The organism is Tenacibaculum sp. 190130A14a (assembly GCF_964048965.1).
In the GTDB taxonomy this organism is placed as follows: Bacteria; Bacteroidota; Bacteroidia; order Flavobacteriales; family Flavobacteriaceae; genus Polaribacter; species Polaribacter polynesiense.
Map to the genome: position 1 here is coordinate 1,441,788 of NZ_OZ040189.1, position 115,343 is coordinate 1,557,130.

Genomic DNA, 115,343 nt, shown 5'->3' on the forward strand with positions numbered 1-115,343 from the left:
TAGATTTTAGCTTTGTAACAATTCTATGATAGTCTTCAATAGCATTGTCGTTTGTTAGGTGCTTCCAAGGAATTGAATCTGGTCTTGATTTTCCATACATTCGATATTCTACAATTACTTGGTTTCCTCTGAATATATTACTTAACTCAGTAGTTCTGTTGTAAGAGCTATATCCGTCTGTTATAAAAACCGTAGGTTTTTTAGAATCACTATGAGAAATATACATGTGATGTTTAAAGGTACCTTCTGCTGGATTTTTAGGGTTTAAATATTGATTTAGAACAACTTTATAGGCTTTGGTAAAATGATCTTTCGTTGCTATAGAGTCAATCTTAGCTGTTGGAAATAAAGCTTGTATTTGATCTTTCAAGCTTTTAGCTGTAGTTTCCTTTTTTTCTGGTTTACAAGAAACAATACTCAAGGAAATACAAAGTAGTAGGAATATGCTTTGTAAATGTTTCATTGGATAAATATTAATACAAGTAAAAGTACTGGTAAGTATATATTTGTAGTAATATAATATTAACAACTGTAGGTATTATATTATTCTTTACTAGGGTAATATTGAATATATAAACAAGTAATTTTTTATTTTTAATTTATGAATGAAATTATTCAAATTCCTAGTGAATTTATTGAAGAAAATACGAGCTTTTTAGAATTAATAAATGAGCTTCGCACTGTATTCTCGGAAAACACAACCATAGTTCCGATGCGACATCATCATGATTTTCCAAACCCTAAGGTAGATGCAGATTCTACGTTGTTATTAATGCCTGCTTGGACTCCAAGTAAAACGGCTGGTGTGAAAATTGTTACTGTAAGTCCAGAAAATACTCAATTTAATTTACCTTCTATTAATGGTAGTTATTTGTATTTAGATGCTGTAAAAGGAACCATTAAAGCTATTTTGGAGGCTAAGAGTTTAACAGCGAAAAGAACAGCGGCAGCATCAGCTTTGGCTTCTTCGTTTTTGTCAAGAAAAGATGCGAGTAGTTTGTTAATGATAGGAACAGGTGCATTGTCTACGAATTTAATCAAAGCCCATGCAGCTGTAAGACCTATTAAAGAAGTATTTGTTTGGGGGCGTAATTTTGACAAGGCTCAAAAAATATCTGAATCGCTCAAAGAAGAATCATTTGTAACTATTCCTATAAAAAATATTGAAGATAAAATTTCAGAAGTTGATATCATTTCGAGTGCTACATTATCAAAAGTTCCTTTAATCTTAGGAGAATATTTAAAAGATGGACAACATATTGATTTGGTCGGTGCATATAAAAAAGACATGAGAGAAGCGGATGATGTAGTTATTGAAAGAGGAGTAGTTTTTGTTGATACTTATCAAGGAGGATTAAAAGAAGCTGGAGATATAGTGATTCCACTAAGGACAGGTGTACTCAAAGAAGAAGAAGTGCAAGCTGATTTATTTGAATTGTGTGCAAGTAAAAAAGAAGGAAGAAAATCAATAGAAGAAATAACCGTATTTAAGTCTGTCGGACACGCTCTAGAAGACTTGGCAGCAGCAAATTACTATTATAAAAAGTATACAGATGAGTAAAGTATATCAGAACATTTTAAATCAAACAAATTTTGAAGTTCCTACCGATTGGCTAAAGGTAAAGACAATTGATATGCATACAGGAGGAGAACCGTTAAGAGTAATCGTAGATGGATTTCCTGAGTTAAAAGGAAATAACGTATTAGAGTATCGTAGGTATTGTAAAGAGAACTATGATTATTTAAGAACAGCCTTGATGTTTGAGCCAAGAGGTCATGCTGATATGTATGGTTGTATTCTAGTGCCTGCAAATGATGATGATGGAGATTTTGGTATTCTTTTTTTACATAATGAAGGATATTCTACTATGTGCGGACATGCTATTATTGCGATTTCTACCTTGGCGGTAGAGATGAATTGGATTGATGTCAAAGAAGGAAACAATGTGTTGAAAATTGATGCTCCTTGTGGAAGAATTGTTTCTTATGCAAATGTTGAAAAAGGTAAAGTAACAGGTGTGCGATTTCATTGTGTACCAAGTTTTGTTGTCGGTTTGGATAGAGTAGTAGAGGTAGAAGGAATAGGGGAAGTTACGTATGATTTAGCTTATGGAGGTGCATTTTATGCGTATGTAGATATTGCTAAGAACAATTTTGATTTCGATTTAACTCCAACATCTTATAGACAGTTAATTACAAAAGGAATGGATATAAAACATGCAGTTATGAATACAGATAACGAAATAGAACATCCATTTGAAGAAGATTTGAGTTTCCTATACGGAACGATTTTTATAGATAATACAGCACAGGTATCTGGTGTTGATAGTAGAAATGTATGCATTTTTGCAGAAGGAGAAGTTGATAGATGTCCGACAGGTTCTGGTGTATCAGGAAGAATGGCCATTCATAAAGCTAGAAAGGAAATAGATTATGGAGAAACCATGTCTATAGAAAGTATTACTGGTTCTGTTTTTAAAGGATCTGTGGTGAATGAAGAAGATTTTGGATCTTTTAAGGCAGTAATTCCACAAGTAGAAGGAACGGCTTATATAACAGGAATTCAAAATTTTGTTATAGATCCTAATGATCCTATGAAAGATGGATTTATTTTAAGATAAAAAAAGGAAGCTATCAAGCTTCCTTTTTTTGTTTATATGTATTACGCTATGTTTTAAAAATTTTGTTTAGTTTTAAGACAAAAATTGAAATATTCCCTGTGTTGTGAATATCTAATTTATACAGATAAAATTAAATAAAGATTTGAAAAAGAGTTTGAACTGTAAGGTTTTGTTATTAGTACTTGTTTTTATTATTGGTTGTGCTGAGGAAAAAACAGATGTAAATTTATTAGAAAAAGATAAAAAGAACCTAGTAGAAAGCCTTGATTCTTATAAGGTGTCAGCCTATAAATTTGGTAAAATATTGCTTAGGTCTTCCATAGAAAAGGATACCATTTCTAAGGAATTTAAATCATTTAAAGGAGATCTTGATAGAATTTTTAATAAAGCGGTAAAATATGACGTAAAGAATCCAGAAGGATTGTCTTTGTTAGATTATGTTTCTATTTATCGAGATTATAAGAGAATGGAAGATTTTATCATGGAGACAGATGAAGATATTTTTCCAACATTAACTGATGTGTTTAATAAAACCTATGGTGATTCGATTAGTAGCCAACAAGAGTATTTAAAGGGAGGTGAGAAGATATATGTTCAAAATATAGAACATGCAGTATTAAGTGCAATCGTGCTGTTAAGTAAAAACTTGGGTAAAGAAGTTTCACTCTATGAATGTTCACAAACACAACCAGAATTGCTTCCAAATTCAGAGATAAAAACATTGTTACAATATTTTAGAGGTTTTTTGTTTTATGAAAAAGGATTATACTATTTGTCTGAAAGTGAGATTTCAAGAAATATTGACTGGCTGAACAATAATAAAGATGTTGATTTACCTTTTACTAGAGGAGTTTTTCAATGGGGAAGTCTTTCGAATGAACAAACACATATAGGTTTTCATTCCTTGAATCATTTGTTTAGAGGATTTGATAGATTAATGATGAAAAGAGAAATAGATGAGAAAAGGGCGTTAGAGGATTTTGAGGTTTTCTTAAAAGATGTAAATAAAATAGGATTAGATAATGAAATTGTATGGTCTATTGAAACCTATTTGTTCTTAAAAAAGGAAAAGAATGAAAAGGCTATAGCAGCGTTAAGGAAGTTAAAAACAAGTGCTTTACTTTCTGAAAGTGACAAAGAAAAAATTGAGGAATCTATTGAATATTTAAAAAACAGAGAACCTGGAAAGGTGTTGAACATTGCGTATGATAAAGTTTTCTTAGGAAAAATAGCCTCTAAGTATATATATGGTATTCTTTCGAAAATTGATTGGCAAAAAGTAATGAAAGAGCATAATATATCTCATACGGAAGAAATTTTTAAAACCGTAGAGAATTTAAAAGACTTTATGGAGAATATAGAAAAATATACGAGCGTTGAGCGTCTAAAAGATACCAGTGAAAAAATAAAAAATAAAGGAAAAAGTCTTTTAAATAAAGTAAATAAGCTAACGGAACAATAGTGTTCGTAATAGTTGAAACAAAGGTTACACTACACTATCTATAAACAAATACCATTCAAAACTATAATTATGAATGGTATTTGTTTTTATAAAGCTTTACATTTTTGAGCTAGCCATTGTTTTTCATCTTCATTTAGCAAGGGAGACAGTTTGTCTAGAACTGTTTGATGATATTCGTTCAACCATCTTTTTTCATCAATAGTTAATGTTTCAATAGCTAATAATTCAGTGTCAATATAACAAAGTGTCAAAGGCTCAAATCCTAAAAAAGTTCCGAACTCAGTTTGATTAACTTCTTTTGAAACGACAATATTTTCGGTTCTAATTCCAAATTCATTAGTTACATAGCAACCTGGTTCAATCGTGGTCAATTGATTAGCAAGATGAGGAGTGGTACCACGAGCAGTTGTAGCTCCTGTAGCAAAGCCTTGTGCAGGTTCATGAACCATTCCAAAACAGCCAATTCCATGACCAGTACCATGTGGATAGTTTAATCCATTTTTCCATAGGTGTACACGAGCAAAAGCATCAATTTGCGCTCCAGTAGTGCCTAATGGAAATTGTAACTGTTCTAGTTCGATATAGCCTTTTAAAACACCAGTATAAGCTGTCTTTATTTTTTCAGAAGGAGTGCCTCCTAACCAAATGGTTCTTGTAATATCGGTAGTTCCATCTTTATATTGTGCTCCGCTGTCTACTAAAAGAATTCCTTCATTTTTTACCATGGCAGACCCCTCTTCAGGAGCAGTATAATGAATGATGGCTCCATTACCCTGATATCCTACAATAGCGGCAAATGATTCGCCTGTATAATACTCTTGTTGTTGTCTGAAACTATCTAGTTTTCTACCAATTTCATATTCTGAAATAGCACGTTTTTCAAGTTCTTTTTCTAACCATATAAAGAACTTTGTGAGTGCTACTCCGTCTTTAAGCATACAATTTTTAGTTCCTAATATTTCTACTTCGTTTTTAATGGCTTTTAGTTCTTTAACTAAAGAGTTTTTATAAATAAGTTGACCATTAATCCCATTGAAGCATGCATAGTTTAAACTAGAAGCATCCGTGAGAACCACTTTATTTTGAGTAATTTCTGGAAGTAATGTTGCTATGGTGTCATAATCTTTGATCGTAATGTTTAGTTTTTCAAAAATGGTTATCGCATTTTGTGAAAAACGATTGGTATTACAAAATAAGATAGTGTTGGTTTTTCCTACAAAAGCATATGCGGTTACTAAAGGTGTAAAATCAACATCTCTAGAACGAATATTGAATAACCAAGCAACTTCATCTAAAGAAGAGAATAGATAGTAATCAGCATTTTGCTTTTCAATCTCTTCTTGAACTTTTGTCAATTTAGAAGCAGTTGTTTCTCCAGAAAATTCTAAAGGATGAATGTCTACAGTAAAATTTGGGAGACTAGGTCGGTCGGTCCAAATTTCTTTGGCAAAATGAGGTTCGTTTTGCAATGCAATGTGTTTCTCCTTTGTATGACTCAATATATAATCAATTTGAGCTTTTGAAAATTGACGATAGTCTACACCAATTACTGATTTTTCTTCAAGTAAATCACATAACCAAGCAACATGTTCAGGAGCGTGAGGTATAGATTGTTTACAAAGAGTTACTTCAGAGTTAGCACACTCATCTTCAAATTGTAAAAAATAACGAGAATCTGTCCACAGACCTGCTATTTTTTGAGTAACTACTAAAGTTCCAGCCGATCCTGTAAATCCAGAGAAATATTCTCTTAGTTTCCAATAATCAGCTACGTACTCAGATTGATGTGGGTCAGTAGAGGGTATAATAAAGGCATCTAAATTCTTAGATGCCATATAATTTCTTAACGCTTGTAATTTTTCAGCAATCATTAAGTATGTTTTTAGTTAATTATGAAAACATTTTAGCTACTTTTTCAGCTTTTCTACTTTCGCTGTAATCGTAGAATCCTTCCCCAGATTTAACTCCTAGTTTACCAGCCATTACCATATTAACTAATAATGGGCATGGGGCATATTTAGGATTCTTAAATCCGTCGTACATTACATTTAAAATAGATAAACATACATCTAAACCAATGAAATCAGCTAATTGTAAAGGACCCATAGGGTGTGCCATTCCTAATTTCATTACAGTGTCAATCTCAGCCACTCCTGCAACACCGTTGTATAATGTTTCAATAGATTCATTAATCATTGGCATTAAAATACGATTGGCAACAAATCCAGGGTAATCATTCACTTCAACTGGTACTTTTTTGATGTTTGCTGTTAAGTCAACAATAAAGTCATTTACTTCATCAGAAGTATTATATCCTCGAATGATTTCCACCAATTTCATAATTGGAACCGGATTCATAAAGTGCATTCCAATTACTTTTTCTGGTCTGTTTGTAACAGCGGCAATCTGAGTAATAGAAATAGAAGAAGTGTTGGTTGCTAAGATGGTGTCTTCTGGACATACTTCATCTAATTGTTTAAATATTTTAAGTTTTAAATCAATATTCTCTGTAGCAGCTTCAACTACTAAACTAGCATACTGAACTCCATCTTTAATAGAAGTGTAAGTGGTAATATTGTTTAAAGTATTGTTTTTATCATCTTCAGAAATTCTTTCTTTAGCTACCATTCTGTCTAAGTTTTTAGAAATAGTAGCGATCCCTCTATCTAAAGCGTCTTGTGAAATATCAATTAATTGAACATTGTATCCAAATTGAGCAAAGGTATGTGCGATACCATTTCCCATTGTACCTGCTCCAATTACAGCTATATTTTTCATGTTGTTTGTTAGGTTATATTTATTTGTTAAAGCAATCAATTACCATATGTGCTACACGCAATGCTTCTGTTCCTTGAGTTAACGAAACAACAGGTGTAGTATTTGTATGAATGGCGTTTGCAAAAGATTCTAGTTCGTCTAAAATTGCGTTGTTCGGAGTTACTTCTGGATTGTCGAAATAAATCTGTTTTTTAACACCTTCAGCATTTTGTAAAATCATTGCAAATTCATCTGGTTTTTCAGGAACATCTTTCATTTTTACAACTTCAGATTTTTTCTCAAGAAAATCTACAGAGATATAAGCATCTTTTTGGAAGAAACGACTCTTACGCATGTTCTTCATAGAAATTCTACTTGAAGTTAAGTTGGCAACACATCCATTTTCAAACTCAATACGTGCATTGGCAATATCTGGAGTTTCAGAAATAACAGAGACTCCACTCGCATGAACATTTTTTACTTTTGATTTTACAACAGATAAAATAATATCAATATCGTGTATCATTAAATCAAGTACCACAGGAACATCTGTTCCTCTTGGATTAAACTCTGCTAAACGGTGTGTTTCAATAAACATTGGTGTATTGATAACATCTTTCACAGCCATAAAAGCTGGATTGAAACGCTCAACGTGCCCCACTTGACCACGAACATGGTGCTGACTAGCCAAGGTTCTAATGGCTTCTGCTTCTTGAAGTGTATTGGTTATTGGCTTTTCAATAAAAATGTGTTTACCTTTTTCAATTGCTTGCTTTGCACAGTCAAAATGAGAAAGGGTAGGAGTAACAATATCAACTACATCAACAGCATCTATTAATTCTTCAATAGAATCAAACAAAGTATATCCAAATTCTTCGGCTACTTTCTTTGCGTTTTCAGTAAAAGGATCGTAAAATCCCATTAATTCATATTTTTCTGATTGCTGTAATAAACGTAGGTGTATTTTTCCTAAATGTCCTGCTCCTAAAACTCCTGCTTTAAGCATAAATAAAAGATTATTAATTATTTAATATGAAGTAATTCTAAATGTTAAAAACAAGTAGAATACAATGCTAACAAATATACACTTTTATCCATATTTATTGCTAATTTTAGGCTGTTCAAATTTTAAAATTTGTGAGAGATACAACCAAACATCAAGGACTTAGAAATCAGTTAGCTAATTTACTACAAGCAAAAGGTATTACCAATGAAAATGTATTGCAAGCAATACGAAAAATTCCGAGACACTTATTTATAGATAGTAGTTTTGAAGAACATGCTTATAAAGATAAAGCGTTTCCTATTGCAGCTGAACAAACCATTTCGCAACCATACACGGTAGCTTTTCAGTCGGAAGTTTTAGATTTGAAAGGAGGAGAGAAGGTATTGGAAATAGGAACTGGATCTGGATATCAAACGGCTGTTTTATTAGAATTAAAAGCAGAGGTTTATACTATAGAAAGACAACATGAGTTGTTTAAAAGGACGTCTATGTTTTTACCTAAAATTGGATACAAACCAAAACGATTCATTTTCGGAGACGGATATAAAGGATTGCCAGAGCAAGCACCTTTTGATAGAATTATAGTAACTGCTGGAGCACCTTATGTACCCAATCCTTTACTAGCACAAATAAAAATAGGAGGAATGTTGTTGATCCCTGTAGGAGATAAAGAACAAGTAATGACTTTGTTTATTCGTAAATCACCTAAAGAATTTGAAAAACATGAGTTAGGAGATTTTAGGTTTGTACCTATGTTGAAGAAAAAGAATTAATTTTTTGATTGTTTAATTGTTATGCAAAATTATATATTATCTCTTCTAAGAATACTATATGATAAAGAAGAAAACCCAATAATTAGTCCCTATTGTCTTGAAACTGGACTTACTATTTTAAATGAAGGAACAGTTGGAAAGACGAAAGAAGAGATTTTGAGATTAATAGAGAGAGAGGATGATAACTTAGTTAGAATTTCTCAATATTATAAGGAACTTAATAAGTTGAATGAGAAGATTTCTTTTGAACTTACAAATGAAATAGTACACGCTCCTGAGTTAAGTTTAAAGAAAGCTTACCAAGAAAGGCTTGAAAATGAAATTCCATTGAAAGTAAAAAAAGAGGAGATTAATGATGTATCTGCTGTTTTTTCTATCAAAAGTTATTTTAATTTAGAGGGGTTTTGGGTTGAAAATTTTTATGAACTTTCGACCCCTGAAATGTTTACATTAACTTCAGGAGAAAGTATTGATGCACTTTATATCTGTCAGTCAAATATATATGGAGAAAATAAAACGAAATACTTCAAGGGAGAAACATATCAAGCAATACAAATTCCATTAGAAGGAGATAATATACAAGTAGAAATATATCTTCCGAATAAATATAATGGATTAGAGGCTTTTCTGTCTTCGGTAAATAGTGATTTTTTCCGTACTCATAAGTTTGAAGAAGTGGATGCGATTAAAGTGTTACTTCCTAAGTTTAAAACCAATTCTGAATTTAATTTAAAAGATTATAAAGAAGAATTAGATATTCAAAGAGTGTTTGATGTTGATTTTGATTTTTCGAACTTGTTTGATGATAATGAGCTTGTGTATATAACAAAAGTACAACAAGAGAATGAGTTTGAGTTGAACGAAAAAGGGATAAAAGGAAAATCAATTACGACGATAGGTGGAGTTGCAGGAGGGTTGTTTCAACCTCAAAAATATGTTCATTTTGAAGCTTCTCATCCTTTTTTATACTTGGTCAGAGATAACGCTACCCAAGATGCATTATTTGTTGGATTAATGAAGCATCCCTATAATGAAGGTATTCCATTGATGCTATATAACGAAAGAGAATATCTTAAATTTAAGGAGAATAAGAGTAGGATTTCAGATGTCACAAGTTTACTTGTAACATTATATGCACTATGGAAATGGGTAGAACTCTTACGAATAGAGAATAAGTTTGTAGATTGGTTTAGCTCATTGCTTTTGGATTTAATTGAAACCCCGCATGATATTGATAGGAAGGAAAAAATTGAGTTTATAGCCAATTTAGATTTGAATGATTTAGATAATATAAAGCTTGATGAAGAAACGAGAAATAGTGTAGATGAGTTGTTGAAGAAGATGTATGTGGTTAGGCATATAATCACAAGATTGATTGAGAAGTATTATGCAATAGATTATATTGACGATAAAGGTTATGTTCTTGAGTGTTTGAGAGAATTAAAAGAAAGAAATGTACAGTTGCCTTCGTTTGATATACTGTTTAAATGTGAAAAGGAAGTTTCGAGTGTAACGATCAATGAATTAAAGGAGAGAATTAAATTACTTCAAGAGCACCCCTTGCCTGAAATTGTGTCTACTAAAGAAGAAATCAACAGAAAACAACAACAAAAATATATTAGAGAGATTTTACCAATTACCCTAGAAATTAATGTAAGGGGGATGGTTTATTTTGGTTTAATGTCTCTTGAAAAGATTATTGAAAAATATCAATATACAATTGATGAATTGTTGCTTTGGAGGAAGGAGATTAGGACTTTAATATCATCAGAACTTGAAAATGAAAAATTAATAGAAAGAATTGGAAAATTACAAATAGGTGGTTTAGATGAGCAGACAGGTTGTTATGCATCAAGTGAATTTATCACTGAAGAAGTTCATAAGAATATAATAGAAGAATATATCGAGGTAGGGAAAATTCTTGAACTAGTTAGCTCTTTATTTTTCGCAATTGAAATATTGAATAATACTTCTTCGTTATTAGTGGATATTGGTTATTACTTTGAATGTATTTTTAAAGAATTAGTGAGTCATGATATTGATTTGAGTTTTTTTGAAAACTTTAAGAAGTATAAGATAACTAAAGGGGATGTCATTGGAGATCCAATAAAAATAAGCTAAAAATAGCAATGGAGAATAGCAAAGCGGTCTAGAAGCTTTTTGCTGAGTTGCTTTTATATTTTTTATTAACAATTTAAGTGTTTTTGATATATAAATAAAATAACCATTTCTAACAAATACTTTGTTATTGAAATGACTTCAAGAATTTGAAAAACAAGAGTTAGGAAATTTTAAGTTTGTCCCTGTGCTTAAGAAAAAGAATTAATCATAGACTTGCTGAAAAACCTCGCTTTTTTCTTTAATCAATTGGTCAATCATTTTGGAATAAGGTAACTTAAAATAATTGGATTTTACATAGTGTAAATCTTGATGGTTATAAGAGAAAACAGGTAAATATAATTGAACGTTTATACTATCTCGTTTTGTTAGGTCTTTTCTAGGGAAAATTTTAAAAGTATTTTTTCTTGGATGCACTACTAATAGCGGTTTGTTATAGATTAGGTCATTAATGGTATCTCCTTTTTTATTATGCTGATGATAAGCTCCCATGTAATAATATTTCAATAGATCTTTTTCTTTTAACTGATAGGAGAAACACTCAAAAGGGGTTATAGAAAATGTTCCAGCACCTGTTCCACAGTCCAATCCATAATTGTATTCATTTTGATATTTAGGAAAATCAGCTTTAAGTCTATAATGAGATGAAAATATAGAATCATTTACGGGGAAGAAAGCTTTCCAACGATATGTCCAAACGATAAAAGGTTTTATTGAGGAGTTTTTAAAGTCTATATGGAAAACCTTCCCTTTCTTAGTGACTTGTATACTTAAAGCATCTGGTTTTTTCTCAATGCCGCTAGGAGAGTATAATTTACTTATTAATGGGGAGGAATAATAACCTCGTAAAACATATAAATCAATAAGAAATAAGACTAGTGTGAAAACAAGGAGTTTCAAGACAATTTTTAAAAGCTTTTTCATACTTTAAAAATAAAAAAAATCCGCTTAATTAGCGGATTTATTGAATTTGAATAAGAAAAATCAACTATTCAGCATTAGCTTCAGCAACTAATACTTCCTGTTGTTGATGTTGCTTTTGTTTGGTTTGTTGGTTTTTAGCTAATCCGCATGGTGCAGTGCTTCCACATGAAGAAAACCCTACTAAACTAACTATACAAATTGCAATAAATACTACTTTTTTCATTATCTAAATCTTTTAGGAGTCGTCAAATATACAGATTTCTAATTAATTCACCTGAATCTTTCTTCTCATCAATAACGTTAAAGTGAACCATTTTATTTTGTATACGTGTAATTAAGTTCTTTGTAACGGGGTTACCATCTGTCCATTCGGTAATAGAAAGCCATTCTTGTATATCTTCTAATTGCTGCTCATATCGTTGTGCTAGCGTTTGATCTATATTTTCAATTGACTTGAAATCTTCTGTACAGTTGTTGATAATATTTAAAACGGTTTTAACCTCTTCTAAGTTATTTTCTAAAACTTCATTTCTAACAGCAACAACAAAACATGGCCAAGGAGTAGGGCAGTCACCTAGTCTTCTAAAGGTACCATTATCTACCAATGGTTTTGTTGTAAAATGCTCCCACATAAAATAATCGGCATCTCCATTGGTCAAGGCATCAATACCGCCTTGTAAATTACCAACAACTTTAAATTTTAATTTATCAATATCCCAACCATTGTTATGAGCGTTTACAATTGCCATTAAATGCGATCCTGATCCGTATCGACTAATAGCAACTGTAGCATGTTCTAAGTCAGCGATTGTTTTGAAAGAAGATTTTGCACCTACATGAATCCCCCAAATTAAAGGGCTTTGTACAAATGTTTGAGTAATCTTTGAAGGATTTCCGTTAATAATATCCTTAATAATCCCTTCTGTAAGTACAATGGCAATATCAATTTCGCCTTCACGTAGCGATTTACACATAGCACCCGTTCCACCAGGAAAATCTTTCCAGCGAAGGTTAATGCCTTTTTTTGTGTATTCTTTGTTTTTTAGGGTGATGTACCAAGGGTAATTAAAATGCTCTGGTACACCACCTACTTTTAAGTTAACCATAGGTTACTCGGTTAATTTGTCTAAAGTATATTTTATTAAGTCAGCAACTACTTTTCCAGGATCTTCACTAAAAGTTCCATTGGCTCTATTAGCAATAAGCGCATTCATAGAGGCAGCATCATGTCCTAACAACTTCGATAGTCCATAGATAGCCGAAGTTTCCATTTCTAAATTAGTAACTCTAATTCCATTATGATTAAAGCTATCTATCTTTGCATTCAAATCAGCATCTTGCAAAGGTAAACGTAATACACGTCCTTGAGGTCCATAAAAACCACCTGCAGTAGCAGTCATTCCAAGATGAACTTTGTCAGAGACTAATTTTTCTTCTAAAGATTTTCCATTGGCAATAACTAATGGATATGATTTTCTTTGGCTCCAATTTGTATGTTCAATAAATGCCTCTTCTATATCTGAATGGGCAATATCCTCAACTTGATATGATTGTAGCATTCCGTTTAAATCAATAGCGTGTGAACTTAATAGGAAGCTGTTTACTGGAATATCTGCCTGTAAACTACCAGAAGTACCTATACGTGTAATGTTTAGTTTCGTATGGTTTTCTTTTGGTTGTCTTGTTTCTAAATCAATATTCACCAAAGCATCTAACTCATTTAAAACAATATCAATATTGTCAGGACCAATTCCTGTTGAAATAACGGTTAAGCGTTTACCGTTGTAGGTACCTGTAGTTGTTTTAAATTCTCTTTTTTGAGTGGTAAACTCAATACTATCAAAATGTTTGGTAACTTTATCTACTCTATATTGATCTCCTACAAAAATAATATCAGTGGAGATGTGTTCTGGTCTTAAATTCAAATGATAAATACTACCATCTGGATTTAAGATTAACTCAGAATGTTTTATACTCATTTATGTTGTAATTTTTAACAGCTTGTCTGTAGTGTTTACATAAAGGTAGCTGTATTTTTTAGCGCCGCCAAGATACGAAAAATCTGAACGTATTTGACCGTAATAATTCAATTGATTATCAAGTACTTTCTTACCAGCTCTACTAAGTTTAACAGGATCAAAGGAAGTAAAAAGCTTTTTCAAGCGCTCCATTTTTCTTAAATATTGTACATCACCAAAGCCATAAACTTTTTGTGAGGTAAGAAGTTCTCTTACAAACTGTTGTTTGTTTTCTGGAGTTGTTTCTTTAGCTGTTTGTAAAATAAAATTTTCTAATGAATTTAATCCGTTGTTCACTGAAGGAAAACGTTGTAAATGTGCTTTTAATGCTTGTTCTAAATATAAAAAAGGAGAAGTTGCATCTTGTTTATATATAGCTTCTAAACGCAAAGGACTATCCGAACAATATAATTGCCATATGTAGTCTGCGTATTCAATATCGTCACGACTAAGTTCAACGCGATTCTCAAAATGGTTTTTTAATTGTTCTGTAGATAATTCATTTAGAGTAAATAGTTTTTCAGAATTATCTATTTGACCACTGCAAACTAATGATATTTTCCTATTGTTTCTATAGCGTTTTAACCAACTAATTACTGCCAACATATTTACCTGACAAAATAAGTCATATTCAAACCAAAGAACGATTTCATCTTGTTTTTTCTGATTACAAAGATTTCTGTATTCTTTTAATGTAATGTCAATAAAGTTCTGTTTGGAAACTTGGTAGGATTGTTTAAAGAAGTCAAACCTATTTTTCCAGAAGCCTTCGCTACCAACATCAATGGTTGTTTTTCCTTCACAAAGCATTTCTCTCCAAGTAATTATATTACCTTGAAATTTTAAATCTTTTAAACGGTTTGTGGTTGAATCTCCATTTGTTATGTGTAATACAGAAGAAGCCATAGTTTAGGGAATTTAATAGTTTAGTATAATAAACGGATGTTTTTCTACGTTATTATTAGTTAGTAGAATTTTAACACTTTGATAATCAAATAAAAGAAAAATGCTGGATAAAACCCAGCATTTTTTTAACCTCCAACGCGTTTTACATTGAAGCCTTTATTTTTTAGGATCTCCATGATTTGATCACGGTAATCTCCTTGAATAATAATGGTATCATCTTTAAAACTTCCACCAACACTTAATTGTGATTTAATTTGTTTAGCTAAAAGTTTAAAGTCTTTTGTTGCACCGTTATAACCATCAATAATAGTGGTAGGCTTTCCCTTACGCTTTTCGTATTTACAAAGTAAAGGTTCTTCCTGCAACCAGATGTCTGAGGTTTTCTCAGCTGGTTTCTCTTCAAATTGATGCTCAGGGAATAGGTTTTTTAACTGGTCTTGTAAGTCCATTATTATTTAATTAAACCTAATTCACGTAAACGTTCATTTAAAAACTCACCTGCTGTAATATCTTCAAATTGTTTAGGGTTATTGTCGTCAATACAATTTTCTAAAACATCTAATTTCATTTCAGAAATTGGGTGCATGAAGAAAGGAATTGAATAACGAGAAGTTCCCCATAATTCTTTTGGTGGATTTACTACTCGGTGTATCGTAGATTTTAACTTATTATTACTGTGGCGTGAAAGCATATCACCAACATTAATCATTAACTCATCTGGTTGTGCAATTGCATCATGCCAAACACCATCATGATCTTGTACTTGTAATCCTTTACCATGTGCTCCCATTAATAAAGTGATTAAGTTGATATCACCATGTGCAGCTGCTCTTACAGCTCCTTTAGGCTCTTCTTGAATAGGAGGGTAGTGAATTGGACGTAAGATACTATTTCCGTTTTTGATATATTGATCAAAGTAAGTTTCTTCTAAACCTAAATGTAAGGCTAAAGCACGTAAAACATACTGTGCTGTTTTCTCTAGCATTTGGTATGTTTTTTTACCAACTTCATTAAATTTTGGTAACTCTTCAACTTCTACATTAGCAGGATATTCTGCCTCTAATTTAGGGTTGTTTTCTACGTATTGCCCAAAGTGCCAAAACTCTTTTAAATCTCCTTCTTTCTTTCCTTTTGCACTTTCCTTACCAAAAGAAACATAACCTCTTTGTCCTCCAATTCCTGGAATCTCATACTTCTGCTTTACGTCTACTGGTAATTCGAAAAAGTTTTTTATTTCAGCATATAAATCATCAACTAACTGATCATCTAAGAAATGTCCTTTTAAAGCAACGAAACCGATAGTTTCATATGCTTGTCCTATTTCATTTATGAATTTTTGCTTTCTGTTTTCATCACCAGATAAAAAGTCAGCTAAATTTACACTTGGTACTTTACTCATTGTTAATAACTTTTTTTAAATCGACTGTAAAGGTATTAAAAACAAGGGTGATAAAGAAAATTACTTATTAACAATTGGGATTAAATACGAAATAGTGTAATTAAACCCAAAGCCGGTAGCGCTTTCAAAAACTCTGTTAAACCCTGGTGCGTATAAGGTTTTAAAGTTTTCTTGATCGTCAATACTTAAGCCTACTTTGTAAGAGAAGCTAAATCCAAGAAATAAATTTTTAAAGGTTTCTGCTTTTATACCTAGTTGAAATTCAGCCCAGTGAGCCATTAACCCAGTATCTGTATCTGGAGTTATTACAGTTGCCGAAGGGAAGTAAGTATTATTTACGTTAGGAGTATAGTTGTTTAATGTTTGGTCAAACAAAGCAAACCCATAACGCATACCAACATAAATTTCATTATTCATATCAAGCCAATTTTCATAGGCATTATAATTGACTCCTAATCGAATATAGCTTCCTTTTGATGTAGATTGCGAAAAATCTTCAAAAGTAATTTCTTCTTCATATCCTAATTCTGTAGCGATGTACCAACTATCTGAAATACGATAATCTCCAACGATTTCTAATCCACTATAGCTTTTGTCAAATATAGAGAGGGCAGGTTTACTAATATCTAAACCTAAACGTAATCCATATGCTGTTTTGTAAGTGGTGGTGTCTTTTTGAGTAGTACTTGAATTGGTCAATTTCTGAGCAAAACCAGTAGTAAAAGCTAATAAAAATATGATATTAGTGATATACTTTAACATGAGCTGTATTTTCGTTATCAATGGTTGTAATCGTTGTTGTAGATAGATCATCTATCCAATCGCCAGTTTGACTTAGGGTAACATTATTAAAGATAATTCTAAAACCGCAAGAGCGAGAAACAAATTCTTCTTCAGTAGCGTACTGAATGGTAATGGTAGATACTTGATTATTGGCTAAAGTACCATCTACATTATTTACTTTTAAGGTATATATAGTTTCGGTTTCCAAAGAATTTAAAGGAATAGCAATGCTATCGGTAGTTTGATTGGTAAAAAGACTATCTGTCTTTCCTTGTGCTATTACCGATAAACGCTCAACATTTTTCAAATCAGTATTGGCATCTTTGTCATAAAACCTGAGTACTAATCTTGGAGTAGTTCTAGAGTCTGTACAAAAATCATCTTTTTCACAAGCCCCAATTAATAAGGTGAAGATGATAATTAAAAAACTATATTTTTTCATTGAAGTATTATTCATTACGTTAAGCCAAAAGTAAGAATAATTATAATGAGAAATTAAGTGTTCGTCTATAAATAAAAAACCAGTCAATTGACTGGTTTTAGATTATTTTTCAAATAGAACAACGGTTTCGATATGAGATGTATGCGGAAACTGGTCTACTAAACTAATTTTTTTAATATTGTATCCAGCTTCTCTCAACTGTTCGGTATCTCTTGCTTGTGTTGCAGGGTTACAAGAAACATAAACCATTCTGTCTGCATTTAATTGAATGATTTTCTTCAATGTTTTAGGGGCAATTCCAGCACGAGCTGGATCTAAAATAATGGTTCTTATTTTGTTTTTATACTGAGGATGTTCGAGTAAGAATTTACCAACATCAGCTGCGTAAAACTCTAAACCTTCAATATTATTTCTTTTTGCATTTTCTTTTGCATCTTCAATTGCAGAGGCTACAATATCTACACCAACAATTTTTGTCTTATAGGCTTTTGAAGCAATAATTTGCCCAATTGTTCCTGTTCCACAGAATAAGTCCATTACTACGGTATTATCTACGGCATCTTTATTCTCTAGCGCATAATCGACAACTTTGGTATATAATTTTTCGGCAGATTTAGGGTTTGTCTGAAAGAAGCTTTTCATGCTAATTTCAAAATTTAAACCTAACAATTCTTCCACGATTTTATCTTTTCCGTATACCAAATTGATGCTCCCAGAAGTAGCAATAGTTCTATCTCCTGTTTCATCGTTAATGGTATGTAATAATCCAGCAACACGCTCTCCAAATAGCTCTACTAAATAACTAGCAAACTTGTTTAAATCGAATTTAGGTAAATCATGTGAAGTAGTTACTAAATTGAACAATAGTTTATCCGTTTTGTACGATTTTCTTACAACAAAATATCTAAAGAAACCTTCTTTTCTAGGGCCATGCCAAGGAGCTAAACCAGTTGCTTGGCAATAGTTTCTAATATTCTTTAAAGTATCTTCTACTTGCTTGTCAAATAACCCTGAGTCTTTATCAAGATTATCTCCCATCCACCAAACACCTCTACGTTTAAAACCTAAAGTAAATTCATCGATGTCAGTTTTATTTACACGATCGTATCCAATAGCAGAAAATCCATATTCCATTTTGTTTCTATAATGAAATACATTTGGAGAGCTAACAAACTCATCAAATAAATCTTCTATATTTTCAACTTTACCAATACGTTTAAATAAAGATAATGTACTTTCCTTTTTATATTGATGTTGTAAATCAATAGGTAATTGAATATACGGCGCTCCTGGAATATCTTGGTATGGTACTTCAACTTCATCCTCTGAATGTTTTAAAACTTCAATTAATTTACATTCAGCATATTTCTTTTTTGATTTGTCAACACGAGCTTTAACTAATTGCCCAGGAAGAGTATTAGGAACAAATACCACAAAAACCCCTTCCTCAGAACGAATACGACCAATTCCCTTTCCGCCAAAGGCGTAATCTTCAATTAAAATTTCTATAACCTGATTTCTTTTTACAAACTTGTTTCGTTCTCTACGTGGCATTATGATTATAATTTATGGATTGCAAAATTAGGAAAAAGATATGTTTTGAAATATGCCTAAGACGCACTTAAATTTTTATTTTTAAAAGAAAATTGAACCTTTTAATTTTTTCTACGTCCATTAGGTGTATTTGAAGATGAAAAAAACAAAACCCATATCTGATAAAGAATTAGTGTTAGCCTATCAATCAGGAGATAAAATTGCTCTTAATTACTTGGTAAAGAAATGGCATTTATATTTCTGTAAGCTTTCTTTTTATAAAGTGAAAGATGCCGATTTGGCAAAAGATATTGTACAAGAAAGTTGGAGGGTTATATTTAATAAGTTGTATGATTTACAAGAGCCGGAAAAATTCAAGTCGTGGGCTATTAGTATTGTGCAACGAAAAACAATTGATTGGTTACGTGCCAATCAAAGAAATGAGCACAAACTTCAAAAATATAGTAATGAGATAAGAGAAGAATCTATAGAAGAAAGTGATGAGGATGAGTTGCTCAAAAGAAAGTTGCTTCAAGCGATTCAAAAATTGTCGAAAGAGCAACAAATGGTAATTCGATTGTTTTATACGCAATCCTATTCTCTAAAAGAAATAAGTACACTTTTAAATATATCTGTAGGAACAGCTAAATCAAGGTTGTTTCATGCAAGAGAAAAATTAAAAACAATTATAAAACATTAATAGTATGAGTAATATAGAAGATATAGATAAGTTAATTAAGGAAACGTTATCGGAAGAAGAAGCAAAGTTTTACGATGATTTAGAAGAACAAAATGTATTGCAAATGATTTACGGATTGTTTGAAGGAAAGAACAAATGGATTATGTACATGATGAATTTTATGACCTTGGTATTCTTTGGGCTTTTTATTTATTGTATGATTGAGTTTTTTAAAGCAGATGAGGTGAAAGAGTTGTTAAAGTGGGGTGGAGGAACAATTATTTTTCTAATTGGCGTAAGTATGTTGAAGGTTTTTGCTTGGATGCAAATGGATAAGAAGGCATTACTAAGAGAATTAAAACGACTAGAGATTCAAATATCATCTTTATCAAGTAAAATAGATGGACATTAAGAAGAATTGGAAAATAATAAGAAGACATGTAACAGCTAGTTTTAAAACGAGTTTGCATGTTTCAATTGCAACAGTTAGTAAAGACAACACTCCTTTAGTAACATCAATAGGAACCTTGTTTTTAAATAAAGATCAAACGGGGTTTTATTTTGAAAAATTCTCTTCAAAACTGACATCCAATGTAGAGGTGAATAATCAAGTTTGTGTATTGGCAGTAAATAGTAGTCGATGGTTTTGGATTAAGTCTTTGTATAAAAACAAGTTTGAAAAACACCCGGCATTGAAGTTATATGGTGAACTAGGATTACAAAGAAAAGCTTCTGATCAAGAACTTAGTCGATTGGAAAGAAGAATGAAACTGTTAAAAGGACTTAAAGGACATACGTATTTATGGGGAAAAGGTATGGATACCGTGAGGGAAATTCGTTTTAACAAGGTAGAAAAAATGAAATTGGGGATTATGACAGCAGAATTGTGATTTTTTGGTTAAATTTTAGTCATAAGTTTTAACAACCAATGAATATTTAGTAATTTGCAGCTTTCTAGGGATGATTTCTTTCCCACGCTGCTTTTTTGAGCATTTGTTACTACTGCAATTAAACAAAACTCGAAAAAATAAAGGTAGATAAGGAATGGTTATTTTATTCACTTAAACATTATTTAAAATGGCTGTTTTAGACCAATTAACTTCGCAACAAGCGATTGAATTAGAAGACAAGTATGGAGCGCACAACTATCACCCGTTACCAGTAGTATTGAGTAAAGGAGATGGAGTGTATGTATGGGATGTAGAAGGTAAGAAGTATTATGACTTTTTATCTGCGTATTCAGCAGTAAATCAAGGGCATTGTCATCCGAAAATTGTAGGTGCAATGGTAAACCAAGCACAAACGTTAACTTTAACTTCTCGTGCTTTTTATAACGATATGTTAGGTCGTTATGAAAAATTTGCAACTGAGTATTTTGGGTTTGACAAATTATTACCAATGAATACAGGTGCAGAAGCGGTAGAAACTGCTTTAAAACTTTGTAGAAAGTGGGCGTATGAAGTAAAAGGAATCGAAGAGAATGAAGCACAAATAATTGTTTGTAAAAACAACTTCCACGGAAGAACAACTACTATTATTTCTTTTTCTAATGATCCAGTTGCTCGTAAGAATTTTGGACCTTTTACCAACGGTTTTATTAAAATTGAGTACGATAACTTAAAAGCGCTGGAGGAAGCTTTAGAAAACAATGATAATATTGCTGGTTTCATGGCAGAGCCTATTCAAGGAGAAGCTGGAGTTTATGTGCCTTCTGAAGGGTATTTAGCAGCGGCTAAAGCTTTATGTGAAAAGCACAATGTGTTATTTATTGCTGATGAGGTTCAAACAGGTATTGCCCGTACTGGACAATTATTAGCGGTAAATCATGAAGATGTACAACCAGATATTTTAATTTTAGGAAAAGCATTAAGTGGAGGAGCATATCCTGTTTCTGCAGTATTAGCAAATGATCATATTATGAAGGTTATTAAGCCTGGTAATCATGGATCTACTTTTGGAGGAAATCCTGTTGCTGCTGCAGTAGCAATTGCTGCTTTAGAAGTTGTAAGAGATGAAAAGTTAGCAGAAAATGCTGAGCGCTTAGGAAAAATATTTAGAGCAGAGTTATCTGAGTTTGCTAAAGAAAATGATCTAGTAACTTTAGTAAGAGGTAAAGGATTGTTAAACGCTATTGTTATTAATGATACAGAAGATAGTTCAACGGCTTGGGATATTTGTATGAAGTTACGTGATAACGGTTTATTAGCAAAACCAACTCACGGTAATATTATTCGTTTTGCGCCACCATTAGTAATGAATGAAGAGCAATTAATGGATTGTATTTCTATAATTAAAAAGACTATTTCAGAATTTTAATAATTCTTTTTACATAAATAAAAAGGGAGCGATTTTTCGCTCCCTTTTTTTATATATCTAAAACTTGTAAATGTTTCTTTAAAACTCCTGAAGGTGTATTTTGTGTTTCATCAAAAATACGGGTATCACCGAATAGTATAAAACTATCTTTTGCTCTAGATACCGCTACATTTAACATATTAGGCTTGTTGTCTTTATCAAAAAATAAAGTACCCTCATCGTCATTACTATATACCGAACTAAAAAGAATTATGTTACGTTCTGCTCCTTGTAAGGCATGCACGGTACCTAATTTCATTTTATTAACATTATATCCGGCTTCATTCAAGGCCTTTGAAAGCTCTCCTTTTTGACTTGCAAAAGGAGTAATGATTCCTAAAACACTCTCAATATCTTCTACATTATAGGCGTTCTGTATATGTTCTTTGTTTTGCTGTAACCATGTGGTAATGGCCTTTACTTCTTCCATATTACAACGACTATTGTATTTACGTTCGCTCACCCCATTTACATGATAGGCTACCATCGAAGAGAAAACTTGATCATCTTTAGCCTTTCCTTTCATTGGTTTTAGAATACCATTATAGGCAAGTTCATTGCAAAAACCAATTATTTCATCATTACATCTTCTGTGTTCTAATAAAATTAACCCTTGTTCTTTTTGGTTGGATAGTGTGGTAACGTATTCGCAAGAATTTTGAGCCATTTTCATAATACTTCCGTTAGAGGCTAAAAATCCTAGTTCTTTTAGGTATTCATAATCTGCTGGATTTGAGACAACCTGCACACTTGATAAGTTTCCTAAATCAATTTTTGGCGGAATAGACCAAATAGGTTCTATTTGTTTTAAATCACCAATAACAAAAGCTTTTTGAGCAACGGCAAACATGGGAACACTTACTTCTGGAGTAACCTGTCCAGCCTCATCAATAATTAATAAATCTAAAAAGTTATAGAGAGGAAAGTATTCAAAAATAGGTCTACCTTCTTGATTCTTTTCTATAAACTGACTGTAAAAAAAATGAGACGGAGCGGTATAGAAAGTAGCTACAAAACAAGGGGTAAGCATAGCACGACGCTTCCATTTTTCTCTAATAGCATTTTCTCCAGTACCTCTTTCTAAATCTTCTTCTAGAACTTCCGTAGTTTGTAATATCCAGCGAGCTTCCCAGTAGTGAGTTGCTAATAAAAAGGCTTTATGGCGAAGATTAAGATCTAATTCATCATAAAAGAATTCATGCTTCAGTTCATCTACATCTAATTTACCATATTCATTTTTCCACATCTCTTCTTCAGAAATAGAAGGGAATCCTTTTATCTTATTTTTTACAATCCAATTTTTTAGTTTTAAGTTAGATTGCAATGCAATATTGATTTGGTTGATTAACTGTTTTAAGAAGTTACTCAACTGCTTTTGGTTTTCTAAAACATCTTTAGTAACCTTAAATGTCTTGTTTTCTGTGTTACCTTCTATGGCAAGATATTCTTTTCCTTTGTTAAGAAAATCTTTGTCTTTTTCAAGAGCTTTCAGCTCTGTTAACTCTTTTCTCCAGTCTTGAAGTTTGGTGATTTCTAAATGAAATCCGTGTATAATATCTTCTTGCTTGCACAAATATTTGTTGATTTGTGCAATAGATTTTAGGTAGTTACTTGGAAAATCTACACTGTCTAAAAGTTGGTCTTCGATATTGAAAATCTCTTCTTGTAAATGATTACAAGCATCTTCTAATTCGTAAGCTTCTAGATTAAAGTATGAATTAAACTTATCTAAGAAATAATGCTTGGCTTCAAACAAATATTGTTCGTTTTCTAAGTCACAAAGTGTTCCCTCATGACCAAATAAGTTTCCTTTTAAAAAGTTGACCCCTTTTAAGGCTTTTTCACTTTTTGAACTAGATGGAAGGTAGGTTGCATAGCCATGAAAGTTAGGAATCCATCTTTCCGAAAGTTCATTCATGGTACTTTTAGAATTGATAAAACTATCAATAATATTGGTTACTGCTTGGTTGTTGTTTGAACAAGCCACAATTAAAGGAGCGTCTTCCCCTCGAATAGCAGCCTTTACTACTTCTGTAGCTACCAAACTTTGTAATAAAGTTGTTTTTCCAGTTCCTGGAGGTCCATTTACCGCCATAACTGAATTTTCTTCAGCAGTTAAGTAAGATAATAAAGTCTTTCTTTGTGTGATAGAAAGTGGGAATTCATTAGACATTTGTCCTAAATGAAGATGGTTGTTACTTAGAAATTCAAAATCAGTTACAGCCTCTCTTTTTTCTCGTTGAGCAGGAGAGATAAGCTTAGAAAGTAAAGGAGCTTCCTCTGTGGTGTCTAATAAATTATCATATACAAATAAGATGCTTTTTGCTGTAGATATTTTAGAACTCGTTGCAAAATAGGTCAACTCAAATTTGGTGGTATACCTTTCGGCTTTATAATTAGATAAGTTTTTATGAGTTACTTCAGCAAATACCTCATTAATATAATCCCAATATACATCCCAACCAATAGTTCCGCCTTCTTCAGCATAAGGGGCTTCTATTTCTTGTGCTTGAAGTACATTGTCTATAGACGAAAAGATAAAATCATTTTTAACATCGGCAATTGGAGCTAAAAAATTTCGAACAATCAAAGGAAAAAGCTCTCTAGGAGTAGTTAAATTTCCTGATTTATCAATTTTAGCACTTACCCAAAAAGGATAAATAACCTTGTCTTTAAACTTCGGATTATCGGTTTGATATTGTAAATGAAATGGTGCTATTAATATTTCCGCTTCCTCAACTTTGTGCCAGTTATTACTATCTTTTTTAGTAATTCCTCTTAAACGGTTTATTCGATTTTCTTCAGCGTCTAATAAAACGTTGGCATTTTTCTTATTAAGCAGTGGTGTACTTAAATTAGAATTATTTTGTTTAAATAAGTTTTTTATTCGACTAATGTCAATAGCGAGATTCTCACTATCAAACAAACTATTTTTGTAATAGTGTAACCAGTTTTTTTCGTTGTTCATTTCCCCTTGTAACCCTTAAAAAGAAGGCGAAAGTAAACTTTATAAATAGGAATTTAAAATTTAAAAACGATAAATTTTATTGTTGTGCATAGTAGTGATAGTCTTTAATAACAGTATCAATAAATTGCATTGGTTTTTCTTCTGTTGTGATATTGGTTATTTCTAAAACTTTCATGTGAAGCTTTAAAATTACCTTATGATTTCCTTTTCTTTTAGCATCATCATATAGACTTTTAATGGTATGGATATCATTATCCGTTAACAAAGTTACTTGCGTATACGTAGGAGTGTACCCTTCTTCAACATCGGCAGCGATAGTGTCTTTTAAGGTAATTCGTTTCTTTTCTGAAATAACAGTAGTACCGGCAGCAATATCTCCTAAACGTTGTCCTTTTCCGTTTAGTAAAATGGTAAGCACAGCAACTCCACCACTGGCAAAACCAAAATCAACAAGACGTAACATCCAACGTAATAAATAACTTCCAAAAGTAGGCTTAGAACCATCTAGTTTTACTACTCGTGTTTGATTGAAATATTTACCAGGTGTTTGTCCGTTCATTAACATTTCAAAAATTAAACTGTAAAAGAATGCTGGAAGTCCCAATAAAAGATATACCGAATAAAACTCCATAAACTCTAAGTTTAAATAGGAAAGTATGTAAGCAACTATAATATAATACCCAACAACAAATAGTAAATCTATTAAATAAGAACCGATTCTTGTAGTGATGTGCGCTGCATTTTGGTTAATGGTAATATTTTGCGCGGTTTCTATTTGAAAGTTATCCATGAATTACTTTTTCAATTTTTATGGTTATTTGTTGAAGTTTTTTTAGTTTAGCGAAGATAAAAAAAACTGTGATAAAAGAAGTTTAGTATTGCTACTATGAGAGAAGCTGCTTTTGTAAAAAAAAATAAAGATAAATGGCAGTTGTTTGAAGATGTTTTACATCAGAAAACAACCATTGCACCAGATAAGTTGTCAGATTTGTATGTTGAAATTACTGATGACTTAAGTTATGCTAAAACATTTTATCCGCACGGAAATACAGCAGTTTACTTAAATTCTTTAGCCTCTTCGGCACATCAAAAAATTTACAAAACAAAAAAAGAGGGTAAAAATAGGTTGATTACTTTTTTTACTGAAGAGTTTCCTCTCATGTTTTATGGATACCAAAAACAATTGCTTATTACTTTTTTGGTATTTGGCTTTTTTACCCTAGTAGGAGCTTTTTCATCTGCAAAAGATATTGATTTTGTTCGTTTGATCATGGGAGATGGTTATGTAAATATGACCTTAGAAAATATTGAAAAAGGTGATCCTATGGGAGTTTATAAAAAAGCCAATGAAATAGATATGTTTATTGGTATTACGTTGAACAACATTCGAGTAGCGATGTATGCCTTTTTGTTTGGAATCTTGTTCTCAGTAGGTACCTTGTTTATTATGATGCAAAACGGAATCATGTTGGGCTCTTTTTTGTATTTCTTTTATGACAAAGGTTTACTCTGGGAATCTTCTCGAACTATTTGGATTCACGGAACCATTGAAATTTCTGTAATCGTTATTGCAGGTTGTGCAGGATTGGTATTAGGAAACGGAATTTTGTTTCCCAAAACCTACTCAAGATTAGAATCCTTTAAGCGAAGTATTAAAGACGGATTAAAAATAATGGTAAGTACGGTGCCATTTTTTATTGTGGCTGGTTTCTTAGAAGGTTTTGTAACCCGACATACAGAAATGCCCGATTGGCTTGCCATTTTAATCATTTTATCTTCATTAGCAATTATTATATATTATTACATCATATACCCTATAAAAGTTTATAAAAACCAACTACAAAATGACTAAAGAATACATTGAATTTAAAAAAGAAAGAGATTTAGGAGCCATTATTTCGGATGCTTTTAAGTTTATTCGATTAGAAGGAAAAGAGTTTTTCTTAACCATCCTTAAAATCTCGGCTATTCCTATCTTAATTACAGTAGCAAGCTTAGTTTTTATATTATTTTCTTTCTCGTCATTTTCTTTTTTCTATGAAGATACTCCATTTGATAGTGCTGGATTTGGATTGTCAGTATTTATAATGATGATTGCTTATTTAGTAACAATTGTGCAAGTTAATTTATCGGGTATGTATTATATAAAATCATACATAGATTATAGAGGAGAGATTCGTTATGAGGAGATTAAAAGTAATGTGTACGATAAATTCTGGTCTTTTCTGGGAATGGGAATACTCATCGGTTTAATTTTTGTAGCAAGTATGTTATTTTGCTTTTTGCCTTTAATTTATACCTATCCAGTATTGTCATTAACAGCTTCGATTTTTGTGTTTGAAAGCATCTCTGCTACTGATGCCATTGGAAAGAGTTTTAATTTTATAAATGGACATTTTTGGGAAACTTTAGGTGTGGTAATAGTTGTGGCAATTCTTGTGACTATTTTGGGATATATTTTTCAAATTCCTGCGTTTATTTATCAAATGATCCATACAGGAATTGGTTTAGGGTATGAAGATCCAACAGAGATAGGTAATCTTTATAGAGATCCTATTTATTTAATATTATACATTGTTTCAATTGTTGGAAATTTAATGTTCTATTCGATTACTTTAATTACAAATGTATTCTTGTATTTCGATATTAACGAGCAAAAGAACTTAACAGGAACCATTGAAAAAATTGATAGTTTAGGTCAGTAAACATTGAAAACACTCGTTTTTTACATAGCATTCTTTATATTTTCTGTTTCCTTGTTTGCACAAGAGGAAAAAGAGATTCAATATGATACTGATAGAATCGAAGTCAAAAGGTTTGATCAAGAGAATATTGAAGAATACAAACAACAAGATGATTTTATTTATACCGTAGAGAAAAAAGAACCTGGGGTAATTGATAAAATATGGGATTGGTTTAAACGACTTATAAAAAGGATTCTTGGTTACTTTTTCGATGATATTCAACCGGCAGTAGGTGTCTTACGCGTAATTTTAAGAATATTACCCTATGCTATTGCGGGAATTGTATTGTACTTGATTATCAAATTCTTCTTAAAAGTAAATGCAAGAAATATTGTAAGCGGAAAAGGAAAGGTACCTATTGTAGGAATGAGTGAAGAAGAGGTATTGATTAGAGATAAAAACCTACCAAAACTCATTCAAGAAGCTATCCAAAATAAAAATTATCAATTAGCCATACGTTACTATTACTTGTTGGTGTTGAAAAAGTTAGTGGAAAAAGAAACCATTGTTTGGAAGCAAGAAAAAACAAATGAAGATTATATAAAAGAACTATCTCATAAAGACACATTGTATTCCGATTTTAAGTCAATTACCTATTTATATGACTATGTTTGGTATGGTGATTTTCAAATATCGGAAACGGAATATTATACCACAGAAAAGCAGTTTAAAAACTTTGTAACTAAAATCAGTTAAGCTTGGATAAAAAACTTAAAATATACATAGCAATACTAATTTTGGTTGTCATCGGAATTGTGTTTGTTGAAAGTAGTAAATCAAAACAAATTAATTGGTTTCCTACCTACGCGGCTAAACATAAAATTCCGTACGGAACCTATGTTTTAAGAACAGAAATGGATGCGCTTTTTCCTAACAAAGTAAAAGACATTCATACGCAACCTTATGTGTTTTTAAATGATAGCACCTACAATGGAACCTATGTGTTTATCAACAATACTATCAATATTGATAAAGATGAGTTTGGTGAACTCTTAGCGTTTACTGAAAGAGGGAATGATGTTTTTATAGCTTCAGGAGGTGTGTATATAGATACACTAGGGGCACAAACCAAAGGAGTGTATACCACAGCTTTTGAAGAAAAAACCTATCAAAAATTAGTCAACCCGAACTTTAAAAATCAGGAATATAGTTTTGATAGGCAGTTTAGTAAATATTATTTTTCAGAAATAGATACGGTAAATACTACAATTTTAGGAGAGTTGATTGTCAAAGACGGTAATGATTCAATTGTAAAAAGAGCCCCTAATTTTATTAAAGTAAAACATGGGAAAGGAAGTTTTTATTTGCATACATTTCCAGAGGCATTTACCAACTATAATATATTGTTAGATAACAACAATGAATATGTTGCTTCGGTATTATCTTATGTAAATGATAAAGCCACGGTGTATTGGGATGCCTATTATAAAACAGGGAAGAGTAGGTATACCTCTAAAATGCAGTTTTTGTTAAATAATGAATCTTTAAAATGGGCGTATTATATAGCGCTTATTGGAGTGTTGTTTTTTATCATTTTTAAAGGAAAAAGGAATCAGAGAATCATTCCTGTAATAACACCACTTAAAAATCAAACCTTGGCATTTACAAGAACCATTGCCAATATGTATTATGAAAAGTCAGCACATAAAAATATAGCAGAGCACAAAATAAACTACTTCTTAGAGTATATAAGAACCCAATACCGATTGTCTACTTTAAAAATAGATGAAAACTTTTATTCAAAATTAGCTAGTCGAAGTGGAAATACTTTAGAAGAGGTAAAAGCATTGTTTGCTAGAATTACAACAATTCAACAAAAAGAACACATAACCCAAGAAGAATTGATAGCTTTTAATAAAGCTGTTGAAGCCTTTAAAGCAAAATAAATAGGAATATGAGTACAGAAGAAAATGGAACAACGAATAACAACGAGCAAGTATTTTCTAATCGAATAGATTTGTCTGGTTTAAAGGAAGCTGTTGTTAAAATAAAAGAACAATTGTCTAAAGTAATAGTAGGACAAGAGGAATTTATAGAACTTTTGTTAGTATCCTTATTAGCAGATGGGCATGTATTGATTGAAGGAGTTCCTGGAGTAGCTAAAACAGTCACTGCAAAATTATTAGCTAAAACCATTGCTACCGATTTTAATCGTATTCAGTTTACACCCGATTTAATGCCTTCGGATGTATTGGGTACTTCTGTATTGAACATGAAAACTTCTGATTTTGAGTTTAAAAAAGGCCCTATCTTTTCTAACTTGGTGTTGATTGATGAGATTAACAGAGCTCCTGCAAAAACACAAGCAGCATTGTTTGAGGTAATGGAAGAAAAGCAAATTACGATGGATGGAGAACGTTATGTAATGAATCCGCCATTTATGGTATTGGCTACCCAAAACCCTATTGAGCAAGAAGGAACTTATGCCTTACCAGAAGCACAGTTAGACCGTTTTTTATTCAAAATTAACGTAGGATACCCATCATTAGAAGAAGAGGTGCAAATCTTAACTTCTCATAATAATAGAAAAGGAGCTTTACCACAAGCACAAATAGAAGCCGTATTAACCGAAAGTGAGTTGGTTGATTTTAGAACCAAAGTATTTGATGTATTGGTAGAGGAGAAGATTGTAAAATATATTGCCGAAATCACCGCTAGTACACGAAATAATAATCACTTGTATTTAGGAGCTTCTCCAAGAGCAAGTATTGCTATTTTAATGGCAGCAAAAGCCTTTGCGGCAATCAACGGTCGTGATTTTGTAATTCCTGAAGATGTAAAGAAAAGTGTATATCCGGTGTTAAGACACAGAATTATGCTAACTCCAGAAAGAGAAATGGAAGGAATGACTACTGATAAGGTTATTGAAATTATTGTACAATCTGTTGAAGTACCAAGATAGTGATCCAGTTTTTTAAATCGTTATACCTACACAGTCGATTCTTTGTATATATTGCTGGAATCTCGTCAGTATTTGTACTGTCGTATTGGTTTGAAGCATTGTATCAGTTAGCTTGGATGCTTGTTTGGTTATTATCTATTGCTTTTATCATAGATTTAATCATCTTATTTCGATTTAAAAAAGGAGTAAAAGGAAACAGAATTGTAAGTGAGAAGCTATCTAATTCAGATGAAAATAGCGTTCACGTACAATTAGAAAACAACTATCCGTTTGATGTTTTTACAACGGTTATTGATGAGCTTCCTTATCAGTTTCAAAAAAGAGACTTTCACTTTGATGTTAACTTAAAAACAAGCGATAAAACTACGTTTAGCTATACCGTAAGACCGGTAGAAAGAGGAGAATATCAATTTGGGAAACTGAATGTGTATGTGTCTTCTATTTTAAGAGTTGTGGGAAGAAGGTATACGTTTTCGGAAGAAGAAAATGTAAAGGTATATCCGTCATATATTCAAATGAAAAAATATGAATTTATGGCAATGAACAATAAGCTCACAGAATTTGGATTGAAAAAGATTCGAAGAATAGGACATACCATGGAATTTGAGCAAATCAAAAACTACATTCCTGGAGATGATGTGAGAACCATCAACTGGAAGGCTACGGCTAAGAAAGCAGCTTTGATGGTAAACCAGTACCAAGATGAAAAATCACAACCTATTTATTCTATCATCGATTTAGGAAGGGTGATGAAAATGCCTTTTGAAGAATTGAAATTGTTAGACTATGCCATTAATTCTACCTTGGCGTTTTCTAATATAGCTTTGCTAAAGAATGACAAAGCAGGAATGATCACTTTTGGAAAGAAAGTAGAAAAGATAGTGCCTGCGAGTAACAAGAAAACGAACTTACATCTCTTAAATGAAGAGTTGTATCATACCAATACCAACTTTTCAGATTCTAGTTTTGCATTGTTAAACGCTACGGTGAAACGAAAAATAAACCAACGAAGCTTATTGTTGTTATATACCAACTTTGAACATATCTCGGCTTTAAAAAGACAGTTACCGTATTTAAAATCCATTGCTAAAAAACATTTATTGGTAACCATATTTTTTGAAAATACGGAATTAGACAATCTCATCTCAGAAAAAGTAGAAGACTTGCAAGAAGTCTACCATAAAACCATTGCCGAAAAATATGCCTATGAAAAGCGTTTAATGGTAAAAGAACTAGAAAAAAATGGATTAAATGCCATTTTAACCAAACCACAACACTTATCGGTAAACGTAATTAATAAATACCTAGAGTTTAAGGCAAAGGGGATGATTTAAAAAAATAGCTTTAGTATGGTTATTTAACAATTTTGTATAAAGGTAGTAGCGGAATTAAAAGCCCCAATTGTTCAGAATTATTTACTACACTTGGATAAATACACAAAACTCTAATTATAGTAAAGAGTCTCTATTAGGTTTATATTTTGTTATGCTCTTTTTTCTTGTACTATCAATCTTTCTTTTTATGCCTAAAAACCTAAACTTCATTACATTTTTTCATAGTTAAGCTGATCATTTCCTCAATTTAGGAGTGTAATTGAAAACAAATTATTCGATTGGGTAGCTACTATCAGTTTTTAATTACAAAGGCAGATACTAAACAGCCTAAATTAAATAGAGTAGTAAAGCTAAAAACATAAATTATGAATGCAAATATTTTAATAGGACCCGCTTTGGGTATGATACCTGAAATAGGACCAATATTATCGGGTGCGTATGAATCACATGAAAAGGAAAAGTTCAATCATCATTTGTTTGAATCTCTCAATGCCATTGAAGCGAAACTTGATGAAGTAGAAAATTTAATTAAAGAGGTAATTACGCAAGAAGAGTTAAACGCGATTGCTACTGCTACTAATAATGCTCAGGGAACCATCAATGGTTGGTGGACAGGAAGTGATGGAGTGAAAAACTGGTTAGAAAATGGTGATCCATTAGATGCAGGTACTTCAAATAATATTTGTAATAATATTGGTACCCTACTAGATTCTATACATAATGCAATTACCCAAGAAAATATAGGGGAAAAAACATGGGTTCAAGTATATGTAGACTATTTCATTCAACAGAATAGTAGCAATCGAACAGTATCTTACTTGGAGTCAACTTATAAAGCCTTCCTTGGTTTAGTACACCTCCAATTAAGAGGAGTTATGTGTGCTCGAGCTGCTAAATATAAAGATGCGGATCTAATTGCATTGGATACGCTGAATAACATTATTTCGCAGGGTATCTATGTTCAAAATAATGTTATCAATCCATATCTTGAGCCAAGTCATCCTGATCACAAAACATTTTGCTGGTTCCTTCAAGATACTACTAGTAATGCAGAGATAAAGATCGAAGATCAAATACACTTGGCGCTTGATACTCAATCGTGTACTGCAGGAATGGTATCAGGTGGAATTGAGTTTACACCTGGACCATCACCAAGTAGTCAATTTGGGCTGCGAATAGCGTCTAGCAAGATGGACAAATATGGAGATTTGATTCCTGGTGGAAGCTGGAATGCTCTAGCGCAAAGTGCAAATAATTCGTACAATTTGGAAAATGGAGATTATGGTGAAGTTATTGGAGCGAGAATTCAGTGGTATCCTAACAACATAGTTCTTCCTCCATCACAATTTATTACTGGAGTAGCTTTGAATGCCAAGTCTTATACAGAAGGAGACGGAGGTGGATTAAGACAAGTCAATCAGTTATATATGACAGTTAATTCTGGTACAATGAATGCTGATGGGACAATAAATTCGTGCCCTACAATTACACAAGATACTTCTGGAACCCCGCAAGGAGCTGTTAATCTAATGGCAGAATATCAGTTAGGGTATATTGGTTCAACATCGTACCAAACAACGAGTACCAGTCCTATTACAGGAATTGGAATGTGTCAGGCACCTTGTTTGGAAGGGGGAGTAATGTTACAAACTTCGATTCACGCTCATGCATTTGCACCGATACCGATTATTGGATCAAAACACGTAGCTATAGGAAACAGACGCTCTGGCATGGGATTGTCAAATGGTAGCGACCCAATTGCTCAACAAAATTTAGGTAGTGGTTCCCAAGCAATGATTTTGCAAAACCTAAGTGGAAATGCAGCATACGGATCTATCGTTCAAATTGTATCTGCTTCTGATCAGTCTTCTAAGTTAACAGTAACAAATCCATCAACGGGAGAGGTTAATTTCTCTTCAACAAGCCCAGCTAACCCCAATACGGCGGTATGGGTGCTGAGAGATCCACGTAATTTTCAGTACACACTTCCAGGTGGGACAAGTGTGCATGGAACTTCACCGATAAGCAATTCGATTTATAATTGGAATTGTGTTATTCTTCAGAGTGCTTATGACGAAACACAGTGTTTGTACATAACTTCAAACAATGAGTTGAAAATCATGGACACAACAAGCATCATGAAAATCCGTAAACAACAACAACTAATTGGTGACTCTAGATTTACTTGGAACTTAAGCCAATTATAAGAACAAGTATAATATATAGAAAGAGAGCGCATTGCGCTCTTTTTTTTGGGCCATCTTAACCAAACCACAACACTTATCGGTAAACCTAATTAATAAATACCTAGAGTTTAAAGCAAAGGGGATGATATAAATGAAAATAGAAACTCATCATGTTACTCCGTTTAATGATTTTATAAATTATTAGTGTAGTAAATTGTCCACAGCAAATAAGATTGTATATTGGTTTTTCTAGAACGATTATGGTGTTTACTAATTTTACTAGATCAATTGTTGATAGTATCTTTTAAAAAAAAAGATACTGAGGAAAGAAGAGGTTAATTAATTTCTAACTTATGAAGAAAATAATAATTTTTGTGCTTATTACTTTATTGTTTAATTGTAACCAAGAAAGGAAAACAGATCTGAAGGTTGAAATTTTAAATAAAGAAGTACTGGTAGTTTGTGAGGGTGGTTTTTGTACAGATTTATCGTATGAAAAAATTAGTGAGATCAATTTAAATAAAATAGAATTTAAAATAGAAAACTTAAGTAATAGTAATTATGTTTTTAATCCGATTTCAACTGATTTTAAAAAAGGAAGTACGTCTTTTAATTCTTTTCCAAAATTATTTACAGGTATTAGTTTAAATAATTTCATAATTAAGACATCTAAAGGAAAAACGTTAAAAACAGAAGATAATGCTACTGTTTTTGGAGGAGGTAATGAGTGTGATACTAATTATGAGAAGAAGATAGCAGCGTATTTTAAAAAACAAGATTATAAAATAGATGCTACTGAGGCTTTGTTAAAAGGAATTTCATTAAAATCGTTGATTATAATACCTAAAAAAACAACTCTTTATTTTGAATCATATATAAGTCTTCCCTATAATCTACCTTCTCAATCTATACAGAGTTTAGAAGTAATTAAACTTAACATAAATGAAGAATATACTATGCAAATGGTTTTTTCAGCGGATAAAGAAATGGTAAAAAAAAGATTACCTGATAATTTAATAAAAAGTATTGAAGAAGGTAGTTTCAAAATTTTTGATGGGATTATTTATTCAAATGAAATCCCAATAAGAATTGAATAAAGCTTTTCTAGAGGAGCTTTTATCTAAACCTAACGTAACAAATCTCAATTATCAGCGACAGATAGTATAAATAGCATGAACAATGACCATCAACGATACTACCAAACTATTCAAAAACTTACTATCTCAAACGAACAAGAAATCAGAAAGAAGAATTTATAACTGCTTTATTCAAGTATTATCTTCTTTAGAAAAGAAAGAATTAACCAAAGAGCAAATAGATCGTATTAATAACAAGCTCACTTCTTTAAACTTAAAAGAAATAAGAGCCAATAGAAGAAAGTTATACAGTCAGCGATTGAATGAGTTTAAAACCTTTTTAAAGAGCGAATTTTCTTTTACTACTGAGAAGTACTATGCTGGAATTTACATGGCGTATGGAATGGTATTTGGCTCAGGAATAGGTTTGTCATTGGGTACAGCAATCAATCCTACTTGGGGATTAAGTTTAGGAATGTCTATGGGAACAAGTATGGGCATGTTGTTTGGAATGCTATATGGAGCAAAAAAAGACGCAGAAGCCAAAAGACAAGGGAGAGTGCTTTAATAATTTTAAATACAACCCATGTTGTTTGTTGGCATTTAGCTATTCGTTTTCAGCCCAAGGATTGTATGAACCAAAGTTCCAGATATAACCTTCATTATCTTTACATGTATAACCTCGTCCGCCATAAGCTTCATCTTTAATATCAATAAGAATTTTTGCTCCCGCGGCAACAGCTCTTTTATAATGTTCATTAATTTGCTCTACGATAATATAAGGAGCTTGGGTGTTGTATCCATTAAGAGCTTCAGGTGTTTTTACCAGTTTTCCATATACATTTTCATTTGCAGAACTTAACATAATCATAGCATTACCATAGGTGAGTTGTGCGTGTGCAATTGTGTTATTGTCACCTTCAACTACAAGATATTTTTCAAATCCGAATGCATTGCATAACCAGTCAATTGCTATACTTGCTTTTTTGTAGTGCATGGTTGGGATAATATAAGCTTTATGTTCTTTCATAGTGATACAATTGGTGTCTACCGTTCAAGTTACAAAAAAGAGAGCAGAGTCAGCGTAAGATATTTGATTAGCACTAACTCCGCTTTGTGTTATCTTTTATGTAATTCTTTTAAAAAGCGCTGTTCTTTGATAGTACTCTTTATAATAATAGCAATCACAATACTCAATGAAACAATACCCGAAATTACAATGTAGGTATAGAATCCTTCAGAAAAATACAATTTGAAGTAAGGTAATAATAAATAAAAACCAAGGATGTAAACTGCGATACAGATAGGTGTAATGATATAATTGATCAATAATCGCGTTTTATAGTACTTTTTAAGATAGCTTCGATATGATTTTTGCGTCATAGAAACCAGTTGTTTCTCTTTTCGGTATAATGTATAGAACTCTAAAATAATTCGTAATGTAAGACTCGAAATCATCAAAGTTAACCCTAGATTAAAGCTATTCCATTGGTTAAAGGCATAATAAAAAGCATATACAATTAACATGATTACCGTTAGTGACATTACCGTAATACTGATATACTGACTATTACGTTGTTTTTTTGCTTTTGTAATTAGGTCTTTGGGATTAAAATTTGGACTGTCAACAGCCTGCGCTTCCCATAATTTATTTAAGTGATCATTTTCCATTTTTAATGCATTTTAAAAGTGATTTTCGAATACGACTTAAGCGTGTTCGTAATGTGCCATGTGCCAAACCAACCGTATCTGCAATGGTAGCTTGAGGAGTGTTCTCCAATTCTAATAAAATCAACGTTCTGTTTTGATCGTTGAGTTGGTCGATACACTGATACATTTTTTTAATGTTTTTTTCATTGTTAGTAGTATCATCGTTGGTATTACTAGACAAAATCTCTTCGTTTATGGCGATACTTTTGCTTGATTTGCGTAAATCTCCCAAACATACATTTACTGCAATTCTATAAATCCAAGTATCAATGGAAGACTTATGATTAAAAGATTTTCGATGTTTCCACACCTTTATAAAAGTCTCTTGAAGCCATTCGTTGGCAAGTTCATTGTTACCAGATGCATAGCCTAAACATAATTTATGAACTTTAGAAGCACATGTGTTATAGACTTCAGTAAATTCCTGTTCTGTATTCATTATTTTGATGATAAAATCAGTTGTATTTGTTTTAAGAACCAATCAGGTCTGTCAAACATTATAAAATGCGCACTGTTTTCTGCGATGATAAAATTATAATCTTTCAAATTTGCATATTGATTTTTATAAGTTTTATTCACCATTTCTTTACCATAAGGTTGCGATGCTGCAATAATAGTAACTGGAATTGAAATATGCTTTAAATCTTCTCTAAGATCTAACTTAAGATAATCGGTATATCCATAAACATAGGTTTTTCGGTCAGAGGTTAGTATCCAATTCTTAATTTTCTTTTGTCCTGATTCTTTCAAACTCATACCTTTCGACATCGCAGTGGCAGTTTGTGCAAAAGCTGCATCATCCATGGCCAATTGTTTATTGTTATAAGGATTTTCATAAACCAAATTGTCAGGATTAAAATTAGGCATCATTAAAGCGCCAGAAGCGGGTAGTGCATCAACCAGTATTATTTCAGATAGTTTTAAATCCTTTTGTGCGGCAAGCCAGGTAGCAATGGTTCCTCCCAAACTATGTCCAATGACCGTCGCATTTTGCAATTCGTTTTTTACGATATAGTCTTTTAAAGACTCGTTAACCTTAGGTAACCAAGGAAATTCAATTGGGGCTTTTCCTCCAAAACCAGCTATGGTAACTATATGACATTCGTAATTCTTTTCTAATTTTTGTACGAGTGGATTCCAAATATCACCAGGAACAGTAAAACCAGGAATTAATACAATCGGTTTACCTTTTCCGGTAACTTCTACATGGATAGGTTGATTTTCATTTTTTGAATACGTAGTTAGAGAAAAGGTGAATAAGACTACTAATAAGATAACATTTTTCATTGTTTTAAGTTTTGATTTTCCTTTAGATGCGGAAATCAAAAAATGTTACATTTTATTTTTTAAATAATTTAAAAAGTAGTCAGGTTATGTGCTAGAAGTAGGGGGTAAAGTGTTGTTGTTTAGTTTTTTAAAATAAAAAAAAACTTGTTTGAAAAATTAATTGGCAGATAAACGTTCATCTCAAAAAAAGGAAGGTCTGTGTATAAATGGCAACTTAAATCTAAGACGTTTCTATTTTCTTTAGAAGAACAACATTTCAAACAAGTTTAGAATATTGTTAGTTTTCTTACTTTTTTCTAAACCAGTAAGCAGTTCTACCGATTAGAGAAAAACCAATATAACCTCTAATCTTTAATTTGTTAGCTTCTTCTAGTTTGATAAAGCACTTGTATTTTTTACCATTTTTAGGATCTAAAATCTTACCACCATTCCATTCTTCACCATCTTTCTTAAGACCAGTTAAAATATTCATTCCTAAAATAGGCTTGTTTTTATTCTTTCCAGTACATTGATCACATACAGCATCTTGTCTGTTAGCATCGGTAATTTCAACAATCTTCGCATAGGCTTTACCATCTTTTTGGTAAACTTCAATAACGCTGTCCACCTTACCAGTTTCCTCGTCTCTATTTTCCCATTTTCCAAAAATAGTTTGTGCATTTACGCTAAAACCTAGCATAAGCACTACAAAAAATACAATGTTTTTCTTCATAATAAAGAGGCTTTTAATTAATCATATTGAGCGTCAAAATTGTCTTTCCATTTTCCTTGAACGCGCATTACTTGTTCTATAATATCACGGGCACAACCGTTTCCACCAGTTTTGTCTGAAATATACTTAGAAGCTTGCAACACTTCTCTAACACCATCATTTGGGGCACAAGGCATTCCTACGCGTTGCATAACTGGTAAATCTGGAATATCATCACCCATATACATAACGTTCTCAGGAGCTAAATTGTATTTGGCAACCAATTCTTGATACTGTACCGTCTTGTTATGAGCACCTAAATAAATATCAGTAATCCCCAAATTAGCCAAACGAGTACGTACACCTTCATTTTTTCCTCCAGAAATAATACACACTCTATACCCCGCTTTTACCGCAGCTTTTAAAGCATATCCATCTTTAATATTCATTTGGCGAACCAATTCCCCATTAGGGAAAACAGTAACAATACCGTTGGTTAATACACCGTCTACATCAAAAATAAACGTATCTATTTGAGGTAGTAATTCTTTATAACTTTTCTCCATTGTTTTGGATTGATTTAGTAATAAGTTGATATATTTTTTGTTGATGCTCATCTAGTAACCCTAAATGATGATCAATCGTTTTTTTGTCATTTCTCTTAGCCGGTCCTGTTTGTGCCTCTTCAGGACTTAAAGCCGTTATTTTTTGAGCCGTTTCTTGAATCAAAGGAGCCAATACTTCAAAAGGAACTTCATACTGATTGCAAATATCGTTCCCAATTTTATACATATGATTCGTAAAATTATTTACAAAAACCGCAGCTACATGCAAAGACTTACGTTGCTCAGAATTGATGGCATAGATATTCTTTCCAATAGAAGAAGCCAATTCCTCCAACAAAGCATAATCCTCTTCATGAGACGTTTCTAAGCAAAAAGGAATCGCGGTAAAATCAACCTCTTTTTCCTTAGAAAAACTTTGAAGCGGATAAAACACACCAGAACGAGCATGTTTTTGAAGCGCATCTAACGATACAGAACCCGAAGTATGCACCACCAATTTATTTTGGGTAATTAATTCAGAAGATACTTTGGCAACAGCATCATCAGAAACCGAGATAACATATACATCGGCATCATTTAATAATTCTAAAGAGTTGGTAATAGAAGTTTGGTGTTTAAAAGCATCAATTTGAGCTATGCTACGCGCATAGATTTGTACCAATTGAATACCAGAAGCCTTTATAAAAGCTTTGGCCAAATGTGTAGCGACATTACCTCCTCCAAGAATACAAACACGAATCATAGGAGCGAAGATATAGATATTTTTATGGAAGAAAAATCACTTAAAAATATTTTTTGCATATTTGTAGTATTATGATTGTTTAAGTTTTTACTTCAGACTTGTCGTATATCACACGACCCCAATTCTTCCTTAAAACTTTTAAGGAACATTCTTTATATCAAAAAATTTAATGATGACAGAGAACAATCAAACAACCAAACAAAATATATTCTCTCTTTTTAAAGACGCCGTTTTCGGAAAACAACAAGATTTTACCACAGGAAGCATTAACAAAGCCATATTTATGTTGGCAATACCCATGATTCTTGAAATGATGATGGAATCGATATTTGCTCTAGTAGATATCATTTTTGTATCAAGAGTTAGTGTAAATGCGGTAGCAACGGTAGGACTTACAGAATCGGTATTGATTTTAGTATATGCAGTAGCCATAGGGTTGAGTATGGCAGCAACCGCTTTGGTGGCAAGAAGAACAGGAGAGAAGGACATTGAAGGAGCCAAACAAACTGTAGTTCAAGTACTATTCTTGGGAATAGTAATTTCTATAGCGGTAAGTTTTATTGGTATCCTATACCCGAAAGAAATTTTGGGACTAATGAAAGCTGAGCCAGATTTAATCGAAGAGGGATACAGATATACTCAAATATTGTTAGGAGGAAATATTACCGTAATGTTGCTTTTCTTAATCAATGCGGTTTTTAGAGGAGCAGGAAATGCTTCTATTGCCATGTGGACGCTGATTTTATCCAATGGATTGAATATTATTTTAGATCCGATTTTTATTTTTGGATGGGGTCCCATTCCTGCTTATGGAGTAGAAGGAGCAGCCATTGCAACCACAACAGGTAGAGGAGTAGCCGTAATAGCTCAATTGTTAGTCTTGTTTTTTGGAGTTGGAAAAATAAAACTAGCCCTAAAAGATTTAGTATTACGAGCAAATGTGATGATCAATTTAATAAAAACTTCTTTAGGAGGTATCGGACAGTTCATTATTGGTACCGTAAGTTGGTTATTTTTAATGCGAATAGTTGCAAATTTTGGTAGTGAAGTGTTGGCGGGATATACCATTGCCATTCGTATTATGATGTTTACTCTAATGCCAGCTTGGGGAATGAGTAATGCCGCTGCAACCTTAGTAGGACAAAATCTAGGAGCACAACAACCCGACAGAGCGGAAAAATCGGTATGGATTACCAGTAGGTTATGTGCCTATTTTATGGGAGCTGTATCGCTTATTTATATCTTTTTTGCGCCTACTTTTTTAAGTTGGTTTTCGGATAATTCTGCATTGGTAGAAAACGGATCATTATGTTTACAAATTATAGCAGCGGGTTATATTGCCTATGCATATGGAATGGTAATAACGCAATCTTTTAATGGGGCAGGGGATACGTTTACACCAACACTAATTAACTTTGTATGCTTCTGGTTATTTCAATTACCAATAGCCTATATCTCTGCTATTGTATTAGAATTTGGACCTCAAGGAGTCTTTTGGTCTATTACCCTAGCTGAGGTTTTGATTGCGGTAATGGGAGTATGGTTATTTAAAAAAGGAAAATGGAAATCTGTTAAGGTATAGGAAGAGTTTTATACCTTAGCTATTGTAAATAGTAAACCTTATTCAACCCCAAAAAAATGGTAAGCGCTTGGAATAATGAAATATTGGCAAATCCTATTGATAAAGAGCCAAAGGAAGTGTTTATGGCATATTGCAATGAAATCGGAGATTATTTTGAAGAAAGAGGCTTTAAATATTTTAAATCGAAACCTAGAATTGAAAAAAGAATTGGTGATATAATTATTAGTGTTAATTTCTGGTCTTTCACTATGAATAGAATGAATGATAGCGTATTGATGGAAATATTACCCTATGCTAAGTCTAAGAAGTTAAAAAAATGGATAAAGACCAATGGAGTTGGACGAAATGAGTTTCTTTTCGGGCCAATTATTAAATCGAATGTTGTGTCAATTTTAGGACATAGTCCAAAGGATTTTGAAACTCTAATGGAACGAATACATGAAGTGTTCATAAAACAATTAGAAAATTTTGTTTTAATTATCGAAAATCCAAAAAATATAATTGAATTAGAAGAGAATCATAAGGGGTTAATACTTGATAATTTCTTAGCGTATATTTGTATGGACTATCCTGATTTGGCGGAATTGGCATTTGAAAAATTTAAATTAAACATTGATAAAACTAAGGAGCAGGAATTTTTAAAATGGAGGGAAGCTAATAAAGCTGACTTTATTTAGTGGGGTAACCAAAGCGTTATAAAACCTGTTTTGCAATAAAATAAAAGAGATTAAACAATACATGAAACTAGATATATTAGCTTTTGGAGCACACCCTGATGATGTAGAATTAGGATGTGCCGCTACCATAGCAAAAGAAATTTCTTTAGGAAAGAAAGTTGGAATTGTAGATTTAACAAGAGGAGAATTAGGAACCCGTGGTTCTGCAGAGTTGAGAGACCAAGAAGCAGCAAAGGCTGCGGAAATCTTAGGAGTGAGTGTCCGAGAAAATTTAGGTTTTGCAGATGGCTTTTTTGTAAACGATAAAGAACATCAATTAGCTATTATAAAAATGATCCGTAAGTATCAACCAGACGTGGTATTATGTAATGCAATTGACGATAGACATATTGATCACCCAAAAGGAAGTCAGCTAGTATCTGATGCTTGTTTTTTAAGTGGATTGCTCAAGATTGAAACGGAGTTAGATGGGAAGCAACAAGAAAAGTGGCGACCGAAGCAAGTATATCATTATATTCAATGGAAAAACATTGAGCCTGACTTTGTAGTAGACGTTACTGGATTTATCGATAAAAAGGTAGCATCAGTAATGGCGTATTCATCGCAGTTCTTTGATCCTAAAAGTAATGAACCAGAAACACCTATTACAAGCAAAAATTTTACGGATAGTGTGGAGTACAGAGCAAGAGATTTAGGAAGGCTTATAGGAGTGGATTATGCAGAGGGCTTTACCTCAGAACGTTACGTTGCAGTAGAAAATTTAAGTAAATTAATTTAAGTTTTTATTTGGTGAGAATGTAAAAAAGACATATATTTGCACCCGCAATACAAATGGTGATTGTAGCTCAGTTGGTTAGAGCGCTGGATTGTGGTTCCAGAGGTCGCCGGTTCGAACCCGGTCTTTCACCCAAAGCCTTTTCTTTTTAGAAAAGGCTTTTTTTATTTTTAAACCTTTTCAATAGTAAAAATACACGCTTAACAATTTTTATAGAAAAGAGTGTCATATCAAATTCAAATTATAGAAAACTGTTTCAAATTATTAAATAGGAATAAGGCGTTTTTTTGATATGCTTAAAAGTTGTTTAATTGTTAGATTTACCTTTTTATAAATTATAAACAGCTCATATTTTTATACAATTCATATGATTCAATTAAAACCGCTTTTAAAAGAACATGTAGTACCCTTTTATACTTGGATTAACGATGATGAGGTCATCAAATATTCCTTACCATTATTTTTAAAAATTGAAACCAAAGAAGAGATAGATACTTGGTATGCTGAACTATTGAAGGATACCGAATTACTCAATCTAGGGATTTTCCTTGAAGAAACGGATCAATTAATTGGATATGCAGGAATCTGTAATATTTCGAAGCTTAATAAGTCAGGAGAGTACTATATATTCATTGGAGAAAAGAGTTTTTGGAGCAAAGGAATCGCGAAAGTAGTGACCAAAGAAATAGTACATATTGGTTTTAATGAATATGATTTAAACAGAATATTTTTAACGGTTTCAGAACCCAATATTGGAGGAGTGAAGGCATATGAAAAAGTTGGTTTTACATATGAAGGAAATCTACGAGAAGCTTGTTTTAGAGACAATGCATTTCACGATAAAATTATAATGTCGGTTTTAAAATCAGAATGGAAATAAAAAGTAAAGAGCACCTTAATTAAGGTGTTTTTTGTTTTAAAAGAAGCCACACCAAAAAAGTGTGGCTTTGCTTAAAAAACTAGTTGAGTATTAATTATAGCAATAAATTGCTTCGACAATATATGAAATAAATTATGATTTGATATAAAAAGAAAACCCACTCAAAAATTGAGTGGGAAAATTGCTATGAAAAAGAGCTTAAGACGTCTCTTAAGCACTGCGAATGTAAGTATAATAAAATGACTTACACTATAAAATCGAATAAATAGTTAAAAACCTGTAGAAAAGAATGAATACAATGTGTTTTTGTACTAGCAAATGAATATTTTACTGCTCCTTTTGCCATTTGTTCACAGGATTTGGATGGGGTTTTAAAGAAAAGAATAGAACTTTTTATAAAAAAAGCTCTCATAAATGAGAGCAGGCACTATTATTAGAATTTAATTTTAAGACGGGCATGGCTCAATATAAACTTGACAAACATCTATGTGCTGATCTATACATGCAAAGTATTTTAGGCACCAATATTTACCTCCATTAATAGATTGTTGATCTGATTTGTTCAAGGTTGTACCTAAGTTTGAAATTTTTTGTAACATGATTATAAATTTTAAGATTACTTAAATCTAGAAAGTTTTGCCTAAGAATTATATTAATTGAGATAGAGCACATAAATAGAGGAGTTTATAACAATATTAATAAGATTACTAGAAATCTTTAGTTAAGTCAATCTGAACAGTATTTATTCTTTTAAATAATAATTTTGCTAATTTAGCTAGAAAGATAATGACATATAAGTACGTCGATTTCTGTATCCATCTGGATGGATAACGACGTATTTTATACGTATATAAACAAGTTGTAAGCCATTATGAAAAACCGAAAAATCAAAATATTAGGATATGGACTTTATCTATTGATAAGTATCGGTTTATTGATTTTACTTTTTATGATGCGAGACCAGTTTAATTGGATAGCAGGCGGATTAAGAGAATTATTCACATACTTGCTCATTGGACTGACAATCATTTTTTCAATAATAGCAATTACCAAGTACTTAAAATCAAGAAACAGAAAAACAGTCTTTTTTGGTCTGGTTGGAATAATTCCTTGCTTTTTGGCGATTCCATTTTTTGAAGCACCTGTCTTTATCGAAAAGAACAGTCTGAGCGAAAAGGTAGAAACAATTGAATTGACCTATATCGCCTGGGCTTGTGACTGTGCGAATTGGGCGACTAAAGAAGATTTGAAAAAATATTCTGAAAATATTGGGGATTCGTTAGCCTATCAAAGCATATTCATCGAACCATCGGATGAATCAATTAAATTGCCTGACACACTTGGGTATAGCAATGACATAATAAAATTCACTGGACAGTTTTATCAGAATAGAGGTTTTCCGAAAGACTATCAATCATTTGAAAACCCTGATAAAGCACGAATTTTTAGGTATACTGATTATGAAGTTGTAAAGAGTAATTATGGAGAATATCAAAAGTCATTGAGTGAAAATGAATAAACGGCTTACAACACGGTATATAACAAATAGGGCGTTCACTGATTTAGGGAAGTTCAGTGCTATTTACAAACACCGCCAAATCGTTGATTTGGCTTTTAAAATGAATAAAATAAAAACAAAATACAACGATTTGGCTCAGTACAAACTTGAAAGTTCAGTGCTTTCTACTGCCCTACTTGCCATATACTAAACGTTATGCTCAATTAAATGCAGAGACCAATAAAAAACATATGGATTGAGAGTGAAGACAAAGGAGCAATTATTGGCGGAACTGAAGAAGTAAATGATAATTCTGATGTGATTGTAACTTTTGATGATAAAAGTAGATATGTTGCTACATTCTTCACCTATGATAATATCGAACATTTAAGACAAAAGAATAAACAAACAGGCGAATGTCTAAATGGTAGATTTTTCTGGGCTTCTGATATGATAATTATTGAAAGAATTAACAGAAAAGAAATAGAAGAAATTATTCAACACCTAATCAAGGAAGAAGAATTTAACTCTGTTTTTAACCAAATTATAGAAGAATAAATGGCAGTTGATATAATATTAACAGTTAACGGAAAAGAACCCGAGTACAACGAAGAAACATCTATTAGATTTGATGATGAAGACTCTAATGGAGATTATTGGTTTCTCCTTCCCTTCTTTGAGACTTTGAGAACAAAAACGAGTGAAATGATTGATTTATATGATGACTGTGTCTTTGAAAACGGAAATCTAGATAAATTAAAGACCGAACTGATTATTAAAATCAATGAACTCAGAGCTGAATCAAAAAATAAATGGGATGTTCATACGGGTACGCAAGTACACCCTCTAAAAAAAGAAATCTATAAACCTGTAGTTAAAAAAGATTTAATAGAAAAAATGGAGAAATGGTTAATGATTACAGACTTAGCCATTGAAAAAAACGAAAAATTGGTTGGAATAGGAGATTAAAAATCAACCAACTCTTTTAGCGAAACTTCTAAAGCCTTAGCAATTTCCAAAAGTGAATAAATAGTCGGATTGACTTTTCCGTTCTCCAACTTTTCAAGTGCTTGTCTGTCTTTATTGCAAGCTCTAGCCAAATCGGACTGACTCCAGCCTTTTTGACTTCTTAACTCAACAATACGCTGACCGACTTTCTTTTTAAGTTGTTCTTTATTCACAGAACAAATGTCAATTAATTATACGACAATTTTGTCATATAAAAGTTTGACAACTCAATTTAAACTCTTATGTTTGTCATATAAATAGTTGACAATTGAGTAATTTCAGGATTTTAAAAATATACAGTAAGTTCCGTTATCGAAGATGGGGGAGCAATTATACTGTACCTGAAATTAGGCTCGAAGGACAATGGCTTGAACAACTTGGATTTAAAAAAGGAGATACTGTAAAAATTGACCAGAAAAAAAACAAACTGATAATAACAGTGAGAAAAGAAAAAGAGCATAACAAGGTATAAAGCAAATAGGGCGTTTGTGGTTACCGAAAGTTTTGTATTTTTAAGCAATCACGCCAAAACAAAGTTTTGACGTTTAAGAAAATATAAATGTAAAAACGTTTGTTTTGGCTTAGTGCAAACTCAAAAGGTTATTTCCTTTTACTGCCCTACTTGCCTTATACAAACCGTTAGCAATTATTAGATGAAAATAATCGAGTTAAAGAATTTTATAAAAACGGGGGATTTTGATAAAATCAAAGTTGGGACATCTACAAAACAGGATGTGATTGACCTAATGGGGAATGATTTTGACTTCGGAGATTTTGGTGAAACTCAAATTATAAAATTTGGATGGTATGAATTCTTTTACTGGACTGAATCTGAAATAGTATTTGCAATACAAAATGACCATTTACAATTTGATTGTTCAAATCATAATGAAATGATTGAATATCAAAATGAGAATATAAAGATTGATAATTGGTTTTTACAGACGAATAAGAACATCAAATTTTCTGAGGTTATTCAAATTTTAAAAAGTGAGAAAATCCAATATGAATTAGATAAACAAAATTTTGATGGAGCCCTAGAATATTTGAAACTCCAGAATGGATTAACTATGGATTTTGATAATGAATTAACAACTTGGATTTATAATGAATCTGCGGATGAATGGGATATGAAAAACGAACTAATTAAAAACCAACAGGACTATATTCTTAACGGGATTAGGCTCTTTAAATATTAAAACAATTGCTAACAAAACCTAAACTGCATTAAAACGCAGCTTAGCCAAAACGTTGCGGTGCATTTAAGAAAATGAGTGAATTAATAGAAAAATCGTCGGAAAAAGTAAAAGACCAAATGGAATTTTGGTTTTTTGGATTTTTCGGCAAAGAGAAATCTGATTTCAATGGAACTGAATTATTTACTCTTTTCGATTTAATTCCTGAATCGGAACAAAGTGTGTATAGGAAGAAAATGGAATTGAAAAAAAATGAAATTCCTGTATTGATTTTAAAAATATCTGAATCTGAATTTATTATAAACTCAACTCATAGATTTGTTCTTTTGGACAGTTCAAAATCTGAATTCATTGAATACTCTGAATTTGAACGGCACAACGGATTTATAGCTTTTGTGACTAACAGAGAAGATGGAATAAGTGTTAAACAAAATGGACATTTCGCTGATTTTAGAATTCGAAAGAAAAACGAAGAAATAATAACGCGAAAAATACCGACAGGCGAACCTGGTTTTGCTTTTTGGAATGTGACTAAAAAATGTGAGTTAATTGGTCGAAAATATAAAATAACTGAATAAAAACGACACCACAACACCGTGTATAATTCATTGCTAGTTCTAGACTACTTTCCAAAGTTCTTGTAGCCCATGCTACCTTTGATTTATTTGTTAACTTTAGTGCTTAAAACACACTACTAATTTTATATAAACATGTTGGGTGTAATTAAACGAAATGGGATTTAAAGTACCGAAAGACACTCCTCCAATGGAGCGAGAATTAATATATCTACTTGTAGACCTTTGCGTCAAATGGGGATTTTGTATTCCTTCTGATAGTTTCGAGAAAATTTCAAAAATGGACTATTACAAGGACAAGGATTTTGCAATGGATGTGGTTGAAGCTGAAGGATTAGATGGTTATTCAAGTTGGGTAAATAAGATTTCAGAAAGATTTAGAGAAAGGTTTGGTACAAACGAAATTGACTCTTTAACATTTGTTGACAGAGTAAGAGGTGTAAAGGAAAATTGGTAAAATATCAGGAATGAAAAAATTAGATGTGCAGCACTTTTTAGGAATATACCGAATAAGAATGCGAATGCAAGAAGATGGAATTACTAATCCTACTGATGCAGTAAAACAATTCACGAAAGATTTTGTGACTAAATTATCTAAAATGGCGTTAGATGAAGAAGTAAAAATAGAAGGAAAATCATTCATTGATTCTAACGGTAAAATAATTGCGACTTTACCGTTTGAAAAAAACGAATAAACATACACTTAATAATACCTAAACTACATTAAAACACAGCTTAGCCAAACCGTTAGCAAAAACATATCATCTTACCACAAAGTACCTTAATTAAGGTGTTTTTTTATGTCGAAAATTTAAAAGTAATATTAAAATAAGTGTAGTTATTTTCTCCTTTTTTTAGCTAAGTAAATTGCGAGGTAACAAAGGGATATAGCAATAAAACTAAATACAAAAACGGGTGGCTTATTAGCCAAAATAATTATCAAATTCATGGATCAAAAGTAAGTAAACAAAAATAACTGTAGGTATTATTTAATTAGTTTATCACCTAAACTGTATGAAATATAAATGATTATAAAGAGAGGTAAATAAAAAAGTAAGCTAGTGAAAAGCAATGCAAACGTACTAGTATCTTTTAACAACTCGTTAAATAATGGAATAATCTTATCTGATTTTAGCAAAACTTTGAATAAGAAATATCCAGATAGTAGAAAAGCCAAGATTAATAATAAATAGCCTGCAATTTTTTTTATCATACATCAAAAATAGCAAAATCGAAATAAACAAAACTGTAGTTAGTTGGAACTACTAAAAAATCCGATAAGTTCATTGACATAATTGTGGTAAGCAAACTTTAATATGTAATTTAGTATTCACAAATAAATTTCCTAATGAACTACAAAAAGGAAGAAGAATTAATATTAGACAAGTTTAAACTTCATTATGAGTCTTTTCCGGAAGGAAAAATATTACCTATAGAAAAACCAGATTTTATAATCCAAGGTAAAAATAGAAAAATTGGAATTGAACTAACTGAAGTGTTCTTAGATTCTAATGATAATAATATGATGTCTAGACTTGAACGAAAATATTCAGATAGACGCATTTTCACAAGTGTTTTAATCAATAAACTTCAATGCCTTGTCAATTTTAAGTTTTGTATCTCAGTGTTCTTTAATGATTATAAACCTATTAGAAAACTTAAGAGAGAGAATATATCGAATATAATTGTCGATTTAGTAAAGGATAGTTTTAAGATTCTAGATGATAAGCAAGAATTAATATATGATGACCTTTTTAATTTACCTGAAGAAATTTATGCTGTTGAAATCCTTAGATATGATGGTCTTAGTGAGTCTTTTGATAGAATCGATGCAGGAGAAATATTTTTTGATCTAACAGAAACTCATATTAATACTATATTATTAAAGAAAGAAGAATCATTAATAAACTATCAGAATTGTGATGAACAATGGTTGTTAATTCATGAAGGGAAGGGGTTATCTGGGACTTTCAAAAATATTAATATTTCAAAACCGATTGAAAGTACCTTTGATAAAGTCGTTTTATTTAGAATTAACTCTTGTGAAATAATTGAGTTAAAATAAAATTAGAAGCTTTAACTAATTAACTTACCACATACACCTTTTATGGGTGTTTTTTTTATGTCAAAATTTTAGTAAACAAATATTAATATAAGTGTAGGTTCTCCGATACCTTAAAAACGGAAAAACGTTCTTTGACATTATTGTGATAAGAAATATTTTTCGGATAAACATAACTGTTTTGTTGGGTTATCCAGAAAAATATACCGGATAACATTTATATTTGTTTGAATATAACTAGTTGTGCGTAAGCCAAAAATCATAACGTTAAAATCAACCAATAGATAAAATGAAATTTAAATATTTATACTATTTTTTATGCATTTTATTGTTAAATTCTTGTAATAAAAAAAACAATGGAAATATTTCTTGTAGATTGTTTGATACTGAAAATTTAAACCAAGAAATAAAGTCTGTATATGATTTGAAAAATCAAGGTTTTAATCCAATTAAAGGGAATATTTCATTACTTGAAAAGAAAAATAGAGATACAATAGTTCATCTACAAATAGATCATAAGTTTAACGATTTGAGATGTAAAATATGGTTAATAAAATTGAATTCAATTAAAATAGAAGAAATAAGTACTTTTTTATTAAAATATAATCTACATATGACATCTAGCAGGTGTTATGATTATGATAAAAAAAGTACTTGTCAATTTTCAGTTTTTAACCCTAAAAATAACAAGGTATATATTTGTGAAGCCTACCATATTGATAAAACTCCTACATTGAAAGTTATTTACTTTGTTCCTAGATAAAGTGAAAATTATTAAAACGTTAGTAAAACATATCATCTTATCACAAAGCACCTTAATTAAGGTGTTTTTTTATGTCGAAAATTTAAAAGTAATATTAAAATAAGTGTAATAAAAGAAATATGAAAACAGCAATAGCAGAAACACATTTAGAGATCTGGGTCGACTGCCCACACTGTGATAATTACCAAAATATTTTGAAAAAGTAAGAGAATGTTTAGGTGATGATTTAAGAGCTGAAAACATAGAAGAATTGATAACCTGTGATAATGATGATTGTGGGGAACAATTCAAGGTAACTGAAATCGAGTATTAAAATAAGTGTAGATAATCGGAACTACTAAAACATCCGATAAGTTCATTGACATAATTGTAGTAAATAATAATTTTTCTAAATTAGCATGGAAGATAAAGACATTTAAATATGACGATTTCTGTACCAAATTTGGAGTATAACGACGTATTTTATGCGTATATAAACAAGTTGTACAACATTTGACCAAAATGAAAGTTGAGTTTAAAGAATTAAGAAAAGTGTATAAGGAAATTAAAGACTTCCTTGAAAATGCTTCTGGAGAAAATGTAAAAGGACTGAATACGAAAATTTGCGAAGATTTAGGGCTTTGGGGAGATGACAATTATTTTCTATTAGAGGAATTTGTGACAAAGAATAATCTGAATTTTGACAAGTTTGACTACAGCGAGCATTTTGAAAGTGAAGGAGAATTATTTAATGGCAGTAATGCTTTAATCGGACTTTTAACTTTACCATTTCTTATTGTCGCTCGAATTATAAAATGGATTTTCCCAAAGATTAAAACACCTTTTGACAATTCTTTTCTTCCTATGAAAAACGAAAGAATTGATTTGACATTTGGAGACTTAATAGTTTGTAAGTTAAAAGGAGAATTTTGCTTACGAAAAAACACACTAATCGAAATATAACATTGGACGAAAGAGCATTTAAGACATTAATAGAATATTTAGAAAAAATACCTTCAATGACAAAACCTATTTCATCTGGTTCTGATGATGAAGGATTTTGGTGGATAAAATTTCAACTTGACATAACGAATGAATTAGCTTGGAATGTAGTTCAAGAATTAGGTTGTGTTGTCAATTACCTTTCGATTAATGAAAGATTACCAACAGTTTTTTACCCAGTCTCACCTGCACCTTATATGAATGGTGGACCAGAAGACTTTTTGTCTTGGGTAATTGAAACAAGGGATAAAGAATTTAAACCAGGAACATTAATGAAATGGTTGGATGGTAGATTACCAAATCCAGTAGATGACTTGGAACAATGGGAAATGGAATAAAAAACGTTGTACAACAATGGCTATAAGTAATTGCTTGTTCTCGCCTACTTCTGAAAATCCTCGCGGATTTTCAGTTTGGTGTGTATTTGCAAAGTTAAGTGCTAACCCACGCAACTACTCATAGCCGAGACCGTTGGCAATAATTAACGAATGAATTTTTTAGAATCAAAATATTTTGAAAAACAACAACTTACAAAACCTGATAAATACAATAACCAATATTTAGATGGTAGATTTGAATTTATTAAATTAGGTTTAACATTGGACATTCAATTTCAAGTATTAAATGAAGATATTGATACAGAAATATCGATGTCCATATTTGATGAATTGTTTGATAAGTTTCATAAGAAGTTTGATGATTTTTACTTTGAAAAACTAATTCATCAAACAACGAATAAATTAATTTCTTACATCAAAAAAGATAAAAGAAAAAACGAAATTGAACGATTAAGAAATAGAATGAAACTTGACTATATTACATTTTCATTCGAGAGATATTTAGATTTTCACACCGATGATAATGTGCCACCATATTCTGAAAGAATAGAAATTATCATGAGATTTTTAGACAGAGACTTTTTAAACTCTCATGAAATTATTGTAGAAATTGACCCAAATATTGATTTTGTTTTTAAAGACGCTTTCTTTGAACACATATAAAAAACTATTACCAACATGGTATAAACTTAATAAGGACTAAAAACCTAATATAAAGTTTGTTTTTACTTGCAAAAGTAGTTTCTAAACTGAAACTCATAGCATACAAATCCCTTACTAAGTTTATACAATACCGTTAAATATTATTTACTACAAACACCTTAGTTAAGGTGTTTTTTTATGTCCAAAATTTTAGAAACAAATATTAAAATAATTGTAGTTAATTGTAACTATTAAAATATCCGAGGAGTTTATTGATATGGTTGTAGTAAATTATTATTTTTTTAATTTAGCTGGAAAGATAATGTCATATAAATACATCAATTTCTGTACTAAATAAGGTGGGGTGACATATTTTATGGATATATAAACAAGTTGGCATTCATTTAAGAAAAAAATAAAACAAATTACAATGGGAAAAATGATAAAATATTTATTCTTAGTAGCAGGAATAATAAATGTGGGATACTTTATCGGAACATTTTTTGGTGGTCAAAGTCCTCTATTTAATAATATGAATATTTGGATTCAAAGATTACTTTTAGCAATATTAGCCGCTGGATTTTTTAGTTTATATTCAAAGAAGAATAAAACTAAATAATTTTAGAAGAGTGCCTATTCAGATTTTGAAAAATTTATAGAATCTAAAAACGAAGTTTAGCAAAAACATTAATATTATTTGCTGTAAACACCTTAGTTAAGGTGTTTTTTTATGTTTAGAATTTAAGAAAGAAATATTAAAAATAAGTGTAGTTATTTCTTAGAATTTTTAAAGCCTAAGTAGAATAATGAAAGAATTACTAAGAAAAAAAACACCAAGCCTAGTATATAACCAATATCATTATTGTGGTCAGGAAAAACTCTAACAAAAACTGAGAGTAAGTATAAACCAAGAATAATGGAAATGAATTTTAAAATTTTCTTAATCATTTAACAAAAATAGTAAATCAAAATAAAGCAAAATCGTAGTTATCCTTCAATAATCTTAATTACTAAAATTATGAAACCGAAGAAGATTAGACTTACTCCAAGTAACAAAAAGAAGCCTGAAAAGGGCAAGTAGTTCATCCATGCAAGAGCGTTAAATACGTAACCTAAAAGTATTAGAATAAGCCATAAGAGTTCTTTAGCAATTTTTTTGATCATTTAACAAAAATAGTAAAACCAAAATAAGTGAAACAGTAGTTATAATGAAAACAAATAGCAAAAGAAAAGCGAACCGAAGTTCGCTTGAAATATTAAGTTTAATACAAAGGATTTATTTACCTACCTCATTAGGATCAACTAAGTCTTTACAAAGACCCGTTGAACCTCTATACCAAATAACTCTATTTTTTCCGCAAATACCATTTTCATTATTAATTTGAATTAATTCAATTGTTTCACATAAAGTATATCTGCTATAAATAATTGAAGATGTTTCTTCACATAATGAAGCATTTACATTTTCAACATTTTTTTTAAAAGAAGATAAAGTAATGAAGCCAGTTATTAAAACAAGACTTGTTAAAAGTAATTTTTTCATAGAATATGATTTTAAATGAGGTACTAATATAAAAAAACTGTAGTTAAAGTTTGGATGATATGGCTGATAAAATTAGATACGAAAGAATAATTGTTCCAAAAAAGATGAAATCATTAAAGCCAGGAAAAATTTCAGTTACTAATTGACCAATTATTAAGGAGAATAATAATCGCCAATACCATTTCTTTAATATACGCATAAGGCAAAAGTAAAAAATTAAAAATAACCGTAGGTTCTCTGATTTCTTATAAACGGAAACGTTCATTAACATAATTGTGGTAAGAAATATTTTTCGGATAAACATAACTGTTTTGTTGGGTTATTTGGAAATATATATCGGATAACATTTATATTTGTTTGAATATAACTAGTTGCCCACAATTTGAAAAAGACTGTACTTAAAATATTAATTCTTACTTTAATTTTGTTTTGTTGTAGACAAAACAACAAATCGGAATCAATAGCTGGTGAGTTAACTAAAATTGAAATTACTGATGAATTCAAACTTGAATTTCTTACTCAAATCTTATTGGACAGTTCAAAATCTAGACTTTTATTTGATAAAAGGGAATTGATTTCAAATTTGCCTGCAATGGTTCCACCAAAATTACCAATTGACCCAAATAGTTCCAGTAGAACAATCTCGCATTCTGAGTTTATATCTGATACTCTTAAAATTAATGATATTGACTTTGTCAGAAAACAATTTAGAGAAAATAAAGATTTTGATATTTCAACAATAGGAAAAAATGGTTTTAAAGTCATTGATGTAGAAAAATATAGAGAAAATGAAGTTCAATGGGATTCAATTAATAAGATTGCCGATAAATACTATGAAGAAAATAAAATGATTGATTTCTATTCATTTCTTCATATAACAAAACCAATATTTAATAAAGAATTAAATTTAGCATATGTGCGAATTAGCCTTGGATTTGGTGGAATGACTAGAATCTATGAAAAGCAAAATGGAATTTGGCAAATGAAATATGAATTTGATAATTGGATTGAATAAAAAATTGAGGGCAACGAGATGTATAATTAATTTCGACTGAATTTCCTCACCGGAAATTCAATCTTATTAATTATCTTTCCATAACAACGGAAAATGACTCGCGTCCTTTTCCAGCAAAAAATCATACACAAATACGTTAGCAATAATTAAAAAAAAATGAAAAGAACACTATCATTACTAATCGCAGTATTTTCAATTATCCTTTTTACAGGTTGTAGTGCTTTAACAGGGGAAGAAATAGGCAGACTTCCAATTAATCAAGTTAGTAAAGATGATGACAACATGATTATTAAAGAAATATCATTAGACTTAAAGAAAGATGAAGAAATAGCCATATGGTCTGATATGGACATTGAATACGAAGGAAATGTTGTCTTAAGGTTTAGAATGGAAATTCTGAAAAATGGAGAAAATTTTGGTGGATTAGAAATTGACCCAACAGACAAAAACATTACTTTGGGAGAGGTAAAGACCTCTTTGATGAATAAAACTGATTGGAGTTTCTCAGGAAAAAACGCCGAAATTAAAATAGAAGAAGATGGAAATTATACTTTTAAAGGAATATTAATTGCATCTGAAAATTCGACTTTAAAAGTAAACAAAGCCGAAATTGTATTAAAGAAGTAAAATATTGCTAATAAAGTATATAATAAATTGTGTGTTAGATGGTTTACGAAAGTTTCGTGGTTGTCTGAAATACCTCCAAATCGTTGATTTGACTTTTTTAAGAATGGGTAAATTAGAAACAAAATACAACGATTTGGCTCAGTGCAAAATTGAAAGTTTATTGCTTTCTACTGGCATACTTGCCATATACTAAACGTTACCATACATATGAAAAAAAAAATGCTTATGTTATTCTTTTTGGGTTCAATTATCTGTTCCACATCCGCTCAAGAGCCACAAGAGTTTTGGGAATGGGAATTTGAGATGACCAAATATGATTCATTAATTCATGAAAAAATCTATAGAGTTTCAATAGGAGCTAATCAACAAGTAGAACTCATCAAATTTAAAAACGGAGATTATAAAGGGCACTTGAATAATGTGATTTGGACGACAAACAGTAAGGAAATAAGAAAGAAGAGAATAAGTAGTATTATAAGAATACAAGATTCAATTGCAGGAGAATTATTTAAGAATTTTGAAGAATTGAATTTTGAATACATTCCCGATTGTGAAAAAATTGAAAATTGTATTAATGGGCTTGATGGAGAAACTACTTTCTTTTCAACTGAAACAAAAAAAATAAATAAGACTGTGTCATTTTGGGAACTTACTTCAGATTACTATTACAAAAAAGATATACCAAAAGAAGTAATGACAGCACGAAAAATAATGAGTCTTATAAATTCTGAATTTAATTTAAAAAAGCAGTTTGATGATTTCACAAACAGATTACCCAAAGGTAAATATATTATTAGTTCAATAATCATGGTGAAAAGATAAAAACGTATGGTAACACCGTATATAATTTATTCCTAATCTCAGTATACTTTAGGAGATCCTCGCGGATTTTCTATTCGGTTTGTATTTGTTAAATTAGTTGCTGAAATACGCTACGAAATCATACACAAGACCGTTGCCAGTAATATGAAAAAACTAATTTTAATTTTATCATTTGTAAACCAAACAACTTTTGGTCAAGAAGTTGTCATTGCTGGAAATGGTTTAAATGTTAGAAAAGAGCCAAATACTAAATCTGAAAAAATTGGAAAGTTACATTTTGGAACTAAAGTTAACGTAGTTGAAAAAACGGGAAAATTACTTGAAATAAAAGATGGTAATGAAATTGTAAAAGGTGAATGGGTTAAAATAAAGTTTATCAATTCTCAAATACTTAGATCTGATAATAATTCAGGTTATGTTTTCAATGGTTACATAAAAAGTGAAAAAGAATTTAATTTATACCTTGAAAAAGAAATTTCAAAAATTGAAAAATTTCAGAATTATACAGTTCATTCAAAACCTAGTCCTTATTATATAAAAGGAGATTTCTTTGGAGATGGAGTTTCAGATTACGCTATAAAAGTGAGTAAAGAAAAAGACAATGTTGAAATTATTATTTTAGACATTGGAGGAAATAATACTCAAATTTTGAAACCAGTTGAAGACCTCAAAGATGAAAATAATGAAAATAGGGTAATTGACGAATTTGGTTGGGCTGAAATATTTGAAAAAGTTGAATCTGGAACTATTTTATGGTCAAACTTTATAGATGACTTTAGAAGTCTTGAAGAAGTTCCAAATTCTGAAAGAGTAATATTGAACTATGAAGCGATTTATGTTCACGCTTCTGAAAGTTGTGGTGGCGGATTTATTTTTTGGAAAGACGGAATTTTTAATTGGCTTCAGCAGGAATAATAAATACTACTGGCAGCAATGTGTATATTCAATTGCTTGCTTAGTGCTTAAACCATTCAACGAAATCATACACAAAACCCTTATAGCCAATTAGAAGGATGAATATGACACGAAAAGAATTTATTAAATTTTGTAGTTTATTAGGAATCAGCCTACCATTTCAAAATGCTATGGCAGTTTCTAATTACGTCAATCCTCAAAGTAAATTCAAAGGTAAAGTACTTATAATAGGTGCAGGCGCCGCAGGCTTAACAGCAGCATATCGACTGTCCCAATTAGGAATTAATTATCAAATTTTAGAAGCTTCATCCAACTTTGGGGGTAGAATGAAAACAACAAATGATTTTGTTGACTTCCCAATTCCTTTAGGTGCTGAGTGGTTACATGTTAAAAGAAAAATTTTTGATGAAATCATTAACAACCCTACTAAAGAAATAAAAATTGAAACAACGCACTATAATGCATTAGATGATGCGTTATACGACGGAGAAGAAACATTTATGAATGAAATGGGGTTTGGTATTGATCAAAAATTTATTGGTTCTTCTTGGTTAGATTTTTATAAACAATACATCTTACCTTCTATACAAGACAAAATAATGTATGAGCAAATTGCAAAATCTATTGATTATACTAGCGATAAAATTACAATCAAAACACAAAATGATAATTTTAAAGCAGACAAAGTAATTGTTACAATTCCTGTAAAAATGCTTCAAAATAATGCTATTACATTTACGCCTCAATTACCTGAAGATAAACGAGAAGCTATAAAGGACGTTACTGTTTGGGACGGACTTAAAGCATTTATTGAGTTTTCAGAAAAATTTTATCCTACTGCAACGGAATTTAATGTTTCGGGACAAAAAATGTACTATGATGCTTCTTATGGGCAAAATTCTGAGCGCAATGTTTTAGGTTTTTTTGTTGTCGGTGATGCATCGTTACCTTACCTACAATTATCAGACTCTGAGTTAATTAAATATATCTTAAAGGAATTAGACGAACTGTTTGATGGTAAAGCATCTCAAAGCTATATAAAGAAAATTTCGCAAAATTGGAGTAAAGAACCCTTTATTAAAGGCGCCTATGTTTATGACGAAGAAAGCTGGAGAACCGTTAGAACACTTGGAGAGTCAGTGAGCAATAAAATATTTTTTGCTGGAACAGCTTATACAGAAGGAGATGATTGGGGTGGAGTTCATTCGGCTGCACATTCAGCCATTAGGTCTGTAAATGAAATATTAGAATAAATATAATTGGCAACAACACGGTGTATAACTAATAGCTATTCAAGAGATAAAACAAGAGTATAAACATAAAATAAAGGTTTGTGTAAAACTGAAGAGTTAAGGAGTAGAAAATCGCAACTACTCATACTCTAAACCGTTGCCAACAATGCAAAATTGATACTATGAAAATGACTAGATTCCTTATAATAGCAGTCTTAATAATATTTTCCTTTTCAAGTTGTCAAAATTATAACAGTGAGGAATATATTGAAATGGAAAAAGTAGCCATCAGTGATATAATTCTTGAATTGACACAATTTGAAAAAATAAAAAATTCAAATCAATGGGAAAATGAAAAATTTAAACTTTACTTAATTTCAGAATTAGGGATATCAACAGCTTGGACAATAAAACCAACAGGTTATAATATTGGAGAAAACGGAATTGATTATAGCAAAGAAAAAATAGAAGAAAACAAAAAGGAATTTGAGAGAGAATTAGAAAAATATGAATATGAGGAAAAATTGTTTGCAAAACTTAAGAAAGGAAAAATCAGTAAACGTAAATTAAATACTTCTTTTGAAAATGATTTTTTAGAAATTGAGTTAATTGACTCTGAAAAAATACGAGAATTAGAAAGTTTTAAAACTAAAAAGAACGAATTAGGTTATTTAAGTATTTCAAGAATTATTTTCAATCGTGATTTGAATAAAGGGTATTTACATTTTGACTTTATTTGTGGAGAAGGTTGCGCTTGGGATAATAATATTGAAATAAAAAAAATAAACGGAAAATGGAAAATAACGAAATATTTTTCAGGTGGAATAGCTTAAAGTAAAACACTGTTGGCAACAAAGGCTAAAATTAAAACGGGTTTTGGCTAATCGCTTAATCCGAAATTAAATGCTAATTTAATCCCATACTAACCTTAGTCTAAGCGTTAGTAAAACATATCATCTTACCACAAAGCACCTTAATTAGGGTGTTTTTTTATGTCAAAAATTTAAAAATAAATATTAAAATAACTGTAGTTAAACAATTAATGGAGTTGCGATATTACACCGAAGAATAACAAAACTGGTAGAATTAATGAAACGACAATACCAAGTAAATTTAAGATTAATCCTTCCCGGAAATTGATTTGATAAGATTTTATTGAGTTAGTTATAGAAATGATTAAAAAGATTGAGCAAAATAAAAGCACCCAATTTCTGTAAAAAAAGATGTAGATATTGAACTTTGGAATATCTAAACTGCGGAAGATAATTATTCCTAAGCATATCAAAAAAATAGGATAAAAAGTGAAGAATATCTTTTTCATATAGCAAAAACAAAATAAAGCAAAACAGTAGTTAAGTCAATTTAAAAGCAATAAATGTAGAAATGATACAAATTACTAATCGAATCGAGAATTGTTCTGATTTGAACCATTTTATTCTTTTCGGTGTTTTTGAGATATAAACTTTGTTAAAAATAAATTCAATTAATAAACAGAAGGAAATTAAAAGAAGACCTCTTAAAAAATAAATCATAAGTTTTTATTCAAAAGTAATTAAATCCAGATAAAGTAAAACAGTAGTTTTTATTCCTCATTTACATATGTGATTGATAAAGCTATTACAATAGCACCAGACAAATAAAGAAATGGAGATCCGTTTTTGTCAAAGTCAGAAAGTGCAATTCCAGAAAGAAAAGATATAGATAAAAAAAACATTAAAAAATTTCTGAAGAAACTTTTACTCATCATGGATTTTTTACGAATAAGGATTATTAGAAACGAAGCTATTACTATGGTAACTATTAAAAGAGGAATCGGATAAAAAACAGTCATGCAATTAATTTTTATCAAATATAGAAAATCAAAACAAAATAAACCTGTAGTTAGAAGAAGTCAACGTTATCTCCGGGGTCATAATAATGATTAGAAGACTTGGTGTTTTCATCGTAACCAAGATAATCTCTAATAAGTCCGATTATAATTCCTAGAACTATGACAGAAATAATAAACAATAGAATAAAACCTGCTTCTGTAATTAACATCATAAATCAAAAATAGTAAAACAGTAGTTAATTGGAACTATTAAAATATTCGAGGAGTTCATTGATATGGTTGTAGTAAATTATAATTTTTTTAATTTAGCTGGAAAGATAATGTCATATAAATACGTCGATTTCTGTACCAAATTTGGAGTATAACGACGTATTTTATAAGTATATAAACAAGTTACCTACCATTTGACCAAAATGACATATTTTACATTTCATATTGATGATTCAGGAGCTATTGAGGATATTGACTATAAAAAAGTGAACGGACAAACTATTCCGGTTTGTAAAATGTATGATGATAATGATTTTAATAAGCTTAATGACATCTTACATTCTTTAGACGATTATATTCTAAACGAAAAAGCTTTGAATATTTTTAAAGAAAGTAAGACAATAAAGTACGATTTAACAAAAGCTGTTGTAATCAGAAAAGAAAAAATACTAGGCATTTTAAAAAGGAGTAAATCATATGAATATTACCATTTAAATTTTTTAAAAGATTACGCTACTCAATGCTATGATTGGATTGATTTTGAGAAAAGTGAAATATATGCTATTGATAATAAAAATCAGAAAAGATTAAAAATTCTATCTCATCTAAATAAACTTGAACTAATTGCTGAAAATAAATCAGACTCTAATCAAAGTTTTTCATTTGAAGTCAAAAAAATAGTTTTTGGTGAAAAATTTGACTTTGAAATTGATTTCTTTAAAATTCCTTTATACTCTTCAGGTGAGTACATTTCGGAAAGGTTAAAAAATAAATTTGAAAAAGCAGGAATAACGGACATAGGATTTGCGGAGAGAACAGAACAATTAAATAAAGTTTGGCAACCTATGTTTCCAATAATAGAATTCGAAAATAAACACGGTAGGTAACACCATGTATAAAACATAGCTAATAATTGCTAAATCGGAGGTTTTGTCTATATTTGGTTAGTCCGCCAAATTTTTAATTTGGCTTTTAAAATGAAAAAAATTAAAAAGAAAATATAAAAATTCGGCTTTGTATTAATCCAAAATGTAAGTGTCTTTTTGCACGCTACGTTTCATACACAAACCGTTGGCATTAATATAAAACTGACCAAAAATAAATGGCAAAAATCTCTCTTTTCGAAAAAGGACAAATCATTTTAACAAATCCAGAAAATGGATTTTATGGAATTGCTGTAGTTTTATCCGAAACGGAAAAAACGCCTGAATTTCATCCAAGATGTCATATTGCTATAACACCTCTGATTTTTGACCGAAAGGTAGAATTTTCTGAACTGAATATGGAGGAACTAAAACCATTGGAGTTTGAACGAATTTATAATTTAAAAACCGAAGAGGAATTCAGTAAAAAGGAAATTTGTATTGGAGTTTACACTCGGAAAAATAAGCACAATTTTGAGATTTTAGGAAAAGTAGACCCTGAAAAAATCTACGATGGACCTTTACCATTTGAACCGTTAACTGACTTAGAAATAACCTATCCGATTTATGGTGATACGGAGAATTATTTGGGAAGAGAAGCCTATATAAATTGGAGTCGGAAAATAAAAAATACTAATGCCAACAATGTATAACCGCAATTACGGCGGATTCGACTACGTCCGAATCCACTCGGAATTGCGAGCGTCAGTGCTTAATCGAAAAACAGAAACTTTAAACCCGTAACTGACGGTTATACGAGACCGTTGTAAGCAATCTAAACTCACTAAAAATGTTTTTTCCTTCAGATACAAAATACAAACAAACAAAACTTATTAAACAAGGAAAAAGTAGAATTGAAGAAAAATTTAAGCTTCTTTCAAAATGGATTTCTGAAAATTATAATGTAAGAGTACTTAATATTCAAGAGAATCTTGATGAAGATAACGATAGATTAACGATTGATGTGCATGTAGAAACTATTGAAGAGGAACTTAAACTTACAATGAGTGAAGAGTATTACTTCAATGATATTACTACTAACAAACAGAAAGAGATTACAGAGAAATATATTCAAATCATAAATCCCTCAAATAACCTAAGTATATCTCCAAAAATAAATGATATATCTATTTATTGTTTCGCTTTTGAACGAATTGCCAAAGAGGAAGTTAACCTATTAATCCCTGAAAAAAGAATTAAGGAAATTTACAAAGAATTAGAACTCCCCGAAATTTGGACAATTTCTAGATTTTTTGAATATGCTACCTTATTTGTTTATAAGGATGGACAAAAAGATAACATTAAAAATTCAGCTAAATTTAAGCTGATAGAAGACAAATATTTTGACCTATTAAATGAATACGATGAGTTCAATTATTGGGAAAGGGAAAGCTTTAAAATGAGATTAGACTCAAAACAAAATTTTGACGATAATTATGAAAGTAATTGGATTAATTATTATAATTAAAAACTGCTTACAACAACATATATGTGCCATAGCAGCAAAGTGATCAATAGATTGGTTGTTTTATATTTATGAAGGCGCAATGCTTGCAAAAGGTAAAAATTAGCAATCAATGCGCAGAAAAATCGAAAAGCAAGGTAACATTTTGCTCAGCTACGAAACATATATTAAACGTTACCTGCAATTATGAAAAAACACCTGTAACTAATCAAAAACGACTGTTCACTCATTTAAGGTTTTTGAATAATTAAACAAAAAGTAAATTTGGACACAAATAGAAACGAATGAAAAAAATTGGTTTAATAATATCAATTCTACTTCTGAATCTCAACTCGGGATTTTCTCAAACCGAATCTGAAATTGACTCTTTGCTAATTGGAATTGCGGAAACGGAAAACTCAAAAGAAATAATAAAAACCGTTCAAGCCGAAAAAATAAAAGCATTTGGAGAAAATTCTTTGATAATTCTTGCGGAGTATTTTACTGATACAACTTTGACAAAAATTAAATCGGAATGCCATAATAGGAATTTGACAAAAGGAGAAATTGCAATCATAATGGCTGATAGAATTGAGCCTATGCCATATTTTACTGTTACTCAAATTCAAAATTGCACACTGACTTTTTGCGAAAATAATCCAAATAGAATTGAATATTATTTTAGTACAAACAATTATCTTAATAACAAAGTATTTAAAGAAAGATACGTGGAATGGTTATTTAGTGAGGATAGATTAAAAAGCGTAAAAGGAAAAGACAGAAAAAAGAGAAAGAAAATATTAACTGAATGGAAAAATAACAGCAGGTAACACCGTGTATAATTCACTGCTAGTACTCGCCTACTTACGAAAGTCCTCGCGGACTTTCTATCTGTGATTTATTTGCTAACTTTAGTGCTTAAACCACGCAACGAAATCATACACTAGACCGTTGTGCATAATAATATAGAAAACGAAATTGGGATACACATTAAAAGCATATATTGGAAAAGAAGAAAATTTAAATCCTATACTTGAAAGGTATAGTGAATCAAAAAAAGTTAATCTGAACGGAGGGATCTCTATGATTCCAATGACTGACGAATTATTTGATGAAATTAACGAAATGAAACCTTCTTCTGGAATATCGACATTCGAGTTTTTAACCAAGAATATTGAAAAAAAAACAATTCAAACAATAGAAAATCGAGAAATAGCATATGTAGAATCTGATTTTTTCGGAGGACAAGGAGGACATATCGGAATTATATGGAAAAATGGAAAACGTGATTTCTTGACTAAATCGGATATAAGCTCTATGAATAAAATTTTAAAAAGATTAGGTGTAAATCGAACGTTACTTAAAGACGAATTTGAAAATGTTGGTTTAGATAAAAATCGACATACTGAAGATTGGATTGAATAAAACACTATGCACAACACCACCTAAACTGCATTAAAACGCAGCTTAGCCAAACCGTTGGCAACAATATGAATAAGAAATTAAGAAATAAAAAAACTCAAAACCCATTTTCAGTCTTAGTTATACTTTTAATTATAGTTGGACTTGGTTGTATGTTTCTTACTTCGATGTATTATGAACCAAGTTGGAACTTTAATTGGAATAATATTAGAAAAAGCATTAGAGATTCGATAACATTATCGAAACAAAAAGGAATTACTAGTGGTGTTGGGGGTATGGGAATCTCAACTGAAAGCGAAGTTAGAACTAGGATTTGGGTAATGAAGAATGCTACTGAACATGAATTATTAAAACTTACAGAATATCCGAATGGTACGATAAAAACTATTGCTTATGAGGGTTTATTAAGAAAAAAAGAATTTAGTAAAAAGGCTGAATTAACATTAAGAGCCTTAAAAGACACAACTTATCTTTTGAGTTATCAATCTGGTTGTATAGGCTGGGAAAGAAAAATTGGAGATTATCTTATTCAGGACATTCTAATGATTGACGATGAAATGCCTCCATCACCACCCGGAATGAATTCAAATATTAAATTGACTGAACTGGAAAAGACACAAATTTTATTAGAATACAAAAAAACAAAAGGGAACTGAATAATACAGTTGCCAACAATTTGAGAAATGACGAAATACATCAAAATAATAGTTTTGTTTTTGACTTTATCTGCTTCTGGACAAAATGCAACTAAAATGAAAACACCCGAAAATGCGACTGAAAAGTTTACTGAGTTTATCGTAAAGAAAAAGTTCTATGCGGAAAATCATTCACCTAATATATCGTATGAAAAATTGAGACCAATATTGACAAAAAAAATCAATGAAGTGGCAAACGATTTTAAACAAATTGCGGAATCTGAAAATCCGACGGACAAAAAATACCAAGAAGCAATAAGAATCGGACTTTTAAAATTCCCGGAAATTGAATTGGGCTATGACTCTGAGGATAGAGAAAGGATTTTGCTTTATTTTCAAGAGATAATGGACATAGTTGGGCTAAAAAGTTCTAATGGACAATTAAATAACTTTTATTATGGATTTGACCTAAATACTGTTGATAAAAAAAATTAAAAACTGTTGCCAACAATGTATAACCGCAATATTAAACCGAAAATTATCACTAATTTGCCCGTAACTGACAGTTATACCAGACCGTTAGGTGCAATTTGAGCGCTGACCTAAGAATTAATTGATAATTATCAAAAATTAAAAATCATCAATAAAAAAAGAAAAATTCAATACGCACTGTTATTATTTCTATTCTTAAGTGTAGTAGGTTTCTATTCAATTCAGAACAAAAAAGACCTTACCTTAGAGGAACCGAATAGAATTAAAGTTGTTGAGGAAATCGAACATTATAAGATTCTTGTTTCTGGTGGTTTCAATATGGATGCAAATTTAAGCTACGCAGTTCCACAATTAAAATTCAATCTAACTGACTCTTTACCTAATTTACAAATAGGTTCTGAAAAAACAATTCAATTATCTGCATATGACTCAATGATTCCATCATTGGTAAAATTGGCAAAATTATTAAATCACAACTTGAATTTGAAGAATAGTAAGCCTTATCAATTTTACAATCCTTATTTAAGAGAATCAGAGTCTATTGATTTAATAAAAACCACAAAAGAAAAAACAGAAAGAAAGCGAATTTCTGGACATCGATTTATAAACGAAAAAGACATAAACTATTTGGAGTTAGATAGTTTGGATTTAAAGATGTCTTATTTATTGCATAATTATTTGATTTCAGTAGCTGAAAAAGAATGGATAGACACAATTTCAACTAACGGCTTAAGAGAAGAATTTTCTTTAAGTAAAGCTTTGAAAAACTCTGATAGTGTTTACAAACTTAATCTAAGACGTAAAAGAATGAGTTCAATTCCGCCTGAAATAGGAAAATTGAAAAATCTAGAGGTCCTGATAATTTCTGGTTCTACAATAAAATCTCTTCCAGATGAAATTGAGGAATGCAAGAATCTGAAATCAATAATTGCGAACTCTAGTAAATTAGAAGAAATTCCTGCAACTTTAGGGAATTTAAAGAAATTAAGAACTTTAAAAATTGGTCATTGCAACATAAAGTCTATACCAAAAGAAATTGGTAATATAGAAAGTCTATGGCATTTATCTATTGGAGATAATAGTATTAAATATGTTCCAAAGGAATTATCTAAACTCAAAAATTTGACTTGGTTAGATATAAGTGACAATCCAATAGAAGAATTTCCTGAATGCATTTTAGAAATGGAAAATCTAGAAAGGTTCTGGCTATATGGAACTAACATAAAAGAAATTCCTTTTGAATTTAAGAGATTAAAATATTTAGACCATGTTAGATTAAATAAGACAAAAGTTTTAAATATAGATTCATTGGCTTCAGTAATGCCAGAGGTAATGTTTTTAAATAAAAATTAAAAACTGCACCTAACAATGTGTATAATTCATTGCTAGCTAGAGCCTACTTACGAAAGTCCTCGCGGACTTTCTATCTGTGATTTATTTGCTAACTTTAGTTCCTAAACCACGCAACGAAATCATACACTAGACCGTTGTAAGTCATTTAGACAAAACCGCAAGAATCGGGTTTTTCAATGATTAAATATTTCAGAATATTGTCAAAACATTAAACCATACAGAAAATGAATTTTGATTTTGACGATAAACAACGTAAAGAAATATTAAATACTGTTTTAGATAAAGTAGAACATTTTTATGCTAACACCAAAGATTACAGCACTACGCCTAAACTAAATTTACAAGAAATACGAAATTTAGTCGAAACACCAGATTTAATTTCAGGAAATAAACCTAATGAGGCTATAGAACATATAATCAATGGTCTTGAAAATTATTCGGTGCATACACCACATCCAAACTATTTTGGTTTATTCAATCCACGTGCAAATTTTGCTGGAATTATAGCAGATTTCATAACTGCTTCATATAATCCTCAATTAGCAGCGTGGAGTCACGCCCCTTTTGCTGTGGAAGTAGAAGCACACGTGATTAGAGAATTTATTGAAAAATTTGGACTGGACAAAAAAAAATCTGATGGTGTTTTTACAACTGGGGGTGCTGAAGCAAATTTAACTGCTGTATTATGTGCGTTAAACAATAAATATCCAAATTTTGCTAAAAATGGAATGTTTGGTTTAGATAAAAAACCTATTATTTTTTGTTCTCAAGAAGCACATCACTCTGTACAAAAAGCAGCAAAAGTTGTAGGTTTAGGATATGATTTTGTAAAAACTATTCACACTAATAAAGATTTAAAAATTGACACTTTTCTATTAGAGAAAGAAATCAAAAAACTTAATGCTTCAACTCAAAGTCCATTAATGGTTATTGGTACAGCTGGAACAACAGGAACAGGAACAATTGATGATTTAGAAAGTATATCTAAAATTTGTAAAACTCACGACATTTGGTTTCACGTTGATGCTGCTTATGGTGGAGCAGCTGTTTTAAGTTCAAAACTAAAACAGTTATTAAGTGGTATTCCAGTTTCCGATTCTATAACATTTGATGCACATAAATGGATGTCTGTTCCTATGGGAACAAGTATATTTTTGACCTCTCACCAAGAAATCCTTAATAAAACATTTAGAATAACCACAGAATATATGCCTAAAGAGGCAAGTGAAATGAAAATTATTGAACCTTTCTCGCATTCCATTCAATGGTCAAGACGATTTATTGGTTTAAAGGTATATTTATCTTTATTATTTTATGGTTGGGATGGTTATGAAAAAGTAATCAATCATCAAGCTAAAATGGGAGAATATTTAAGGCTAAAACTAACTGAAAACAACTGGATTATTAAAAATAATACTGAATTACCAGTAGTTTGTTTTACAGACCAACAATTTGAATCGGATTTGAACTTTACAAAAACCATTTTAAATAAAATATTGACTAGAGGAAATTCTTGGTTGTCGGTTTATCCAATAGAAAATGTTCCAACATTTAGAGCTTGTATTACTAACTATAATACAACAGAAACAGAAATTGATGAATTAATTGAAGAATTGAATAAAGAACGAGAAACATATCAATCTTAACAATGTTAAGCAAAAAAGACACATACCAATATAGCAAGATAGCTGAAGCTATTAGCTTTATAGAAAATAATTTTCAAGAACAACCTTCATTAAATGATATTGCAAATCATATACATTTAAGCCCACATCATTTTCAACGTTTATTTAAAGATTGGGTTGGAATAAGTCCTAAAAAATATTTAAAATTTGTTAGTTCTAAATATGCTAAAAGTCTATTAAAAAAGACAGATTCAAATCTTTTTGATACAGCCTACAAAACAGGTCTTTCAGGTACAGGAAGGCTTCACGATTTATTCATAACTTTAGATGGTATGACACCAGGCGAATATAAAAATGGAGGTGTAAATTTAACTATCTACTATTCATTTGCTACAACGCCTTTTGGAGAAATTTTGGTAGCTTCAACCAAAAAAGGTATATGTCATATGGCATTCTCTGATAATCAAGAAAACACATTTCATAACTTACAATCAAAATTCCCAAATGCGATTTATAAAAACCAAATAGATGAGGCACAACAAAACGCATTGCTGATTTTTAAAAACGATTGGAGTCAATTAAACAACATTAAACTACATTTAAAAGGAACAGATTTTCAATTAAAAGTATGGGAAGTTTTATTATCTATTCCTTTTGGAGAATTATCTAGTTATGGTACAATAGCTCAAATGATTGGAAATCCCAAAGCATCTAGAGCAGTAGGCACTGCAATTGGAAATAATCCTGTGGCATATCTAATTCCTTGCCATAGAGTAATACAACAATCTGGACAAATAGGTGGTTATCATTGGAATCCAATAAGAAAAAAAATAATAATAGGTTGGGAAGCATCTAAATTGGATTAAAAACGCCTTACAACAACGTATATAAAGAATAGTGGTTTAAGTGCTTAACCTAAAAGCATTTTGTAATTTTAGCCTTAGTAATAACTCGAAAAGTTTGTGCGTAAAAACCCACTACTTTTCATATACGAACCCATTAAATATTATTTACTACAAACACCTTAATTAAGGTGTTTTTTTATGTTAAAAATTTAAAGGTAAATATTAAAATAAGTGTAGGTATCTCCGATACCTTAAAAACGGAAAAGTTCATTAATATAACTGTGGTAAGTAAAACATAATGTTTTGTTATCACGAAAAATCAATTAGATATTTAATAATTTTGTTTATGTATAACCAGTTAGATTTAATAAGAATGAAATACTTATTTATATTAATATTTTTTAGTTTAGTTAGTTGTTCATCAACAAAGAAATTGACAGAAAACAGTACGAAACCTACAAAGTTTGTTTTTAAAGAATCTATGGTTTCAATACAAACTGGAATTTCGGATTTGGAAACGAAAACGAAAGGAAAAGATTCTTTATTAAACAAAAAACTAAATGGAATAAAGATGTCTCAATTGCTATTGAAAAAACCAAATACAGAGATTTATGTTGAAATTGAAAATGATACGGTTTGGCGTTATACCAAACAAGAAGGTATAATGATTGGCGATTATTTTATGATTCAAAAAAATACTGGAGTTTTACATTATTATGATAAATCCAAATCTATCAATTATAAAAAGTATGATCTATTTGCAAAAAACCACGAATATGAAATAATTGAAAATAGAGAAGATGTTAAAGAGATAAAAGGATTTAAATGTTATAAGCTCACTCTGATTAAAAAGGAGAGAGAAAGTGATTTAGGATATACGAAATATGAAATGTATGTCTCTGATCAGATAGAATTGCCAATTCATTCTGTAATTAACTTGACTAAATTTATGCCTAATACTTTTCCAATGGAGATAAGAATTTCAAATGGGGATTTTTCAGGAGTTACCCAATTATATGAATTAATAAAAATTGATTAACATACTGCAATACCCTATACAATAAATAAGTTGAAGCATTGCTTACTATAGGTCAACACTCAAAAGTGTTGATTTTTTTATGTCCAAAATTTTAGAAATGATTACCAAATAATTGTAATTAATCTCGATTAAATTTTCTTTTGAAGTAGTCAGACTTAACTTTATTAGATTTTGGATTGCTGAAATTTTTAAAAATAAAGTAAGCGAGTAAGAAAAGGATAAAAGCGATTATCATAGTTAATTTTTAATCAAAGATAAATATTACATTTATATGAGATTTATAATAATGCTAATAATTATAGCAAGTACAATAATTATTAAACAACCATATTTTTTTTCAATAAAAAATTGAACGAAAAAATCAGCAATAGCTTGAAGGATGAAGTCAAACATAATTCAAATATATTGAAATCAATTATTGGTTTTAGTCTTCTTTTAGATATGTAATTGAAAGAGCTAATACTATAGCACCACATAAATAAAGAAAAGGAGCTCCATTCATGTTTGAATTAGTGTAGTGTATACCTGCTAAAAATGAAATTAATAATAAAAACATTAAAAAGTTTCTGAAGAAGTTTTTTCCTTTCATAGAGTTTAAAATTTTTATTGTAAAAATAATAAAGTGAGATTAAAGTAAGACGGTAGATTGAAGAAAAAGAGTAAAAGAAATACGAACCTAGGTTCGCTTTTGAATAAGTTAGAAAATCTTAACAAGAATGCGGTATTACAAACATGTGTTCGAAAGGGATGCATATACCAAAACTATTAATGTATAAACGATTTAAAGTCAAACAGTAGCATAAGTGATAAAATGAAACCCACTCAAAGGTTGAGTGGGTAAAGGGGGAGTTTCTATTAAAAAAAGGGGAGTTAATAAGTCTTTTATGGGGACGCAATAATAAATAGATTCCAACAAATAAATTAACGGAAATCCGTAAAAAGAGTAAGGTTTACCTTAAAGTTTAAGAAATGTATAACCGTAGGGGCTCAGATCGTCAAAACTGAAAAGGTTTTTGACATGATTGGGATAAATAATAATTTTTCTAAATTAGCTAGAAAGATAAAATGAAAATTAGAGAAGTACATAGAAATGATTATACCATTTCAACTGATAAGGATAGATTAGATATTTTAAGTATTCATAAATTTCTTTCAAACGAAACTGATTGGGCAAAAGGAATTCCATTGCATACTTTGAAGACATCAATTGAAAATTCATTGAATTTTGGACTTTATCATAAAAAACAACAAATTGGATTTGCTAGGGTCATTTCAGATTATTCAACTATTGCATACTTGGGAGATGTTTATGTTTTGGAGGAGTATAGGGGAAAGGGATTGAGTAAATGGTTGATAAATGAAATAATAGAGCATCCTAATCTTCAGAGGTTAAGACGCTGGATTTTGTTAACTAATACAGCTGAATGGCTTTATGAAAAATTTGGTTTTACCGAAATACCTAATCCTGAATTTTATATGGAGAAACATAATCCAAATGTATATAAGGAAATAGATCAAATTACTGTGAACGACGCATAAAAATCAAATAAGTAATATTTGAATGACTTTGTTAGATTTCATTTGGCGAAATAAATCAATTTAAAACTTTAGTCAACTAAGACTTTTTCTTTCTAAACGCAAGAAATATTGCAAACAGAATTACAAGAACAATTGCACCGAGAATAATAAATAGCGGTAAAAAATTAATTGGTTTACACATGATATAAGATTTGTAATAACAAATAAAATAAATCTATAAATAGTTTAAGGTTAGTTTGGTATTGGAAGTGGTGTGAATTGCAAAGGTTCAAAGGGATATAAATAAATATCAGCACCAACAATACAACTATAATTTGATGTATGAGGAGCAGCGTAATTATAATCTATTACATCACTCAATTCTGCTAAAGGAATAAAGATAAAAACTAAAATTAAAATGACAGTAGTGTACCAGATAAAAGAAGAAACATTTTTGGTTTCTACATATTCGATGTTTAATTGGTCATAGCTATTTTTCATAAAGTAAAAATAGAAAAACAAAATGAAGTATGATAGTTTTAGTACTATATTAGATGTAATTTAAGATTAAAAAAAAGAAAAAATAAGGAATGCCAAAGCAAAAAAAAGTAATTGATACAAATACAAATGAAAGAATAAGAAAGTTTTTCTTATTTCTATTTAGAACATAAAATTTTTGATAACTAAGATTGGTTAAAAGTATTGATATAGGTAAGGAACAAAGAAATATAAAAAAAAACATTCAGCTAAAATAGCAAAGAAAAACACTAATAGTTAGAATGAATATAAAACAAAAGAAAAGCGAACCGAAGTTCGCTTTTTTACTTATCCGTTGGTTGGAACACATTCACATAAACCAAAATCCCATATCTCATCTACTTCACATGGAACAAATGGAAAGCATTTACTTCCTCCATTGATAGATTGTTGTTCTGGTTTGTTTAATTCTTTACCTAAATTTTGAATGTTCTTAATCATAATTTTGAATTTTAAAATTTATGTAATCTATTAATCTATTTGTAGATATAATAAAATAAAACCATAGAAAAAGTAAGGTTTTTCCTTACTTAACTAAAATTAACATTTAAACAGAATTATTAGTTTGTAGCGTCAATAGAAGTAAATGATAATTGGGAGCAGTTAGACGAGTTTGAGGGTACTGCATATCAAAGAATAAAAACAATCGTAATTTTAGAGGAGACCAACGAGGAGGTTGAAGCATACATTTATGTTTTAAAGTAAAACTTCAGTTATGTAAAAAAGGAACCGATTAAAGTTCCTTTATTAAATCGCTTAGTTTTAGCCCCTGGAGCACTACGCGATTTTTGCTAAAGTATTGAAAATTAGTGGTTTTTTTTAAGTTGTTCGTCGAAAAATAAGTACGATGTGAATGTTTTTGATTTTTTTAAATAAATTACATTGGGTATAGTAAAAATATACTGAAGTAATCGTAGCGAACAATAACTTTCTACTTTAGTAGAAGTTCCTTTTTATTGATAGACTAAACTATTAAAAAGAAATTATGGAGACCAAGAAAAGAGAAATTGTAAAGAATTATGTACTTTCTTATAACAACTTTGATATAGAAGGAATGACGAAATATTTAGCGAAAAATATTGTTTTTGAAAATATTTCCAATGGAAAAGTTAATTTGAAAACCGAAGGTTTAGAAGCATTCAAAGAGCAAGCTACGATAGCTAAGGAGTATTTCAAACAAAGAGAACAGAATATTGAATCATGGGAAATACAAGATTCAACAATTACGATTGAAATATCGTACAAAGCGATTTTGGCAATTGATCTTCCAAACGGTTTAAAAATAGGAGATACCTTGGAATTAAAAGGAGTGTCGCATTTTGAGTTTGAAAATGGAAAAATTAAGCGAATAACGGATAAAAGTTGATGAGCGATTCTAAAAATTAAAAGAAAATAATCATCTATAAGTGATAGAAAACAAAAGATGACTTTATGATAGGGATTATAACATACGATAAACCACACCGTAAAACTCAAGATTTAATTACAAAATTAATACTTAATGGGTATTCTGAACTTCATTTAATAGTAATTCCTTGGGTTGAAAGAAAAAACTTTCAACCAATATTTAAACATAGACCTTCAACATGTGTGAATATTAATATTGAAGAACTAACAAGTAGGTTTAAATTGTCATATTCAAAAGTTGATGTACATAATTTAAATAGCTTTTTCTCTAAGAAGATATTTAGACATGTATTAATTGCTGGAGCGGGATTATTGCCTGAAGAGTTAGTCATAAATCATAAAATAATCAACGCACATCCAGGTTTTCTACCCAATGTAAAAGGATTGGATGCTTTAAAATGGGCAATATATCAAGAGCAACCAATAGGGGTAACAACCCATTATATTTCTGAAAAGGCTGATGAAGGAGAGTTAATAAAGAAGGTTATAGTACCAATTTATTATGAAGATACTTTTCATAGTCTTGCCTACAGGATATACGAAACAGAAATTGAAATGCTTGTCGCTGCAATTGAACATGTAGAAAGTAAGGGTTTCAAAGTAGAGTCTTTAGCCGATGAAAGATTTTTTGCAAATAAGAGAATGCCACATCGTTTAGAAATTGTTATGATGGATAGATTTGAAAAACTACGTATAAAATCTAGATCATTTCGAAAAAAAATAAAGGACAACCAAGTATAGTCAGATTGGTGATTTTTTATGTATGTGATTTAAAGGTAAATTACTATAGCCCAGTATAAATAAGGAAAAGACGCACCTTGAATTCCTGAACTAATCAGAATAACTCCTATTAAAAAAGAAACAGAGAAAAAGATCATCTATAAACTTCTAAAGAAACTTAACTTTTGTAAATAGTTTTCTGCTTTAAAGTATAATATTATAAAAATTAAATAGCTAATAAAAAAGCTCCAAATGGAGCTTAGTAAGGGGTAAACAAAGGGGAAAGTCAACTAGGAATTTATAATGGGTTGTAATGAGATCAATGTTAAAAAAGGGAGCGAACTCCCTTTTCATACTAAAAATTTGAGTCCCCCGATCCAAACGTAGTATTTATAGTGTGAAGATAGATAAATACAAGAATGACTTCTTTGAGATTCCGATGAATGGAAGTTTAGGCTCGGTGAATGGTGAAAAACTGAAGATGAAATAAAGTAGCTATTTAATGTAGATTTCGGTAATAAAAAAAGAAGCAGTCCCCCCCGGAATACTTCTTTTCTTCAAACTAACTAAACTTTAACTATTAACTAAAAAAATGAAAATCAATTTCTAATCTATACTATAAAGATAGTTGAAGAAAGAAGTGTTTAATTGAGGTATTTGTTGAATGGTGGGTTTGTGTAGATGAATGGTAGATTATGAGCTATTGAGCCTTTAAGAATAGAAAGAAGTAAAGAGAAAATTATAAAAAAGCGAACAAGAGTTCGCTTTTAATGCTAACAAAGTTCTTGTCTGCAATCATGAAAACAATTACTGAATTCAATTTTTGTTTGAAAGTTTTGAGATCTACAGTAGTCTAGACATACAGAGCAAATAAGTGGACTGCCTCCTTGAATATTTTGTTGATCTGTTTTGTTTAAAGAATTTCCTAAGTTTAAAATGTTTTTTAGCATAACATAAGATTTAAAGTTTGTTCAATTTAAAAACAGATTGTTTAGTTGAAAAAATAATAACCATAAAATAAGTAAGGGAAAACCGTAAAATTATCAAAATAGTAAAAAAGGTTTACGAGAGGAAGTAGGTTGAATATATGTACATTTGTTATATGATGTATGTAATTTAGATATTGCTCAAGTAGCTTTAATGAATCTTAAATGTATTTGAATTTTGTTTAACTATTTATATTATGGTATTTCATTATACATACATAGTGTTGCTTTTAGGTAAATTGGAAGTTTAAGATAGATTAAAATTTGAATTCATTGAACGAAATAGAAAGATATAGATCGTATATAGAAAAGAAACTGAACGAATACACTTTTGTAGGAAGTAAATCTATAACTTCTTTATTATCTATTTGTAAAATACAAAAATTGAAGAAGGGAGAATTATTACTGCAGATAGGTAAAATATCTCAACAAAAACATATTTTATACAGAGGAGCAATTGTTTCGTGTTACATTAATAGCGAGGGAAATGTATACCACAAAAATATTTTTTTAGGAGGTGATTTTGTAGGGTCAACGGTTTCAGCTTTACTAAATAAAGCTTCTAATTTTGCCCTTGAAGCTATTGAAGATTCAATCGTGATTAGTTTCGACTATGGTAAGTTTAGAGAGCTTACAGAACAAGAATTGGATCTTAAAAATTTTTATATTTCTTATTTAGAAAAGAATTGGGTTGTTGATAAAGAAAAACGAGAACTGGATATTGTTTTGAAAGAAGCCAATGAAAGATATCTTGATTTTATTACAAAACATCCAGAAATTGAGAAGCGTATCCCTTTATATTATATAGCATCACATTTAGGAATTACACCAACACAATTAAGCAGAATTAGAAGAGATTTAAAAGAAAAATAATTTCAATCAACATATGTAAAGGAATGGAATAAATGATTCTTTCACCTTTGTAATATGAAATTAATACTTAATTGTACATTGGCGTTTATAGGAGGTGTTTTTCTCGCTATGCAAGCTGGATTAAATACGAAACTCAGTACCGCTTTAAAACAACCTATATTAGCAGTTATATCAACATCTTTTACAAGTTTCATCCTTGGGATATTCCTTATTTTGTTTTTTACGAAAGGCAGAATTCAGTTAGATTTAATTCAGAAAGTGCCTTGGTATTTATGGTTTATTGGAGGTGTTTTTAGCATGATTGGCATTTCTCTATATTTTTATACAATACCAAAATTAGGGATATCAAAAATGATTGCATTAGGCTTATGTGGGCAGCTTATATTTTCTTTAATCGCAGGAAAATATGGTTGGCTCAACCTTCCAGTAGAAGCTTTAACAACTAATCGGATATTCGGAGCGATTTCAATGCTAGTAGGAATTATTTTAATCAATTCAAAATGATAAAAACAGAACTAAATATTAAAAACTTGACCAATTTATGGAAAGTAGCAGGGGAAGCATTTAATGGTTATGTTGAAAATGAAAGGACGTTTTATGCTAGTATGAAAGGATTAGCATGGCCAAATCGTATTTGGGTAAATGATTTGGTAGATATTAAAGTTGCTCAAGAAATACAAGAAACGATGAAGAGACATGAAGGAATGACTTTTTCCTATTTCAATAAAAGTAAGGCTAAGAGTAATTTAACATTTGAGACTAATATGTACCTTAAATCGGTACAATATGGAATGAGTTTAACTCCAAAAAACTATTATAAGGCACAAAAAGAAATTACTCTTGTAAGAGTAAAAGATAAAGAGAATGCCGATTTATGGAGTGCAACATTTTATAAGGCTTTCAATTACCAAATCAATGCAGAAGTTATTTTAAGAACTTTAAATGATGTTCTATATTTTCTGATTTATTCCAAGAAAGAATTGTTAGGAACAGTGGTTGTTTTTGTTACAAATAGGATTGGAGGAATACATAGTTTAGGAGTAGTTCCTTCAAAGAGAAAACAAGGTTTTGCTCTTGATATTATGAGAGAGGTTTTAAATTTTTTAAAGGAAAAGAAAATAGAGTTAGTAACATTGCAAGCATCCGAAATGGCTAAAGAAATGTACTTGAAACTTGGTTTCTCAGTTGATTTTTTAATGGAAAATTATATGCTTAAAAAATAGAATTATGAGTTTGATAGAAAATTTAAATTGGCGCTATGCGACCAAAAAGTTTGATTCTAGTAAAAAGATAACAATTACAGATTTAAATCATATAGAAAGTGCAATTCAGTTATCTGCATCTTCTTATGGATTACAATTGTACAAGGTTTTTATCATAGAAGATATAGATCTTAGAAGTAAGTTAAAAGCTGTTTCTTGGAATCAAAGTCAAATAACCGAAGCATCACATCTATTTGTATTTTGTAACTATATAAATAATATAACAACTGAAGTAGATAATCATATTAAGTTAACAGCAAAGACAAGAAATCTTGATGAAGAAATGTTAAATGAGTATGGTAGTTTTATTTTAGAGAAAATATTTGCGAAGTCGGAGATAGAAAGATGTAACTGGACCCGAAATCAAACCTATATTGCTCTAGCAAATTTACTTTCTATATGTGCTGAGTTGAAAATAGATGCTTGTCCAATGGAAGGGTTTGATTCGGTTAGGTATAATGAAATCTTAGGCTTAAATCAAATAGGGTTAAACGCTTGTGTATTGGCTGCAGTAGGTTATAGAGATAAAGAAGATAAAACACAGTATTTGGAGAAAGTTAGAAAATCGAAAGATGTACTATTTGAGTATTTATAATACGCCAATTTAGTGATCTAAAACTTTTAGATACTTGTAAAAAAGATTTTTTTAGTTAATGTTACGCAACCTTTAAGGAATTAGTGTATCTACAATGTAAAACTGAAAATGAAATATTATGAGAATACAAATGATTATTTTATGGTGTGCAATATTTTTTGTTTCATGTAATGAAGAAGATCAAGGCGATGGAGATATCTCCGTGATAGGAAAATGGAAATTGATTGAGGTATTGGCTGATCCTGGAGATGGTAGCGGCACTTTTAAAGAAGTAAAGAGTAATAAAACGATTGAATTAAAAAGTAATGGAACGATAACAACAAATGAATCTTTGTGTAGTCCATATTCAGACGAAATAATAAATGAAGGGACTTATAGCTTAAAGGATAAATTAATTATAACCAATTGTCAAAACTCCAACATAGCAAAGATATTTTTTGAATTTACTGATGATCATCTTATCTTAAATTTTGTTTCGAATGAAGGGTATTCTCAAAAATTTCAAAAAGTTAACTAAATTGAAAGAGATTACAATATAAAGATTAGAAAGCGCTTGTTAATACTTAGTAAACAAAGAAAAACCCACCGAAGTGGGAGCTTTTTAGGGAATGTTTAATAAAGAAAACTTAATATAAACATGCCACTAATAAGTATGATTTAAAGTTAAAAAAAATAGGAACAGGAAAAAACCTGAATTTTTACTGGTTATTTGGATTTAGGTTTACTGAAACAAACGAAACATATCAAAACAAACAGGCAAGACAGAATAAATTTAAAGGCAATAGCCATGATAAAAGGGGGTAAGGGGTTATCGGTAGATACCAATTTATCACGACTTTTTTAAGAAACTATTAGCGATTCGATGAATAGCAGTATTAAGCCGTTCATTAATGATAAACCAGAGATATAGATAAGAGACTTTATCTTAAGAATGTGGAAACTTATGTTTTAACTAAATAAACTTATATTTTTGGGGGTTATTAGACATTCTAGTATAATAATAACGATTTATGGTTAACTTAAGTTTAAGTTCAGGAAACCGAACGTCGTATTCATTTCCATATGATTTAATAAGTTTTACTAATGTAGGTTTAGGTGTCATAATCATGAAATTTTTTGAGAAGATAATTCATAAAAATCAGCAATGGTTATTATTTAGATGAAGCTAAGTATAAGTATAGGTATAAAGGAATCAAGGAGCGATGAGCAATAGATTTTGAAAAAAATAAACTAAAAGACTATCTGCATCACAGGACTAGTTGAAAAATCTTTATTATTTTTAGCAGTAAGTACTCTAAGAGATAACTATCTTGGAGGGTGTTAAATTATCAACCAAACTAAAATATGAAAAAGCAATATAAATTGAGGCTATATATATCTGGGCTGTTTATAATGATCGCACTTATAATATTGGCAGATTTTGTTATACCTGCGGAAACAGTCAATGAAAAAATTATAAAAGTTGAAAGAGAAATTGAGAATTATTACAATGCAGGAGGAAATTCACACAACACATATAAAGTAATTACAAATTCGTATAAATTTTCTGTAGAGGAAGATTTTGCAAAATTAGCAAGAGGAAAGGAAAATATATCATTCGGAGTTTCCATGATATTCAATAAAGTAAATTGGTATACGCTTAATTTATCCAATGGAAAATCCTTTCATTCTTTACGTATAGCTTCAGGTTTTGTGCTTCCTTTGTTATTCATAATAGCATTTTTTGTAGCACATCGTTTTAAAAAGAACATAAACACGATTGTTTTAATACTGAAAGTATTGTTAATTATTGATATTATATATTTATGGAGCTGATTCAGTTCAGTTCGCTGTTTATTTAGGTATTTTAACTTTTTCTAAACTCCAATAAGAAAGTGAAATAGAAAAGAAACAATAATGCAAAAAGGTTACTTTTACAAGACATTTCTTTTCTATTTGGACTCCATAATTAAAACAGAAAGAACGGTTTTTGAAACCACTTAAAACTACACATTAAATTCAAGAAAGTTTTAACTATTCGATGTTTGACTTATATCTATAGATAAATTCATTGAACATACTTATCAATTGTAAATTTTATTCAAAATTGTAGAAAATAGAAAAGCCATATCAACGTATGATATGACTTTGTAATTTGATTTTTTGTTAAAAAAGATATAGTGAGTACAATTTCAATGTTTAGATATGAAACAAAAAACACAACTCAACAAATGAGCTGTGTTATATAGGTGAATTTAATTCTAGTCCCCACTAAATCAAATCTACACAAACCTAAATATTAACTTAATACCGTCCAAAAGAATCCCTCTTTTAGCAAGCAGGAATTTTTGAAAAGACAACATATGTTAATATTTTTTCAAAAAATAGAATAAAAAAGAAGTGAATTCTTTGAAAAGGAATACTTGTGTGTAGAAATTATTTAAAATAGTAAGTCATTTAATACATTATATTTGTCAAAGAGAGATATAAGAATTTTCTTAAAGAAAGTCTCAAGCAAAACAAGGTAGTAATAAATTAAATGGGGTTAGTAAAAGATATACTTAGAAAGGTTGATCCTGTAATGAAACCTTTTCATTCATACCAGGCACCGATATTTCCTTATTATCATACAGTTTCGAACGAAGATTTATCACATATAAAAGGTCTCTATAATTATAAAAATGAGAAGGATTTTATAAGAGATTTAGATTTTCTTTTAAAAAAGTACAAGGTTTTAGAACCAAGAAAGTTACTTGAAGCAATTCGAAGGAAAGAAAAGATACCTAACAATTCATTTTTATTATCTTTTGATGATGGGCTTTCAGAAGTATATAAAACCATTGTTCCGATATTAAATCGAAAAGGAATTCCGGCCATTTTCTTTATCAATAATAAGTATGTTGACAATACAACTTTATTTTATAAACATAAAATATCTATTATTGTACAATACCTCTTATCAAATGAAAATGATGATGCAATTAACAATATTTTAAACCTTCAAAATGTTTCAAAGGCTCATCTTATAAAAAAGATAAAAACTATTCATTATACCCAAGAAGAGGTCATAGACAAGATGTTAGATACAATAGGAGTAAACGTTCAAGAGTTTTTGAAAAATCAAAAACCATACGTAACGTTTGCAGAACTTAATGAGATTAAAAATCAAGGACATTATTTAGGTGGACATACAGTGAGTCATTTTCCTTTACATCAATTAAGTTTGGAAGAACAAGTTGTTGAAATACTCGATTCAATTGTTTGGCTTAAAACGAATTTTAGCCTCAATTATGAGCTATTTTCTTTTCCATTTTCAGATATATTTGCAACCAAAACTCTTTTAGATAAGCTGTTTCAGCAAATGCCTAATTTAGTTCTAATGGGAAATCAAGGAATGAGAAAAGATATTTCCGATCAAATTATTCAGCGTTTTTCACTAGAAAAAGAAGCACAAGCAGATATAGGAGTTCGTATGAATATTATTTATAGGAAGTACCTTTCCCTTATTGGTAAACAAAAAATAACTCGAAAGTCATTATGAACATAAGAATCCAAGAATTTAGAAAATTTGAGATACCAAATATTTTAAATGATGAAATGGTTTGGAATCATAGTTTTTTAATAGGAACAAAACATAGGTTATTGGCGCATTATAAAAACCCTAAATCAAATGATGATGATATCGCTTTGTTAGTTGCTTATATAGATGCTCAAATTGTTGGATACATGGGGGTTTATATCGATTATATTCATATTGGTGATAAGGCTGAAAAAATCGGATGGTTGTCTACTTGGTGGTTGCATAAAAGTTCGGCTGGTAAGGGTATTGGTAAAGAGATGCTTAAGAAAATGTATGAGTTGAACGATGGAAGAATAGGTATTTCTCAATTTACTCCTAGTGCGAAAAGAGTATATGATAAGTCAGGTTTTTTTAATTATTTAAAAAAGTTAGTAGGTTGTAAAATTGATCTTAGGTTGAATTTAGAATATCTTTTACCCGCTTATAAAGAATCATTAAGAAAATATACTTGGTTGTTTAGAACGATTGATACTACCTTTAACGTTGTAAATGAGTTCAAGCTTAAAATGGTATACAGTTCTTATAAAAAATCAATGAAGAACTATTCAATTGATTATTTAACTCATATTGACTCTAAGATGGCATCTTTTTTACAGGAAAAGCAACATAAGAATCTTACAAAAAGAGATGCAGATTTTTTTCAGTTTATAAAAACATATCAATGGATAGAGGAAGCACCATTGGTTGATTTTGTTACTAATAAGAAAAAGTATTTCTTTTCTGATTACAATAAGAACTTTAATATTTATTTAGTAAAAGTAGAAGATAAGGAGGCTAATATAGTTGGATTTATTTGTTTACTAAGAAAAGATGCAGAGCTTAAAGTATTACAAATATTTTATTTGGAAGGAATGCATTCATTAATGGCTAAATTGGTTATTATGCATGGAATAAAGCTTGGTACAAGAACAATTATTACTTATGATGAAAACTTAACTAAAGAGTTTAAACGTTTAAAATCAGCCAGAATACGCTTCAAGAAAAAAGATAGAGAATCCATTGTGTCTAAGATATATGGAGAAATTAATAGTGAAGAGTTTAATTTTCAATATGGAGACGGAGATTGTTCCTTTGCATAAGAAGTAATGTAGCTTTATTATAAAAGAATAAAAATGCTACTATATATTTTTAAAAAAAGTGATTATGACTATATAAAACCATTTAAAATCAGTTTGGCTGAGATTAAATGATTTTATAAGTCACAACTAACCATAAATTTTACAAAGATTGATCGATGGAATGGATTAAATGATCGATTTCAGTTTCATTACCTGAAATTGTAAGTCGTATCCACGATTTTCTCTTAATAATAAAATTATCTGGAATGATGTTCAATTTGTTCTTTGGATTTTCCGTAACAAATTTGTTCAAAACATCGGTTAAAGTTAACCGATATTTACCTTGGTATTCGATTGTTTTTGTCATGTCTGGGGGGACTATTGGTTGTTTTTCAACAAGATATAAAAAAATAAAGAACAATTTTGAGGGGAATCCGTAAAAAGATAAAACACTACATTTTTTTGATATAAAAAACCGAAAATTTAAAAAGCCACACTATTACAGCATGGCAATTTGTTTCTAATTCAAAATCTAAATGACAACAACTAAATGTGAGTCAAAATTAGGTTTAGAATTAGAATGTATAGTAAATAAAAGGTTATATAAATATTATGAAATGAAGATGTAATAAGTAGCTATGACATACTTTTATGCACATATCATAAGTTGTGAACGTATATTAAGTATAAAACAGCAAGTGAATTAACTTATTTATTCAATATACTTCGTAAAAGAAAAATTAAAGAATCAAGATATTGAGTAAAAAAGAAGAAGAAAAGAAGTCGTCCCCCCCAGGATCTTTCTTTTCTTCTAAAATCTTCAATTTTTGTGAAAAATGAATTTGTTGATGTAAAGATACTGGACAATAAATGTTTAAATGTGAAGGAATAGACGAAATGCATTTTTGTATCGGTGAATAGTCTTTAGCTACCGATGAAAAGTAATGCGTCAAAAAGTAGAGTGAAATGTATATATAATGTTCTACGAAGAGGTATAAGGCTAATAAATAAGTTTAGCAAGCTTGCATAAAACGTTGTTGATCTAACCATTGATGTACACTTCCTAATTCACGCGCCTTGAAGAAGTTATTTTCTTTATAAATATAATTTCCTTTTGGTGGAACCTTTTTTACTTTTATAAACTTATATAGAACTAGTTTAATAATGGCTTCTTTAATATCTTCTTTGGTAATATCTTCTTGGCTATTTGCTTCGAGTACTTCTTTAATAAAAGTATCAACTTCAATATGTTTCGTATTGAAAATTAAAGCTTTAAAAACAATTTCTTCCATAATGCATTGATTATAAGCACAAAGATATGGGCAAGTTTGAAGTCTAAAAAGGGGAATACCGCAGCAAAAAATGTAAAAATCCGAAGAAAATAATTTTATAATTATCTGTTTTTTTGAATCAAAGTTAGAATTTTTCTACCTCTGGCTTTACAACCTTTACTTTCATGAATAACCTTCGTTCTAATAATATGTTCTAATTCATCAAAAACCCAGTCTTTATGCAATCCAAAAAGATATAATGTTTGCATGGAGTAAGCTTTTACTGCAATTTTTTGCTCGCTAATGAGCCAGTCGAAACCTGTTTCAATGATGAGGTCAATATGTGTTTGAGTTAAGATTTGTTGAATTGAATGCTCTTTTTTAGAGGTGTACGCTTTTGCTATGTGTTCACATATTTTAGCACAAGGCCTCACAGCACTGTCTAAATAGACCTTTTGTATATTTTCTGTGAAACTATCAATATAGGGAATGATGTATTCAATTCCATGGTGTGTACAGATCCATTCAAGTACCCAAGCGGCCTTGATAGAAAGTTTATTATCAACATCAAATGTAAGAGCTACTAAATTTTTTATTAAATTAGGATTGTTTAATACAATATTTGAGGCTGTTTTTCTGTTTTCTCTAGCAGGATTGGCCATATTGTTTAAAACAGAAATTAAAAAATCAATACTCATATTGGTATGGTTTATGTACTTTTGGTGCAATAAGATTTAAAATTAGAAAAAAGAAATCATAATGATTTATTTAAAAAGAATATTTTCAATAATCCTTGTAAGTTCAATTGCTTTTACGGCAACTGTTTCGGCGCAAAAAACAAACCAGTTTGATGAAAATGGTAAACGTACTGGAGTTTGGAAGAAGTTTTATAACAATAACAAATTACGTTACTCAGGAAAGTTCAAGGCAGGAAAAGAAATAGGTGTTTTTAAGTTTTATAATATAGACTCTTATGGAACTCCAGCTATTGTTAAAGAGTTTTCTTCAAAATCAGATAGTGCTTTTGTTAAGTTTTATACACCAAAAGGAAAGGTAAAAAGTAAAGGTTGGATGATTGGAAAAAATAGAGAGGGTAAATGGATGTATTATTTTGGAAACGGAAAAGTTTTTTCAGAAGAAAACTATAAGGATGGAAAATTGGAAGGTGTTGTGAGAAATTATTATCCAAATGGAAAATTAACAGAGGAAACATATTATAAAGAAGGTAAAAAAGAAGGAAGTTCAAAGGTATATACCGATGATGGAATTTTAATAGAAGAAGTAGCTTATGTTAATGGAAAGCTTCATGGTTTTGGAAAGTATTTTAACTTAAAAGGTCAGCTTCAAGAAAGAGGGAACTATGAAAATGGAGTTAGAAAAGGAAAATGGGAGTTTTTTATTGATGGAGAGGTAGTTACTAAAAGAAAGCGTAAAAACCTTTCTGATTTAAAGAATAAATAGACAAACGAAATAATGAGAAGTCTAACTTATATATTGTTTATCAGTCTTGTTATTTCTTGTAAAAAAAAGGAAGATACTTCAATAATTGGTATGTGGAGTGTTGAAAAAGTAGCAATAGGAAATAATGAAATGACGCCTAATGCTAGGTGGATGAAATTTAATGCCGACTCTTCTCAAGTTTCTGGAAATGGTTGGTTTCAACATTCTCTAGGTACTTGGAAATTAACTGAAGACAATCTTTCATTTGAAAACACTAATGGAACGCAAGATAATTATGCTCCATTTAAAGTTGAGGTCAGTGAAAACACGATGCAATGGAAGAGAATCGAAGACGGGGAAGAAGTAAAAGTGCATTTAAAAAGAATTGAAAATATTCCAGCATCAGAAGGAAATAAATTGTTAGGCTTATGGAAATTGGAATCAATGGATGTAGGAAAAGGTAAAACTTCACAATTAGATAACAAGAGTACATTGTTTTTAAGATGGGATAATACCTATGTAAAAGAAGGAACTTTAAAGGGGAAGGAATATGGTGTTTATAAAATACATGGTCATAAGCCTGAATTACAGCTCGTAAATTATGGTGATGATCCTAAATTTAGTTTTTATCAATTTACAATTAGTCAGAATAAATTGTTTTTAAAATCTACTGATGGAACTGAAGCATATACATATAGTAGGACGTATCAATTTCTTCAATAATACCATCAATTCTTTCCATATAAAAACAGAAAACAAATTCGTAAATTTGCACCTCAAATTTAAAAAGAGATGAAAAGAGTAGTAGTAGGACTTTCAGGAGGTGTAGATAGTAGTGTTACCGCATATTTGTTAAAAGAACAAGGGTATGACGTTATCGGGCTATTCATGAAAAATTGGCATGATGATACGGTAACTATTTCTGATGAATGTCCTTGGTTAGAAGACAGTAATGATGCTATGATTGTTGCTGATAAGTTGGGAATTCCTTTTCAAACAGTAGATTTGAGTGAACAATACAAAGAACGTATTGTTGACTATATGTTTAATGAGTACGAAAAAGGTCGTACTCCGAATCCAGATGTTTTGTGTAATCGAGAAATTAAGTTTGATGTATTTATGGATATCGCATTAAGCTTGGGAGCAGATTACGTGGCAACTGGACATTATTGTAGAAAAGGAGAAGAAGTTATAAATGGTAAGCCAGTATATAAATTATTAGCGGGTAAAGACGGTAATAAGGATCAATCATATTTCCTATGTCAGCTATCACAAGAGCAATTATCAAAAGCATTATTCCCAATTGGAGAATTAACGAAGCCTGAGGTTAGAGAAATTGCAAAAGAAGCTGATTTAATTACTGCCGATAAGAAAGATTCTCAAGGATTATGTTTTATAGGCAAAGTAAGGTTGCCAGATTTTCTACAGCAAAAATTGCAACCTAAAGAAGGAGAGATTATTCAAATACCTTCAGATTTTAATGAATATACAAAATCAACACCTAGGTTTGCTGATAAAGAAGCTGAATTAGCATATCGCGCTACTAAGTTTTCTTATCATAAAGAAGATGGTAAAGTAGTGGGGAAACATCAAGGAGCGCATTATTTTACAAAAGGACAACGTAAAGGTTTAGCAGTTGGAGGTACCAAAGAACCATTATTTGTAATTGAAACAGATGTAGATACAAACATTATTTATACGGGTGAAGGTAAAAATCACCAAGGACTATATAGAAATGTTCTTTTTGTATCTAATGAAGAACTGCATTGGGTGCGTGAGGATTTAGCTTTGAAGACAGACGAAACAATGGAAGTGGAAGCGAGGATTCGCTATCGTCAAGCTTTGGAGAAAGCAACTTTATACAAAACAGACAAAGGATTATATGTAGAGTTTGAAAATGCTCAATCAGCAATTCAAGAAGGACAGTTTGTTGCTTGGTATAAAGAAGAAGAATTATTAGGCTCTGGTGTGATTTCTTAAATATACATTTATCAAAGGATCTTTATAAGACCTCGAAAAATTCGAGGTTTTTTTGTGCTTATTCGTTAATGATTGTACATTTACCCTATGCAAAATACGATTACCAAACTTTTTAATATACAATATCCAATTGTTCAAGGAGGAATGATTTGGGTTTCAGGCTGGAAATTAGCTTCTGCAGTTTCTAACGCTGGCGGATTAGGTTTAATAGGAGCAGGGTCTATGTACCCAGATGTGTTAAGAGAGCATATTCAAAAATGTAAAAAGGCGACGGATAAACCTTTTGGAGTAAATGTTCCAATGTTATATCCTGATATAGAACAAATAATGGATATTATAGTTGAAGAAGGAGTGAAGATTGTGTTTACTTCAGCAGGAAACCCAAAAACATGGACGAATTTTTTGAAAGAAAAAGGAATCACTGTTGTACATGTTGTAAGCTCTGTTAAGTTTGCCTTAAAAGCTGAGGCAGCCGGAGTAGATGCTGTAGTATGTGAAGGGTTTGAAGCAGGTGGACATAACGGACGGGAAGAAACCACCACATTTACTCTTATTCCTATGGTTAAAGAGCAGGTGAGAATACCTGTAATAGCAGCTGGAGGAATTGGTTCTGGAAGAGGTATGTTGGCAGCAATGGTTTTAGGAGCAGATGGAGTACAAATAGGAAGTCGTTTTGCGGCAACAAAAGAATCTTCGGCTCATGAAAATTTCAAAAAAACAATTGTTGATGTAAAAGATGGAGGAACTCACCTTACTTTAAAAGAGTTGGCTCCTGTGAGATTAGTAAAGAATAAGTTCTATAATGATGTGCAAGAGTTATATGCAAGTAATCCTACTGTAGAACAAATTAAAGAGCTATTAGGTCGTGCTAGAGCCAAAAGAGGGATGTTTGAAGGTGATTTAGAAGAAGGAGAGTTAGAAATAGGACAAATTGCCGGATTAATTCACGAGATAAAATCAGCAAAAGAAGTTATCGAAGAAATTATAACTGAATTTAATACCGTAAAAGGCAATTTTTAAGAGCCTTGTAAAGTGAGATAATGAAAATAAAAAAGAGGAATGAATTCAATTCATTCCTCTTTTTATTTTATATAGTTGTTGAAATTAGTAATTTACGTAATCAACAATTTCTAATCCGTATCCAATCATACCAACGCGTTTCGTTTGTTTTGTATTTGAAACTAAGCGTAACTTATGAATATGTAAATCATGTAAAATTTGAGCACCAATTCCAAAATCTTTATTATCCATTACTACATTTGGAGCTTTCATAATTCCGTTTTCCTGATTCTCTCTTAATAAACGTAAACGACTTAATAAGTTTAAAGCTTCTCTTTGTTGGTTGATAAAGATAATAGCACCTCTACCTTCTTCATTTACCACCTTAAACATTTGATCTAATTTTTTATCAGCATTATTAGTCAAAGTTCCTAATATATCGTTGTTTACTAAAGTGGAATTTACCCTTGTAAGTATCGCTTCATTTTTGGTCCAAGTACCTTTAGTTAAAGCAATATGAATTTGTTTATTTGTTGTTTGTTGGTAAGCTCTCAATCTAAATTCACCAAAACGAGTTTCTACGGTGAAGTCTTCTTTCTTTTCAATTAAAGAATCGTGCTCCATTCGATAAGCTACAAGGTCTTCAATCGAAACAATTTTTAAATCAAATTTTTGAGCTACTTCTAGAAGTTGAGGTAAACGAGCCATGGTACCATCTTCATTCATGATTTCTACAATCACTCCAGCAGGTTGTAAACCAGCAAGACGAGCAAAGTCGATTGCAGCTTCTGTATGACCAGTTCTTCGTAAAACACCACCATTTTTAGCTTTTAAAGGAAATATATGTCCTGGACGAGCCAAATCAAAAGGTTTAGTTTCTGCATCTATCAAAGCCATGATTGTTTTTGCTCTATCTGAAGCAGAAATTCCGGTTGTAACACCTTTCCCTCTTAAATCTACAGATACAGTGAAGGCAGTTTCCATAGGATCAGTGTTATTGCTAACCATCATCCCTAATTCTAATTCTTTGCAACGATCTTCGGTAAGAGGTGTACAAATAAGACCTCTACCATGGGTAGCCATAAAATTAATCATTTCAGGAGTTACCATTTCTGCGGCAGCAACAAAATCACCTTCATTTTCTCTGTCTTCATCATCAACCACTATAATTACTTTACCATTTTTAATATCTTCAATGGCTTCTTCTATGGTGTTTAACTGTATTTTAGTTTGTGTTGTCATTGTTATGTTGTTTTCTCTTTAGAGAATAGTTTTTTGAAAAATTGTGTAATTGGAGCAAAGAAGCTACTTACATTAAACAAACCTTTGTCTTGTGTGGCTCTAATAGTTAATGTTAATGCCAAAGGAAACATAAGAGCAACGGATAGCCAAGAGCCTGTGATGGCTGTTAATGAACTTTCTTCGGCTAAGTTACGTCCAAATGTATTAGAAAAAAAGTACAAAACATAAATAGAAATAGCCAATATCATAGGTAATCCCATTCCACCTTTTCTGATAATAGATCCTAGAGGTGCTCCAATAAAGAATAATATCAGGCAAGAGAGTGAAAATGCAATACGGTTATAGTACTCAATATCGTAAAGATTTAAGTACTTTCGTTTGTTTTTCAGAGTCTCTTTGTTAGCCTTATTATTATTCAAAGTACGTTCCATTTTAGAAACTGCAGTGGTTAACACATTTACTTTCTCCCTAAGATCAAAATTAGAAAGTATATCTAATGATAAATCTTTGTTTTTAAGAGAATCAGGGTAGGAGTGTAAATCTTCAATATCGATACTTAAAAATAAGTTTTTAGCTCTACTTTCTATAAATTCATCATAACTAACCTTTAGGGTTGGAATGGTATCTTTTAATTGCTGTAAACTAAGCATGTTAAAGTTACTCTTATACTTTTCTTCACCAATATCATCCTGTGAAAAAGAAGAAATATCTATGTTTATAGTATATTCATCAAATTTTGCTTGTGAAGCAGGCATCCTTTGTCGTTCCTTGTAGGAAGTTCCAGATTTAACATGGTGTTCAAAATAATGACCATCTTTTAGAATTAAAGTCATGTATTTACTACCTTCTTCAGAAATAATTTCCCCTTTTTTTGCTGTTATTATTTTATTATTCCCCTTTTTACTAGATAGGTCATAAATCATAACGTCTTTTAAAAGATTGTCATCCTCTCCATATTTTTCTTCAAACTTGATTTGAAAATTAGGTATTTCTGTATTGAAACCACCAGGAACTAGTGCTAAAGCAGGTTGTTTCTTTTTAATGTTTACCTTCATGTTTAATTGCTTTAACATGGCATAAGGATATACATTATTTAAGAAGATAAAATTTAATCCGCTCATTAAAACCGCTAAAAGAACTAAAGGGCGAACCATACGTTGTAAAGAAACTCCAGCAGATTTTGCAGCGGCAAACTCATAGTTTTCAGATAAACTACCAAGAGTCATAATGGAAGAAAGCAGCACACCAATGGGTAATGCCTGAGGCGTTACAATTAGGGCTGTGTACCAAAGGAATTTTAAAATAATAACAATTCCAATCCCTTTTCCTGCAATGTTATCAAAACCAAGCCATAAGGCTTGCATTACCAATACAAATAAGATGATGAAAAAGGTTGCTAAAAAGGGAATTAAGAAACTCTTTAATATATATCTGTCTAATGTTTTCACAGAAGCAAAGTTACTAGTTAGTTGGTACAAATAACACAAAAGTTTTGTTAATGATTCACATTTTCATTAACAAAACTTTTGGGCAGGTAATTAATCGATATAATACCCTTGTTTTTCGTATTTACTTTTGTCAAAAGTAAATAGCTTTTCCGATATAGGTTGGTTACTTTTAAACTTTGTAATGGTAAAAGTTGTTTCGGCACCATTAGAACCTATTTGTACCAATTTATATATATGTTTTGTTTTAGCGTCAATTCCTAATTGCACCTTAATAATGTCTGAATTACTATCAATAGGAGTTAAATCTACAAATTGAATTTTACGTCCTTTACTATTTTTTAAAGCACCCATTTTATAAGTATATCCTTCTTTATAAAAAGTTAATAATTTAGAAGGGTAAATAAATCCATCTTCTTCTTCTAAATCCCCATTTGTGATATTAACTTCCTTTTCATCAGCATTAATTACTACTAATTTTTTTCCGTCAAAAACAAAATTGTTTCCTAAGTAATTTAAATTATATTTTTCTCCAGATAATGTGATTTCACCTCTAATAGGAGGGTCGTTTGTAATTCCTGCTTCTTTATTAACTAAAGTAGAATTAAAACCAATAACCATATTTTTATAAGCTCCCATTTTTGTTGACACTTCATCTAAAAGACTTTTAGCTTCTGAAGAAGTACTCTGAGCACTTATTTGTACACTTAAAAATATACTCGCTATTAATATTCCTAGTTTTTTCATTTTACGAATTTAATTCTTATTTGTTGTTTTTTTCATTCTCCAATAATTGCTCTAAAGCAATCAAATCAGGAACTAACACTTGTCGAGCTTTACTACCTTCAAATGGACCTACAATACCTGCAGCTTCCAATTGATCAATTAATCTACCCGCTCTGTTATATCCTAGTTTTAACTTTCGTTGCAATAACGATGCCGAACCTTGCTGAGCTGTTACAATAACTTCAGCTGCTTCTTTAAATAGTTTATCCCTATCTGCTATATCAATATCAAGATTTGTGCCACCTTCTTCGCCAACATATTCAGGAAGTAAATGTGCATCTGGATAAGCTCTTTGGGAACCAATATAATCTGTTATTTTTTCTACCTCTGGTGTATCTACAAAAGCACATTGAATACGGGTAATATCGTTTCCTCCAGAATATAACATATCTCCACGTCCAATTAATTGATCGGCTCCAGGAGCATCTAATATTGTTCTACTATCAATTTTAGAAGTTACTCTAAAAGCAATTCTAGAGGGGAAGTTAGCTTTAATAATACCAGTAATTACATTTACAGAAGGACGCTGTGTTGCCACAATTAAATGGATTCCGATAGCACGAGCTAATTGGGCTAAACGAGCAATTGGAGTTTCTACTTCCTTACCTGCAGTCATAATTAAATCAGCAAATTCATCAATAACCAATACAATATATGGTAAGAACATATGACCATTTTCTGGATTTAGTTTACGAGCTTTAAATTTAGTATTGTACTCTTTGATGTTACGAACCATTGCGTTTTTTAATAATTCATAACGGTTGTCCATTTCAATACAAAGTGAATTTAATGTATTGATTACTTTAGTGTTGTCTGTAATAATAGCCTCTTCAGAATCGGGTAGTTTGGCTAAATAATGACGTTCTATTTTATTAAATAAAGTAAGTTCTACTTTTTTAGGATCTACCAGCACAAATTTAACTTCAGCAGGGTGTTTACGGTATAATAACGAAGTTAAAATAGCATTCAATCCAACAGATTTACCTTGTCCGGTTGCACCTGCCATTAATAAGTGAGGCATTTTAGCCAAATCAACTACAAAGGTTTCATTTGAAATTGTTTTACCTAATGCAATAGGAAGTTCCATAGCCGATTCTTGGAATTTCTTTGAAGAAATTACAGAATGCATAGAAACGATGGTTGCTTTCTTATTAGGAACTTCAATACCAATAGTACCTTTACCTGGAATAGGAGCGATAATACGAATTCCTAATGCAGATAAAGATAAAGCGATATCATCTTCTAAATTTTTAATTTTTGAAATACGGACTCCAGCTTCAGGAACTATTTCATATAATGTAATTGTAGGACCTACAGTAGCTTTAATTTGAGCAATACCAATTTTGTAATTTTTTAAGGTTTCTACAATTTGGTTTTTATTAGCTTCAAGTTCTGCAGGATCTATAGAAATACTTTCGTTATATTCTTTTAATAAGTTGAAGGTAGGAAACTTGTAGTTACCTAATTCTAATTTAGGATCAAACTCTCCAAAATCTTTAACCAATTGATCCGAAAGATTTTCCGAAACATGAGATTCTTCGGCTATTTTTTCAATAGCAACTTCAACCTCTTTTTTAGTTTCTTCAGAAACAATAAGAGTAGGTTCTTGTGCGGGTTCTACTTCTAAAGAAAGTTCTTCTTTTACGGGGTCTTCCGATTTTATTTCTGAATGATTACTTATGGTAGGTTGTAAATTCTCTACTGATAGTTCAAAATCAGATTTTGAATCAACTATGGTTTCTTCAACCGGTACTTTAGGTGTTTCTTCTTTAATTGATTCGTTCTCTTTTTGCGAAGCTTTTACTTTTTCATCAACAAGTTCTGGAGTTATTTTAAAACGAAGAATGATATAAGCGACAAGCAAAAAGAGTAGTAGTATAACCAGTCCTATTTTCCCTAAGAAGGCTTGTAAATATTCATTTAGCTCAAAACCTATAATACCAGATAATAGAGCCAGTTTTTTATCAACAAATCCAAGGGCTACAGAAATCCATAGCATACCTAATAATCCCCAATTCCATGAAGAAATAATACGCTTTAAGTTACTTTGTAAAAGTATTCTTACTCCACTAATAAAAAACAAGAAAACAAGCATAAAACCACCAATTCCAAATCCTTTATAGATAAATAAATTACTTAATTTGGCGCCAATTTGGCCTAATAAATTCTTTGCTTTTATAGCTTTATCAGGAAATTGACTCAATGCACTTTGATCTTCTTGCCATGAAAAGAAAAAAGAAATAAAGGCAACCAACAGGGCTAAAGAAAAAAGAATCAAAAATGATCCTAAAATACTTTGATTTTGTCTGTTATTTATAAAAGATTTTACTTTTGAAATAGCAGAAGGTTTTGTTGAAGTTTTCTTTTTTACGGTTTTCTTTTTGGCCATGAATGTAAATTAGGTTGAGTGAATTACAACGTTAAAATATAACTATAATTTTAGGAAGGTAAATAATAAAAAATATAATTATAGAAACGAAAGCAGCAAAGGCAGGAGCACCTGCTGCTATATCTTTAATAAAACCAATTTTTTCGTGATAATCTGGATGAATAAAATCGGCAACTTTTTCAACGGCAGTGTTTAAAGCTTCTGCAACTAATACCAGTCCAATAGCTAAACATTGGATCATCCATTCAACAGAGGAGATATCAAGATAGAAACCTAAAATAGTAACCAAAACGGCTATAGAAAACTGCACTTTAATACTATCTTCTGTAGTTAAGAGTAGCCACATACCCTTTAAGGCAAACTTAATACTTCGTAATCTGCCTATAATAAAACCATCATTTGGGTTTTTCATACTATAATTATAATGCTTTTAAAGCCGCTTCGTAATTTGGTTCGTCAACAATTTCAGAAACTTGTTCTGTATGCGTAACAACACCTTCTTCATTAATTACTACGATGCAACGAGAGTGTAAACTTGTTAAAGGTCCGCTTGTAATTTCTAAACCAAAATTTTTACCAAAATTACCATCAACAAAATCAGATAACATTACTACATTTTCGATACCCTCAGCTCCACAAAATCTACCTTGAGCAAATGGTAAATCCTTAGAAATACATAAAACCTTTGTGTTATCTAAACCAGCAGCTTGTTCATTAAACTTTCTTACAGAGGTTGCACAAGTTCCTGTATCGACACTAGGAAAAATGTTTAATACTAATTTTTGTCCTTTAAAATCTGCAATGCTTTTTCGTGATAAGTCACCTGCAACTAATTCAAAATCAGGTGCTTTTTTTCCGGTTTCAGGTAAGTTTCCGCTTGTATTTACTGGGTTTCCTTGTAAAGTAATTGCTGCCATTTTCTTTTTGTTTTATCGAAATTCAAAGGTAACTAAATAATTTTGAAAATTGAAGGTTGAAAATTCATTCAAGCTTTAAAAGTCCTATCTTCGCGATTCTAAACTTATAACATAAATTGAAGCTATCACGTTATACATCTGAGTTTAAATATAATTGGCAATTGGCAGCACCAGTAATGCTGGGTATGTTAGGACATACATTTGTAAGTTTTATTGATAATATTATGGTAGGGCAATTAGGAACGGCTGAATTGGCAGCGGTTTCTTTGGGCAATAGTTTTATGTTTATTGCCATGTCTTTAGGAATTGGTTTTTCTACTGCAATAACTCCGTTAATTGCTGAAGCCGATGCAGCAGAAAATTTTAATAATGCTAAATCTACGTTTAAACATGGATTGTTCCTTTGTACATCTTTAGGTATCTTGATGTTTTTAGTAGTGTTTTTTTCAAAACCATTATTATATGCTATGGGGCAGCCTTATGAAGTGGTTGAATTGGCAATTCCATATTTAGATTTAGTGGCTTTTTCATTAATTCCATTGATTGTTTTTCAGGCATTTAAACAGTTTAGTGATGGAATGTCAATGACTAGATACCCTATGTATGCTACTATAGTGGCTAACGTTGCTAATGTTGTTTTAAACTATGTACTGATTTTTGGAAAATTTGGATTTCCAAAAATGGGTATTGTTGGAGCTGCTTATGGAACGTTGTTGTCACGTTTTATTATGGTTTTTTATTTATGGTGGTTGCTAACGCAAAAAGAACGATCTCAACGAATAGTAACAAATATTAAGATTTTTATTCTTGATAAATTCATGTTGAAAAAAATTGTTAGCCTGGGTGCACCTAGTGCAATGCAAATGTTTTTTGAGGTAGCTATTTTTACTGCAGCCATTTGGTTAAGTGGTTTGTTAGGGAAGAATCCTCAGGCGGCTAATCAAATAGCTTTAAACTTATCATCAATGACATTTATGGTGGCAATGGGGCTGAGTGTAGCAGCTATGGTACGCGTAGGAAATCAAAAGGGATTGAAAAATTATATAGAACTGAGACGAATAGCTTTTTCAATTTTTTTATTGGGAATAATGTTAGCTGTAGGATTTGCAATTATTTTCTTTATTTTTCACAAGAGTTTACCAAACATTTATGTTGATTTAAATGATGCAAAAAACTTATCTGATAATATGGAGGTGATAAAAATTGCATCAATGTTGTTAATTGCGGCAGCATTTTTTCAAATTAGTGATAGTATACAAGTAATGGTATTAGGTGCATTAAGAGGTCTACAAGATGTAGCTATTCCAACAGTGATTACATTCATTTCGTATTGGTTGATTGGATTTCCGGTAAGTTATTTCTTAGGGAAAGAAGATGCTTACGGAAGTTTTGGGATTTGGCTAGGATTGCTAGCAGGATTGACATCAGCTTCGATATTATTATATATGAGATTTAATTATTTAACTTTGAAATTAATTAGAAAAGAACAAAATGAACTTACCTAAATTTTTATTAGCAGATAATAGTAGTCATCCTGAAGATATTTTTGTATTACATACAGAATATCCGAGGTTTTTAATAAACTTGAAAGATGATGAAATAGAATGGTTTGAAGATTTATCCAATGAAAACGAACAAGACTTGGCAAATGAAATGGAAAATTTAATCGAAGCCGCAGGTTCATTTTATGATGAAGAGATGAGTAAATACGAATAAATAAAAAGAGAAGGAATTTCCTTCTCTTTTTATTTATTCGTCAGTGTTTATATTTAATAGTTGTTCTGCCTGTGCTTTCCAATTATCTCGTTTGATTCTTCCTGGGAAAAATTGAATTAAGTTGGTAACCGTTTCTATATCCTTTTCTGTAAAATTACTTATTTGTTTATAGGTGAAAATACCAATACTATTCAGCTTCTTTTCAATAAAAGAGCCAACTCCTTTAATTTTAGATAAGTCATCTTTATCATCTTCTGAGGCAGTTCCAATTCTTTTGAAGTTAAGTTTTTCTGGTTTTTTTATTTCGACACCACCACGATCAACAGTTTTTCGAGCTCTAATGATTAATTCTTGTGGTTCATCATCAATATCTTTTTCGCGAATGAAATTGTTGTTTTGTATGGTAGGTTCGATATTCTGAATAGGTGCTGGAGAATTTTTGCTGTAAAAAGTCATCGCAAAAATATAACCAATTAAAAAAGAACCTAGCATCCATAAGAAAAGTTCTATGGAAAACGAGATTGCTATAAAATTAATAAAATGCATTATGGGGATTTTTTAGTTGATTACTATTTCAATTCTTCTGTTTTTTGCTCTACCTAATGGAGTATTATTATCTGCCAAGGGAGCTAATTCTCCTTTAGATAGGGTAGTTATTTTTAATGAGTCAATACCTTGTTGCACAAAATATTTTGCAACATTTTTGGCGCGTTGTAAACTGATCCACTCATTGGTTTGTTCTTCTCCAACATTATCAGTATGACCAGTTATGGTTAATTTTTTATTCGGATGCTTTTTTAAATAACTCTTTGCTTCTAGCAGGTAAGCGTATAAAGTTCTATCTGGTTTGAAATTTTCATTGCCAAAATGCGCATATAAAACCTTGTTAGTTACTTCCTTTTGGATCGCTTGAAGTTTTTCTGGAGATATATTTTGATGAGCTATTCTAATACCATCTGCATAAAAACCTTCCAGATCATAAGTGTAATTGCCTAGTTGGCTCTTTAAAATGATTTTTTTAGGGTTGACACCATATTTCACTAGTTTGTCTTTTAAGTAGCTAGCTCTTGCCATACCAAAGTTTTGTCCATCTTCTAAAATTTCTCCATCCAAATAATCTGCAGTAATAAGTATTTCTTTTTCTTGATTGTTATTCAAAAAATTGAAAATGGAGTCTTTAAAATAATAAAACTGCTTAGGAAAAAGTACTCGAATGTTATTAGAGGATGTAACAAATTTGTGAGCAAAGTTAAGTTGTGCAAGTTGTTTGGTAAAAACAGGTTTTGTAACCTTCTCTTTTTTAGGGGTTGAATCTTTCTTTTTACTGTGTGCGGTATCGAGTGGTTGCTTTATTTTTTGAACAACCTTTGTTTTCGAAATTTTGTCAGGCGTCTTTAGTTCATCATTAGGAATTTGAGTATTACTTTGATAAACGAATTGCGCAACAATTGCGAATACAGTAAAAACGAGAAAAGCTTTTAAAAAGTTTCTCATTAGTATAGGGGATTTTAGTTAGTAGGTTTGATTAAAGCATAAAGATATAAAAAAAAACTACTCTTAAATAGGTAATTTTTAAAGATTTATAGATGGATACTTTATTTTGTTTAAAAAAAATGTATTTTTGTTAAACAAAATATTAATAATCATGAAATCAATTGTTTTAAAACTTATCAGTTTAATATTTCTATTACCCGTTACTCATAATGTTGAAATACAGGAGTTTCAGGGGCAGGCAGTTTATTTTTCCAAAGCAAAACTTGAATTGGGAAGATGGGGTGCACGAATGAGTGAGGCTCAAAAGAAACAGATACAAGCAAGATTAAAAAATAGATTAGAGAAGACTTATATCTTAAATTTTAATAAGCAAGAATCGTTTTTTGAAGAAGAGGAGAAATTAGATGCAATATCAGGAGCTACGGATTCTTGGGGGAATAATTTCTCTCAAGGGGATCAATATAAAAATATAAAAGAGAACCGAATAGTTCAAAATCAAGAGTTCTATGGGAAACAATTTTTGGTAAAAGATAAACTTCAACAGATTGATTGGAAAATAGGTAAAGAATCTAAGAAAATAGGGAAGTATTTATGCTTTAAAGCAACGGCTTCAATTCCTAAAAATGAACTTACTTGGTATAATTTTTCATGGAGCGATTTAAGAAAATCTGAAAGAAAAACAGATTCAACAGGTGTAAAGGGAGAACAAACTGTTGATTTGATAGCGGTTGAAGCTTGGTACACTCCACAAATACCAGTTAGCCATGGACCTGGTGAGTATTGGGGGTTACCAGGACTTATTTTAGAGGTGAGTGCGGGTAACAGAGTAATGTTATGCTCAAAAGTGATTATCAACCCTTCAGAGAAACTCATTATAGAAGCTCCTTCTAAAGGAAAAGAAATTACAAAAATGAAGTATCAAGAAACAATTAGAGGCAAAATGATGGAAATGAGAAACAATAGAGGTAGAAGAAGAAGGTAAATAAAATGTAAAAATGTTACAATCAAACTTAGTATGAAAAATATCGTAATCATATCGTTTTTACTGATTGCTCAAAATCTTTTTTCGCAAGTTGTTTTCAAGGGAGTGGTTAAAGATACTCTTAATAAACCTTTAGAACTGGCGAATGTTATTGCCATTAACAACAAAACTGAGGTTTTAGAGTCGTATGCAATTACAGATGAACTTGGTAGGTATCAATTAAAACTAACAAAAAATAGCGGCTATAAAATACAGGTGAGTTATGTAGGAATGAAAACCAAAGAAAGTTTGGTAGTTGTTCAAGAAAATAATTTTACAAAAGATTTCATACTAAAATTAGATAATAGTCTTGATGAAGTTGAAATTACTTATGAGATGCCCGTTGTGGTGAAGGGAGATACATTGATTTATAATGCAGATTCTTTTAAAAATGGAACAGAAAGAAAGTTGGAAGATGTATTGGAAAAATTACCTGGAGTAGAGATTAATGAAGAAGGTCAGGTCGAAGTTGAAGGGAAAGTAGTAAACAAGCTAATGGTAAATGGAAAAGATTTTTTTGATGGAGATACCAAATTAGCAACCAAAAACATACCATCAAAGGCTGTAGATAAGATTCAGGTTTTAAGAAACTATGCAGAGGTTGGTCAGCTAAGTGGTGTTCGTAATAACCAAGATAATGTAGCATTAAATATAAAGTTAAAAAAAGGAAAGGAAAGTTTTTGGTTTGGAAATGTTACTGTTGGAGCGGGGAATGCTCCTACAGATGAATTGTATTTGCTGCAGCCAAAACTGTTTTATTACAATCCCAAGTACAGTATTAACTTTATTGGTGATTTTAATAATATCGGAGAGGTAGCGCTCAGCAGGCGAGATATTAGAGGATTTGGAGGAGGTTTTAGAGCTCCTAGCAGAAGTAGTGGAACTAATATTAACTTAGGAGACAACAGCTTAAATTTTTTAACGAGTCAAGGAAATGCTTTAAAGATTGAAAACAAATTGGCTTCAGCAAACTTTAGTTATTCTCCCAAAAACACTTTAGATTTTAGTGGTTTTCTTATTTTTAATAGTAGTAAAATTCTATCAAGAGAATCTAATTTTATTCAGTATTCAAATCAAGAGTTAGGGATACCAGATGAATCTACCGAACAAACCAGTACAGAGCGTTCCAATCAAGGTTTAATAAAATTAAGTCTTTCCTATAAGCCTAATTTTAATAATCAACTAGATTATGATGTGCTAGCAAGAGTTTCTAATGATCGTCAAAATCGAAATTTATTATCATCAGTATTAGGAGGTATTACTCAGATAGATGAAGTGACACCTTATAGTGTAAACCAAAATTTCAACTATTATTATACTTTAAATGATACCAATATATTTGCATTAGAAGCACAATATTTAATAAAGAATGAAGATCCTTTTTACAATGCTATTTTAGAAAATACTTCGGCTAATACTGATTCTTTTGATGCTACAGCAGAAGCTCTAGGTTTAGATACAACCCAAAGTAGTTATGATCTTACTCAAAATAGGAGAATAAAATCAAATCAATTGGATGCTAAGCTAGATTATTATAAAATATTAAATACAAAAAGTAATCTTAATTTGACGCTAGGTGTTATTGTGAGTAATCAAGAGTTTGATTCTAATATATTCCAATTTTTAGATAATAATTTGAAATTTAATCCAATACCTATTTTTAACGAGGGTAAAGTATCAAATAATACATCCTATAATTTTAGCGATGTTTATTTAGGGGCTCATTATAGATTTCGAAAAGGTAAATTCACTATTACTCCTGGTTTTTCTGTTCATGCTTATGGAAACAAGAATGTACAATTTGGCGAGGTGTATAAAGATAACTTTTTAAGAGTATTACCAGATTTTGAAACTAGAATTCAGTTAAAAAAAAGTGAAGCTTTAACTTTTAGATATGAAATGCGTAATCAATTTACAGATGTAACGAGGTTGGCAGAAGGAGTTGTTTTGAATAGTTTTAATGATATACAATTTGGAGAACCAGCTTTGCAAAATGCACTTTCGCACAATTTAAGCCTTTTTTATAGTAGTTTTAACCTGTTTAATTACACAAATGTCTTTGCAAGAGCTTCTTATTCGAAAAATATCGACCAAATTAGAAGTTTGACAAGTTTTGAAAATGTAATAAGAACTAGTACTTTTTTTAATTCAAGTTTCGCAGATGAAAATATTAATGTGTTTGGTAGAGTGCAAAGAACTTTTGGTAAAATTAGAGCGAGTTTAAATGCAAGTTTCAATTACAGTAAATTAAATCAATTTATTCAAGACAGGCAATCGCTAAACGAACGTTTTGTACAATCTTACACTCCTGGTATAAGAACTAATTATTTAGAAGCACCTAATGTGAATATCAGATATAGATATAGTGTTTCTAATAACAATCAAGGAAGTAGAAAAACAACATTTATAACCAATGCACCATCAATTGAATTTGATGCGTACTTATGGAAAAAAATCACGTTTAGAACAGATTATACATATACCGATCAAGATTTAGGAGATGGTAACTCTCAATCGTTTCAAACATGGAATGCAACACTATCTTACAGGAAAAATAGAGATGCTAAGTGGGAGTATGAATTAAAAGCAACGAATTTATTAAATATTGATGCTCAAGTAAGAAATAATGCCAATGACATTTCCGTATTTAATTCAGAAGTTTTTATTCAACCAAGGTTTATAACCTTCAGGTTTATATATAATTTGTAAATTACTTTTTAGCTGCTTGTACCAATTCTAACTTGGTTAAACTTACTTCAGTAGTAAATAGACCATAATTAATAAAGGCTTTCTTTTTTTCAATTTTATCAATTGTTCCAACGGCATTTCCGTCTTCTAAGCGAACACGGTCTCCCGCTTTGAAAATATAGTTAGCCTTAGCTTCTGCTATTTTAGCAGCTTCTTTTTTCTTTTCTTCTCTAACCTTAACGACCTTTTTTAATACTTCATTTTCTACTTTTTTAATAGCCTCTTTTTGTTTTTGTACAGCTATCTTATCCTGTTTCTTTTCGGCTTTGTTTTTTTTCTTTGGTGGATTTTTCTTTATGTATTTTGTTTTTTCGGAAGTAGCCCATTTAAAGAAATTTGCAGAAAGTTCTTTTTTATTGTTGGTTTGAAAATACTTGTTTAACATTTCATTGATGCTTCTTCCTAAAGAAAGCATGCGTTGGTTATTGTCATACAGCTCTTGGAAGCCTTCTAGCTTTTCCTTGATTTTTGACTCTTTTTCTTGTAAACTTTCAATATGCTCTTGACCTTTCGATTTTTGTTTTTCCAGCGTATCAGAGGTTTTTTGAAGTCTGTTTCTTTCCTTTTGAAGTTTAGAAATCGTTTTATCTAAGCGGACTTTTTCAGTTTCAACACGTTTCTTTGCTCGATTAATCAAACTGAATGGAATCCCATTCTTTTGAGCAACTTCAAAAGTAAACGAACTACCAGCCTGACCAATGAATAACTTATATAAAGGTTCAAGTGTTCGTTCGTCAAATTGCATATTAGCATTAGTCACATTTTCTAATTCATTAGCTAGTACTTTTAAATTAGCATAATGTGTAGTTATAATACCAAAAGCTTTTTTATCGTAAAACTCCTCTAAGAATATTTCTGCCAATGCACCACCGAGCTCAGGATCCGATCCTGTTCCAAACTCATCTATTAAAAAAAGTGTATTATCGTTACACTTTCGCAAGAAATAGCGCATGTTTTTCAATCGATAACTATAGGTACTCAATTGGTTTTCTATAGATTGATTGTCACCAATATCAGTAAGAATAGTATTAAACAAGGTGGTTTCACTGCGCTCATGAACAGGTATTAACAATCCACTTTGTAACATTAGTTGTAGTAAACCAATGGTTTTTAAGGTGATACTTTTACCACCGGCATTGGGTCCAGAAATGACAATTATTTGTTGTTTGTCATTTAATTGAATGGTTTGCGGAATTGTTAGTATGTCTTGAGCTTTATTTTTTCTCCATAAAACAGGGTGATATGCGTCCTTTAAAAATACCTTTCTGTTTTTGGTAATCTTTGGTAATAAAGCATTGATTTCCTTAGCATATTTGGCTTTTGAACCAACAGTGTCTAAATGTGTTAGGAATGTTAGGTACTCTTCGAGTAATGGTGTATAAGGTCTGATTTCTTCAGCAAGCGCTCTCAAAACTTTTACCACTTCTTGCTTTTCTTCATAGACAAGGTTTTGAAGCTCTCTACTATATGCCAAGGTTGCTTGTGGAGCGATATAAACAATATTTCCAGATTTAGATGAACCTAATAAACTACCTTTAACTTTTTTTCGATGCATTGCAGTAACCGCTAATACTCGTTGATTATCAATAATAGTTTCTTTAATATCATCTAAATAACCACTTGAAATATTTCTACTTAAAGCTCTAGAAAAGCTTTCAGAGATTTTTCCACGAACATTACCTATGTCTTTTCTAATTTGTTTTAGTGCTGGAGAAGCATTGTCTGCAACTTCGCCATACGAAGTAATAATTTTTTTGATGGCATCTGAAACAAAGGTTGTGAATTCTATGTTATCACTTAACAAGAAAAGATTAGGATAATATGTTTTAAATTTTTCAAGAAACTTTTTGAGCTCATTTACTGTTTCGGTAACGCTAGCTATTTTTAAAAAGTTTTCAGTTTCTAAGAAACTATTCTCAATAGCAAGGCGTTTTGTTTCTTCAGAGATGTCTTCAAAAAAATGATTTGGAATACGGTTTTCATTTTCAAAAGAAGCAAGGTATTCGTTAACCATATTTAATTCAAAAAAAAGCTTCTTTTTGTTTGTTAGAGGTTGAATGCTCAGAACGTTTTGTTTACCTAAATCTGAAATACTAAACTCTGCAACCTGTTCTAAAACCGTTGTAAATTCTAAATCTTGAAGTGTCTTTTCTGAAATGTTTTTACTCAAAATATCATGTTTGAAACCAAGGCAAAAATAAGAGATACAAGGTAAAAATAACCCTTTATAGAAGCTCTTTTTTGCTGATTTTTGGTTATATTTGAGATAAAAACGATGAAAACAAAAATAATTACTCTAATCGGTTTGTTCTTTTTCTCTGTTTTAACTGCTCAGGTTGAAAAAGTTAGTGTTAAAAAAGCTGAAAAATTAAATGAAGTACTTGTCAAAGGAAAAAGAAAATTGAAAAAGACGCTTCATTATGAAAAAATAGCCACATTAAAAAAGAGAGTTTACTCTTTTGATTCCCATTTAGAAGATCATAAAATTTATGTTTTTGGAGGAGATGTTTCATCTACTGTAAATAGGGCTAAAGGAGCTATTGACATTTCGGGAGTGGATTTTGTTACTTTTGGACAACTGCTAAAAGTATTAAGAAGATTTGGGCCAGATCACCATGCATATAGTGATAAGCTTCAAATATTCGATTTAAAATCTGGTAAATGGCTACAGAATAAGGTAAAGCTTTCCAATAGGGCATATCACAATGTAAATTATTACAAAGGAGATTTTTATGTTTTAGGAGGTAAAAGACTTTCAAAAAATAGACAAATTGAATATTTAAGTGACAAGATTGAAATTGTCAATAAAGATGCTTTGTCAATTACGGTTGATGGTACCAATCCACACCAAGGAATTAATTTTGCATCTACGGTTTATAAGAATTATTTAGTGGTTATGGGAGGGTCTTCTAAAAAGAATGCACGTAGTAAAGTAAAGTACTCAAAAGATTCTCATTTCTTTGATTTTACGACTGGATTATGGTATGAGCTCCCTAAAATGATGGAAGCTAAGGAAAGTAAAGGAATATTGGTAAGGCATAAGTTTTATTTAATAGGTGGCTATAATGGAGAAGAACTTTCAGGAATAGAGTCTTTCGATTTTGTAAGTGGAGAATGGAAAAGAGAAATGAATTTACCAGTAGCAATGAAAAAACCAGGTTTAGCTGTTTCAAAAGAGTTAATTTATATTTATGATAAAAATGTAATTTTTGTTTACAATACTAGTAAGAATGAATTACAAAAGTACTATGTCGGGCTTGAGTTAGCAGAAAGTACCTTACATGTTGATGGAGAAAATTTATATATCTTAGGTGGTTTTGTATCGAATAGATTTTCAAAAGAACCAAGTGGAAGTATCTACAAAATAGCGTTAAAAGAATTTAATAAAACAAAATATTTTAATCAATAAAAAGAATGCTTATAAAGATAGCAGATAGTTGGAAGAATATATTAGCTGAGGAGCTTGAAAAAGAGTATTTTAAAGAATTAATTTATTTTATAAAGAAAGAGTATCAAGAGCATACGTGTTACCCTAAAGAAACTGATATTTTTGCTGCTTTTGATTACTGTCGTTTTGAAGATATAAAAGTAGTTGTCATTGGTCAGGATCCTTATCATGGAGTAGGACAAGCAAACGGATTATGCTTTTCTGTTCATGAAGGAATGAAACATCCTCCTTCATTAATCAATATTTTTAAAGAAATTGAAACTGATTTAGGGATTTCAATACCAAAATCTGGAGACCTGTCACGATGGGCGCAACAAGGAGTATTGTTGTTGAATGCAACATTAACGGTAAGAGCTCATGAAGCAGGAAGTCATCAACAAAAAGGATGGGAACAATTTACAGATACTGTGATTCAAAAGATATCTGAAAATAGAGAAGATGTGGTTTTTTTGCTTTGGGGAGGATATGCGAAGAAGAAAGGAGCAAAGATTGATAAAAAGAAACATCACGTATTAACTTCGGGGCATCCTTCACCATTAAGTGCCAATAGAGGATATTGGTTTGGGAACAAACATTTTTCTCAAACAAATAATTTTTTAGTCGCAAATCAAATGGAAAAAATTAGATGGTAAGCACGGACGCTGCCTAATAAGTAGTAACGATTATTTTAAGTAAAGAATATAAATTGAAAAAGGGTTTGCTCACTGCAACCCCTTTTTTTTATAATACAATGCTAGGTAAAACAGTTTGGTTGTAATATGGTAGGATGATGGCTTCTAAAATGTCTTCTGTACTATCAGGATACTGTACTTGTATTATTTTATCAGATTTAATCCACTTAGAAATTTTGTTAGTTTGTTTCTTGTTGAATTTTTTCAAAACAGTGACTCCCATTTCTTTTAAACTTAGTGCATTGCACTGTTGTTCGTATTGGTTTCTCATAGGAATAACTAGTAGCTTTTTTTGAAGGTAAAGCGCTTCAGCGGGAGTTTCAAAACCAGCACCACAGAGTACGCCATTAGAAGAAGCCATACTCCTAATAAAATCGGCTCCATTTACAGGTTGAATGGTAATGTTGTTGTGCAATTGATATTCTTTGGTATGCTTTGAGAATACTTGCCATTTCACTTTTTTGAAAGTAGATAATACTTTGATGATCTTTTTGTCGCTATATGCTGGAAGATATACAGTATAATGACCTTTGTTAGTACTGTTACTATACCTAATTTCTCTACGAATAATTGGCGGAAAGATAGCTGAAGAATATGGTTGAAAATGAAAACCAAACTTAATTTTTGCAGGGGCATAATACTTTAATATTAGTCTTTCAAATTTATACTTTCCATATTTTGGGGATTGTTCATCTAAAACAGCATTTTGGTGACTTAATGATATAATAGGGATGTTTTTTAGTTTTGCGGCCCATGCTGTTACTGGTTCAAAATCGTTGATGATAAGATCGTATTCTTGAATAGGAATTGATTGTACTTCTTTTAATAAGTTACGTAATCGAAGTTTTTGTAGAGTAAGTTTAAAATCTACGCCTCCTTTTTTACCAAATATAAAGCTTAGCCCATATAAAGAATACTTTATGTCAAAAGGAAATTTAAGGTCGCATTGATATCCGCTAATTAAAACATCAACTTCAGCTTTTCTTTGTAGGTAAGGTACTATTTCTAAAGCTCTACTAGCATGCCCGTTTCCTGTTCCCTGAATAGCATATAATATTTTCATAATGAGGTTTATTTAAAAGGTTTGTTAATATCGAATTCAGCTAATAGCTCTTCAAAAATTTCTGAATTGTTTCCTTCTGTACCTATTAACTCATAATCGTTTACTTCATAATTATGATACAGGCTTTTTGCGGTATTATCTTTTTCGTATTCATACAAACTCCATTTTTTGTTGTTATATTCAAGAGCAGTAAGATTTTCTACCCAATCGCCAGAATTTAAGTACAGTGTTTTTCCATTTTCGTTAAAAATCTCTCTAATTTCTGGTTGATGTATATGACCACAAACAACATAGTCATATCCTTTCTCAATGGCAATATCAGAAGCAGTAGTTTCAAAGTTGTTAATAAACTTAACAGCACTTTTTACACTGTTTTTAATTTTTTTAGAAAAAGACAATCTGCCATAGCCTAATTTTTCATTCACCCAATTAACAGCGGTATTTATCATAATTAACATATCGTATCCTATACCGCCAAGTTTAGCTAACCATTTAGAATGTTGCATCGTAACGTCAAAAACATCACCATGAAAAAACCAAGCTTTTTTTCCATCTAAGTTGAGAACCACTTTATTGACTATTTCAAAACTACCTAGCTTAAATCCTTTAAACTTTCTGAGCGTTTCATCATGATTTCCGGTTACATAATAAACTTTAGTGCCAGAAGTAATGAATGACATTAGTTGTTTTATGACTTTTAAATGTGGTTTTGGAAAATATCGTTTGTTAAACTGCCAGATATCTATAATATCACCGTTTAAAATTAGAATTGCTGGATTAATGGTTTTTAAATAATTGTTTAATTGCGTTGCTCTACAACCATATGTTCCTAAATGTACATCCGATATCACAGCGATATCGATTTTTCGTTTCTTAGTTTTATTCATTTTAAAAGATATACTTAATGTATCATCTCAAATATACTTTTGAGATGTTTTGTTAAAATGAAATTATTGTAAACTGTTGTTAATTAAACTGTTGTTAATTTGTGAGCGAAAGGTTATGTAAAAGTAAAGGCTCGGAATTTCCGAGCCTTTTTATGTATTGTATGTAAAGAGTATTTTACTTATTGTATAACACCCAAGTTCCCTTTTCTAATAAAGGAATAGCTTGTTTGTATTTTACTTCTTTCTCTTCTCCGGTCATTACATTCTTTATTGTAACGCGTTCATTTCTTCCGATTTTTGGTTGTTCTCTAACAACTGTTTCAACTACTTGTTGTTCTTGAGTTTGTTGATTACGAGCATTAGAAATAGCTTGTTGAGTTGAGTTTTGTACTTCATCCTTGCTATAATCTAATTGTTCACGTTGTTGTTCATGAGCTTCAGATACTTGAGAAACATCTTGTGTAGGTAACTGTCCTTTGAATAAGAAAGAAAGAACCTCTTTGTTTACTTTATCTATCGTTTGTTGGAATAATTCAAAAGCCTCAAACTTATAGATTAATAACGGGTCTTTTTGTTCGTACGTAGCGTTTTGAACTGTTTGTTTAAGTTCATCCATTTTACGTAAGTGATCTTTCCAGTTTTCATCAATAATGGCTAATGTGATGTTCTTTTCAAAGTCATTTACTAATGATTTTCCTTCAGATTCATATGCTTCTTTAAGGTTTGTAACTACTTGTAAAGTTTTAATACCATCTGTAAAAGGAACAACAATACGCTCATAACGATCTCCTTCATTTTCAAAAACATTTTTGATAACAGGGTAGGCTTGAGATGCATTTCTGTCTGAATCCTTTTTATAATGTTCAGTTACAATAGTATATAACTTATCAGTTAATTCTTGCTCAGTTAGTCTGTTGAATTCTTCTTCAGAGAAAGGAGAAGTCATTGATGAAAAACGGATTAACTCAAATTCAAAGTTTTGGAAATTTTTAGTTGCTTTATTTTGTCTTACAACAGCATCACATGTGTCATAAATCATATTTGCAATATCAATTTGTAAGCGTTGACCATCTAAAGCATGACGACGACGTTTGTAAACGAATTCACGTTGCGAATTCATTACATCATCATATTCTAATAATCGTTTACGAATTCCGAAGTTATTTTCTTCTACTTTCTTTTGAGCTCTTTCAATAGATTTGGTAATCATAGAATGTTGAATAACTTCACCTTCTTTTAATCCCATTCTATCCATCATTTTTGCTATTCTTTCAGAACCGAATAAACGCATTAAGTTATCATCTAATGCTACATAGAATTGAGAAGAACCTACATCACCTTGACGTCCAGCACGTCCACGTAACTGACGGTCAACACGACGAGAATCATGACGCTCAGTACCAATAATGGCTAAACCTCCAGCAGCTTTTACTTCGTCAGATAATTTAATATCTGTACCACGACCTGCCATGTTTGTAGCAATAGTTACGATTCCTGGCTTACCAGCTTCCGCAACAACGTCTGCTTCTTTTTTATGTAGTTTAGCATTTAAGATGTTATGAGGAATTTTACGCATTTTAAGCATTCTTCCTAATAATTCTGAAATTTCAACAGACGTAGTACCTACTAATACAGGTCTTCCTTGATTTACTAACTCTACGACATCATCAATTACAGCGTTGTATTTTTCACGCGTAGTTTTATATACTAAATCTTGTTTATCATCACGAGCAATTGGACGATTTGTAGGGATTTCTACTACATCTAATTTATAAATTTCCCAGAATTCACCAGCTTCAGTAATAGCAGTACCTGTCATACCAGAAAGCTTACGATACATTCTAAAGTAGTTCTGTAAAGTAACGGTTGCAAAGGTTTGTGTAGCATCTTCGATTTTTACATTTTCCTTTGCTTCAATAGCTTGGTGTAAACCATCAGAGTAACGACGACCATCCATGATACGTCCTGTTTGCTCGTCAACAATCATTACTTTGTTGTCCATTACTACATATTCAACATCTTTTTCAAAAACAGTATATGCTTTTAAAAGTTGATTCATTGTATGAATTCGTTCACTTTTAATACTGTAGTCTCTGTATAAGTCTTCTTTTTTAGTAGCCTTTTCTTCTGGAGTTTCTTCACTGTTGTCAATTTCACCAACGCGAACACTTAGGTCTGGTAAAACGAAGAATGTTGCGTTGTTTGTGATTTCAGAAAGGTGGGCAATACCTTTATCTGTTAAATCAATTTGGTTGTTTTTCTCTTCAACAGTAAACCAAAGTTCAGAATCTACCTCTGGCATTAACTTATTGTTGTCTTGCATATAGAAATTCTCTGTTTTTTGCAAGATTTGTCTAACACCTTCTTGTGATAAAAACTTGATTAAAGCTTTGTTTTTAGGTAAACCTCTATATACTCTTAATAATAAGAAACCTCCTTCTTTGGTATCTCCATCTTTAATTAATTTCTTTGCTTCAGCTAAAACTCCAACTAAATATTTGTTTTGTAAAGAAACTAAGTCTGCAACCAATGGTTTAAGGTCATTAAACTCATGACGATCTCCTTGTGGAATAGGACCAGAGATAATTAACGGAGTACGAGCATCATCAATTAAAACCGAATCAACTTCATCAATAATTGCGTAGTTAGGAGCACGTTGTACTAAATCTTCTTTAGATGAAGCCATGTTATCACGTAAATAATCGAAACCAAATTCGTTATTTGTTCCGTAAGTAATATCAGCATTATAAGCTTTTCTACGTGCTTCAGAATTTGGTTGGTGATAATCAATACAATCTGTACTCAAACCATGGAATTCAAAAATTGGTGCCATCCAAGCACGGTCACGTTTCGCTAAGTAATCATTAACTGTTACTACATGCACTCCATTACCCGTTAAGGCATTTAAATAAACTGGTAAAGTAGAAACTAATGTTTTACCTTCTCCAGTCATCATTTCCGCAATTTTACCTTGGTGTAAAATTGAACCACCAATTAACTGAACATCATAGTGAATCATATCCCAAGTTACTTCTTTACCAGAAGCATCCCATGAGTTTGCCCAAAAGGCTTTGTCATCTTCTAGAACAACATGTTCTCTTGTTCCAGATAATTCACGATCAAAAGGAGTTGCTGTTACCTCAATTTCAGTATTATTAGCAAAACGCTTAGCAGTTTCTTTAATAACGGCAAAAGCTTCAGGCATGATATCTGCCAAAACTTGTTCAGAAGCAGCATAAGCATCATCTTTTAACTGATCAATTTCTTTGTAAATTTCTTCTTGACGATCAATGTCGGCAGAAATTGCTTCATTTTCTAAGGTGGCAATTTGATCATTATATGATTTTGTAGCTTCCTTTATCTTAGCCTTAAATTCGATAGTTTTTGCACGTAATTCATCATTAGATAAACTACTTAAAGTACCTTCAATAGACTTTACCTGATCTACGATGGGTTGAATTAGTTTTAAGTCTTTTTGTTGTTTGTCTCCAACAAATATTTTTATAATCGAATTTAAAATGCTCATTGTAAAATATTGTTTTAGAGCTGGTTACTGATTTTTGTAATCAGCTCGTTTTCTTTTTTGTTATGGTGCTTAAAAATAAGCAAAAAAAAAGCCTCTATAGTAAGAGACTTTTATTAGTGTTTTTTAGTATTCGTCTTCGTTCCAAAGATAATCTTCTTCGGTAGGATAATCTGGCCAAATTTCAACGATTGAATCATAAGCCTCTCCTTCATCCTCAATATCTTGCAGATTCTCAACTACTTCTAAAGGAGCTCCAGTACGAATTGCATAATCTATTAATTCGTCTTTGGTTGCTGGCCAAGGCGCATCTGCTAAATAAGATGCTAATTCTAGTGTCCAATACATTTCTTTATCTGTTTGTTTTTAGATTTCTCGCAAAAATATATTTTTTTTGTAAAAAGTCAAGTTTTTTTTTAAAAATGTGTTATTTATATGAAAAGAACGTTTATAGCTTTTCAGGAATCCATTTAATTTCTTCAGCTTGTAGTGTTTGGGTCAACTTCCGTGCCAACACAAAAAGATAGTCAGAAAGTCGGTTTAGGTACATTAAAACATTATTATTAATACCTTCTTCGTCATTTAATGCGACAGATAAACGTTCTGCTCTTCTACAAACACAGCGTGCTACATGACAGAATGACACAGTTTGATGCCCTCCAGGTAATACAAAGTGAGTCATTGGAGGAAGCGTATTGTTCATGTTGTCTATTTCAGTTTCTAAAAAAGAAATAGAAGCTTCATTTATTTTTGGAATATTTAATCGCTCCTTACCACTTTTTAAAGTTTCTTTTTCAGGAGGAGTTGCAAGCATGGCTCCTAATGTAAATAGTTCGTTTTGAATTTTTGTCAAAGCCTGCTTGGTAAGATTGTCAATATCTTGATCTCGTATAAGTCCAATATAAGAATTAAGTTCATCTACAGTACCATAACTTTCTATACGTAAATGATATTTTGGAACTCTTGTACCTCCAAATAGGGCAGTGGTTCCTTTATCTCCGGTTTTAGTATATATCTTCATTTAAATAAGTTGGTTTTCTTTAAGAGTTTTTAAGATGTAGTCAGGACATTTTACTGGCCTTTTAGTTGTTGAATTGATAAAGGCAAGTGTAGTATCTCCAGTACAAATTAATTCATCATTTTGATTTGTAATTTCATATGTAAATTCAATCTTAACACCAGGTTCTTTTTTTAAAAAGGTTTTAATGGTAAGAAGGTCATCATAATAAGCCGATTTTTTAAAATTACAATTTAATGAAATTACAGGAAGCATGATGCCTGTTTTTTCCATATATTTGTACGTAACGCCCATAGAACGTAACCACTCGGTTCGTCCTATTTCAAAAAATTGAGCATAATTTCCGTGATATACAATGCCCATTTGATCAGTTTCAGCATAACGAACGCGGATATTAGATATGTGTTTTAGCAAGATTAAATATTTCGAGATTTATATTGCAAACGTTACATAAAAAATAATTAAAAGTCAATAGCAAATCGATTTTTTTTTACTGAATTTTATTCACATTTTTGTTCACCCAATCAAGTGTGTTTGGGGGTCCCCTAGATTTGAAGGAAATTAACCAATATTTTAAACGTTTTTAAACCTAATATGACTAAAACTGCCGAATCAGTTTGGAATGAGTGTTTGTCTTTTATAAAGGACAATATCAAACCGCAAGCATACAAGACTTGGTTTGAGCCTATTAAACCAATGAAGCTTTCAGGGGAGGCTTTAACAGTTCAGGTACCAAGTAAATTCTTTTACGAATGGTTGGAAGAGCACTATATAAAATTGTTAAGAGTGGCTTTGGTTCGTCAGTTGGGTAATGAGGCTAAACTGATTTATGATGTACGTATGGAAAATACGTATAGTAGTAATAGTCCACAAACTGTTAAAATTCCTAGTTCTAACCGTAATCCTATTAAACCACAAAAAGTAACGGTACCTATAGAGTCTAAAAGAGAATTAAAAAATCCTTTTATTATTCCTGGACTTCAAAAGGTAAAAATAGAGTCGCAGTTAAATCCAAATTACAACTTCGTAAATTTTGTTGAAGGAGATTCAAATAGATTGGCGCGTTCGGCTGGTATGGCAGTTGCAAATAAGCCAGGTGGAACTTCGTTTAATCCATTGTTAATTTATGGAGGTGTTGGTTTAGGAAAAACACACCTAGCACATGCTATTGGTGTTGAAATTAAAGATAAATATCCTGATAAGACAGTATTGTATATATCATCAGAAAAATTTACACAACAGTTTATTGATTCGGTAAAATCAAATACAAGAAATGATTTTATTCATTTTTATCAGATGATTGACGTGTTAATTATTGATGATGTTCAATTTTTATCAGGAAAAGCAGGAACACAAGATGTGTTCTTCCATATATTTAACCATTTACATCAAAATGGAAAACAGGTGATTTTAACTTCAGACAAAGCGCCTGTAGATATGCAAGATATTGAACAACGATTACTTTCTAGATTTAAATGGGGGCTATCTGCAGAATTGCAATCGCCAGATTATGAAACTAGAATTTCAATTCTTCAGAATAAGCTATATAGAGATGGTGTAGAAATGCCAGAAGAGATAGTGGAATATATCGCGAAAAATATTAAATCAAATGTACGTGAATTAGAAGGGGTGATTATTTCTATGATTGCTCAAGCTTCTTTTAACAGAAAAGAGTTTACAATTGAATTAGCAAAACAGATTGTAGATAAGTTTGTAAAGAATACAAAGAAGGAGGTTTCTATTGACTATATTCAAAAAGTAGTATCAAAATATTTTGATATGGATGTAGCTACATTACAGTCTAAAACACGTAAACGTCATATTGTTCAAGCACGTCA

125 protein-coding genes and 1 tRNA gene (2 of these 126 cut by a window edge) are annotated in these 115,343 nt (G+C 30.8%); 77 read left to right on the forward strand and 49 right to left on the reverse strand.

Features of this window, described 5'->3' with window-relative positions; genetic code table 11:
• Positions 1-463, reverse strand: partial view of a S28 family serine protease gene (locus ABNT22_RS07055; protein WP_348715251.1) — the 5' portion only. 863 nt of this gene lie to the left of the window's left edge; 463 of the gene's 1,326 nt are visible here — the first part of the coding sequence; its start codon is at positions 461-463; its stop codon lies off the left edge, out of view.
• Between the two features lie 138 nt (positions 464-601).
• Here ABNT22_RS07055 and ABNT22_RS07060 point away from each other — a divergent pair, with 138 nt between their 5' ends.
• The 3 genes from ABNT22_RS07060 (at position 602) to ABNT22_RS07070 (ending at position 4,083) form a co-directional block, all read left to right on the forward strand.
• Complete coding sequence (locus ABNT22_RS07060; protein ID WP_348715252.1) at positions 602-1,561, forward strand: ornithine cyclodeaminase family protein; 960 nt, start codon at positions 602-604, stop codon at positions 1,559-1,561.
• Entirely contained in the window at positions 1,554-2,621 is a 1,068-nt protein-coding gene (locus tag ABNT22_RS07065; protein ID WP_348715253.1) for a proline racemase family protein, read from the forward strand. The genes ABNT22_RS07060 and ABNT22_RS07065 overlap by 8 nt, the downstream gene beginning before the upstream one ends.
• 169 nt (positions 2,622-2,790) lie before the next feature.
• Positions 2,791-4,083 (forward strand): short-chain dehydrogenase, encoded by a 1,293-nt coding sequence (locus ABNT22_RS07070; protein ID WP_348715254.1) that lies wholly within the window; start codon positions 2,791-2,793, stop codon positions 4,081-4,083.
• Positions 4,084-4,169: 86 nt separating this feature from the next.
• On the opposite strand, the gene ABNT22_RS07075 is transcribed toward ABNT22_RS07070, so the two are convergent.
• Genes ABNT22_RS07075 through ABNT22_RS07085 form a run of 3 tightly spaced genes read right to left on the reverse strand, consistent with a single transcriptional unit; the run spans position 4,170 to position 7,846 of the window.
• Positions 4,170-5,954 carry an aminopeptidase P family protein gene (locus tag ABNT22_RS07075; protein WP_348715255.1) on the reverse strand — a complete coding sequence of 595 codons (1,785 nt, stop codon included), beginning with the start codon at positions 5,952-5,954 and terminating at the stop codon, positions 4,170-4,172.
• A gap of 19 nt (positions 5,955-5,973) precedes the next feature.
• Positions 5,974-6,861 carry a 3-hydroxybutyryl-CoA dehydrogenase gene (locus ABNT22_RS07080; RefSeq protein WP_348715256.1) on the reverse strand — a complete coding sequence of 296 codons (888 nt, stop codon included), beginning with the start codon at positions 6,859-6,861 and terminating at the stop codon, positions 5,974-5,976.
• A 19-nt stretch (positions 6,862-6,880) separates the two neighbouring features.
• Complete coding sequence (locus ABNT22_RS07085; RefSeq protein ID WP_348715257.1) at positions 6,881-7,846, reverse strand: Gfo/Idh/MocA family oxidoreductase; 966 nt, start codon at positions 7,844-7,846, stop codon at positions 6,881-6,883.
• A gap of 131 nt (positions 7,847-7,977) precedes the next feature.
• Here ABNT22_RS07085 and ABNT22_RS07090 point away from each other — a divergent pair, with 131 nt between their 5' ends.
• Positions 7,978-8,619: a protein-L-isoaspartate(D-aspartate) O-methyltransferase gene (locus ABNT22_RS07090; RefSeq protein WP_348715258.1), complete on the forward strand. Its 642-nt coding sequence runs from the start codon at positions 7,978-7,980 to the stop codon at positions 8,617-8,619.
• Between the two features lie 21 nt (positions 8,620-8,640).
• Positions 8,641-10,740 carry a serpin family protein gene (locus ABNT22_RS07095; RefSeq protein ID WP_348715259.1) on the forward strand — a complete coding sequence of 700 codons (2,100 nt, stop codon included), beginning with the start codon at positions 8,641-8,643 and terminating at the stop codon, positions 10,738-10,740.
• Between the two features lie 201 nt (positions 10,741-10,941).
• Here the strand turns inward: ABNT22_RS07095 and ABNT22_RS07100 are convergent, their stop codons facing one another.
• The 10 genes from ABNT22_RS07100 to rlmD all read right to left on the reverse strand — a co-directional run bounded on the left by ABNT22_RS07100 (position 10,942) and on the right by rlmD (position 18,763).
• Positions 10,942-11,661 carry a hypothetical protein gene (locus ABNT22_RS07100; protein ID WP_348715260.1) on the reverse strand — a complete coding sequence of 240 codons (720 nt, stop codon included), beginning with the start codon at positions 11,659-11,661 and terminating at the stop codon, positions 10,942-10,944.
• 64 nt (positions 11,662-11,725) lie between these two features.
• A complete protein-coding gene (locus ABNT22_RS07105) occupies positions 11,726-11,884 on the reverse strand; it encodes a hypothetical protein (protein ID WP_348715261.1) in 159 nt (52 codons plus the stop codon).
• Positions 11,885-11,906: 22 nt separating this feature from the next.
• Positions 11,907-12,767: a substrate-binding domain-containing protein gene (locus ABNT22_RS07110; RefSeq protein WP_348715262.1), complete on the reverse strand. Its 861-nt coding sequence runs from the start codon at positions 12,765-12,767 to the stop codon at positions 11,907-11,909.
• 3 nt (positions 12,768-12,770) lie between these two features.
• Positions 12,771-13,640, reverse strand: coding sequence for a nucleoside phosphorylase (locus ABNT22_RS07115; RefSeq protein WP_348715263.1), 870 nt, complete (start codon positions 13,638-13,640; stop codon positions 12,771-12,773).
• Entirely contained in the window at positions 13,641-14,585 is a 945-nt protein-coding gene (locus tag ABNT22_RS07120; RefSeq protein WP_348715264.1) for a DUF1835 domain-containing protein, read from the reverse strand.
• A 125-nt stretch (positions 14,586-14,710) separates the two neighbouring features.
• Positions 14,711-15,034, reverse strand: a complete 324-nt coding sequence (locus ABNT22_RS07125; protein ID WP_348715265.1) for a translation initiation factor — start codon at positions 15,032-15,034, stop codon at positions 14,711-14,713.
• Positions 15,035-15,036: 2 nt separating this feature from the next.
• Entirely contained in the window at positions 15,037-15,984 is a 948-nt protein-coding gene (locus tag ABNT22_RS07130; protein ID WP_348715266.1) for an isopenicillin N synthase family dioxygenase, read from the reverse strand.
• 60 nt (positions 15,985-16,044) lie between these two features.
• Positions 16,045-16,746, reverse strand: coding sequence for a DUF6048 family protein (locus ABNT22_RS07135; RefSeq protein ID WP_348715267.1), 702 nt, complete (start codon positions 16,744-16,746; stop codon positions 16,045-16,047).
• Positions 16,727-17,209, reverse strand: a complete 483-nt coding sequence (locus ABNT22_RS07140; protein ID WP_348715268.1) for a DUF6452 family protein — start codon at positions 17,207-17,209, stop codon at positions 16,727-16,729. Before ABNT22_RS07140 ends, ABNT22_RS07135 begins: the two co-directional genes overlap by 20 nt.
• A 102-nt stretch (positions 17,210-17,311) precedes the next feature.
• A complete protein-coding gene (gene rlmD / locus ABNT22_RS07145; protein ID WP_348715269.1) occupies positions 17,312-18,763 on the reverse strand; it encodes a 23S rRNA (uracil(1939)-C(5))-methyltransferase RlmD in 1,452 nt (483 codons plus the stop codon).
• Positions 18,764-18,899: 136 nt separating this feature from the next.
• On the opposite strand from rlmD, the gene ABNT22_RS07150 reads away from it, so the two are divergent.
• The 4 genes from ABNT22_RS07150 to rocD all read left to right on the forward strand — a co-directional run bounded on the left by ABNT22_RS07150 (position 18,900) and on the right by rocD (position 21,737).
• The gene (locus ABNT22_RS07150) at positions 18,900-19,442 is read left to right on the forward strand and encodes an RNA polymerase sigma factor (protein WP_348715270.1); all 543 of its coding nucleotides are present in this window, start codon (positions 18,900-18,902) and stop codon (positions 19,440-19,442) included.
• Positions 19,443-19,446: 4 nt separating this feature from the next.
• A complete protein-coding gene (locus ABNT22_RS07155; protein WP_348715271.1) occupies positions 19,447-19,833 on the forward strand; it encodes a DUF6768 family protein in 387 nt (128 codons plus the stop codon).
• Complete coding sequence (locus ABNT22_RS07160; protein WP_348715272.1) at positions 19,823-20,311, forward strand: pyridoxamine 5'-phosphate oxidase family protein; 489 nt, start codon at positions 19,823-19,825, stop codon at positions 20,309-20,311. The genes ABNT22_RS07155 and ABNT22_RS07160 overlap by 11 nt, the downstream gene beginning before the upstream one ends.
• 187 nt (positions 20,312-20,498) lie before the next feature.
• Positions 20,499-21,737: an ornithine--oxo-acid transaminase gene (rocD, locus tag ABNT22_RS07165; RefSeq protein WP_348715273.1), complete on the forward strand. Its 1,239-nt coding sequence runs from the start codon at positions 20,499-20,501 to the stop codon at positions 21,735-21,737.
• A gap of 49 nt (positions 21,738-21,786) precedes the next feature.
• Here rocD and ABNT22_RS07170 read toward each other — a convergent pair whose 3' ends face one another.
• Positions 21,787-24,744, reverse strand: coding sequence for a DEAD/DEAH box helicase (locus ABNT22_RS07170; RefSeq protein ID WP_348715274.1), 2,958 nt, complete (start codon positions 24,742-24,744; stop codon positions 21,787-21,789).
• A gap of 76 nt (positions 24,745-24,820) precedes the next feature.
• Positions 24,821-25,534 carry an RDD family protein gene (locus ABNT22_RS07175; RefSeq protein ID WP_348715275.1) on the reverse strand — a complete coding sequence of 238 codons (714 nt, stop codon included), beginning with the start codon at positions 25,532-25,534 and terminating at the stop codon, positions 24,821-24,823.
• 96 nt (positions 25,535-25,630) lie between these two features.
• On the opposite strand from ABNT22_RS07175, the gene ABNT22_RS07180 reads away from it, so the two are divergent.
• The 9 genes from ABNT22_RS07180 (at position 25,631) to ABNT22_RS07220 (ending at position 35,554) form a co-directional block, all read left to right on the forward strand.
• Complete coding sequence (locus tag ABNT22_RS07180) at positions 25,631-26,596, forward strand: stage II sporulation protein M (protein ID WP_348715276.1); 966 nt, start codon at positions 25,631-25,633, stop codon at positions 26,594-26,596.
• On the forward strand, positions 26,589-27,449 hold the full coding sequence (locus tag ABNT22_RS07185; protein ID WP_348715277.1) for a hypothetical protein: 861 nt from the start codon (positions 26,589-26,591) through the stop codon (positions 27,447-27,449). The genes ABNT22_RS07180 and ABNT22_RS07185 overlap by 8 nt, the downstream gene beginning before the upstream one ends.
• Before the next feature lie 3 nt (positions 27,450-27,452).
• Positions 27,453-28,184 carry a DUF4129 domain-containing protein gene (locus tag ABNT22_RS07190; RefSeq protein ID WP_348715278.1) on the forward strand — a complete coding sequence of 244 codons (732 nt, stop codon included), beginning with the start codon at positions 27,453-27,455 and terminating at the stop codon, positions 28,182-28,184.
• A gap of 2 nt (positions 28,185-28,186) precedes the next feature.
• The gene (locus ABNT22_RS07195) at positions 28,187-29,374 is read left to right on the forward strand and encodes a DUF4350 domain-containing protein (protein WP_348715279.1); all 1,188 of its coding nucleotides are present in this window, start codon (positions 28,187-28,189) and stop codon (positions 29,372-29,374) included.
• Between the two features lie 8 nt (positions 29,375-29,382).
• Complete coding sequence (locus ABNT22_RS07200) at positions 29,383-30,390, forward strand: MoxR family ATPase (protein ID WP_348715280.1); 1,008 nt, start codon at positions 29,383-29,385, stop codon at positions 30,388-30,390.
• Positions 30,390-31,724, forward strand: coding sequence for a DUF58 domain-containing protein (locus tag ABNT22_RS07205; protein ID WP_348715281.1), 1,335 nt, complete (start codon positions 30,390-30,392; stop codon positions 31,722-31,724). The genes ABNT22_RS07200 and ABNT22_RS07205 overlap by 1 nt, the downstream gene beginning before the upstream one ends.
• A gap of 365 nt (positions 31,725-32,089) precedes the next feature.
• Positions 32,090-33,931 carry a hypothetical protein gene (locus tag ABNT22_RS07210; RefSeq protein WP_348715282.1) on the forward strand — a complete coding sequence of 614 codons (1,842 nt, stop codon included), beginning with the start codon at positions 32,090-32,092 and terminating at the stop codon, positions 33,929-33,931.
• 332 nt (positions 33,932-34,263) lie between these two features.
• Positions 34,264-35,007: a hypothetical protein gene (locus ABNT22_RS07215; RefSeq protein ID WP_348715283.1), complete on the forward strand. Its 744-nt coding sequence runs from the start codon at positions 34,264-34,266 to the stop codon at positions 35,005-35,007.
• A gap of 82 nt (positions 35,008-35,089) precedes the next feature.
• Positions 35,090-35,554: a hypothetical protein gene (locus ABNT22_RS07220; protein ID WP_348715284.1), complete on the forward strand. Its 465-nt coding sequence runs from the start codon at positions 35,090-35,092 to the stop codon at positions 35,552-35,554.
• A 39-nt stretch (positions 35,555-35,593) separates the two neighbouring features.
• Here ABNT22_RS07220 and ABNT22_RS07225 read toward each other — a convergent pair whose 3' ends face one another.
• From ABNT22_RS07225 to ABNT22_RS07255, 7 genes are all read right to left on the reverse strand, one after another.
• Positions 35,594-36,016, reverse strand: coding sequence for a VOC family protein (locus ABNT22_RS07225; RefSeq protein WP_348715285.1), 423 nt, complete (start codon positions 36,014-36,016; stop codon positions 35,594-35,596).
• Positions 36,017-36,105: 89 nt separating this feature from the next.
• Positions 36,106-36,657 carry a hypothetical protein gene (locus tag ABNT22_RS07230; RefSeq protein ID WP_348715286.1) on the reverse strand — a complete coding sequence of 184 codons (552 nt, stop codon included), beginning with the start codon at positions 36,655-36,657 and terminating at the stop codon, positions 36,106-36,108.
• Positions 36,647-37,135: a sigma-70 family RNA polymerase sigma factor gene (locus ABNT22_RS07235; RefSeq protein WP_348715287.1), complete on the reverse strand. Its 489-nt coding sequence runs from the start codon at positions 37,133-37,135 to the stop codon at positions 36,647-36,649. The genes ABNT22_RS07230 and ABNT22_RS07235 overlap by 11 nt, the downstream gene beginning before the upstream one ends.
• Positions 37,135-37,983 carry an alpha/beta hydrolase gene (locus tag ABNT22_RS07240; protein ID WP_348715288.1) on the reverse strand — a complete coding sequence of 283 codons (849 nt, stop codon included), beginning with the start codon at positions 37,981-37,983 and terminating at the stop codon, positions 37,135-37,137. Before ABNT22_RS07240 ends, ABNT22_RS07235 begins: the two co-directional genes overlap by 1 nt.
• Before the next feature lie 286 nt (positions 37,984-38,269).
• Positions 38,270-38,695, reverse strand: a complete 426-nt coding sequence (locus ABNT22_RS07245) for a DUF2147 domain-containing protein (RefSeq protein WP_348715289.1) — start codon at positions 38,693-38,695, stop codon at positions 38,270-38,272.
• Positions 38,696-38,712: 17 nt separating this feature from the next.
• Entirely contained in the window at positions 38,713-39,240 is a 528-nt protein-coding gene (locus ABNT22_RS07250; protein WP_348715290.1) for an HAD-IIIA family hydrolase, read from the reverse strand.
• Positions 39,224-39,982 carry a Rossmann-like and DUF2520 domain-containing protein gene (locus ABNT22_RS07255; RefSeq protein WP_348715291.1) on the reverse strand — a complete coding sequence of 253 codons (759 nt, stop codon included), beginning with the start codon at positions 39,980-39,982 and terminating at the stop codon, positions 39,224-39,226. Before ABNT22_RS07255 ends, ABNT22_RS07250 begins: the two co-directional genes overlap by 17 nt.
• A 172-nt stretch (positions 39,983-40,154) precedes the next feature.
• On the opposite strand from ABNT22_RS07255, the gene ABNT22_RS07260 reads away from it, so the two are divergent.
• The 5 genes from ABNT22_RS07260 (at position 40,155) to ABNT22_RS07280 (ending at position 43,896) form a co-directional block, all read left to right on the forward strand.
• Positions 40,155-41,564 carry an MATE family efflux transporter gene (locus ABNT22_RS07260; protein WP_348715395.1) on the forward strand — a complete coding sequence of 470 codons (1,410 nt, stop codon included), beginning with the start codon at positions 40,155-40,157 and terminating at the stop codon, positions 41,562-41,564.
• 56 nt (positions 41,565-41,620) lie between these two features.
• Positions 41,621-42,241, forward strand: coding sequence for a hypothetical protein (locus ABNT22_RS07265; protein ID WP_348715292.1), 621 nt, complete (start codon positions 41,621-41,623; stop codon positions 42,239-42,241).
• A 61-nt stretch (positions 42,242-42,302) separates the two neighbouring features.
• Positions 42,303-43,019, forward strand: a complete 717-nt coding sequence (gene bshB1, locus ABNT22_RS07270) for a bacillithiol biosynthesis deacetylase BshB1 (protein WP_348715293.1) — start codon at positions 42,303-42,305, stop codon at positions 43,017-43,019.
• Between the two features lie 55 nt (positions 43,020-43,074).
• Positions 43,075-43,150: transfer RNA gene (locus ABNT22_RS07275), tRNA-His, on the forward strand.
• A 233-nt stretch (positions 43,151-43,383) separates the two neighbouring features.
• A complete protein-coding gene (locus ABNT22_RS07280) occupies positions 43,384-43,896 on the forward strand; it encodes a GNAT family protein (protein WP_348715294.1) in 513 nt (170 codons plus the stop codon).
• A gap of 446 nt (positions 43,897-44,342) precedes the next feature.
• Here the strand turns inward: ABNT22_RS07280 and ABNT22_RS07285 are convergent, their stop codons facing one another.
• On the reverse strand, positions 44,343-44,495 hold the full coding sequence (locus tag ABNT22_RS07285) for a hypothetical protein (RefSeq protein WP_348715295.1): 153 nt from the start codon (positions 44,493-44,495) through the stop codon (positions 44,343-44,345).
• A gap of 272 nt (positions 44,496-44,767) precedes the next feature.
• Here ABNT22_RS07285 and ABNT22_RS07290 point away from each other — a divergent pair, with 272 nt between their 5' ends.
• From ABNT22_RS07290 to ABNT22_RS07300, 3 genes are all read left to right on the forward strand, one after another.
• Positions 44,768-45,415, forward strand: a complete 648-nt coding sequence (locus ABNT22_RS07290) for a hypothetical protein (RefSeq protein ID WP_348715296.1) — start codon at positions 44,768-44,770, stop codon at positions 45,413-45,415.
• A gap of 207 nt (positions 45,416-45,622) precedes the next feature.
• Positions 45,623-45,952 carry a hypothetical protein gene (locus ABNT22_RS07295; protein ID WP_348715297.1) on the forward strand — a complete coding sequence of 110 codons (330 nt, stop codon included), beginning with the start codon at positions 45,623-45,625 and terminating at the stop codon, positions 45,950-45,952.
• Positions 45,953-46,363, forward strand: coding sequence for a hypothetical protein (locus ABNT22_RS07300; RefSeq protein ID WP_348715298.1), 411 nt, complete (start codon positions 45,953-45,955; stop codon positions 46,361-46,363).
• Here ABNT22_RS07300 and ABNT22_RS07305 read toward each other — a convergent pair.
• Positions 46,360-46,575, reverse strand: coding sequence for a helix-turn-helix domain-containing protein (locus ABNT22_RS07305; RefSeq protein WP_072352021.1), 216 nt, complete (start codon positions 46,573-46,575; stop codon positions 46,360-46,362). The two genes, ABNT22_RS07300 and ABNT22_RS07305, sit on opposite strands and share 4 nt — an antisense overlap.
• A 95-nt stretch (positions 46,576-46,670) precedes the next feature.
• Between ABNT22_RS07305 and ABNT22_RS07310 the strand changes: the two genes are divergently transcribed.
• From ABNT22_RS07310 to ABNT22_RS07360, 11 genes are all read left to right on the forward strand, one after another.
• Positions 46,671-46,874, forward strand: coding sequence for a SymE family type I addiction module toxin (locus ABNT22_RS07310; protein ID WP_348715299.1), 204 nt, complete (start codon positions 46,671-46,673; stop codon positions 46,872-46,874).
• A gap of 181 nt (positions 46,875-47,055) precedes the next feature.
• Positions 47,056-47,601 (forward strand): hypothetical protein, encoded by a 546-nt coding sequence (locus tag ABNT22_RS07315; RefSeq protein WP_348715300.1) that lies wholly within the window; start codon positions 47,056-47,058, stop codon positions 47,599-47,601.
• 71 nt (positions 47,602-47,672) lie between these two features.
• Entirely contained in the window at positions 47,673-48,176 is a 504-nt protein-coding gene (locus ABNT22_RS07320; RefSeq protein WP_348715301.1) for a hypothetical protein, read from the forward strand.
• 154 nt (positions 48,177-48,330) lie between these two features.
• Positions 48,331-48,630, forward strand: coding sequence for a hypothetical protein (locus tag ABNT22_RS07325; protein ID WP_348715302.1), 300 nt, complete (start codon positions 48,331-48,333; stop codon positions 48,628-48,630).
• 10 nt (positions 48,631-48,640) lie between these two features.
• Positions 48,641-48,868, forward strand: a complete 228-nt coding sequence (locus ABNT22_RS07330) for a hypothetical protein (RefSeq protein ID WP_348715303.1) — start codon at positions 48,641-48,643, stop codon at positions 48,866-48,868.
• 653 nt (positions 48,869-49,521) lie between these two features.
• Positions 49,522-50,238: a hypothetical protein gene (locus ABNT22_RS07335; RefSeq protein WP_348715304.1), complete on the forward strand. Its 717-nt coding sequence runs from the start codon at positions 49,522-49,524 to the stop codon at positions 50,236-50,238.
• A gap of 286 nt (positions 50,239-50,524) precedes the next feature.
• The gene (locus ABNT22_RS07340) at positions 50,525-50,998 is read left to right on the forward strand and encodes a hypothetical protein (RefSeq protein ID WP_348715305.1); all 474 of its coding nucleotides are present in this window, start codon (positions 50,525-50,527) and stop codon (positions 50,996-50,998) included.
• 501 nt (positions 50,999-51,499) lie between these two features.
• The gene (locus ABNT22_RS07345; RefSeq protein WP_348715306.1) at positions 51,500-51,940 is read left to right on the forward strand and encodes a hypothetical protein; all 441 of its coding nucleotides are present in this window, start codon (positions 51,500-51,502) and stop codon (positions 51,938-51,940) included.
• A gap of 56 nt (positions 51,941-51,996) precedes the next feature.
• Complete coding sequence (locus tag ABNT22_RS07350; RefSeq protein WP_348715307.1) at positions 51,997-52,317, forward strand: hypothetical protein; 321 nt, start codon at positions 51,997-51,999, stop codon at positions 52,315-52,317.
• A gap of 150 nt (positions 52,318-52,467) precedes the next feature.
• Positions 52,468-52,980, forward strand: a complete 513-nt coding sequence (locus tag ABNT22_RS07355) for a hypothetical protein (RefSeq protein WP_348715308.1) — start codon at positions 52,468-52,470, stop codon at positions 52,978-52,980.
• A gap of 409 nt (positions 52,981-53,389) precedes the next feature.
• A complete protein-coding gene (locus ABNT22_RS07360; protein ID WP_348715309.1) occupies positions 53,390-53,578 on the forward strand; it encodes a hypothetical protein in 189 nt (62 codons plus the stop codon).
• A 657-nt stretch (positions 53,579-54,235) separates the two neighbouring features.
• On the opposite strand, the gene ABNT22_RS07365 is transcribed toward ABNT22_RS07360, so the two are convergent.
• Entirely contained in the window at positions 54,236-54,502 is a 267-nt protein-coding gene (locus tag ABNT22_RS07365) for a hypothetical protein (RefSeq protein ID WP_348715310.1), read from the reverse strand.
• A gap of 382 nt (positions 54,503-54,884) precedes the next feature.
• Here ABNT22_RS07365 and ABNT22_RS07370 point away from each other — a divergent pair, with 382 nt between their 5' ends.
• From ABNT22_RS07370 to ABNT22_RS07395, 6 genes are all read left to right on the forward strand, one after another.
• A complete protein-coding gene (locus ABNT22_RS07370) occupies positions 54,885-55,517 on the forward strand; it encodes a hypothetical protein (protein WP_348715311.1) in 633 nt (210 codons plus the stop codon).
• A 156-nt stretch (positions 55,518-55,673) separates the two neighbouring features.
• Entirely contained in the window at positions 55,674-56,144 is a 471-nt protein-coding gene (locus ABNT22_RS07375) for a hypothetical protein (protein WP_348715312.1), read from the forward strand.
• A gap of 225 nt (positions 56,145-56,369) precedes the next feature.
• Positions 56,370-56,966 (forward strand): hypothetical protein, encoded by a 597-nt coding sequence (locus tag ABNT22_RS07380; RefSeq protein WP_348715313.1) that lies wholly within the window; start codon positions 56,370-56,372, stop codon positions 56,964-56,966.
• Positions 56,967-57,110: 144 nt separating this feature from the next.
• Positions 57,111-57,881: an SH3 domain-containing protein gene (locus tag ABNT22_RS07385; RefSeq protein WP_348715314.1), complete on the forward strand. Its 771-nt coding sequence runs from the start codon at positions 57,111-57,113 to the stop codon at positions 57,879-57,881.
• Positions 57,882-57,985: 104 nt separating this feature from the next.
• Complete coding sequence (locus ABNT22_RS07390; RefSeq protein WP_348715315.1) at positions 57,986-59,134, forward strand: flavin monoamine oxidase family protein; 1,149 nt, start codon at positions 57,986-57,988, stop codon at positions 59,132-59,134.
• 251 nt (positions 59,135-59,385) lie between these two features.
• Positions 59,386-59,946: a hypothetical protein gene (locus ABNT22_RS07395; RefSeq protein WP_348715316.1), complete on the forward strand. Its 561-nt coding sequence runs from the start codon at positions 59,386-59,388 to the stop codon at positions 59,944-59,946.
• A gap of 749 nt (positions 59,947-60,695) precedes the next feature.
• Here the strand turns inward: ABNT22_RS07395 and ABNT22_RS07400 are convergent.
• Together ABNT22_RS07400 and ABNT22_RS07405 are read right to left on the reverse strand one after the other, a co-directional pair.
• Positions 60,696-60,827, reverse strand: a complete 132-nt coding sequence (locus ABNT22_RS07400; RefSeq protein WP_348715317.1) for a hypothetical protein — start codon at positions 60,825-60,827, stop codon at positions 60,696-60,698.
• 167 nt (positions 60,828-60,994) lie between these two features.
• Positions 60,995-61,156, reverse strand: a complete 162-nt coding sequence (locus tag ABNT22_RS07405) for a hypothetical protein (protein WP_348715318.1) — start codon at positions 61,154-61,156, stop codon at positions 60,995-60,997.
• A gap of 201 nt (positions 61,157-61,357) precedes the next feature.
• On the opposite strand from ABNT22_RS07405, the gene ABNT22_RS07410 reads away from it, so the two are divergent.
• The 11 genes from ABNT22_RS07410 to ABNT22_RS07460 all read left to right on the forward strand — a co-directional run bounded on the left by ABNT22_RS07410 (position 61,358) and on the right by ABNT22_RS07460 (position 70,932).
• Entirely contained in the window at positions 61,358-62,041 is a 684-nt protein-coding gene (locus ABNT22_RS07410; RefSeq protein ID WP_348715319.1) for a hypothetical protein, read from the forward strand.
• A gap of 215 nt (positions 62,042-62,256) precedes the next feature.
• A complete protein-coding gene (locus tag ABNT22_RS07415; RefSeq protein ID WP_348715320.1) occupies positions 62,257-62,730 on the forward strand; it encodes a hypothetical protein in 474 nt (157 codons plus the stop codon).
• Between the two features lie 137 nt (positions 62,731-62,867).
• Positions 62,868-63,545, forward strand: coding sequence for a hypothetical protein (locus ABNT22_RS07420; RefSeq protein ID WP_348715321.1), 678 nt, complete (start codon positions 62,868-62,870; stop codon positions 63,543-63,545).
• 281 nt (positions 63,546-63,826) lie between these two features.
• Positions 63,827-64,351: a hypothetical protein gene (locus tag ABNT22_RS07425; RefSeq protein ID WP_348715322.1), complete on the forward strand. Its 525-nt coding sequence runs from the start codon at positions 63,827-63,829 to the stop codon at positions 64,349-64,351.
• A gap of 148 nt (positions 64,352-64,499) precedes the next feature.
• Positions 64,500-64,946, forward strand: coding sequence for a hypothetical protein (locus ABNT22_RS07430; RefSeq protein ID WP_348715323.1), 447 nt, complete (start codon positions 64,500-64,502; stop codon positions 64,944-64,946).
• 65 nt (positions 64,947-65,011) lie between these two features.
• Complete coding sequence (locus ABNT22_RS07435) at positions 65,012-65,599, forward strand: hypothetical protein (protein WP_348715324.1); 588 nt, start codon at positions 65,012-65,014, stop codon at positions 65,597-65,599.
• Positions 65,600-65,626: 27 nt separating this feature from the next.
• Positions 65,627-66,073 (forward strand): DUF4844 domain-containing protein, encoded by a 447-nt coding sequence (locus ABNT22_RS07440; RefSeq protein WP_348715325.1) that lies wholly within the window; start codon positions 65,627-65,629, stop codon positions 66,071-66,073.
• Between the two features lie 315 nt (positions 66,074-66,388).
• The gene (locus ABNT22_RS07445; RefSeq protein ID WP_348715326.1) at positions 66,389-67,423 is read left to right on the forward strand and encodes a leucine-rich repeat domain-containing protein; all 1,035 of its coding nucleotides are present in this window, start codon (positions 66,389-66,391) and stop codon (positions 67,421-67,423) included.
• A gap of 224 nt (positions 67,424-67,647) precedes the next feature.
• Positions 67,648-69,069 carry a pyridoxal phosphate-dependent decarboxylase family protein gene (locus ABNT22_RS07450; RefSeq protein WP_348715327.1) on the forward strand — a complete coding sequence of 474 codons (1,422 nt, stop codon included), beginning with the start codon at positions 67,648-67,650 and terminating at the stop codon, positions 69,067-69,069.
• 2 nt (positions 69,070-69,071) lie between these two features.
• Positions 69,072-69,914 (forward strand): methylated-DNA--[protein]-cysteine S-methyltransferase, encoded by an 843-nt coding sequence (locus tag ABNT22_RS07455; RefSeq protein ID WP_348715328.1) that lies wholly within the window; start codon positions 69,072-69,074, stop codon positions 69,912-69,914.
• A gap of 352 nt (positions 69,915-70,266) precedes the next feature.
• Positions 70,267-70,932, forward strand: a complete 666-nt coding sequence (locus ABNT22_RS07460) for a hypothetical protein (RefSeq protein WP_348715329.1) — start codon at positions 70,267-70,269, stop codon at positions 70,930-70,932.
• Between the two features lie 424 nt (positions 70,933-71,356).
• Here the strand turns inward: ABNT22_RS07460 and ABNT22_RS07465 are convergent, their stop codons facing one another.
• Positions 71,357-71,521, reverse strand: coding sequence for a hypothetical protein (locus ABNT22_RS07465; protein WP_348715330.1), 165 nt, complete (start codon positions 71,519-71,521; stop codon positions 71,357-71,359).
• Between the two features lie 476 nt (positions 71,522-71,997).
• On the opposite strand from ABNT22_RS07465, the gene ABNT22_RS07470 reads away from it, so the two are divergent.
• Entirely contained in the window at positions 71,998-72,471 is a 474-nt protein-coding gene (locus ABNT22_RS07470) for a GNAT family N-acetyltransferase (RefSeq protein ID WP_348715331.1), read from the forward strand.
• Between the two features lie 231 nt (positions 72,472-72,702).
• On the opposite strand, the gene ABNT22_RS07475 is transcribed toward ABNT22_RS07470, so the two are convergent.
• Positions 72,703-72,951 carry a hypothetical protein gene (locus ABNT22_RS07475; RefSeq protein WP_348715332.1) on the reverse strand — a complete coding sequence of 83 codons (249 nt, stop codon included), beginning with the start codon at positions 72,949-72,951 and terminating at the stop codon, positions 72,703-72,705.
• A 324-nt stretch (positions 72,952-73,275) separates the two neighbouring features.
• Entirely contained in the window at positions 73,276-73,428 is a 153-nt protein-coding gene (locus tag ABNT22_RS07480) for a hypothetical protein (RefSeq protein WP_348715333.1), read from the reverse strand.
• Positions 73,429-73,563: 135 nt separating this feature from the next.
• Here ABNT22_RS07480 and ABNT22_RS18390 point away from each other — a divergent pair, with 135 nt between their 5' ends.
• The 11 genes from ABNT22_RS18390 to ABNT22_RS07530 all read left to right on the forward strand — a co-directional run bounded on the left by ABNT22_RS18390 (position 73,564) and on the right by ABNT22_RS07530 (position 83,468).
• The gene (locus tag ABNT22_RS18390) at positions 73,564-73,692 is read left to right on the forward strand and encodes a gamma-glutamylcyclotransferase (RefSeq protein WP_412766886.1); all 129 of its coding nucleotides are present in this window, start codon (positions 73,564-73,566) and stop codon (positions 73,690-73,692) included.
• Positions 73,693-73,972: 280 nt separating this feature from the next.
• Complete coding sequence (locus ABNT22_RS07485; protein WP_348715334.1) at positions 73,973-74,353, forward strand: nuclear transport factor 2 family protein; 381 nt, start codon at positions 73,973-73,975, stop codon at positions 74,351-74,353.
• A gap of 65 nt (positions 74,354-74,418) precedes the next feature.
• Positions 74,419-75,135, forward strand: coding sequence for a formyltransferase family protein (locus tag ABNT22_RS07490; protein WP_348715335.1), 717 nt, complete (start codon positions 74,419-74,421; stop codon positions 75,133-75,135).
• 1,238 nt (positions 75,136-76,373) lie between these two features.
• Positions 76,374-76,973: a Crp/Fnr family transcriptional regulator gene (locus tag ABNT22_RS07495; RefSeq protein ID WP_348715336.1), complete on the forward strand. Its 600-nt coding sequence runs from the start codon at positions 76,374-76,376 to the stop codon at positions 76,971-76,973.
• 54 nt (positions 76,974-77,027) lie between these two features.
• Positions 77,028-77,477, forward strand: a complete 450-nt coding sequence (locus ABNT22_RS07500; RefSeq protein WP_348715337.1) for a DMT family transporter — start codon at positions 77,028-77,030, stop codon at positions 77,475-77,477.
• Positions 77,474-78,196: a GNAT family N-acetyltransferase gene (locus tag ABNT22_RS07505; protein ID WP_348715338.1), complete on the forward strand. Its 723-nt coding sequence runs from the start codon at positions 77,474-77,476 to the stop codon at positions 78,194-78,196. Before ABNT22_RS07500 ends, ABNT22_RS07505 begins: the two co-directional genes overlap by 4 nt.
• 4 nt (positions 78,197-78,200) lie before the next feature.
• Positions 78,201-78,830 (forward strand): NAD(P)H-dependent oxidoreductase, encoded by a 630-nt coding sequence (locus ABNT22_RS07510; RefSeq protein WP_348715339.1) that lies wholly within the window; start codon positions 78,201-78,203, stop codon positions 78,828-78,830.
• A 118-nt stretch (positions 78,831-78,948) separates the two neighbouring features.
• On the forward strand, positions 78,949-79,347 hold the full coding sequence (locus ABNT22_RS07515) for a hypothetical protein (RefSeq protein WP_348715340.1): 399 nt from the start codon (positions 78,949-78,951) through the stop codon (positions 79,345-79,347).
• Positions 79,348-80,222: 875 nt separating this feature from the next.
• Positions 80,223-80,645 (forward strand): hypothetical protein, encoded by a 423-nt coding sequence (locus tag ABNT22_RS07520; protein WP_348721650.1) that lies wholly within the window; start codon positions 80,223-80,225, stop codon positions 80,643-80,645.
• A 703-nt stretch (positions 80,646-81,348) separates the two neighbouring features.
• Positions 81,349-82,350 (forward strand): polysaccharide deacetylase family protein, encoded by a 1,002-nt coding sequence (locus ABNT22_RS07525; RefSeq protein WP_348715342.1) that lies wholly within the window; start codon positions 81,349-81,351, stop codon positions 82,348-82,350.
• The gene (locus tag ABNT22_RS07530; protein ID WP_348715343.1) at positions 82,347-83,468 is read left to right on the forward strand and encodes a GNAT family N-acetyltransferase; all 1,122 of its coding nucleotides are present in this window, start codon (positions 82,347-82,349) and stop codon (positions 83,466-83,468) included. Before ABNT22_RS07525 ends, ABNT22_RS07530 begins: the two co-directional genes overlap by 4 nt.
• A 139-nt stretch (positions 83,469-83,607) precedes the next feature.
• Here ABNT22_RS07530 and ABNT22_RS07535 read toward each other — a convergent pair whose 3' ends face one another.
• From ABNT22_RS07535 to ABNT22_RS07545, 3 genes are all read right to left on the reverse strand, one after another.
• Positions 83,608-83,814 (reverse strand): hypothetical protein, encoded by a 207-nt coding sequence (locus ABNT22_RS07535; protein ID WP_348715344.1) that lies wholly within the window; start codon positions 83,812-83,814, stop codon positions 83,608-83,610.
• A gap of 646 nt (positions 83,815-84,460) precedes the next feature.
• Complete coding sequence (locus tag ABNT22_RS07540) at positions 84,461-84,739, reverse strand: hypothetical protein (RefSeq protein ID WP_348715345.1); 279 nt, start codon at positions 84,737-84,739, stop codon at positions 84,461-84,463.
• 101 nt (positions 84,740-84,840) lie between these two features.
• A complete protein-coding gene (locus ABNT22_RS07545; protein WP_348715346.1) occupies positions 84,841-85,416 on the reverse strand; it encodes an adenylosuccinate lyase in 576 nt (191 codons plus the stop codon).
• A 61-nt stretch (positions 85,417-85,477) separates the two neighbouring features.
• On the opposite strand from ABNT22_RS07545, the gene ABNT22_RS07550 reads away from it, so the two are divergent.
• The 4 genes from ABNT22_RS07550 (at position 85,478) to ABNT22_RS07565 (ending at position 89,158) form a co-directional block, all read left to right on the forward strand.
• The gene (locus ABNT22_RS07550) at positions 85,478-86,179 is read left to right on the forward strand and encodes a toxin-antitoxin system YwqK family antitoxin (RefSeq protein WP_348715347.1); all 702 of its coding nucleotides are present in this window, start codon (positions 85,478-85,480) and stop codon (positions 86,177-86,179) included.
• Between the two features lie 12 nt (positions 86,180-86,191).
• Positions 86,192-86,881, forward strand: coding sequence for a hypothetical protein (locus tag ABNT22_RS07555; RefSeq protein WP_348715348.1), 690 nt, complete (start codon positions 86,192-86,194; stop codon positions 86,879-86,881).
• A 69-nt stretch (positions 86,882-86,950) separates the two neighbouring features.
• Positions 86,951-88,138 carry a tRNA 2-thiouridine(34) synthase MnmA gene (mnmA, locus tag ABNT22_RS07560; RefSeq protein ID WP_348715349.1) on the forward strand — a complete coding sequence of 396 codons (1,188 nt, stop codon included), beginning with the start codon at positions 86,951-86,953 and terminating at the stop codon, positions 88,136-88,138.
• Between the two features lie 87 nt (positions 88,139-88,225).
• Complete coding sequence (locus ABNT22_RS07565) at positions 88,226-89,158, forward strand: nitronate monooxygenase (protein WP_348715350.1); 933 nt, start codon at positions 88,226-88,228, stop codon at positions 89,156-89,158.
• Positions 89,159-89,242: 84 nt separating this feature from the next.
• Here the strand turns inward: ABNT22_RS07565 and ribB are convergent, their stop codons facing one another.
• The 6 genes from ribB to tpx all read right to left on the reverse strand — a co-directional run bounded on the left by ribB (position 89,243) and on the right by tpx (position 95,916).
• Positions 89,243-90,379, reverse strand: coding sequence for a 3,4-dihydroxy-2-butanone-4-phosphate synthase (ribB, locus tag ABNT22_RS07570; RefSeq protein ID WP_348715351.1), 1,137 nt, complete (start codon positions 90,377-90,379; stop codon positions 89,243-89,245).
• 2 nt (positions 90,380-90,381) lie between these two features.
• Entirely contained in the window at positions 90,382-91,827 is a 1,446-nt protein-coding gene (locus tag ABNT22_RS07575) for an LptF/LptG family permease (protein WP_348715352.1), read from the reverse strand.
• 90 nt (positions 91,828-91,917) lie between these two features.
• Positions 91,918-92,571 carry an outer membrane lipoprotein carrier protein LolA gene (locus ABNT22_RS07580; protein WP_348715353.1) on the reverse strand — a complete coding sequence of 218 codons (654 nt, stop codon included), beginning with the start codon at positions 92,569-92,571 and terminating at the stop codon, positions 91,918-91,920.
• A 16-nt stretch (positions 92,572-92,587) separates the two neighbouring features.
• Positions 92,588-94,999, reverse strand: coding sequence for a DNA translocase FtsK (locus ABNT22_RS07585; protein ID WP_348715354.1), 2,412 nt, complete (start codon positions 94,997-94,999; stop codon positions 92,588-92,590).
• Between the two features lie 31 nt (positions 95,000-95,030).
• The gene (locus ABNT22_RS07590; protein WP_348715355.1) at positions 95,031-95,411 is read right to left on the reverse strand and encodes a diacylglycerol kinase family protein; all 381 of its coding nucleotides are present in this window, start codon (positions 95,409-95,411) and stop codon (positions 95,031-95,033) included.
• A 7-nt stretch (positions 95,412-95,418) separates the two neighbouring features.
• A complete protein-coding gene (tpx, locus tag ABNT22_RS07595; protein ID WP_348715356.1) occupies positions 95,419-95,916 on the reverse strand; it encodes a thiol peroxidase in 498 nt (165 codons plus the stop codon).
• A gap of 116 nt (positions 95,917-96,032) precedes the next feature.
• Here tpx and ABNT22_RS07600 point away from each other — a divergent pair, with 116 nt between their 5' ends.
• Both ABNT22_RS07600 and ABNT22_RS07605 read left to right on the forward strand, forming a co-directional pair.
• Complete coding sequence (locus ABNT22_RS07600) at positions 96,033-97,421, forward strand: MATE family efflux transporter (RefSeq protein ID WP_348715357.1); 1,389 nt, start codon at positions 96,033-96,035, stop codon at positions 97,419-97,421.
• On the forward strand, positions 97,408-97,632 hold the full coding sequence (locus ABNT22_RS07605) for a hypothetical protein (protein ID WP_348715358.1): 225 nt from the start codon (positions 97,408-97,410) through the stop codon (positions 97,630-97,632). The genes ABNT22_RS07600 and ABNT22_RS07605 overlap by 14 nt, the downstream gene beginning before the upstream one ends.
• A gap of 33 nt (positions 97,633-97,665) precedes the next feature.
• Here ABNT22_RS07605 and ABNT22_RS07610 read toward each other — a convergent pair whose 3' ends face one another.
• Both ABNT22_RS07610 and ABNT22_RS07615 read right to left on the reverse strand, forming a co-directional pair.
• On the reverse strand, positions 97,666-98,178 hold the full coding sequence (locus ABNT22_RS07610; protein ID WP_348715359.1) for a hypothetical protein: 513 nt from the start codon (positions 98,176-98,178) through the stop codon (positions 97,666-97,668).
• Positions 98,179-98,190: 12 nt separating this feature from the next.
• On the reverse strand, positions 98,191-99,126 hold the full coding sequence (locus ABNT22_RS07615) for an OmpA family protein (RefSeq protein ID WP_348715360.1): 936 nt from the start codon (positions 99,124-99,126) through the stop codon (positions 98,191-98,193).
• Between the two features lie 151 nt (positions 99,127-99,277).
• Here ABNT22_RS07615 and ABNT22_RS07620 point away from each other — a divergent pair, with 151 nt between their 5' ends.
• Together ABNT22_RS07620 and ABNT22_RS07625 are read left to right on the forward strand one after the other, a co-directional pair.
• Complete coding sequence (locus ABNT22_RS07620) at positions 99,278-100,108, forward strand: GLPGLI family protein (protein ID WP_348715361.1); 831 nt, start codon at positions 99,278-99,280, stop codon at positions 100,106-100,108.
• Between the two features lie 33 nt (positions 100,109-100,141).
• The gene (locus ABNT22_RS07625) at positions 100,142-102,856 is read left to right on the forward strand and encodes a carboxypeptidase regulatory-like domain-containing protein (protein WP_348715362.1); all 2,715 of its coding nucleotides are present in this window, start codon (positions 100,142-100,144) and stop codon (positions 102,854-102,856) included.
• Between the two features lies 1 nt (position 102,857).
• Here the strand turns inward: ABNT22_RS07625 and ABNT22_RS07630 are convergent, their stop codons facing one another.
• On the reverse strand, positions 102,858-105,065 hold the full coding sequence (locus tag ABNT22_RS07630) for an endonuclease MutS2 (protein ID WP_348715363.1): 2,208 nt from the start codon (positions 105,063-105,065) through the stop codon (positions 102,858-102,860).
• 105 nt (positions 105,066-105,170) lie between these two features.
• On the opposite strand from ABNT22_RS07630, the gene ABNT22_RS07635 reads away from it, so the two are divergent.
• A complete protein-coding gene (locus ABNT22_RS07635; RefSeq protein ID WP_348715364.1) occupies positions 105,171-106,304 on the forward strand; it encodes a hypothetical protein in 1,134 nt (377 codons plus the stop codon).
• A 5-nt stretch (positions 106,305-106,309) separates the two neighbouring features.
• Positions 106,310-106,975, forward strand: a complete 666-nt coding sequence (gene ung, locus ABNT22_RS07640) for a uracil-DNA glycosylase (protein WP_348715365.1) — start codon at positions 106,310-106,312, stop codon at positions 106,973-106,975.
• An 88-nt stretch (positions 106,976-107,063) separates the two neighbouring features.
• On the opposite strand, the gene ABNT22_RS07645 is transcribed toward ung, so the two are convergent.
• From ABNT22_RS07645 to ABNT22_RS07670, 6 genes are all read right to left on the reverse strand, one after another.
• A complete protein-coding gene (locus ABNT22_RS07645) occupies positions 107,064-108,077 on the reverse strand; it encodes a glycosyltransferase family protein (protein WP_348715366.1) in 1,014 nt (337 codons plus the stop codon).
• Positions 108,078-108,085: 8 nt separating this feature from the next.
• Positions 108,086-108,964 (reverse strand): UDP-2,3-diacylglucosamine diphosphatase, encoded by an 879-nt coding sequence (locus ABNT22_RS07650; RefSeq protein WP_348715367.1) that lies wholly within the window; start codon positions 108,962-108,964, stop codon positions 108,086-108,088.
• A 175-nt stretch (positions 108,965-109,139) separates the two neighbouring features.
• On the reverse strand, positions 109,140-112,490 hold the full coding sequence (secA, locus tag ABNT22_RS07655; protein WP_348715368.1) for a preprotein translocase subunit SecA: 3,351 nt from the start codon (positions 112,488-112,490) through the stop codon (positions 109,140-109,142).
• A gap of 123 nt (positions 112,491-112,613) precedes the next feature.
• Complete coding sequence (locus ABNT22_RS07660) at positions 112,614-112,835, reverse strand: DUF2795 domain-containing protein (protein ID WP_299104175.1); 222 nt, start codon at positions 112,833-112,835, stop codon at positions 112,614-112,616.
• A gap of 100 nt (positions 112,836-112,935) precedes the next feature.
• Complete coding sequence (locus ABNT22_RS07665; protein ID WP_348715369.1) at positions 112,936-113,508, reverse strand: cob(I)yrinic acid a,c-diamide adenosyltransferase; 573 nt, start codon at positions 113,506-113,508, stop codon at positions 112,936-112,938.
• A complete protein-coding gene (locus ABNT22_RS07670; protein WP_348715370.1) occupies positions 113,509-113,919 on the reverse strand; it encodes a thioesterase family protein in 411 nt (136 codons plus the stop codon). It abuts the gene before it with no gap.
• 180 nt (positions 113,920-114,099) lie between these two features.
• Between ABNT22_RS07670 and dnaA the strand changes: the two genes are divergently transcribed.
• On the forward strand, positions 114,100-115,343 hold the 5' portion of the coding sequence (gene dnaA, locus ABNT22_RS07675) for a chromosomal replication initiator protein DnaA (RefSeq protein WP_348715371.1). The gene runs 181 nt beyond the window's last position; only the first 1,244 of its 1,425 coding nucleotides appear in the window; its start codon is at positions 114,100-114,102; its stop codon lies off the right edge, out of view.

Bases quoted from the DNA above. Each gene is read 5' to 3' on its own strand.
- ABNT22_RS07060 (WP_348715252.1), top strand. From the start codon at position 602: ATGAATGAAATTATTCAAATTCCTAGTGAATTTATTGAAGAAAATACG.
- ABNT22_RS07065 (WP_348715253.1), top strand. From the start codon at position 1,554: ATGAGTAAAGTATATCAGAACATTTTAAATCAAACAAATTTTGAAGTT.
- ABNT22_RS07075 (WP_348715255.1), bottom strand. From the start codon at position 5,954: ATGATTGCTGAAAAATTACAAGCGTTAAGAAATTATATGGCATCTAAG.
- ABNT22_RS07080 (WP_348715256.1), bottom strand. From the start codon at position 6,861: ATGAAAAATATAGCTGTAATTGGAGCAGGTACAATGGGAAATGGTATC.
- ABNT22_RS07085 (WP_348715257.1), bottom strand. From the start codon at position 7,846: ATGCTTAAAGCAGGAGTTTTAGGAGCAGGACATTTAGGAAAAATACAC.
- ABNT22_RS07095 (WP_348715259.1), top strand. From the start codon at position 8,641: ATGCAAAATTATATATTATCTCTTCTAAGAATACTATATGATAAAGAA.
- ABNT22_RS07100 (WP_348715260.1), bottom strand. From the start codon at position 11,661: ATGAAAAAGCTTTTAAAAATTGTCTTGAAACTCCTTGTTTTCACACTA.
- ABNT22_RS07105 (WP_348715261.1), bottom strand. From the start codon at position 11,884: ATGAAAAAAGTAGTATTTATTGCAATTTGTATAGTTAGTTTAGTAGGG.
- ABNT22_RS07110 (WP_348715262.1), bottom strand. From the start codon at position 12,767: ATGGTTAACTTAAAAGTAGGTGGTGTACCAGAGCATTTTAATTACCCT.
- ABNT22_RS07115 (WP_348715263.1), bottom strand. From the start codon at position 13,640: ATGAGTATAAAACATTCTGAGTTAATCTTAAATCCAGATGGTAGTATT.
- ABNT22_RS07120 (WP_348715264.1), bottom strand. From the start codon at position 14,585: ATGGCTTCTTCTGTATTACACATAACAAATGGAGATTCAACCACAAAC.
- ABNT22_RS07125 (WP_348715265.1), bottom strand. From the start codon at position 15,034: ATGGACTTACAAGACCAGTTAAAAAACCTATTCCCTGAGCATCAATTT.
- ABNT22_RS07130 (WP_348715266.1), bottom strand. From the start codon at position 15,984: ATGAGTAAAGTACCAAGTGTAAATTTAGCTGACTTTTTATCTGGTGAT.
- ABNT22_RS07135 (WP_348715267.1), bottom strand. From the start codon at position 16,746: ATGTTAAAGTATATCACTAATATCATATTTTTATTAGCTTTTACTACT.
- ABNT22_RS07140 (WP_348715268.1), bottom strand. From the start codon at position 17,209: ATGAAAAAATATAGTTTTTTAATTATCATCTTCACCTTATTAATTGGG.
- rlmD (WP_348715269.1), bottom strand. From the start codon at position 18,763: ATGCCACGTAGAGAACGAAACAAGTTTGTAAAAAGAAATCAGGTTATA.
- ABNT22_RS07150 (WP_348715270.1), top strand. From the start codon at position 18,900: ATGAAAAAAACAAAACCCATATCTGATAAAGAATTAGTGTTAGCCTAT.
- ABNT22_RS07155 (WP_348715271.1), top strand. From the start codon at position 19,447: ATGAGTAATATAGAAGATATAGATAAGTTAATTAAGGAAACGTTATCG.
- ABNT22_RS07160 (WP_348715272.1), top strand. From the start codon at position 19,823: ATGGACATTAAGAAGAATTGGAAAATAATAAGAAGACATGTAACAGCT.
- rocD (WP_348715273.1), top strand. From the start codon at position 20,499: ATGGCTGTTTTAGACCAATTAACTTCGCAACAAGCGATTGAATTAGAA.
- ABNT22_RS07170 (WP_348715274.1), bottom strand. From the start codon at position 24,744: ATGAACAACGAAAAAAACTGGTTACACTATTACAAAAATAGTTTGTTT.
- ABNT22_RS07175 (WP_348715275.1), bottom strand. From the start codon at position 25,534: ATGGATAACTTTCAAATAGAAACCGCGCAAAATATTACCATTAACCAA.
- ABNT22_RS07180 (WP_348715276.1), top strand. From the start codon at position 25,631: ATGAGAGAAGCTGCTTTTGTAAAAAAAAATAAAGATAAATGGCAGTTG.
- ABNT22_RS07185 (WP_348715277.1), top strand. From the start codon at position 26,589: ATGACTAAAGAATACATTGAATTTAAAAAAGAAAGAGATTTAGGAGCC.
- ABNT22_RS07200 (WP_348715280.1), top strand. From the start codon at position 29,383: ATGAGTACAGAAGAAAATGGAACAACGAATAACAACGAGCAAGTATTT.
- ABNT22_RS07210 (WP_348715282.1), top strand. From the start codon at position 32,090: ATGAATGCAAATATTTTAATAGGACCCGCTTTGGGTATGATACCTGAA.
- ABNT22_RS07215 (WP_348715283.1), top strand. From the start codon at position 34,264: ATGAAGAAAATAATAATTTTTGTGCTTATTACTTTATTGTTTAATTGT.
- ABNT22_RS07220 (WP_348715284.1), top strand. From the start codon at position 35,090: ATGACCATCAACGATACTACCAAACTATTCAAAAACTTACTATCTCAA.
- ABNT22_RS07225 (WP_348715285.1), bottom strand. From the start codon at position 36,016: ATGAAAGAACATAAAGCTTATATTATCCCAACCATGCACTACAAAAAA.
- ABNT22_RS07230 (WP_348715286.1), bottom strand. From the start codon at position 36,657: ATGGAAAATGATCACTTAAATAAATTATGGGAAGCGCAGGCTGTTGAC.
- ABNT22_RS07235 (WP_348715287.1), bottom strand. From the start codon at position 37,135: ATGAATACAGAACAGGAATTTACTGAAGTCTATAACACATGTGCTTCT.
- ABNT22_RS07240 (WP_348715288.1), bottom strand. From the start codon at position 37,983: ATGAAAAATGTTATCTTATTAGTAGTCTTATTCACCTTTTCTCTAACT.
- ABNT22_RS07245 (WP_348715289.1), bottom strand. From the start codon at position 38,695: ATGAAGAAAAACATTGTATTTTTTGTAGTGCTTATGCTAGGTTTTAGC.
- ABNT22_RS07250 (WP_348715290.1), bottom strand. From the start codon at position 39,240: ATGGAGAAAAGTTATAAAGAATTACTACCTCAAATAGATACGTTTATT.
- ABNT22_RS07255 (WP_348715291.1), bottom strand. From the start codon at position 39,982: ATGATTCGTGTTTGTATTCTTGGAGGAGGTAATGTCGCTACACATTTG.
- ABNT22_RS07260 (WP_348715395.1), top strand. From the start codon at position 40,155: ATGACAGAGAACAATCAAACAACCAAACAAAATATATTCTCTCTTTTT.
- ABNT22_RS07265 (WP_348715292.1), top strand. From the start codon at position 41,621: ATGGTAAGCGCTTGGAATAATGAAATATTGGCAAATCCTATTGATAAA.
- bshB1 (WP_348715293.1), top strand. From the start codon at position 42,303: ATGAAACTAGATATATTAGCTTTTGGAGCACACCCTGATGATGTAGAA.
- ABNT22_RS07280 (WP_348715294.1), top strand. From the start codon at position 43,384: ATGATTCAATTAAAACCGCTTTTAAAAGAACATGTAGTACCCTTTTAT.
- ABNT22_RS07285 (WP_348715295.1), bottom strand. From the start codon at position 44,495: ATGTTACAAAAAATTTCAAACTTAGGTACAACCTTGAACAAATCAGAT.
- ABNT22_RS07290 (WP_348715296.1), top strand. From the start codon at position 44,768: ATGAAAAACCGAAAAATCAAAATATTAGGATATGGACTTTATCTATTG.
- ABNT22_RS07295 (WP_348715297.1), top strand. From the start codon at position 45,623: ATGCAGAGACCAATAAAAAACATATGGATTGAGAGTGAAGACAAAGGA.
- ABNT22_RS07300 (WP_348715298.1), top strand. From the start codon at position 45,953: ATGGCAGTTGATATAATATTAACAGTTAACGGAAAAGAACCCGAGTAC.
- ABNT22_RS07315 (WP_348715300.1), top strand. From the start codon at position 47,056: ATGAAAATAATCGAGTTAAAGAATTTTATAAAAACGGGGGATTTTGAT.
- ABNT22_RS07320 (WP_348715301.1), top strand. From the start codon at position 47,673: ATGAGTGAATTAATAGAAAAATCGTCGGAAAAAGTAAAAGACCAAATG.
- ABNT22_RS07325 (WP_348715302.1), top strand. From the start codon at position 48,331: ATGGGATTTAAAGTACCGAAAGACACTCCTCCAATGGAGCGAGAATTA.
- ABNT22_RS07330 (WP_348715303.1), top strand. From the start codon at position 48,641: ATGAAAAAATTAGATGTGCAGCACTTTTTAGGAATATACCGAATAAGA.
- ABNT22_RS07335 (WP_348715304.1), top strand. From the start codon at position 49,522: ATGAACTACAAAAAGGAAGAAGAATTAATATTAGACAAGTTTAAACTT.
- ABNT22_RS07340 (WP_348715305.1), top strand. From the start codon at position 50,525: ATGAAATTTAAATATTTATACTATTTTTTATGCATTTTATTGTTAAAT.
- ABNT22_RS07345 (WP_348715306.1), top strand. From the start codon at position 51,500: ATGAAAGTTGAGTTTAAAGAATTAAGAAAAGTGTATAAGGAAATTAAA.
- ABNT22_RS07350 (WP_348715307.1), top strand. From the start codon at position 51,997: ATGACAAAACCTATTTCATCTGGTTCTGATGATGAAGGATTTTGGTGG.
- ABNT22_RS07355 (WP_348715308.1), top strand. From the start codon at position 52,468: ATGAATTTTTTAGAATCAAAATATTTTGAAAAACAACAACTTACAAAA.
- ABNT22_RS07360 (WP_348715309.1), top strand. From the start codon at position 53,390: ATGGGAAAAATGATAAAATATTTATTCTTAGTAGCAGGAATAATAAAT.
- ABNT22_RS07365 (WP_348715310.1), bottom strand. From the start codon at position 54,502: ATGAAAAAATTACTTTTAACAAGTCTTGTTTTAATAACTGGCTTCATT.
- ABNT22_RS07375 (WP_348715312.1), top strand. From the start codon at position 55,674: ATGAAAAGAACACTATCATTACTAATCGCAGTATTTTCAATTATCCTT.
- ABNT22_RS07380 (WP_348715313.1), top strand. From the start codon at position 56,370: ATGTTATTCTTTTTGGGTTCAATTATCTGTTCCACATCCGCTCAAGAG.
- ABNT22_RS07385 (WP_348715314.1), top strand. From the start codon at position 57,111: ATGAAAAAACTAATTTTAATTTTATCATTTGTAAACCAAACAACTTTT.
- ABNT22_RS07390 (WP_348715315.1), top strand. From the start codon at position 57,986: ATGACACGAAAAGAATTTATTAAATTTTGTAGTTTATTAGGAATCAGC.
- ABNT22_RS07395 (WP_348715316.1), top strand. From the start codon at position 59,386: ATGGAAAAAGTAGCCATCAGTGATATAATTCTTGAATTGACACAATTT.
- ABNT22_RS07400 (WP_348715317.1), bottom strand. From the start codon at position 60,827: ATGTTTTTTTTATCTATATCTTTTCTTTCTGGAATTGCACTTTCTGAC.
- ABNT22_RS07405 (WP_348715318.1), bottom strand. From the start codon at position 61,156: ATGATGTTAATTACAGAAGCAGGTTTTATTCTATTGTTTATTATTTCT.
- ABNT22_RS07410 (WP_348715319.1), top strand. From the start codon at position 61,358: ATGACATATTTTACATTTCATATTGATGATTCAGGAGCTATTGAGGAT.
- ABNT22_RS07415 (WP_348715320.1), top strand. From the start codon at position 62,257: ATGGCAAAAATCTCTCTTTTCGAAAAAGGACAAATCATTTTAACAAAT.
- ABNT22_RS07420 (WP_348715321.1), top strand. From the start codon at position 62,868: ATGTTTTTTCCTTCAGATACAAAATACAAACAAACAAAACTTATTAAA.
- ABNT22_RS07425 (WP_348715322.1), top strand. From the start codon at position 63,827: ATGAAAAAAATTGGTTTAATAATATCAATTCTACTTCTGAATCTCAAC.
- ABNT22_RS07435 (WP_348715324.1), top strand. From the start codon at position 65,012: ATGAATAAGAAATTAAGAAATAAAAAAACTCAAAACCCATTTTCAGTC.
- ABNT22_RS07440 (WP_348715325.1), top strand. From the start codon at position 65,627: ATGACGAAATACATCAAAATAATAGTTTTGTTTTTGACTTTATCTGCT.
- ABNT22_RS07445 (WP_348715326.1), top strand. From the start codon at position 66,389: ATGGATGCAAATTTAAGCTACGCAGTTCCACAATTAAAATTCAATCTA.
- ABNT22_RS07450 (WP_348715327.1), top strand. From the start codon at position 67,648: ATGAATTTTGATTTTGACGATAAACAACGTAAAGAAATATTAAATACT.
- ABNT22_RS07455 (WP_348715328.1), top strand. From the start codon at position 69,072: ATGTTAAGCAAAAAAGACACATACCAATATAGCAAGATAGCTGAAGCT.
- ABNT22_RS07460 (WP_348715329.1), top strand. From the start codon at position 70,267: ATGAAATACTTATTTATATTAATATTTTTTAGTTTAGTTAGTTGTTCA.
- ABNT22_RS07465 (WP_348715330.1), bottom strand. From the start codon at position 71,521: ATGAAAGGAAAAAACTTCTTCAGAAACTTTTTAATGTTTTTATTATTA.
- ABNT22_RS07470 (WP_348715331.1), top strand. From the start codon at position 71,998: ATGAAAATTAGAGAAGTACATAGAAATGATTATACCATTTCAACTGAT.
- ABNT22_RS07475 (WP_348715332.1), bottom strand. From the start codon at position 72,951: ATGAAAAATAGCTATGACCAATTAAACATCGAATATGTAGAAACCAAA.
- ABNT22_RS07480 (WP_348715333.1), bottom strand. From the start codon at position 73,428: ATGATTAAGAACATTCAAAATTTAGGTAAAGAATTAAACAAACCAGAA.
- ABNT22_RS07485 (WP_348715334.1), top strand. From the start codon at position 73,973: ATGGAGACCAAGAAAAGAGAAATTGTAAAGAATTATGTACTTTCTTAT.
- ABNT22_RS07490 (WP_348715335.1), top strand. From the start codon at position 74,419: ATGATAGGGATTATAACATACGATAAACCACACCGTAAAACTCAAGAT.
- ABNT22_RS07500 (WP_348715337.1), top strand. From the start codon at position 77,028: ATGAAATTAATACTTAATTGTACATTGGCGTTTATAGGAGGTGTTTTT.
- ABNT22_RS07505 (WP_348715338.1), top strand. From the start codon at position 77,474: ATGATAAAAACAGAACTAAATATTAAAAACTTGACCAATTTATGGAAA.
- ABNT22_RS07510 (WP_348715339.1), top strand. From the start codon at position 78,201: ATGAGTTTGATAGAAAATTTAAATTGGCGCTATGCGACCAAAAAGTTT.
- ABNT22_RS07515 (WP_348715340.1), top strand. From the start codon at position 78,949: ATGAGAATACAAATGATTATTTTATGGTGTGCAATATTTTTTGTTTCA.
- ABNT22_RS07520 (WP_348721650.1), top strand. From the start codon at position 80,223: ATGATCGCACTTATAATATTGGCAGATTTTGTTATACCTGCGGAAACA.
- ABNT22_RS07525 (WP_348715342.1), top strand. From the start codon at position 81,349: ATGGGGTTAGTAAAAGATATACTTAGAAAGGTTGATCCTGTAATGAAA.
- ABNT22_RS07530 (WP_348715343.1), top strand. From the start codon at position 82,347: ATGAACATAAGAATCCAAGAATTTAGAAAATTTGAGATACCAAATATT.
- ABNT22_RS07535 (WP_348715344.1), bottom strand. From the start codon at position 83,814: ATGACAAAAACAATCGAATACCAAGGTAAATATCGGTTAACTTTAACC.
- ABNT22_RS07540 (WP_348715345.1), bottom strand. From the start codon at position 84,739: ATGGAAGAAATTGTTTTTAAAGCTTTAATTTTCAATACGAAACATATT.
- ABNT22_RS07545 (WP_348715346.1), bottom strand. From the start codon at position 85,416: ATGAGTATTGATTTTTTAATTTCTGTTTTAAACAATATGGCCAATCCT.
- ABNT22_RS07550 (WP_348715347.1), top strand. From the start codon at position 85,478: ATGATTTATTTAAAAAGAATATTTTCAATAATCCTTGTAAGTTCAATT.
- ABNT22_RS07555 (WP_348715348.1), top strand. From the start codon at position 86,192: ATGAGAAGTCTAACTTATATATTGTTTATCAGTCTTGTTATTTCTTGT.
- mnmA (WP_348715349.1), top strand. From the start codon at position 86,951: ATGAAAAGAGTAGTAGTAGGACTTTCAGGAGGTGTAGATAGTAGTGTT.
- ABNT22_RS07565 (WP_348715350.1), top strand. From the start codon at position 88,226: ATGCAAAATACGATTACCAAACTTTTTAATATACAATATCCAATTGTT.
- ribB (WP_348715351.1), bottom strand. From the start codon at position 90,379: ATGACAACACAAACTAAAATACAGTTAAACACCATAGAAGAAGCCATT.
- ABNT22_RS07580 (WP_348715353.1), bottom strand. From the start codon at position 92,571: ATGAAAAAACTAGGAATATTAATAGCGAGTATATTTTTAAGTGTACAA.
- ABNT22_RS07585 (WP_348715354.1), bottom strand. From the start codon at position 94,999: ATGGCCAAAAAGAAAACCGTAAAAAAGAAAACTTCAACAAAACCTTCT.
- ABNT22_RS07590 (WP_348715355.1), bottom strand. From the start codon at position 95,411: ATGAAAAACCCAAATGATGGTTTTATTATAGGCAGATTACGAAGTATT.
- tpx (WP_348715356.1), bottom strand. From the start codon at position 95,916: ATGGCAGCAATTACTTTACAAGGAAACCCAGTAAATACAAGCGGAAAC.
- ABNT22_RS07605 (WP_348715358.1), top strand. From the start codon at position 97,408: ATGAACTTACCTAAATTTTTATTAGCAGATAATAGTAGTCATCCTGAA.
- ABNT22_RS07610 (WP_348715359.1), bottom strand. From the start codon at position 98,178: ATGCATTTTATTAATTTTATAGCAATCTCGTTTTCCATAGAACTTTTC.
- ABNT22_RS07615 (WP_348715360.1), bottom strand. From the start codon at position 99,126: ATGAGAAACTTTTTAAAAGCTTTTCTCGTTTTTACTGTATTCGCAATT.
- ABNT22_RS07620 (WP_348715361.1), top strand. From the start codon at position 99,278: ATGAAATCAATTGTTTTAAAACTTATCAGTTTAATATTTCTATTACCC.
- ABNT22_RS07625 (WP_348715362.1), top strand. From the start codon at position 100,142: ATGAAAAATATCGTAATCATATCGTTTTTACTGATTGCTCAAAATCTT.
- ABNT22_RS07635 (WP_348715364.1), top strand. From the start codon at position 105,171: ATGAAAACAAAAATAATTACTCTAATCGGTTTGTTCTTTTTCTCTGTT.
- ung (WP_348715365.1), top strand. From the start codon at position 106,310: ATGCTTATAAAGATAGCAGATAGTTGGAAGAATATATTAGCTGAGGAG.
- ABNT22_RS07645 (WP_348715366.1), bottom strand. From the start codon at position 108,077: ATGAAAATATTATATGCTATTCAGGGAACAGGAAACGGGCATGCTAGT.
- ABNT22_RS07650 (WP_348715367.1), bottom strand. From the start codon at position 108,964: ATGAATAAAACTAAGAAACGAAAAATCGATATCGCTGTGATATCGGAT.
- secA (WP_348715368.1), bottom strand. From the start codon at position 112,490: ATGAGCATTTTAAATTCGATTATAAAAATATTTGTTGGAGACAAACAA.
- ABNT22_RS07660 (WP_299104175.1), bottom strand. From the start codon at position 112,835: ATGTATTGGACACTAGAATTAGCATCTTATTTAGCAGATGCGCCTTGG.
- ABNT22_RS07665 (WP_348715369.1), bottom strand. From the start codon at position 113,508: ATGAAGATATATACTAAAACCGGAGATAAAGGAACCACTGCCCTATTT.